Below are 115,343 nucleotides of genomic sequence, written 5' to 3' on the forward strand. Positions count from 1 at the left end.
CAAACGGGATATCAACAATGAGGAACACCATCTTCCGCGCCGGGCTGGCGCTTGTGCTGGCGGCCACCGCGCCGCTGGCAGCCGCACAATTCGTGGGCAAGGTCAGCGATCCGGTCGAGTGGGTGAACCCGCTGATGGGCACTGCCAGCAAACCGGAAATGTCGAACGGGAACACCTATCCCGCCATCGCAGTCCCGTGGGGCATGAACCTGTGGACGCCGCAAACCGGCAAGATGGGCAATGGCTGGACCTACCAGTACGATGCCGACAAATTGCGCGGGCTGAAACAGACGCACCAGCCCTCGCCATGGATGAATGATTACGGCCAGTTTTCGGTGATGCCGGTGACAGGCAGCAAACGCTTCATGGAAGACGACCGCGCCAGCGCATTTTCGCACAAGGCGGAGGTTTCCAAGCCGTATTATTACAGCGTCTACCTGGCGGATGCCAACGTCACCGCAGAACTCACGCCAACCGAACGCGCTGCCCAGTTCCGCTTCACTTTTCCTGAATCGGACAAGAGCTATGTAGTGGTGGACGCCTTCGACAAAGGCTCCTACGTCAAGATCGTCCCTGGGCAGCGCAAGATTGTTGGCTACAGCACCCGTTACGCGCGCGGCCCGCTGCCATCCAGTTTCCGCCTGTATTTCGTGATGGTGTTCGATAAGCCGTTCAGCTCCACCGATGTGTGGCGCGGCAAGGAGCTGGTGGAAGGCGCGCTCGAAATGGAAAGCCAGCACAGCGGCGCCATTGTGGGCTTCAAGACCGGTCGCGGCGAGCAAGTGCACATGAAGGTCGCTTCGTCTTTCATCAGTCCCGAACAGGCCGAATTGAACCTGCAGCGCGAACTGGCCAACGACGATTTCGACGCTACGCGCGCACGCGCCAAGGCGGCCTGGAACCGCGTACTGTCCAAAGTGGAAGTGGAGGGCGGCAGCATCGACCAGGTGCGCACGTTCTATTCGAGCCTGTACCGGATGGTGCAGTTCCCGAACAAGATGTATGAAATCGATGCCGCCGGCCAGCCGGTGCACTGGAGCCCTTACAACGGCAAGGTCTTGCCCGGCTACCTGTTTGCCGGCACCGGCTTCTGGGACACCTTCCGCGCCCTGTACCCCTTCCTGAACCTTGTCTACCCGTCGATCAACCGCGAAATGCAAGCCGGCCTGGCCAACGCCTACCGTGAAGGCGGCTGGCTGCCCGAGTGGTCTAGTCCCGGCTACGCCGACATCATGGTCGGCAACAACTCCGCCTCGGTGGTTGCCGATGCCTGGATCAAGGGGAGCCGCAGCCCGGACATCGAAACTCTTTGGCAAGCGCTCAAGCACGGCGCCGACAATGAAGGGCCGGTCAGCGCAGTTGGCCGCGCCGGCGTGAAGTACTACAACGAGCTTGGCTACGTGCCATACGACGTGAAGATCAACGAGAACGCCGCACGCACGCTGGAATATGCCTACGACGACTTCGCGATCTACCAGCTGGGCAAGGCACTGGGCAAGCCGGAGTCTGAGATCGGCGTCTACGCGCAGCGCGCCATGAACTACAAGAAGCTGTTCGACCCTGAAACGGGCCTGATGCGCGGCCGTAACAAGGATGGCAGTTTCCAGGCGCCGTTCAACCCGGTCAAGTGGGGCGATGCCTTCACCGAAGGAAATAGCTGGCACTACACCTGGTCGGTCTTTCACGACATCGACGGCCTGGTGAACCTGATGGGCGGCCGCGCAGCCTTCATCAACAAGCTGGATACGGTGATGAGCATGCCGCCCGTGTTTGACGAAAGCTATTACGGCTCCGTGATCCACGAGATCCGCGAGATGCAGGTGGCGAACATGGGCCAGTACGCGCACGGCAACCAGCCGATCCAGCACATGCTTTACCTGTACAACTTTGCCGGCGCACCGTGGAAGTCGCAGTACTGGATTCGCGAAACGCTGAACCGCATGTACAAGCCGACGCCGGATGGCTACTGCGGCGACGAAGACAACGGACAGACTTCGGCCTGGTATGTGTTCTCCGCGCTGGGCTTCTATCCTGTAACGCCGGCTGTCGGCCAGTACGTGGTGGGCGCACCGCTGTTCCAGCACGCCACCGTGCACCTGGAGAACGGCAAGCGGATTCGCATCAACGCACCGGCCAATGGCGCCGCCACGCGCTATATCCGCGCCGCGAAGCTGAATGGCCGCGCGCTGCAGCGAAACTGGCTGGGCCACGATGAACTGCTGCGCGGCGCCACCTTCGATGTGGAGATGTCGGCGCAGCCGAACCAGCAGCGCGGCACGGCTCCCGACGACGCGCCGTATTCCTTCTCGCGTGCTGAAACGGCGGCTACTTCGCCGAAACGATAGCGTCGATCATCCGCTGGGAATAGGGATCGCCCTTCACTTCTGTCGTCAGCATCATGGCGCGCCACAGCGGGACGATGCCGAAGCCCAGCGCGTCGAAGCGCTTTACCGCACAGTTGTTGAAAACTCGCTACCGTTGAATTTTTTGTTGATACCGATTTGTCGCTCGGACTCAAGGAGTTGTTGCGGTAGCTGGAAGAGCGCGCCGGCCTGCGTGAGCCAATCAAGAAGGAAACCTGGACCATCTGCGGATGAATCTGCGCGACGTGCTGGAAATGGCGCGCAGGCGGCGCGCCCTTCGCCAGCAGCGTTAGCCAGCCTGCAGTGGAATCACGCCGGGCACGGTTGCCGGCGTGGAGCAAGGCTCCTCGTCGAAAGCGATATCGCCCAGCGGGTTGGCGATGCCGTCGGTTTTCAGGTCCTTGAAGCCGAACAGCTCGCGGTCCATCAGGTGCGATGGCACCACGGTCGACAGGGCGGAGAAGGTGTTCTCCACGCGGCCGGGATGTTTCTTTTCCCAGTCGCGCAGCATGGCCTTGATCTGCTTGCGCTGCAGGTTCTCCTGCGAGCCGCACAGGTCGCAAGGGATGATCGGGAAGTTCTTCACCGCGGCGTAGCGCTCGGTGTCTTCTTCCTTCACATAAGCCAGCGGGCGGATCACCATGTGCTTGCCGTCGTCCGACACCAGCTTGGCCGGCATGCCCTTGATTTTCCCGCCGAAGAACATGTTCAGGAAGAAGGTCTCGAGGATGTCGTCGCGGTGGTGGCCCAGGGCGATCTTGTTGCAGCCCAGTTCATCGGCCACGCGGTACAAGATGCCGCGGCGCAGGCGCGAGCACAGCGAGCAGGTGGTTTTGCCTTCCGGGATCAGGCGCTTGACGATCGAGTAGGTATCCTGGTTCTCGATGTGGAAGGGCACGCCCAGCTTTTCCAGATAGGCCGGCAGCACGTCGGCCGGGAAGTTCGGCTGCTTCTGGTCCAGGTTGACGGCCACGATCTCGAAGTTGATCGGCGCGCGTTCGCGCAGCGTCATCAGGATGTCCAGCAGGGCGTAGGAGTCCTTTCCGCCGGACAGGCACACCATCACCTTGTCGCCGTCTTCAATCATGTTGAAGTCGCCGATGGCCTGGCCGACCAGGCGGCACAGGCGCTTGTGCAGCTTGTTGTTTTCGTAGGCGATCTTGTCTTCGGCCTTGGTGTCCACTACCGCGTTCATGCTGCGTCCTTGATCTTGAATACTTCAACGCCCACGCCTTCGCAGTCAGGATAGACGTCAGGCTTCATGGTCGACACACGGGCGGCGCGCACGCTTGGATGCGCCAGCATGGCCTGCACCACGTCGTCCACCAGGGTTTCCTGCAGGTGCACGTGGCCCTCGGCCATGCGGCGCGCAATGGTCTCGCGCATGAAGTCGTAGTCGACCACTTCGTGCAGTTCGTCGGCCTTTGGCGTGGACACGGCCAGCGGGATATACAGGTCAACGTTGATCAGTACGCGCTGCTCGCCTTTCTTCTCGAAATCGTGCACGCCGATATTGATCAGCACTTCATAGTTGCGCAGGAACAGCCGGCGGCAGTCTTGCAGTTGCGGGTGAATCAGGGCGGACAGCATGGTGCTAAAACCTTAAAAGTGAAAATTCTTTATTTGGCCAGGAACATTACATCGCGCGGCGACGGCAGCAAATGCTGGCCGCCATCGACCAGCAGGGTAGTGCCGGTCACCGCACGCGCGCCTGCCGCATAGACCACGGCGGCGGCAATGTCCTCGGGAGTGCTGGAACGGCCCAGCGGCGTCTGGGTGTGCGCCTTGGCGAAGCCTTCCTCGCTCTGGTCTCCGGATACCATGGTGATGCCCGGCGCCACGCCCACCACCCGGACCTTCGGCGCCAGCGATTGGGCCAGCATGGTGTTGGCCGCCTGCAGCGCCGCCTTGGACAGGGTGTAGGACAGGAAATCAGGGTTGAGATTATAAAGCTTCTGGTCCAGCAGGTTCACAACCACGGCCTGGCCGCCTTCCGGCGTGGCGTCGTACAGCGCGCGCGCCAGCTGGATCGGCGCCGCCACGTTGGCGTGCATGTGGGCGTCGAGCCGGGCGTGGCTGAAATTCAGGTCGCTGTCGTAATCGAACAGGGACGCGTTGTTGACCACGCAGTCGACCCGTTCCAGTGCCTTCACTGCGGCGGGCAGCAGGCCGCGCACGGCTTCCTCGTCAGACAGGTCGCATTGCAGCGTAATGGCGCGGCGGCCGAGGGCGGCGACGGCCTGCGCCACTTCGCGCGCTTCGTCGTGCGAGTTGCGGTAGTGGACGGCGATGTCCCAGCCGGCGCGCGCCAGTCCCAGCGCGATTTCGCGTCCCAGGCGGCGGCCGGCGCCGGTCACCAGGGCCACGCGCGGCTGTTCGGGCGTCGGAATTGAAGTAGTCATAGTCAAATTGAGCAAAATGGCGCCGGCTGGCGCTGAACCGCTACAATGCCGGCATGTCTTTACCAGCACCTTCCCCCGACGCGCTGGCCGCGTCCCAAGCCCTGCAGCGCCTGATTGCCGACGACATCGCGCGGCAAGGCGGCGCCATTCCGTTCTCCCGCTTCATGGAGCTGGCGCTGTATGCGCCCGGCCTGGGCTATTACAGCGGCGGCGCCGCCAAGCTGGGCAAGGATGGCGATTTTACAACCGCACCCGAGCTGAGCGCCCTGTTCGGGCAGTCGCTGGCGCATGTTGCAGCCGCTATTATGGACCAAAGCGCGCCGCATATCCTTGAATTCGGCGCTGGAACGGGCAAGCTGGCGAGGGATATCCTGACCGAGGCGGCGCAAGCCGGCATCGTGGTCGAAAGCTATTCCATCGTCGAACTCTCCGGCGAACTGCGCGCCCGCCAGCAAGAGCTGCTGCGCGCCTTCCCGCAGGTGCGCTGGCTGGATGCCCTGCCGGAATCGTTTGAAGGCGCGGTATTCGGCAACGAAGTGCTGGATGCCATGCCGGTCGACGTGATCACCCTGGCCGACAGCGGCTGGCAGTCGCTGCACGTGGCCGCCGAGGCCGACGAGGCAGGCGGCGCATGCTTCGCCTGGCGCCCGGTGGCGGCCGACGCCGCGCTGCAGTCGCAGATCGAGCGCCAGGTTCCTGATACGAAAGCGCTGCCGGTCGGCTATGTGACCGAAGTGCACGGCGCCGGCTGCGGCTTCATGGCCACGCTGGCCGCCATGCTTGCAAAAGGCAAAGGCGCCGCCTTCCTGTTTGATTATGGCTTCCCGGCGCGCGAATACTACCTGGGCGACCGCGCCACCGGCACCCTGATGTGCCACTACCGCCACCACGCCCACGCGGAACCGTTCTACCTGCCAGGCCTGCAGGACATCACCGCCCACGTCGACTTCACGGCGATGGCGCTGGCGGCGCAGGACGCGGGCGCCGACGTCATGGCATATAACAGCCAGGCCGGCTTCCTGATCGGCGCCGGCATCGGTGAGCTGATGCAGCGTTTCGACCCGGCTGACGCCCTGAATTACCTGCCGCACGCTAACGCACTGCAGAAATTGCTTTCTCCAGCCGAAATGGGAGAATTGTTCAAGGTGCTGGTGATTGGCCATGGCATTGAATTGCCGGGTCAATTGCTGCGTAGCGACCGCAGCCACCGTTTGTAATATGATTGAGAGATGGGAAAGATACATACTCACTATGACAACCTCAAGGTAGCGCGTGGCGCGCCACAGGAAGTCATACGTGCTGCTTACAAGGCCCTGAGCCAGAAATATCATCCTGACAAGAATCCCGGGGATGAGAAGGCGGCCCGCATCATGGCGATCGTCAACACGGCCTATGGCACCTTGTCCGATCCGCAACGCCGCAAGGAGCACGACGAGTGGATCACCCAGGAAGAATGGGAAATCGAATGGCTGGAGAGCACCAGGCACGAGCCGGCGCATGAGCCGGGCTGGTCCGACCAGCTTGACCTGCCGCGCCGGCGCCGGGTGCTGAAGTCCTGGCGCTTCTGGGGCACGGTGGGCGGCGCCGCCGCAGCCGGCTGGCTGGGCGGGGTGCTGACGGTGACCGAGCCGCGCGCCATGTCCAGCGTGTTGGCCGGCGCCTGGGGCGGCAAGCCTCCTGCCGAATTGACCGCCACTGCCGCCGCCACCCCGAAAATCCACCCGCCGCGGGTAGAAAAAGTCACCCCCGACGATGGCTGGGCCGTCGCCAAGCCATACTCGCCGGAACCGTCGGTCTCTGCTGCAGCAGCACCGCCGATCAAGGTGCTGGCCCTGTCGCAGGTAGTGCTGCCCGGCGCCGCGGTCGATTGCGAGGCCGAGGTTGCCCCATCAGTCGCGCCGAACGGCGAACCATGGCCGGTCCAGTCCGGCTACGTGGAAGGTTTCCCGGTCGGGAACAAGGGCGAAGACATGCAGCTGACGCTGGACAACAGTGCCAACGCCGCCCCGGTCTTCATCAAGGTGTACGACCTCGAGCGCCGCTCAAATGTGCGCTACGCCTACGTGCAGCCGCACGACAAGCTGGTAGTCGACCAGCTATCGAACGGCAAATACGAAATTCGCTACCAGAACCTGAACCTCGGCGCCGGCCAAAACGGCTGTACGCACAAATGAAAGTCGGGGTCAGGTCTGGCAATCCGCCACATTTTTCGCGATGCGAAAAATGTGGCGGATTGCCAGACCTGACCCCGACTTTTGTCTTTTAAGCCGCGCCGGCGGTCAGCGTTTCGCTCAGGCCCATTTCAGGGCTGGCCATCAGGCGGTAGATGTCCACCAGGATCAGCATGCGTTCGTCGATCGTGCCGAGGCCGATCATGTATTCGGAGCTGAAGGCGGTGCCCATGTCCGGCGCCGGCTTGATCTGCTCGGGTGTCAGCGTGGTCACGTCGGAGACCGAGTCCACTACCATGCCCACCACGCGGCCATTGATGTTGAGGATGATGACCACCGTAAACTGGTCATACACCGGCTCGCCCAGCTTGAACTTGATGCGCATGTCCACTACCGGGATGATGATGCCGCGCAAGTTGATCACGCCCTTGATGAATTCGGGCGCATTGGCGATGCGGGTTACCGCTTCGTAACCGCGGATCTCTTGCACTTTCAGGATATCGATGCCGTACTCTTCGGAACCCAGCTTGAATGCCAGGAATTCCTTGCCTTGGCTCGCGTCTTCTTGCGCAGTAACTTGCATGGTTTTTTTCCTTTAGCAAAATCTGTGTTGTCAAAGCGTATCAGAGTGCAAAGCGATTTACGAGCGGGCAATTTTTAATTGCTAGCTAAGTCAAATCTGATTATGCTGGATGTAAAGATTAGCGCATTTTGACCAAGGAGACTTCATGGCGGACCCTCAAGCCGTCGATGACAACTGGCTGCTCGAAGAAGACGAGGAAGAGAAGCAGCCGACATCGACAGGATCCCCAGAACAGCGGCTGTGGCGCGTGCTGATTGTGGACGACGACCAGGACGTGCATGCGGTGACCCGCCTGGCGCTGCGCAATGTCAGTTTCAAGGGGCGCGAGCTGGAGTTGTTCTCGGCCTACAGCGGCCGCGAGGCATTCGAGATCCTGCGCGACACGCCGGACATCGCCCTGGTATTGCTCGACGTGGTGATGGAGACCGACGATGCTGGCCTGCTGCTGGCGCGCCGCATCCGTGAGGAGCTGCACAATTCCATCGTGCGCGTGGTGCTGCGCACCGGCCAGCCGGGCCAGGCGCCGGAACAGCGCGTCATCATCGAATACGACATCAACGATTACAAGGCCAAGACCGAGCTGACCACGCAGAAGCTGTTCACCACCGTGATCTCGGCCTTGCGCGCGTACGAAAGCCTGAACATGCTGGAGCGCTCGCGCATCGGCCTGGGCAAGATCCTGGCCGGCGCGACCAACCTGTACCAGATCCATTCGTTGCGCGAATTCGCGTCGGGCGTGCTGAACCAGGTGTCGGCCATCCTCGACGTGGGCGCGGACGGCGTGCTGTGCCTGATGCAGGTCGACACCGGCGACACGACCGTGGTGGCGGCGACCGGCGGTTATGCGCCGTTGGCGGAAAAGGAACAGATGCCGGAAAGCCATCCGCTGTGGCCGACCATCCAGAAGGCGTTCAAGGAAAAGAAAAGCCAGTTCGAACACCCGGCCAATGTGCTGTTCATCCATACCCAGGAGAGCCGCGACGTGCTGATTTCGGTGACGCCGCCCTGGCCGCTGGCCCAGATCCAGCGCGACCTGCTGGAAGTGTTCTGCGAGCGTATCGCCGCTGCCTTCGACAACCTGTACATGTTCGGCCAGCTGCGCAAGGCGCAGGAGGCCACGGTGGTGGCGCTGGCCGACCTGGCCGAATTCCGCGACGGCTGCACCGGCGGCCATGTGCGGCGCGTGCAGCAGCTGTCCTCGGCTATCGCGGCACGCATGAAAGAGCGCGGCATCTACGATGACGAGCTGACCCCGCAACTGGTCGACATGATCGGCCTCGCTTCGATCCTGCATGACGTGGGCAAGGTCGCCACCCCGGACCATATTCTGCTGAAGCCTGGGCCCCACACCGACGACGAGCGTGCGCTGATGCAAACCCATGCTGCCGTCGGGCGCAGCGTGCTGGAGCGTGCAGCCAATATGGTCGATGGCGTCAGCTACCTGACTTACGGCGCGGAAATCGCCGGCGGCCACCATGAGCACTGGGATGGCGGCGGCTACCCGAACCAGCTCAAGGGCAAGCAGATTCCTTTGTCGGCGCGTATCGTGGCCGTGGTCGATGTCTTCGATTCCTTGCTGCACGAACGTCCGTACAAGGAGCCGTGGCCGTATCCGGAAGTCATGACCTACATCCGTGACCGTTCCGGCACCCAGTTCGATCCCGAGGTGGTGGCAGCCCTGAACGACGTGGTTGAACGCAACCCGGGCCTGGGCCAGTCCTGAGCAAAACCCGCTGAGGCAACCCGACTGTGGCAGCCGCGCCGCGCTGCCACCTTCATTCTCACCAAAGTTCACGGCATGCAGCGTGCAAGCGCTAAAATAAGGACAGCCCTCGCTCTTGTCCTACGCCGAAAGCCATGAATGAACTGAAGGGCCTGACAGCGCTGGTCATCGAGCCCAACCCCAGCATGCGCGCCAGCTTGCACAATATGCTGAGCTTGTGCGGTTTGGTGCGTATTGACGATGCCGCCAGTTCCAACCAGGCCATCCGCGCGCTGGAAACCCGGATCTACGACCTGGTCCTGTGCGAATACGCCCTGGAAGGCGGCCAGGATGGCCAGCAAATGCTGGAAGACCTGCGCCACCACCGCCTGGTCAATGCCTCCACCATGTTCTTCATGGTCACCGGCGAAGGCGAGTTCAGCAAGGTAGTCAGCGCCGCCGAGCTGATGCCCAACGATTACATCCTCAAGCCTTTCGCAGCCGATGCCATGCTGGAGCGCATCTGGCGCGCGCTCGACCGGCGCAACGCCTTGCTGCCGGTGTACCAGTTGATCGACATGGGCGATTTGCGCGCAGCGATCGAAGCTTGCGAGGAAGGCGAGGAAGCGCAGCCGCGCTTTGCCATGGACTTTCGCCGCCTGCGCGCCGAAATGCACATCCAGGCCGGCGAACCGGACCTGGCGGAACCGCTGTATGCCGAACTGTGGGACAGCCGCCAGGTACCCTGGGCACGGCTGGGCCAGGCCAAGACCCTGTACCTGCGCGGCCGCTACGATGAAGCGCGCGGTATGCTGGAAGACCTGCTGGGCAGGAATACCCGCTTCCTCGATGCCTACGACTGGCTGGCGCGCACGCATGAAGCAAATGGCGACCCGGCGGCAGCGCAAGCCGTACTGGCCAATGCGGTTGAACTGTCGCCGCACGCGGTGCGCCGCCTGCGGCGGCTGGGCGAAGTGGCGCTGGAGGCGGGCGACGTCGATGGCGCCGAGCGCGCTTTCAAGCAGGTGGTCAGCAAGACCCGCTATTCCGAGTTCCGCACGCCGGAAGACCATGCCAGGCTGGCGCAAACCCTGGTCAAGAAGGGCGACCCGGTGCAGGCTGCCGCCGTGATCCGCGACCTCGACAAGTCGCTGTCGGGCACGCCCAACGCCGACGTGTGCAGCGCCATCGCCTCGGCCGCGCTGCATGAATTCACCGGCAACGTGGCGCGCATGAATGCCTCGCTGGACTATGCAGTGACGGGCGTGCGCACGGCCAGCGGCCTGTCGAATGAAATGAAGATGGAACTGGCGCGCACCTGCCTGGAGGTGGGCAAGGAGGAGCAGGCGACGGAAGTGATGCGTGACGTCATGCGCAACTCCGCCACGCCGGGCGCCATGGAGCGCGCCATGCGCATGATGGAAAAGAGCGGCCATGCCGAGTTGGGCCAGCGCCTGGCCGACGAAAGCCGCAACGAGGTCGGCGAGATGGTGGCCGCCGGCGCGGCGCTGGCCAAGAAGGGCGATTTCCGCGGTGCGGTCGACCTGATGCTGGAAGCCGTGGCCAAGCTGCCGGACAACTCGCAGGTGGCCTTCAACGCGGCGGTCGCCATCCTGAAATGCCTGGAAAACGAAGGCTGGGACGATGCCCTCGGGCGCCATGCGCTGGCGCTGGTGGCCACGGTGCGCCGCCTTGATCCTGCCAACGACAAGCTGAACGCGCTGGCCGGCCTGCACCAGGACATATTGAAGAAATACAACATCCGTCCCGCCGCGCGGCGCGAAGCCGGGGTGCGCGTCGCGATCTGATAGCCGCTGGGGCTACAATGGGCTATGAGCTCCCATCCACCAGAAGAACGCCCGGTCCGCGCCTACCTGCTGAAAAAGCTATGCAGCGACGACGAGGGCTTGTTTGCGCTTGGCGTGTCGATCGCGCGCGTAGTGCAAATGGCTGACTCGGACGACCAGGGCACGCAAAGCCTGGCCTACCACGTGCTGTCCGACGTCGCGCTGACGCAGAAGATCCTGCGCCTGGCCAATACGCCGCAGTACCGCCAGGCGTCGGGGGCGCCGGTAACCACAATTTCCCATGCAATTTCGCTGCTTGGTTTCGATAACGTGAAAACCACGGCGCTGGCCATGCTGCTGGTCGACACCATGGCCAACAGCAAGCATGCGCAAAGCGTGCGGGTCGAGCTCGAAGCAGCGCTGTGCGCCAGCCTGGTGGGGCGTGAACTGGCGCGCTACAGCCCTTACCAGAAGGCGGAAGAAGCGGCCATCGGCGCGTTGTTCAAGAACCTGGGGCCGTTGCTGATTGCCTCGCGCGAGCATGAGCGCTTCCGCGAAATCAATGCCCTGGTCGTGGCTGGCGAACATTCGCAGGCCCAGGCTTCGCAAATGATCCTGGGCAGCACCTACGACACCTTGACGGCGACCGTGCTGCGCGAATGGAAGATTCCCGATGTGATCATCCGCTCGTTGACTCCCTTGTATGGCAGCACCTTGCGGCCACCGGCGGACCGCACGGAGTGGATACGGCAGGTGGTGCACTTCAGCATGGATGCGGCACGTGCACTGACCCGGCTGGGCGGCGCGGCTGCCGACGACGTGCGGCTGCTGCACCAGCGCTTCGGCAATGCGCTCGGGCTGGAGCGCGAACAGGTGACCACGGTGCTGACCCGCGCGCGCAGCAGCATGGATGCCTTGTTGAACAGCATGCAGCTGGATGGCGCTTCCGGCGGCAGTGCCGGTGAGCCGGGCGATCCTTACGCGGAATCGGCCGAGGCGCCGGGACCGGCGGGGACCTTGCCGAGCGTGCTGGCGCTGGCCAGCCTGGATGCGGGCGCGAAGGAGGGCGCTTACCCGAGCGGCAAGCCGTATGATGCACGCGAACAGCTGCTGGCGGGGGTGCAGGAGCTGACCGAGATGCGGGTGGAGGGCAAGGCGCGCGTCAATGAGCTGGTGCAGGCGGTGCTGGAGACTTTGTATCGCAGCATGGGCTTCCGCTTTGCGACGGTGTGCCTGAAGGATGCGAAGACGGGGCAGTTCCGGGCGCGTATCGCGCTGGGCGATAAGCGGGCCTTGCGCCTGGAGGGGTTTGTGTTTCCGCTGCAGGGCAAGGATCTGTTCCACCTGGCGCTGGATAACGATGCGGATTTGATGATCGCGGATGCGAATGTGGCCAAGATCCGCGACCTGCTGCCGAAGTGGCATCTGGATCTGTTGCCCGATGCGCGCAGCTTTATCGTGCTGCCGCTGGTGGTGCAGGGCGTGCAGCTTGGCTTGTTCTATGCGGATCGGGCGCTGCCGGCGCCGGAAGGCGTGCCGCCGGATGAGACTTCGCTGATTCGGGCGTTGAAGGCGCAGGTGTTGGCGGCTTTGTCGCCCTAGAACCGGTAAACCCGGGTCCGACCCAAGGGTCAGACCCTTCTCAAAAAGTCAAAGGCCCGGAACCACCCCCGCGGCAGGGAAGCCGTTGGGGGTCTGACCCTTCGGGTCTGACCCCGGTTTACCGGTTTTAAGCGGTCTCCGGCAGCCGCCCGGCAAGAGCCTCAAACTCAGAAACCGGCATCGGCCGCGCAAACAGATACCCCTGCGCCTCGTTGCAATACTTGCTGCGCAAGAATTCCACCTGCGCCTCGGTTTCAACACCCTCCGCCACCACCCCCAGCCCCAGCGCATGCGCCAGCCCGATGGTCGCGGTAACGATCACCGCATCATTCGGATCGCTCTCGATATCCTTCACAAACCCCCGGTCGATCTTGATCCGGTCGATCTCGAACAACTTCAGGTAGCTGAGCGACGAATACCCGGTCCCGAAATCATCGATCGCCACCTTGATCCCGCGCGCCCGCAGCTCGCGCAACAGTTCGCGGCTACGCTCCGGATCCTGCATCGCCGCCGATTCGGTGATTTCCAGCTCCAGCAAGGAGGGATCAATCCCGCTCTCGCGCAGCAACTGGTCCAGCAGCGGCAACAGCGCACCGCCGTGGCACTGGCGCGCCGACAGGTTGACCGCCAGCCGCAACGAACCTTCCCAGCGTCGCAGCAGGCCAACGGTCTGCTGCAGCACCCATTCCCCCAGCGGCAGGATCAGCCCCGACTCTTCCGCGATCGGAATGAAGCGAGCCGGGCCCACCATGCCCAGCTCCGGATGGTGCCAGCGCAGCAGCACCTCCGCGCCGATCACGCGGCGCGTGGCCAGTTCCACCTGCGGCTGCAGGTAAAGCTCGAATTCCTTGCGCTCCAGCGCCTGCCACAGGCGGTTCTCCATCATCAGCCGGTCGTGGGTGGCGGCATTCATGGCCGCTTCGAAGAACTGGAAGTTGCCGCGGCCCTGGCTCTTGGCCGCATACATCGCCGTATCCGCATGGCGCAGCAGTGTGGCGCTGTCGTGGCCATCGGGCGGGAACATGGCCACGCCGACGCTGGTGCCGGTGTGGATGGTCTTGCCCGCCAGCTGGAACGGCTCGGCCAGGGCGGCCACGATGCGCACGGCAATCTGGCTCGCTTCGGCCGGCGTCACGTTGCCGCCCGTGACCACGATGAATTCATCGCCGCCCAGCCGGGCGATGGTGTCGACTTCGCGCAGCAAGTCGCGCAGGCGGTCGGCCACGGCCACCAGCAACTGGTCGCCGGTGGCGTGGCCGTGGGTATCGTTGATTTTCTTGAAGTGGTCGAGGTCGAGGAACATCACTGCCGCCGTGCCGTTCGCGCGCCGGGTTTGCGCCAGCAGCTGGTCGAGGCGCAGGTTGAGCGACAGGCGGTTATCCAGACCGGTCAGCGGATCGTGGTGGGCCAGCTTGTAGATGCGTTCCTGCGCGCGCTGCTGCTCGGTCAGGTCGTGCAGGATGGCGACGAACACATTGCCGTCGGGGAGCTCGACCTCGCTCACTGAAATTGCAATCGGCAAGATGCTGCCATCGTGCCGGCGTCCGCTTGATTCGTGTTCGTGGGTGGCGCCGCCGGCGATATTGCGCAGCAGGCGCGCCGCGCTGTCGCTTTCCGCTTCCGGCAGCAGGATCGCCAGCGGCATGCCCGACAGCGCTTCCGTCGGATAGCCAAACAGGCGGCAGGCCGCCGCGTTGGCAGACACCAGCAAGCCCTCGGCATCGATGGTCAGGATGGCGTCGGCCGCCTTGTCGAGGATGGCCTGCAGGCGCGCTTCGCGTTCGCGCAAGCGTATCGTGCTTTCTTTCACCTGTTGCTGGATCTGGGCGCGTTCGCCGCTGGTCAGCAGCATCAGGGCGCCGAGCAGGCCGGTCAGCATCAGGCCCGCGCTCAGGACCAGCCAGCTTTGCCAGCCATGCTGGTGCACCATGTAGGCCGCCGAGGGAACCAGCACCAGTTCGTAGTCGCGGCCGCCAAGGCTGAGCTTGCGCCAATAGTCTTCGTCGTTCGGCGCGCGCGACAGCTGGTCGATCAGCGTTGTCGGGCCGGGCATGCTGCGATCCACCAGGCGCGCCTGGATATGCGGGAAATCGGCGTTGGCCAGCGCCCCGTTGACGTAGGAGTCGATCTGCATGGCCAGCAGCAGCATGCCCGCCGCCGGCTGGCCGTCGCCCGGGTCGACGGCTTGCAGCAAGACCACGCCGCTGCCTTCGCCAGGCGTGGAGAGTGCCACCGGTGCGCTGGCGACCGGCTTGCCGGTACGCAGCGCCTCATGCACCGCTTGGGCGCGTACCGGTTCGGCCAGCCAGTCCAGGCCCTGGTAATGGCGGCGCGCGGCAGGCTCGATGAACAGTGTCACCATGTGGTCGCCTGGCGGCACCTCTGGCTGCTTGGAGGCGGCGTGGCTGTGCGTGTGGCCGGGACCGGTGGCGGGGGCGATCATGCGGAAATCGGGGTCGATGGCATCGCGCGCCCAGGTTTCGAAAGCCGGCCGTTCCGCCTCCGACACGAGGCGCAACCAGGCCATGGACAGCAATTCAGGGCGCTGGTCGAGGTAACCGTGCGCAATCTTGTCGAAGCCTTGCGCCGACATCACGCGTCCATAGCGGTTGATGGCGCGCGCCATGGCCAGGACATAGCGCTCATGCTCGCTGAAGCGCGACTGCAGCAAGTCGCCTACCTGTTGCGCCTTGAGACGGAAGCCTTCCAGGTGCTGCCGGGTTTCCCAGCGCGCCACCAGCACGTACAGCATGACGCACAGGGTGACCAGGAACAGTTGCGGCACGCCCACCAGCAGGCGGCGGCGCTGCCACAGCGCGCGCGGCTGGCCGAACAGCACCCAGCACAGCGGCGCCGCAAGCAGGACGCCGATGGCATCGCCGATCCACCAGGTGAGCCAGCTTGTCAGCAGCTCCGCTGGGGCAATGGCGCCGGCGGCAACGGCCGCAAGATTGGACAGCGTACTGCTCACCAGCGTGACGCAAACCGCCAGCAACAGGAAGCGCAGCACATCGCGGCCGGCGCCGATTTCCGGGCGGATGGCGCGCTGGAAATACAGGCCGCCCAGCCAGGCTTGCAGGGCGGAGCCGAAAGCGGCGGCAAGCGCAGCCAGTCCTTGCGGCAACGGTGGCAGGGTCAGCGGATTGGGCGCGCCCGGCAGGGGCAGGAAATTGATCAGCAGGGCGCCGACCGCAACCCCTGGCAGCAAGCGCGGGCCAAAGGTGACCACGCCAGCCAGGGCAATCCCGGCCGGCAGGAAGAGCGGGCTGGCATAACCGGGCGCCAGCGACAGGTAGAGGCAAAAGCGGCCGATGACCGCGTAAGCCGCCAGCATCAGCAGGTTGGCGGCCAATGTTTGCGGCCAGCCGGGAGAGGTATTCTTCACAGAATGAGCGCTCGGAGGCACAGGACAAGTTGACCGATTTTATAGCAAACGGTGCAACCCAAAAACAACACTTGCAAATTTGCAGGACTAGCCATTACAATCTCGCCCCGAAGCGCACGTCATGCAGCGTTTGCGAAATAAGCAAATAACGTTCTTGACAGTGTTAGAAAGTTGCTTCATACTCTGCGGTTCCTTCGCGGAGGGGTGGCCGAGTGGTTAAAGGCAGCAGACTGTAAATCTGCCCTCTTATGAGTACACTGGTTCGAATCCAGTCCCCTCCACCAAAGCTTGCAGGAAGCTGAGTGAAGAGTAGTAGTCGAAAGTAGTCGGAACCTCGCGGGTGTAGCTCAATGGTAGAGCTGAAGCCTTCCAAGCTTAAGACGAGGGTTCGATTCCCTTCACCCGCTCCATAGCAGCACAGTAGTAAAAATAAGCCCTTGTAGCTCAGTGGTAGAGCACTCCCTTGGTAAGGGAGAGGCCACGTGTTCAATCCACGTCAAGGGCACCAGAATTCTGCAGTATCTATCTGTTAGTCGGGCGCGTGCCCAGCAAATCAACATTTGTTAGGAGTCTAAAATGGCAAAAGAAAAGTTCGAGCGGACTAAGCCGCACGTGAACGTTGGCACCATCGGTCACGTTGACCATGGCAAGACCACCCTGACCGCCGCAATCGCAACCGTCCTGTCGAAGAAGTTCGGCGGCGAAGCGAAAGCTTACGACCAGATCGACGCTGCTCCAGAAGAAAAAGCACGCGGCATTACCATCAACACCGCCCACGTCGAGTACGAGACCGCATCGCGTCACTACGCTCACGTTGACTGCCCAGGCCACGCCGACTACATCAAGAACATGATTACCGGTGCTGCGCAGATGGACGGCGCGATCCTGGTTTGCTCCGCAGCTGACGGCCCAATGCCACAGACCCGCGAGCACATCCTGCTGGCACGTCAGGTTGGCGTTCCATACATCATCGTGTTCCTGAACAAGTGCGACCTGGTTGACGACGCAGAACTGCTGGAGCTGGTCGAAATGGAAGTGCGCGAGCTGCTGTCCAAGTACGAATTCCCAGGCGACGACCTGCCAATCATCAAGGGTTCGGCACGTATGGCCCTGGAAGGCGCTGCTGGCGAAATGGGCGAAGACTGCATCATGCGTCTGGCTGATGCGCTGGATTCCTACATCCCAACCCCAGAGCGCGCTGTTGACGGCACCTTCCTGATGCCAGTGGAAGACGTGTTCTCGATCTCCGGCCGCGGCACCGTGGTGACCGGTCGTGTTGAGCGCGGCGTGATCAAGGTCGGCGAAGAAATCGAAATCGTTGGTATCGTTGACACCGTCAAGACCACCTGCACCGGCGTGGAAATGTTCCGCAAGCTGCTGGACCAGGGTCAGGCCGGCGACAACGTTGGTCTGCTGCTGCGCGGCACCAAGCGTGAAGACGTTCAGCGTGGTCAGGTTCTGGCGAAGCCAGGCTCGATCAAGCCGCACGCTCACTTCACCGGCGAGATCTACGTTCTGTCGAAAGATGAAGGCGGCCGTCACACCCCGTTCTTCAACAACTACCGTCCACAGTTCTACTTCCGTACCACCGACGTGACCGGCTCCATCGAGCTGCCAGCGGACAAGGAAATGGTTATGCCAGGCGACAACGTCTCCATCACCGTGAAGCTGATCTCCCCGATCGCTATGGAAGAAGGCCTGCGCTTCGCAATCCGCGAAGGTGGTCGTACCGTTGGCGCCGGCGTGGTTGCCAAGATCATCGACTAAGTAGTCGAAAAGAATCCAGCCAAGACTAGCGCCCGTCGCTGATGGGTGCTAGAATTACGGATTCCACTGTAAAGTTTTACGTAGGGGCGTAGCTCAATTGGCAGAGCGTCGGTCTCCAAAACCGAAGGTTGGGGGTTCGATGCCCTCCGCCCCTGCCACCGAATCTGGTGCAGGGCACCGAAAGTAAAAAGTAAATGTCTAATCAATCCGTGCAAACCGTTAGCACGACGAACGATAAGTTCAAAGTCGTGTTGGCAGTTGTGGCGTTGATTGCAGGCGTGGTCGGATTCTTCGTCCTGACCGGTAAACCAACCCTGGTGCGGGCAGCCGCGCTTGTGGTTGGTTTGCTTATTTCCGCCGGCATCGCGTACACCTCTGCTGCAGGCCGTGATTTCCTGAATTTTGCGAAAGAATCCGTTCGCGAGACCAAGAAAGTTGTTTGGCCGACCCACAAGGAAGCCCGTCAGATCACTCTGATCGTGTTCGCCTTTGTGCTGGTCATGGCGATTTTCCTCTGGGGCACGGATAAGATCCTCGAATTTGTGTTGTACGACCTCATCCTGGGTTGGAAGAAATAATGAGCGAAATTGTACAAGACGAGCCAGGCAAGGAAGAGCCTGCGCAGGCAGTGTCGACGCCAGTCAGCAACAAGCGCTGGTACGTCGTGCACGCCTACTCCGGCATGGAGAAAAGCGTACAGCGCGCCCTGATGGAGCGCGTCGAGCGCGCCGGCATGCAAGACCAGTTCGGCCAGATCCTGGTGCCGACCGAAGAAGTCGTTGAAGTTCGTAACGGCCAGAAGTCCGTTACCGAGCGCCGCTTCTTCCCGGGCTACGTCCTGGTGGAAATGGAAATGACCGACGAAACCTGGCACCTGGTGAAGAACACCAGCAAGGTGACCGGCTTCATCGGCGGCAAGTCGAACAAGCCGACCCCGATTCCTGCGCGCGAGATCGAAAAGATCATGACGCAAATGCAGGAAGGCGTGGAAAAGCCACGTCCAAAAGTGCTGTACGAAGTGGGCGAGCAAGTCCGCATCAAGGATGGCCCGTTCACCGACTTCAACGGCAACGTGGAAGAAGTCAACTACGAGAAATCCAAGGTGCGTGTGTCGGTCACCATCTTCGGTCGCGCTACTCCGGTCGAACTCGAGTTCGGCCAGGTCGAAAAGATCTAAACCGGTAGTTCGGTGTCTGACCCATTGGGTCAGACACCGGTTTGCCGGTTTTGCGGTAAATCGCCTGCCAGCGCGTCTAAGCTGGCAAAACCAAGAGGAGCCCCGCCGCGTGCGGGGCGCTACTACTCAATCCAACGATAGGAAGTGCCCAAATGGCAAAGAAAATCATTGGCTTTATCAAGCTGCAAGTTCCAGCTGGTAAGGCAAACCCATCCCCTCCAATCGGTCCAGCACTGGGCCAGCGCGGTCTGAACATCATGGAATTCTGCAAGGCGTTCAACGCGCAGACCCAAGGTATGGAACCAGGCATGCCAATCCCAGTCGTGATCACTGCGTTCGCGGACAAGTCCTTCACCTTCGTGATGAAGACCCCTCCAGCGACCTTCCTGATCAAGAAGCACTCCGGCGTGCAAAAGGGTTCGTCCAAGCCACATACCGACAAGGTAGGCAAGCTGACCCGCGCTCAAGCTGAAGAAATCGCTAAACTGAAGACCCCGGACCTGACCGCTGCCGACCTGGATGCTGCTGTTCGCACCATCGCTGGTTCCGCACGTTCCATGGGCATCACCGTAGAGGGCATCTAATCATGGCAAAACTGTCCAAGCGCGCTCAAGCCATCAAGGCTAAAGTAGACCGTACCAAAGTGTACGCTTTCGACAACGCTGTCGCCCTGGTTAAAGAACTGGCTACCGCCAAGTTCAACGAATCCATCGACGTGTCCGTTCAACTGGGCGTGGATCCTAAGAAGTCCGACCAGGTTGTGCGTGGTTCCGTGGTTCTGCCAGCTGGCACCGGCAAGACTGTTCGCGTTGCTGTGTTCGCAACCGGCGACAAGGCTGAGCAAGCTAAAGCTGCCGGCGCTGACGTTGTTGGTATGGAAGACCTGGCTGAGCGCGTCAAAGCCGGCGACATGCCTTTCGACATCGTGATCGCTTCCCCAGACACCATGCGTATCGTTGGTACCCTGGGCCAGATCCTGGGCCCACGTGGCCTGATGCCTAACCCGAAAGTTGGCACCGTCACTCCAGACGTGGCTGGCGCCGTGAAGAACGCCAAGGCCGGTCAGGTTCAGTACCGTACCGACAAGGCAGGTATCATCCACGCGACCATCGGCCGCAAGTCGTTCAGCGACGCAGATCTGAAGACCAACCTGGTTGCTCTGATCGACGCCCTGAACAAGGCTAAGCCAGCTTCGTCCAAAGGCGTGTACCTGCGTAAAGTATCCCTGTCGTCCACCATGGGCGCTGGCGTACGCGTAGACCACGCTGGCCTGAACGGCTAAGTTTTACACTTCGGTGCCAGTGGCTGACACGCGCAGCGTGTTGGCCCCTGGCACCGACTGAATAGTATTAAGTCCTCAGCCGGAAGGTTGAGGCGGATCTTTGGGTTGGCGGCGGTTCTGCCGCCGCCATGCCTTCAAAGACCGTTGGGCTCGGAGCATCAGGTAGGCTCTGGGTTAATAGTGAAAGCTCCCAACGCAGATGGTGATCCCGAACAAGTTTATGTAGTCCCTTTAGACTCCTAAACCTCGGACGCCGTTGTTCGAACCGATGCGAGGCGCAAGCCGAGCATTATTTAAGGAGATAGACCGTGGGTCTCAATCTGAATGACAAAAAGGCCGTCGTAGCCGAAGTTTCCGCAAAAGTAGCAACTGCGCAAACTATCGCTGTGGCCGAGTACCGTGGCATCCAGGTTGGTCACTTGACTAAACTCCGTGCTAATGCGCGTGCGCAAGGCGTGTACATCCGTGTTCTGAAGAACACCCTGGCACGTCGTGCAGTAGAAGGCACGCAGTTCGCCGCTCTGGCCGACTCCATGACCGGTCCGCTGATCTACTCGATCTCGGATGATGCTGTTGCTGCAGCGAAAGTCCTCGCCGACTTCGCCAAAACCAACGACAAACTGGTCCTGAAGGCTGGTAACTATGCAGGTAAGCAGCTCGACGTAGCTGGCGTTACCGCACTGGCGAGCATTCCTTCCCGTGAAGTCCTCATTTCGCAGCTGTTGGGCGTTATGCTGGCTCCGGTGTCGGGCTTTGCACGTGGCTTGGCTGCTCTGGCAGCCAAGAAAGAAACCGAAGCTGCTTAATCGCTGGCCTCGTTTCTTAGTCAATACCAATTCTGTAGTACTACAAACAAATTAGGAGTTTCAAATGGCAATTTCCAAAGACGACATCCTGAACGCAGTGTCCGAAATGTCCGTAATGGACCTGAACGAACTGGTCAAGGCATTCGAAGAAAAGTTCGGCGTGTCCGCAGCTGCAATGGCAGCTCCAGCCGCTGGCGGCGCAACCGGCGGCGCAGCTGCTGCTGAAGAGCAAACCGAATTCAACCTGGTTCTGTCCGAAGTCGGCGCTAACAAAGTTGGCGTGATCAAGGCTGTTCGCGAAATCACCGGTCTGGGCCTGAAAGAAGCCAAAGACCTGGTTGACGGCGCACCGAAGACCGTGAAAGAAGCAATGGCTAAGGCCGACGCTGAAGCAGCTAAGAAGAAGCTGGAAGAAGCCGGCGCGAAAGCTGACCTGAAGTAATTGAACCAAGGCGGGTTAACTGCCTTAGTTTAGGAAGCCAATGCGGCGGATCTCTCCCGAAAGGGAGGGTCCGCCCTTGGCTCCTTTGTCGTCTCTGAAGTAGAAGTTGTTGTTTTCTAGTGAATTGAGCTTTGCGAAGCGCGCCCGCAACGCTGAATTCTCTACCTTTTCCTGTCTCACACGGAGTGTCCATGCACTACTCATTTACTGAGAAGAAACGCATTCGCAAGTCCTTTGCGAAACGCGCCAACGTCCACAACGTTCCGTTCCTGCTGGCTACCCAGCTCGAGTCGTACGAGAACTTCTTGCAAGAGCACACTCCCGTTGCAAACCGCAAGAACGAAGGCCTGCAATCGGCTTTCACGTCGATCTTCCCAATCGTTTCCCACAACGGCTTCGCCCGTCTGGAATTCCTGTCCTACGTTCTGGGTGACCCGGCGTTCGACGTCAAGGAATGCCAACTGCGCGGCCTGACCTTCGCTTCCCCGCTGCGCGCCAAAGTGCGCCTGGTGATCCTGGACAAGGAATCGCCAACCAAGCCGGTCGTGAAGGAAATGAAGGAACAGGAAGTCTACATGGGCGAACTGCCCCTGATGACGACCACCGGCTCGTTCGTGATCAATGGTACCGAGCGTGTCATCGTATCCCAGCTGCACCGTTCGCCAGGCGTGTTCTTCGAGCACGACCGCGGCAAGACCCACTCGTCCGGCAAGCTGCTGTTCTCGGCACGTATCATTCCTTACCGCGGTTCCTGGCTGGACTTCGAGTTCGACCCGAAAGACATCCTGTACTTCCGCGTCGACCGCCGCCGCAAGATGCCGGTATCGATCCTGCTGAAGGCGATCGGCATGACCCCGGAACAGATCCTGGCGAACTTCTTCGTCTTCGACAACTTCAACCTGCGTTCGGAAGGCGCGGAGATGGAGTTCGTGTCCGAACGCCTGCGCGGTGAAGTCGCGCGCTTCGACATCGTCGATCCGAAGTCGGGCAAGACCATCGTCACCAAGGACAAGCGTATCAACGCCAAGCACGTGCGCGAAATCGAAGCAGCCGGCATCCAGCACATCTCCGTGCCGGAAGACTACCTGCTGGGCCGCGTACTGGCGAAGAACATCGTTGATCCGGAAACCGGCGAAGTGGTGGCACTGGCCAACGACGAGCTGACCGAAGACACCCTGGGCAAGCTGCGCGAAGCCAATATCTCCGCGATCCAGACCCTGTACACCAACGACCTGGACCAGGGCGGCTACATCTCCCAGACCCTGCGTATCGACGACACTGCCGACCAGACCGCAGCCCGTATCGCGATCTACCGCATGATGCGTCCTGGCGAACCGCCAACCGAAGAGTCGGTGGAAGCCCTGTTCAACGGCCTGTTCTACAGCGCCGACCGCTACGACCTGTCCGCCGTGGGCCGCATGAAGTTCAACCGCCGTATCGGCCGTGACGAACTGACCGGCGCCATGACCCTGTCGAACGACGACGTGCTGGCCGTGATCAAGATCCTGGTTGAGCTGCGCAATGGCCGCGGCGAAGTCGACGATATCGACCACCTGGGTAACCGCCGCGTACGTTGCGTGGGCGAACTGGCCGAGAACCAGTTCCGCGCCGGCCTGGTGCGCGTTGAGCGCGCCGTCAAGGAACGCCTGGGCCAGGCCGAAGCCGACAACCTGATGCCGCACGACCTGATCAACTCCAAGCCGATCTCGGCTGCTATCCGTGAGTTCTTCGGTTCGTCCCAGCTGTCGCAGTTCATGGACCAGACCAACCCGCTGTCGGAAATCACCCACAAGCGCCGCGTATCGGCCCTGGGCCCTGGCGGCCTGACCCGCGAACGCGCAGGCTTCGAGGTGCGAGACGTTCACCCGACCCACTACGGCCGTGTGTGCCCGATCGAAACGCCTGAAGGCCCGAACATTGGTCTGATCAACTCGCTGGCACTGTACGCCCGCCTGAACGAGTACGGCTTCCTGGAAACCCCGTACCGTAAAGTTGAAAACAGCAAGGTGACCGACAAGATCGATTACCTGTCCGCGATCGAAGAAGGCCGCTACATCATCGCCCAGGCAAACGCCAAAGTGAATGAAGAAGGCCAACTGGTCGACGAACTGGTATCGTCCCGTGAAGCCGGCGAAACCATTCTGGTCTCCCCAGAGCGCGTGCAGTACATGGACGTTGCGCCAGGCCAGATCGTGTCCGTTGCAGCATCGCTGATTCCATTCCTGGAACACGATGACGCGAACCGTGCACTGATGGGCGCCAACATGCAGCGTCAGGCCGTGCCTTGCCTGCGTCCTGAAAAGGCGCTGGTCGGTACCGGTATCGAACGTACCGTGGCAGTCGACTCCGGCACCACCGTGCAGGCCCTGCGCGGCGGCGTGGTGGACTACATCGACGCGGGCCGCGTCGTGATCCGCGTGAACGACGAAGAAGCACAGGCTGGCGAAGTCGGTGTGGACATCTACAACCTGATCAAGTACACCCGTTCCAACCAGAACACCAACATCAACCAGCGTCCGATCGTCAAAGTGGGCGACCGTGTGGCCAAGGGCGACGTGATCGCCGACGGCGCATCGACCGACCTGGGCGAACTGGCACTGGGCCAGAACATGACCGTGGCCTTCATGCCATGGAACGGCCTGAACTTCGAAGACTCGATCCTGATCTCGGAAAACGTCGTGAAAGACGACCGTTACACCTCGATCCACATCGAAGAACTGTCCGTTGTTGCCCGTGACACCAAGCTGGGCGCGGAAGAAATCACCCGCGATATTTCGAACCTGGCAGAGAACCAACTGGCTCGCCTGGACGAGTCCGGCATCGTGTACATCGGCGCTGAAGTGCAAGCCGGCGACGTGCTGGTCGGTAAGGTGACCCCGAAAGGCGAAACCCAGCTGACCCCGGAAGAGAAGCTGCTGCGCGCGATCTTCGGCGAAAAAGCATCCGACGTGAAAGACACCTCGCTGCGCGTTCCATCCGGCATGGTTGGTACCGTCATCGACGTGCAAGTGTTCACCCGCGAAGGCATCCCACGCGACAAGCGCGCCCAGCAGATCATCGACGATGAACTGAAGCGCTACCGCCTGGACCTGAACGACCAGATGCGTATCGTGGAAGGCGACGCCTTCCAGCGTCTGGAAAAGATGATGATCGGCCAAGTGGTCAACGGCGGTCCGAAGAAGCTGGCCAAAGGCGCCAAGGTCACCAAGGACTACCTGGACGACCTGGACAAGTTCCACTGGTTCGACATCCGTCCTGCCGACGAAGACATGGCCAAAGCCCTGGAAGCCATCAAGGAATCCATCGCCGAGAAGCGCCACCAGTTCGACCTGGCCTTCGAAGAGAAGCGCAAGAAGCTGACCCAGGGCGACGAACTGCAGCCTGGCGTGCAGAAGATGGTCAAGGTGTACCTGGCCGTTAAACGCCGCCTGCAGTCCGGCGACAAGATGGCAGGCCGCCACGGTAACAAGGGTGTTGTGTCCCGTATCGTTCCGGTGGAGGACATGCCATACATGGCTGACGGTACCCCGGCAGACGTGGTGCTGAACCCACTGGGCGTTCCGTCCCGTATGAACGTTGGCCAGATCCTGGAAACCCACCTGGGTTGGGCAGCGAAGGGCCTGGGCATCCGTATCGGCGAAATGCTGCAAGCGCAGATCAAGGTCGAAGAGATGCGCAAGTACCTGACCACCGTGTACAACGAGTCCGGCGCCAAGGAAGACATCGCTTCCCTGTCCGACGACGAGATCATGAAGCTGGCATACAACCTGAAGAAGGGTGTGCCGTTCGCGACTCCGGTGTTCGACGGCGCGCACGAATCGGAAATCCGCCGCATGCTGGACCTGGCGTATCCGGACGATATCGCCAAGCACCTGGGCATGACCCCGTCCAAGAACCAGGTCACCATGTACGACGGCCGCACCGGCGAAGCGTTCGAGCGCAAAGTCACCGTGGGCGTGATGCACATGCTGAAGCTGCACCACCTGGTCGACGACAAGATGCACGCCCGTTCCACCGGTCCTTACTCGCTGGTGACGCAGCAGCCTCTGGGCGGTAAAGCCCAGTTCGGCGGCCAGCGCTTCGGTGAGATGGAGGTGTGGGCACTGGAAGCGTACGGCGCGTCCTACGTGCTGCAAGAAATGCTGACCGTGAAGTCCGACGACGTGAACGGCCGTACCAAAGTGTACGAAAACCTCGTCAAGGGCGACCACGTGATCGACGCCGGCATGCCGGAATCGTTCAACGTGCTGGTGAAAGAGATCCGCTCGCTGGGTATCGATATCGACCTCGAGCGCAACTAAAACCGGTAAAGCAGTGTCTGACCCGCAGGGTCAGACACTGAGCCCGCGGCAGCCGCGTACCGGGTGTCGGACCCAGTGGGTCTGACACCGGTTTACCGGTTTTAAGTAAGTAAAGAATTCGTCACTATCTGGAGTGATACATGAAAGCCCTGCTCGATTTATTCAAGCAAGTACAGCAAAACGAGTCGTTCGACGCGATCAAGATCGGTCTGGCCTCTCCTGAGAAAATCCGTTCGTGGTCCTACGGCGAAGTCAAAAAGCCGGAGACCATCAACTACCGTACCTTCAAGCCAGAGCGCGATGGCCTGTTCTGCGCCAAGATCTTTGGCCCGATCAAGGACTACGAATGCCTGTGCGGCAAGTACAAGCGCCTGAAGCACCGCGGTGTCATCTGCGAAAAGTGCGGCGTTGAAGTGACCCTGGCCAAAGTGCGCCGTGAGCGCATGGGCCACATCGAACTGGCTTCGCCGGTTGCCCACATCTGGTTCCTGAAATCGCTGCCGTCGCGCCTGGGCATGGTCCTGGACATGACCCTGCGCGATATCGAACGCGTCCTGTATTTCGAAGCATACGTCGTGACCGATCCAGGCATGACCCCGCTGAAGAAGTGCCAGATCATGTCGGAAGACGACTACGCCGCCAAGTACGAAGAGTACGGCGACGACTTTACCGCCTTCATGGGCGCTGAAGGTATCCGCGAACTGCTGCGCTCGATCGACATCCACCGCGATGCCGAAGCCCTGCGCGTGGAACTGAAGGAATCGAAGTCCGAAGCGAAGATCAAGAAGTACGCCAAGCGCCTGAAAGTGCTGGAAGCATTCCAGCGTTCCGGCATCAAGCCAGACTGGATGATCATGGAAGTGCTGCCGGTGCTGCCACCGGAACTGCGTCCACTGGTCCCGCTGGATGGCGGCCGCTTCGCGACCTCCGACCTGAACGACCTGTATCGCCGCGTCATCAACCGTAACAACCGTCTGAAGCGCCTGATGGAGCTGCGTGCTCCAGAGATCATCACGCGTAACGAAAAGCGCATGCTGCAGGAAGCAGTTGACTCGCTGCTGGACAACGGCCGTCGCGGCAAAGCGATGACCGGCGCTAACAAGCGTCCGCTGAAGTCGCTGGCTGAAATGATCAAGGGTAAGGGCGGCCGCTTCCGTCAGAACTTGCTGGGTAAGCGCGTCGACTACTCCGGCCGTTCCGTGATCGTGGTGGGTCCACAGCTGAAACTGCACCAGTGCGGTCTGCCAAAGCTGATGGCCCTGGAACTGTTCAAGCCATTCATCTTCAACAAGCTGGAACTGATGGGTCTCGCGACCACCATCAAGGCCGCCAAGAAGCTGGTCGAAGTGCAAGAGCCAGTGGTGTGGGACATCCTGGAAGAAGTGATCCGCGAACATCCGATCATGCTGAACCGTGCACCAACCCTGCACCGTCTCGGTATCCAGGCTTTCGAGCCTGTGCTGATCGAAGGTAAAGCGATCCAGCTGCACCCGCTCGTCTGCGCCGCGTTCAACGCGGACTTCGACGGTGACCAGATGGCAGTCCACGTTCCTCTGTCGATCGAAGCACAGATGGAAGCCCGCACCCTGATGCTGGCTTCGAACAACATCCTGTTCCCATCGAACGGCGAACCATCGATCGTTCCTTCCCAGGATATCGTGCTGGGCCTGTACTACGCGACCCGCGAAGCAGTGAACGCCAAGGGCGAAGGCATGATGTTCCCGGACGTGTCGGAAGTGATCCGCGCGTACGACAACAAGGAAGTGGAACTGGCGACCCGCATCACCGTGCGTATCGTTGAGAATCCAAAGGATCCAGCAACCGGCGAGTTCGTCCGTACCGTGACCCGTTACGAGACCACCGTTGGCCGCGCCATCCTGTCCGAGATCCTGCCGAAAGGCCTGCCATTCAGCGTACTGAACCGTCCGCTGAAGAAGAAAGAGATCTCCAAGCTGATCAACACTTCCTTCCGCAAGTGCGGCCTGCGCGCAACCGTGGTGTTTGCCGACCAGTTGATGCAGTCGGGCTTCCGCCTGGCAACCCGCGCCGGTATTTCGATCTGCGTGGACGACATGCTGGTACCGGAAGTGAAGAAGACCCTGATCGCGACCGCCGAAGCGGAAGTGAAGCAGATCGAGCAGCAGTACGCTTCCGGTCTGGTCACCGCCGGCGAACGTTACAACAAGGTCGTCGACATCTGGGGCAAGACCTCCGACGAAGTCGGCAAGGCGATGATGGACCACCTGAAGGTGGAAGACGTGGTGCGCCGCGACGGCACCCAGTCGACCCAGGAATCGTTCAACGCGATTTACATGATGGCCGACTCCGGTGCGCGTGGTTCCGCAGCACAGATTCGCCAGCTGGCCGGTATGCGAGGCCTGATGGCCAAGCCAGACGGCTCGATTATCGAGACGCCAATTACCGCGAACTTCCGCGAAGGCCTGAACGTTCTGCAGTACTTCATCTCGACCCACGGCGCTCGTAAAGGTCTGGCCGACACCGCGCTGAAGACCGCGAACTCCGGTTACCTGACCCGTCGTCTGGTCGACGTGACCCAGGACCTGGTGGTGATCGAAGACGATTGCGGCACTTCCAACGGCACCCTGATGAAGGCGATGGTCGAAGGCGGTGAAGTGATCGAAGCCCTGCGCGACCGTATCCTCGGCCGCGTGGCAGGCACCGACATCGTCAACCCAGAGACCCAGGCTACCCTGTACGAAGCCGGCACCCTGCTGGACGAAGACATGGTGGAAGAGATCGAACGCGTCGGCATCGACGAAGTGAAGGTCCGTACCCCGCTGACTTGCGACACCCGCTACGGCCTGTGCGCCAAGTGCTACGGCCGCGACCTGGGCCGCGGCCTGCTGGTCAACGCCGGCGAAGCAGTCGGTGTGGTGGCAGCGCAGTCGATCGGTGAACCTGGTACCCAGCTGACCATGCGTACCTTCCACATCGGTGGTGCGGCATCGCGTGCAGCAGTGGCATCGTCCGTCGAAGCCAAGTCGAACGGCACCGTGCGCTTCACCGCCACGATGCGTTACGTCACCAACGGCAAGGGCGCCCAGATCGTCATTTCCCGTTCCGGCGAAGTGCTGATCACCGACGACCACGGCCGTGAGCGCGAGCGTCACAAGGTACCGTACGGCGCGACCCTGATCGTCAAGGATGGCATGGCTGTGAAGGCCGGCGCTCCTCTGGCAACCTGGGACCCGCTGACCCGTCCGATCATTACCGAGTACGCCGGTACCATCCGCTTCGAGAACATCGAAGAAGGCGTGACCGTGGCTCGCCAGGTCGACGAAGTGACCGGCCTGGCCACCCTGGTGGTGATCGACGCCAAGCGTCGTGGTTCCCCAGGCAAGGCCCTGCGTCCACAGGTGAAACTGCTGAACGAAGACGGCGGCGAAGTGAAGATCGCCGGCACCGAACACGCAGTGGCGATCGGCTTCCAGGTCGGCGCGCTGATCATGGTGAAAGACGGCCAGCAAGTGTCCGTGGGTGAGGTTCTGGCGCGTATCCCGACCGAATCGCAGAAGACCCGAGACATTACCGGTGGTCTGCCACGCGTGGCGGAACTGTTCGAAGCACGTTCGCCGAAAGACGCGGGCATGCTGGCGGAAGTCACCGGTACCGTGGCCTTCGGTAAGGAAACCAAGGGCAAGCAGCGTCTGGAAATCACCGACATGGACGGCAACAAGCACGAGTTCCTGATTACCAAGGACAAGCAAGTGCTGGTGCACGACGGCCAGGTGGTGAACAAGGGCGAGATGATCGTGGACGGCCCTGCCGATCCGCAAGACATCCTGCGCCTGCTGGGTATCGAAGCGCTGGCACGCTACATCGTTGACGAAGTGCAGGACGTGTACCGACTGCAGGGCGTGAAGATCAACGACAAGCACATCGAGGTGATCGTTCGCCAGATGCTGCGCCGCGTGCAGATCACCAACGCCGGCGACACCGACTACATCGTCGGCGAGCAGGTGGAGCGTTCCGAACTGCTGGAAGAAAACGATCGCGTCAATGCCCTGAACAAGATCCCTGCAACGTACGAAAACGTACTGCTGGGTATTACCAAGGCATCGCTGTCGACCGACTCCTTCATCTCGGCCGCATCGTTCCAGGAAACCACCCGCGTGCTGACCGAAGCCGCGATCATGGGCAAGCGCGACGGTCTGCGCGGCCTGAAGGAAAACGTCATCGTCGGCCGCCTGATCCCAGGCGGTACCGGCCTGGCCTTCCACCGCGCCCGCAAAGAGAAGGAAGTGTGGGAAGCCGAAGAGCGCAAAGCGCTGCTGGAAGCAGAACGCGCCGCGATCGTGGCCGAACTGCCAGCGGACGAACCGCACCACAGCGACGAAGCGTAATCCGCTTCAACGCCAGAAAAAACGCCACCTTCGGGTGGCGTTTTTTTTTGCGCTACGGCAGAGCCCGTGTCACACCATGGGGTCACACCCCAAGGGTGACACGGGCTCTTCAGTTGATCCTGGCCTTGATCAGCACAGGCAGGTGATCGGATGGGAAGCGGCCGTGGAGTTAATCGGTCAGTGTTGCGTAGCTCAATACCTTCACGTGCGGGCTGGCGAAGATGCGGTCAATACGCTCTGTCAGTGGGCTGTCGATTTTAAATCTGTTGAAAGTACCAACCGGGCCATAGGCTGGCTTCGCGCTGATATCGAATGCATCGGCCAGCCGAGACTTCATGATGGCAACCTGTTCGGTCTCCGGGACGGAATTCAAATCGCCGGCCACGATCACTGGCTCGGAGCCGGCAATTTCCTTCACCTTTCGCAGCATGAGCTTAGCCGATTCCCGGCGCGCCACCTCGCCTTCGTGGTCGAAGTGAACGGAGAAGAAGTAGAACTTGCGGCCAGTCTGGCGATCCTGCAGTTGCGCCCAGGAGGCGATATGGTTGCAGCAAGTAGCATCCCACCCCAACGTTGTCATGCTCCACGATAGGTAGTTCGGACTCACCAGTATAGGCGAGACGCATTGCTGGAAGCCCGCTGGCGCGAAATGGTAGGGTCTAATTAACAAACTGCTGCAAAAATGCCACCATTGGGTGGCGTTTTTATTTGCGCCAGCCCCAGAAATATTGTCAGGCGCCAATTGCATACTACAATCAGTATTTTCTGCATTCTGTTTGAGAGCGCTATGGCCGAATCCCTCCAAATCACCTGTGACGCGACGACTGTGGGCGATGATGGAAAAATGTACCTGCATGAGTCGATGTTCAGCGGCCTGTATGACTTGCCAAACAATCATGCGGAAATCGTGGCACGCCTGCACCCTGCCAAGCGCAAGCTGTTTGATGCACTGGTAGGCGGCGAGGAGATCGAGGTCGAGACGAAAGACGCGAAGGGTGCCGTTGTCAAGGTCAGGCTGGACAATGATGTCACGATCCATGTAAACCAGCGCTACGGCGGTGTGCGCCGCTTCAGCTATTCGTCCATTATTGCGAAACATGCCCGAAGCTATGGCGAAGTCCAGGCGAGAGGCTTCGACGCCAATTGCGAGCCGGTGATTCGGCAGATGCCTGACCGCAGTTTCAGGATCATTTTCAACACGATGCCGCCGCGTGGGCATGCGCTTGGGGCAGCCTTCAATATGGATCACTTCGGCGCCCACATGGTCAAGCTGACCGAGTCCAAGATGACCTGGGATGATCGTGACGTATTTCACCTTCCCTCCGCGACTGAGGCGGAAATTCGCGCCATTTTGCAGTTCATGCTCACTTACGGGAAGGCCTGAGGCCACGAGATGTGACCTCACTCGTTTCTCGACTACTTTTTATCGCTTGCCGCGGCCTTCGAATCGTCAATCAAATCGAACTTGCCGTCGGATGTCATGAAGAAGGTGCAGTCTGCACCGGTTGCACAGCCGCTGACGTGCTTTTTGCCGGGCGCTTGCATCAGGTAAGAGCCCGGGCCCAGCTTGGTTTCAGGGGCGCCATCGGATTTATGCACGAAAGTGCCGGACATGATCACGATCTTCAGCGCGTGGGTGTGGTGGTGCAGGGCGTTGACCTGCCCGGCGTCGAACTTCACCAGCACGCCGTAAGGGCCGCCTTTCATCCAGTCGCCCCACAGCTTGGCAACCTTGGTGCCGGCAACCGGGCCGGCTTCCCATTTCACCGACTCGGCCGGCCAGACCACATCTTCCATGGCCTTGCCTTTATCCTTGGCTGGCGCGTTGGCGCTCAGCAGGGTAGAAACCGCTAGTACCGCAAATGCCATTGTTCTCATGGTGGCGCTCCTTCTTATGGTTGGCGGGGAAACTGGCGTCCATTTATCGTTATAGCCCATCCGCAGCGGATTCCAAGTTGGTAGGCAGCGACACTCCTGTGCTGAAACGCCCGGCCTGGACGCTGATTCCAGCCGAGCCCGTGTCACACTTGGGGTGTGACCCCATGGTGTGACACGGGCTCGGCTGTAGGTGGGGTATATTGCTTCGATGGAGAGCGTCGAAGAGCTTGAGCGGTGGTTCAGGATGGCGGGCGTGCACTCGCTGAATGCCTGTGTCGGGCCGCTTCCCGGATCGGGGGCTGCGTTGGGGCGGTGGACCAGCGATGGGCCGGATCACGCCATTCGCTCCGTAAGCCCGCATCCGGGCACTTACCGCCTGGCGCTGATGATGGAGCCGCTCGATGCGCGCATCTGGCACGGCGATACGCCGGTCTGGGGCGGGACCATCGGAGCGAGCCGCTTTCGTCTTTGTCCGCCAGGGGAGCAGGGGCGCTGGAGCCAGTTGAGCGGCTGCGATATCGTGAATGTCTTCCTGCCGGTGCAGCTACTGGACCGCTTGGCGGCGCAGCGCGGCGAGGATATCGATGCCACGCTGGCGGCTAGCCAGTTCACTTCCGACCGCATGGTATCCGACCTGGTGCGCAAGATGCTCGATGCGCAGGCGCTGGCCGGGCCGCTGGCGGCGGAGATGTGCGACCACCTGGCCATGGCCCTGGCTTGCTACCTGCTCGAACATTATTCGCGCCCGGCCCAAGGCGCCGACAGCTCCCTCGGCGGTGCGCGCCTGCGCCGCGTGCTGCGGCATATTTCAGATCACCTGGATGCGCCGCTGGCCAATGCGGAACTGGCGTCCCTGTGCGGCATGAGTGCGGCGCATTTCTCGCGCGAGTTCCATCGGGCGGTCGGCTTGCCGCCGCATCGCTATGTGCTGACCCGGCGCCTGGAGCAGGCATGTATGGCACTCGCAGGCCGGGAGGCGCGCATTGTCGACATTGCGGAGGAGTTCGGGTTTCATAGTGCCAGCCATTTCACGCGCGCTTTCACGACGCAGTACGGCCTGTCGCCTGCGGCGTGGCGCGCCAGCCGCTGTAACAATTGTTAAAAGCAGGATTGTGCAAATTGCGCGCGTTTTTGCACGCGCCGCCTCTTTGATCGGCCACAGAATCTCCAGTTCCAAACCACAACAAATGGAGAGAGAACATGGCTTTACTTCGAAACTCACTGGTGCTGCTCGCGCTGGCGGCGGCGGGTGCTGCACAGGCCGACAATATCTCGCTGCGCATCGGCTTTGCTGAAGGCCGTAGCGGGGCGGAGTTCAAACCCCTGCATGCGGAAGTGGGCAAGTTTGCTGTGACGCCCAATGTGCGCCAGGGCGCGGAGGATGACCAGTGGGTGGTGGTCGCCAAGGATGCCCAGGGACGCGTGCTGCATGAGGTGAGCGTCAACAATGGTTTGCGCCGACATGTGGAGACCTTCAATCCGCGTTCGGGCGCTATCGACCTGTCGACCACGGTGCAGCAGCGTGAGGGCAGCTTTGAGGTGTCGCTGCCATTCGACAAAGCCACCGCGAGCGTGGAGGTGCTGCCGAAGAAGGGTGCCAGCACCGGCGCCAAGACGGCTCTTGCAGCACCTGCTGCGCTGGCGCGTTTCGATCGCGGCACCCTGGAACAGGCGGCAGCGAGCGGCAAGGCCTCGCGCTCGGCCATGCTGGCGGCGACGCCTTCCGCCACCGCGACGACCATCCTGAACAACGGCAGCGCGGCGACGCATATGGACTATGTGTTCATCGGCGACGGCTACACCGCTGCGGAAATGGATAAGTGGCGCGCCGATGCGCAGAAGGTGATCAATGGCTTCCTGGCCGATCCGCTGTTCAATGCCAACCGCGCTTCGATGAATATCCATCGAGTCGACGTGGCCAGTAACCAGTCGGGCGTGGACGAACTCGATAAGGGCATCTATCGCGATACGGCGATGGATGGGGAATTCGCTTGCTACAACATCGAACGCCTGCTGTGCGTGAACAATACCAAGGCGACCAATATCGCGGCTTCCGTGCTGGCGCCCGATGCGCGCGATGTGATTGTGGTAATCGCGAACTCGACGCGTTACGGCGGTTCGGGTGGCGCAGTGGCAACGCTGTCGATGCATGAGCAGTCGATCGAGGTGGCCTTGCATGAAATCGGCCATACGGCGTTTGCATTGGCGGACGAATACGAGTACGGCACCTGCAACACCAGCAGCGAGCCGACCGAAGTCAATGTGTCGCTGAACGGCACGCGTTCCGTCAAATGGGGCAGCCTGATTGCGGGCAGCACGGCCGTTCCGACCGGCCTGGGCGTGTATCCGAACGGTACTGTCGGCACTTTCGTGGGCGCGCAGTACTGCGGCTCGGGTAAGTACCGTCCGACAGAGAACTCGCGCATGCGCACGCTGGGGTATCCGTGGCATGCCGTGAATGAGGGCGCGGTGAAGAAGGTGTTTGCCAAGTACACCGGCTCCGGCTCGGTCACGCAAACCGGCACCCTGGCCAACGGCGGCAGCGCCATTGCGCCTAGCGCGTCGCCTGGCTGGGTGCAGGCCGGCGCTGGCGCCTTCTCGCTGCAACTGAGCGGTCCTTCCGGTGCCGACTTCGACCTGTTCCTGTACAAGTGGTCGGGTAGCGCGTGGACCAAGGTCGCTTCCAGCGAGGGCAATACTTCCAGCGAGTCGATCAGCTACAACGGCACGGCGGGCTATTACTACGCGCAGGTGAAGTCGTATTCGGGCAGCGGCAACTATTCGCTGACCTACGCTTTCCCTAAGCCTTGATCTCGCGCTGGCGTGCCTTTGTCAGCGAGGAGAATGCCTTGTCGTAGGACCATTGCACCAGTTCGACCAGGTAGTCTTCCGGGAAGCGGCGCACGTCGACAATCGTGACCCAATGGAAGCGGCCCATGTAGCGTGCCGGTTTTACGCCGGGCATGCCGGTGAGTTCGAGGAAGCGGTCGGGCGTGGCGCGGAAACTGAAGCGCCACTGTTCCGGTTCGCTGGTCTTGAAGTAGGCGAAGGTCTTGCCGCCGACCTTGTAGCTCAGTACATTGACCGGCGGTGCATGCAGCAGGCTGTCTGCGCCAGGCAGGCTGGCGCAGTGGGCTTTGACTTGAGTGATGTCCACTTTCGCTCCCGACTCGAAAGTGGACATTCTAGCGTCAACTGACCAGTAGTTTGGCCGATTTCAAGGTTGCGCTGTCCGGGCCCACCGAAATGGTGAAGTTGCCCGGTTCGACAACGCGCTTCATGTCGGCGTTGTAGAACTGCAGGTCGGCCGGCTTGATGTTGAAGGTGACGGTGCGCTTCTCGCCAGGCTGCAGCGTGATGCGCTGGAAGCCTTTCAGTTCCAGTACGGGACGGGTAGCGCTGCTGATGTCGTCGCGGATGTACAGCTGCACCACTTCGTCGCCGGCGCGCTTGCCGGTGTTGGTGACGTCGACGCTGACTTTCGTGCTGCCGTTGGCGGCGATGGTGGCTTGCGCCAGGCGCGGCTCGCTGAATGCGAAGCTGGTGTAGCTCAGGCCATAGCCGAACGGGTAGAGCGGCTTGGTGCTGCCGTCGATGTAGCCGCGGCGGGCGCTTGGCTTGTGATTGTAGAAGATCGGCAGTTGGCCGACGTGGCGCGCTACTGACACCGGCATCTTGCCGCCCGGGTTGGCGCGGCCGAACAGGACGTCGGCGGCGGCGTGGCCGGTTTCCTGGCCGAGGTACCATCCTTCCACCAGCGCGTCGGCACGTTCGGCCAGCAGGTTGACCGACAACGGGCGGCCGTTCAGCAGGAAGACCACGGTTGGCTTGCCGAGGTCGAAGATGGCCTTGGCCAGTTCGTTCTGCTGGCCCAGCATATCCAGCGTCTGGCGGTCTCCCAGGTGGTTGTCGGCCCAGGCTTCGCGGCTGGTCTGTTCGTTGTCGCCCAGGACCATGATGATGGTGTCGGCGTTGCGCGCGGCGGCAACGGCTTCGGCAATCAGCTTGGCGTTGGTCTGCGGTGGGGTGAAGATGATTTCGTCCTTGCCCCAGATCCGTTCTTCGGTGATGCGCACGCCTTCGCGGTATTCGAGCTGGAAGCCCTGGCGCTGGCTTTCGGCTTGCAGGCCTTCGTACACCGAGACCACGTGGCGCGGCACGTCGGAATAGCCGCCGATCGGGGTGTCCTTGGCGTGGGTGCCGAGCAGCAGCACCTTGCCGACCTTCTTGCCGTCCAGCGGCAGCAGGCCTTTGTCGTTCTTCAGCAGCACGACGGCGCGCGCGGCAGCCTCGCGGGCCAGGGCAACGGCCTCCGGCGTGGCGGTCAGGCTGTCGGCGATGGCGGCGTCGACGTAAGGCTGTTCGAACAGGCCGGAGAGGAATTTCCATTCGAGGATGCGGGACACCACGGTGTCGATTTCTGCGACGCTGACCTTTTTCTCCTTTACCAGTTGTGGCAGGAGCTGGTAGCCGAAGGCGTCCGGGGTTTCGATGTCAACGCCGGCTTTGACGGCGCGCGTGGCGGCGTCCTTCGGCATGTCGGCGAGGCGGTGGCGGGTGATCAGTTCCTTGACGCCGAAGTAGTCGGATACTGTCAGGCCTTTGAAACCCCATTCTTCGCGCAGCACTTTGTGCAGCAGCCAGTGGTTGGCGTGCGATGGCAGGCCGCCGATCTCGTTATACGAAGGCATCACGGCGGCCGCATTGGTTTCCTTGATGATGCACTCGAATGGCGGGAAGAATTCTTCGCGCAGCGTGCGTTCGGTGACTTCGGCGGGACCGATGTTGGTGCCGCTTTCCGGTTGGCCGTGGCCGGTCATGTGCTTCAGCGTCGTGAACACCTTGTCCTTGGCCAGCTTGCGTTCCTCACCCTGGAAGCCCAGCACGGCTGCTTTGCCCATCTCGGCGCACACGTGCGGGTCTTCGCCGAAGGTTTCTTCGATGCGGCCCCAGCGCGGTTCGCGTGCCACGTCGACCACCGGCGCCAGTGCCAGGTTGGCGCCGCGGGCACGCATCTCGCGGGCGGCGACGCTGAATACCTTGCGTACCAGCGGCGGGTCGAAAGTCGATGCGAGCGCGATCGCCTGCGGGAAGCTGGTGGCGTCCTTCGCCACGTAGCCGTGCAGGGATTCTTCGTGCATGAACAGCGGAATGCCGAGGCGCGTCTGTTCGACGGCCCATTTCTGCGCGGCGTTGGTGTAGGTTGCGGTCTCCTGCGCGTTGCGGTTGGCGCGGGCGCCGCTGTCGCCGGCGCCGCCTGCTTCGGCGCCGCCCTGGCGGTCGGAAGGGCGGGCCAGCATGCCGAGGCCATTCGGGTAAGCCTTGGCGGCTTTCGCGGCCGAGAATTCACCGTTGGCGTCCTGGATGATGCCTTTCTCCTGCCAGATGCACAGCATTTGCGCGACCTTTTCCTCCAGCGTCATGCGACCGAGCAGGTCTTTTACGCGGGCCGGCACCGGCGCGGCGGGGTCTTTGTACAGGGGCCTTGCCGCTGCGGCAGCCATGGCTGCCGGCGTGCCGAGGGCGGCTACGCTAGCCGCGCCGGATAGGGATGTGAGGAACTGCCTGCGTTTCATGCTGTGTCTCCAGTAGTTGTATTCGTTTTATATTTTTCTTGAACCTGCTTAGCCTTCCATCTGCTCCAGCTCTTTGCCGCGCGTTTCATGCACATAGCGCAGGACGAAGAACAGGGAGATCACGGCGGCGACGGTGTAGATACCGTATGCGCCAGCCAGGCCGATGCCGCCGAGCAGGATCGGGAAGGTCACCGTGATGATGAAATTCGATGTCCATTGCGCGGCGCCTGCGACTGCCAGGCCGGAGCCGCGAATCTGGTTGGGGAACATCTCGCCCAGCATGACCCACATGACCGGACCCCACGACAGGTTGAAGAAGATCACGTAGACATTCGCGGCGATCAGCGCGAGCACGCCCATGGAGCCGGACAGCGTCAGCTTGCCGCTTGCGTCGAGCGACGCGCTGGCGAATGCAAGGGTGACCAGCCCGAGCGTCACTGCCATGCCGATCGAGCCGATCCACAGCAAGGGCTTGCGGCCGATGCGGTCGATCAGGAACACGGTGACGATGCAGGCGCCAATGCTCAGTGCACCCGAAAGGACGTTAATCAGCAGCGCATCGCTCTCGGAGAAGCCAACGGCCTGCCACAGTACCGCGCCGTAGTAGAACACGACGTTGATACCGACCAGCTGCTGAAAGGTCGCCAGGCCGATGCCGACCCAGACGATAGGACGCAGCTTGCCGGTTGCCTTGTTGATCAGGTCGGACAGGCGTGGGCGATGGTGGTCTTCGGACAGCGAGACGTCGATCGCTGCGAACTTCTCCTTGGCTGCGGAGGCGCCATACAGGCGCTCCAGCACGGCCATGGCTTCGGATGTGCGCTTCTTCACGACCAGGAAGCGCGGGCTTTCAGGAATCGCCAGCAGGAGCAGCAGGAACAGCGCGGATGGAATGGCCATCATCCAGAACATCCAGCGCCACGCCTCCTGGCCGAGCCACAGTACGCCGGTCGAACCGCCGGCTGCTTTCGCCAGCATATAGTTGCTGAGGAAGGCACAGAACAAACCGCTGATGATGGCGATCTGCTGGACGGTTGCGAGACGGCCGCGATAGCGCGCCGAGGCGACTTCGGCGATGTAGGCCGGCGACATCACGCTAGCCGCGCCGACGGCGAAGCCGCCCAGTACGCGGGCGGCGATGAACACGGCCGATGTCGTCGCGCAGCCTGCGCCCAGCGCCGACAGCAGGAACATCACGGAGGAAATGATCAGCACTGCACGGCGCCCCCAGCGGTCGCCAAGGCGGCCGGCGAAGAAGGCGCCGATCGCGCAGCCAAGCAGCATCGACGCGACTTCGAAACCGATCCCGGCGGAGGTTGAGTGGAACGCCTGCTTCAGGCCGTCGACCGTGCCGTTGATGACGCCACTATCGAAGCCGAACAGGAAGCCGCCGATGGTGGCTACGCAGCTGATAAGGATGATGAGGCCAGTGTTCTCCTCTTCATGACTGGGTTCGGTATTTTCCAGGGCAATGCTGTTCATGGATGTCTCCTCTTTCTTTATCAGGCCCGGTTCGTGCCGGGTCAGTGATTGTGGCGCGGCGTGTCGTTCGCGACGCCTCGGTAAGCCAGTGCCAGCTCCATGCACGCGCCGTTGGCCATCTGGCCCACGGTGGCACGATAGATCTCCTGCCATGGCGTCTGGCTAGGCGGTACGGGCGGCACGCCGTCTTGCTTGCGGCGTTCAATTTCCTGGTCGTCCACCAGCATATTGCAGCTGCCGGTGTTCAGGTCGATGCGCACCATGTCGCCGGTGCGAATCCAGGCCAGGCCGCCGCCCACCGCGCTTTCCGGCGAGGCGTTCAGGATCGACGGGCTGTCGGAAGTGCCGGACTGGCGGCCGTCGCCAAGGGTCGGCAGGTTGTTGATGCCTTTCTTGATCAGCGCATCAGGCGGTTGCATGTTCACCACTTCCGCCGAACCGGGCCAGCCCACCGGGCCGGCGCCGCGGATCACCAGGATGGTGTTCTCGTCGATGCCCAATGAAGGATCGTTGATGCGGGCGTGGTAGTCGCCGGAGCCGTCAAATACAACGGCGCGGCATTCAAAGATGTTTTCCTGGCCGGGACGGCGCAGGTAGCGGTTGCGGAAGTCTTCAGAGATCACGCTGCTCTTCATGATCGCAAAGTCGAACAGGTTGCCGCGCAAGACCATGAAGCCGGCCTGCTCTTTCAGCGGCTTGTCGAATGGCGTGATCATTTCGCGGTCGGCGCTCTCGCGGCCTTCCAGGTTCTGCGCCATGCTGCGGCCGGTGACGGTCGGGCGGTCGGCGCGCAGCTTGCCCGCCTTGTGCAGCTCCCACATGATGGCCGGGACGCCGCCGGCGCGATGGAAACGCTCGCCGAGGAATTTTCCGGAAGGCTGCATGTTCAGCAGCAGCGGGATGTCGTGGCCGTAGGTCATCCAGTCGTCTTCGTGCAGTTCGACGCCGGCGTGGCGCGCCATGGCCATGATGTGCTGCTGGGCGTTGGTGGAACCGCCGATGGCGGCATTGACCACGATGGCGTCCAGGAAGGCTTCGCGCGACAGGATCGACGACGGCCGGATGTCCTGCTGCGCCAGTTCGACGATGCGGCGCCCGGTTTCATAGGCCATCTGGCCGCGCTCGCGGTAGGGCGCCGGGATGGCGGAACAGCCGGTGAGCGACATGCCCAGTGCTTCGGCCATGGCGTTCATGGTGGAGGCGGTGCCCATGGTGTTGCAGTGGCCCGCTGACGGTGCCGAAGCGGCGGCGATCTCGAGGAACTTTTCGTTGTCGATCTGGCCTGCTGCCAACTGGCGGCGGCCTTTCCAGATCGCGGCGCCCGAGCCAACCAGTTCACCATCGAGCCAGCCATCGAGCATCGGCCCGCCGGACAGCACGATGGCGGGAATGTCGACGGTGGATGCGGCCATCAGCTGCGCCGGGGTGGTCTTGTCGCAGCCGGTGGTCAGCACCACGGCGTCGATCGGGTAGCCGTGCAGGATCTCGACCAGGCCCATATAGGCCAGGTTGCGGTCGATGGCGGCGGTGGGACGGCGGCAGTTCTCGAAGATAGGGTGCAGCGGGAATTCCATCGGTATGCCGCCCGCGTCGCGGATGCCGTCGCGCACGCGCTTGGCCAGGTCGAGGTGGATCCGGTTGCATGGGCTGATGTCGCTGCCCGATTGCGCGATGCCGATGATCGGGCGGCCGCTGCGCAGCTCTTCCGGCGTGATCCCGTAGTTCATGAAGCGCTCGAGATACAGCGCGGTCATGTCGATGTGGTCCGGATTGTCGAACCAGTCCTGCGAACGATAGCGGCGGGTGCTCATGCTGCTTTCCTGTCGAATTGATGTTGCGGCAGGCCGGGCACGTCCACGCGGAAGGTGAACACGCCGCCAGCCAGCGGGTGTGCGGCCAGGGCTTCTTCGCTCATGCCCTTGCGCGCGGTGGTGACGAAGACCGTGCGCAGGTCGGCGCCGCCGAAAGCGACCTTGGTGATGTTAGGGCAGGGCATCGGGATAGTTTGCGCCAGCTTGCCGTCCGGCGCATAGCGTTCGATGCGGCTGCCGCCGAACAGGGAGATCCAGAGGTGGCCCTCGGCGTCGACCGCGCTGCCGTCCGGGTGGCCGGGCACGCCATGCGCGTAGCGTACGAATTCGCGCTTGTTCGACAGCGTACCGTCAGCTGCGCTGTCGTAGGCATATACCACGCGCGCCAGGGTGTCGGTGTGGTAGAAGGTCTTGCCGTCCGGGCTGTGGCAGGGGCCATTGGTGATGATGATGTTGCCATCCATGGCTTGCAGGCCGCGTGCATCGAGGCAGTACAAGGAACCAGTGGGAGCGGATTCGCCGTTGTCCATGGTGCCGAACCACAGGCGCCCGTTGGCATCGACGTAGCCGTCGTTGCAGCGGTTACCCGGCTGGCCGGCTTCGATCTCCAGCACGGTCTCGAACTTGCCGGCCATGGTGAAGCGCGCCAGCTTGCCCTGCAGGCCGCAGATGAAATCGCCGCCAACCATCGGCAGGGCAAAGCCGATTTCCGCAGGCGCCTCCCAGCTCAGGCGATCGCCGCCGTCTTCATTGCAGCAATGCAGTCGGCGGCCTTTGATGTCGACAAAGTAGAAGACGCGCTCGGAGGCATGCCAGACCGGCCCTTCGGCCAGTGTGGCGCCGACTTCCCAGATGCATTGCGGCGAGCTCACGATCCGTACCATCCAGCGTCGACGAAGTAATCGCGGCCGGAGCAGCGCGCTGCGTTGCCGGAGGCGAGGAACAGGGTCAGCGCAGCCACGTCATCCGGTTCCACGCGCTCGTGCAGGCACTGGGCGGCCAGGATCGCGGCTTCGTCTTCCGGCGAATGCCACAGCGCCATCTGGCGCGGCGTCTTGATCGAGCCGGGAATGATGCAATTGACGCGGATGCCGTCGGCGCCGAGGTCGCGGGCCAAGCCGCGGGTCAGGCCTTCGATTGCCGCCTTGGCGGTCATGTACAGCGACAGCTTGCCCAGCGCCAGGTGCCAGGAGATCGAGCCGAAATTCAGGATCACGCCGCCGCCCGCAGCCTTCATGCCCGGCGCCACAGCCTGCGCGCAGAAGAACTGGTGGCGCAGGTTGACGGCCAGGCTGTCGTCCCAGTATTTGGCGGTGACGTCTTCCACCTGGTGGCGGTTGTCGTTGGCGGCGTTGTTGACCAGGACTTCAACCGGGCCGAGTTCGCGCTCGATCTGCTGGAACACGGCGCCGACCTCGTCGAGGTTGGTCAGGTCGCAATGGATGAAGCGCGGCGGATGTTGCGCACCTGCCAGGCTTTGCTCCAGCGCCTTCGAGGCCTCGTCCTGGATATCGAGGAAGACAACGTGCGCGCCCTGTTTGGTGAAGGCGTCCACGATGGCCGCGCCGATGCCGGTGCCGCCGCCCGTGATCACGACGCGCTTGGCGGCGAGGTCGGGGTAGGTGGCGTACACCACGGGTTTTCTTGCTGCTGCTGTCATGTATTTATTCTCCTGCCGCGATGCCGCGGCGTGCCAGGTTGCGGTAGAGGGCACGGACACCAAACGTCCACGGCGGCAGCTGGTCGCTGCGCTGCACGTGGTTGACCAGCGCGCCAAGCGATGCGCTGCTGATGGTGACCCGGTCGCCCAGGTGATGGGTAAAGCCGGCGCCCTTCTGGCCGCGGTCCTTGATCGGCGAGAACATCGTGCCGAGGAAGAGCATGAAGCCGTCCGGGTATTGGTGGTGGGCGCCCGCGGTTTGCGCGACCAGGTCGAGCGGGTCGCGGCTGATTTCGCACATGCGGCTAAGGCCGTCGAGCACGAAGTCGTCGTCGCTGCCTTCGATCGCCAGGCGGACTTCGGCGTTGCGCACGTCGCCCATGGTGAAACTGCTGTCGAACAGGCGGATGAAGGGGCCGATCGAGCAGGAAGCGTTATTGTCCTTGGCCTTGCCCAGCAGGAGTGCGCTGCGGCCTTCAATGTCGCGCAGGTTGACGTCGTTGCCCAGGGCCGCGCCGACAGCTTCGAAGCGGCTGTTCACTGCCAGCACGATCTCCGGCTCCGGATTGTTCCACTGCGAGGCAGGGTGCAGGCCGACATCGGCGCCGAAGCCGACTGCCGACATGGGCTGGGATTTCGAGAAGACTTCGGCGAAGGGGCCGATGCCCACTTCCATGTATTGCGACCATGCGCCGCGCGCCTGGAATTCGCGCTTGAGCTGCTCTGCCTCCGGCGAGCCGGGTTTGATGCTGGACAAATCGCCGCCGATGGTGGACAGCAGTTCCGCGCGCAGCGCATTGGCGCGAGCGGGATTGCCGCCGGCCTGCTCTTCGATCACGCGTTCCAGCAGGCTGACGGCAAAGGTCACGCCGCAAGCCTTGATGGCCTGCACGTCGCACGGCGCCAGCAGGCGCACGCCTTTGACGTCACCAGCCAGTGCAGCGCCGATCAGTTCCTCGGCGCTGCCCAACTGTTCGCCGTCCACATCGCGTGCGAACTGCAGCACGTCCGGACGGTCCAGCAGGTCCGCTACCGTGGCCACATGCGCGGTGATATCGAATACCACGCCATTTCGTACCACGACGACGCAGGGGCCATCCACCGGCGCCGGGCGCCACACGCGCCCCACCAGCAGGGCATCTTCCAGGTCGTGCGGCAGGCACGCCGATGCATTAATCGTTTGCATAAAGTCTCCTTTGAATTCTTAACGGCCCAGGCTTGGCAGCTTGGGCGAGTACTGCCAGCCTGGCACCAGGTATTGCATGGCCATCGCGTCGTCGCGCGCGCCGGTGCCGACCTTCTTGAACAGTTCGTGCGCAGCTTCGATGCGCTCCATATCCGGCGCGATGCCCAGGCCCGGCGCCTCTGGTACCGCTACCTCGCCAGCTACAATTTGCGGCGGATTAACGGTCAGGCGTTCCTGCCCTTCCTGCCAGATCCAGTGGGTGTCGATGGCGGTGATACGGCCTGGCGCCGCAGCCGCCGCATGCGTGAACATGGCCAGCGAAATATCGAAGTGGTTGTTGGAGTGTGAGCCCCAGGTCAGGCCCCATTCGGCGCAGAGCTGGGCCAGCCGCACCGAACCTTGCATGGTCCAGAAATGCGGATCGGCCAGAGGAATGTCGACAGCCCCCAGCAGGTGCGAGTGCGCCATCTGGCGCCAGTCGGTGGCGACCATATTGGTGGCGGTTGGAATGCCGGTGGCGCGGCGGAATTCGGCCATGACCTCGCGGCCGGAATAGCCGTCCTCGGGGCCGCATGGATCTTCGGCATACGCCAGCAGGTGACCCTGGCCGCGGCACAGGGCGATCGCTTCTCCGAGCGACCAGGCGCCGTTAGGGTCGAGGGTTACACGGGAATCGGGGAAGCGCGCCTTGATGGCGGCGATGGCTTCCATCTCCTCGGCGCCGCGCATGACGCCGCCCTTCAGCTTGAAGTCGCGGAAGCCATAGCGATCTGCCGCTGCCGCGGCCTGGTCGGCGATGGCGGCCGGCGTCAGTGCTTCGCGGTGGCGGGCAGCGTACCAGCCGGTGCTGCCGCTGCCGGACAGGTAAGGCAGGTCGGTGCGCTGGCGGTCGCCAATGTAGAACAGGTAGGCCAGCATCGGCACGCTGTCGCGCTGCTGGCCGGCGCCGAGCAGTTCGCACACCGGCACGCCCAGGTGCTGGCCCAGCAGGTCGAGCAGGGCCGCTTCGATGGCGGTGACCACATTCTCCAGGCGCAGGTTGATTTCGTGCGGCTGCTTGAGCACTGCGGCTTCGGCGGCGGAGGTGACCTGGTGCTGCATGCCGCTGCCTTTGCCGGAGATCGCGGCGCGCACGGCGTTCAGGGTGCGGTTGAAGCGGCCGGTTTCGGTGCCGACCACCAGCGGAATGGCTTTTTCCAGCGCTTTGGTAATGCCGGCGCCGCCAGGTACTTCGCCAACGCCGGTGCGGCCCGCGCTATCCTTGAGAATGACGACGGTGCGAATGAAATAAGGCGCGTGCGCGCCGCACAGGTTGAGCAGCATGCTGTCGTGGCCGGCGACCGGAATCACCCGCATTTCGACGATGGCAGGCGTGCTGCCGCTGCCCTGAATTGTTGCGTGTACCATTTGATTACCCTAAAATGAATAGCGCTACCATTTCTCAAGTGTGAGGTATTTATGCGGGCAAGTCAACAGAAGTTGTGTGCATGGATTGCGGGGCTGGCCCTGCTGGCTGGCGCTGCCGGCGCCGGGGCGGCAACGCCGCAATGGCGCTGGGTTGCGTCGTGGGGTACGGCGCAGATGGTGCCTGAAGGACCCAATGAATTACCCGCCGCGCAATGGCGCGATGGCAGCCTGCGCCAGGTGGTGCGTGCCTCGCTCGGAGGGAAAGTGTTGCGGGTGCGCGTCAGTAATGCCTTCGGTACCGCTCCGCTGGCGCTGGAAGCTGCCAGCATTGCCCGTGCGGTGACGGCCGGCTCCCCCGATGTTGACGCTGCGACAATCCGCCCCCTGACCTTCGGCGGCCAGGCTGCGGTCGTGATCCCCGCCGGCGCCGAGTATTACAGCGATCCAGTTGAACTGCCGCACGCAGCCGGGACCGACCTGGCAGTGTCCTATTACTTCAAGGGCGAACCTGCGCGCCAGACCGGCCATCCCGGTTCGCGCACTACCAGCTTTACGCTGGCGGGTCGCCATGAGGCGGAAGCGAAATGGCCGGAGGCGGGCAAGGTGGTGCGCTGGTACGCTCTGGCAGATATCGAGGTGCAGGCGCCGCGCGGCACTGCTGCGGTGGTGGCGATCGGCGATTCGATCACGGACGGCTATGGCACCACGACCGATGGCAATGACCGCTGGACCGACTTCCTGGTGGCGCGGCTGGCGCGGGAAAAGATGACCATCGGCGTGGTCAATGCCGGCATCGGCGGTGGACGCCTGCTGCGCGATGGCCTGGGTCCCAACCTGGCATCGCGCTTCGAGCGCGACGTCTTGGGGCGCAGCGGCGTCACGCACGCGCTGGTGCAGATTGGCGTGAATGACCTGGGCGGCCAGCACCGCGCCGGCGAAGATACGCCTGCCGCACGCGCGGCCCTGCTGGAAGCTTTGAAGGTGGCGCATCGCCAACTGGTGGAGCGCGCCCATGCCCAGGGCATTTGCGTGATCGGTGCGACGGTGACGCCGTATACCGGCAGCGATTACTATCGCCCTGCGCCGCATAATGAGGAAGACCGCCAGGCCTTGAACAAATGGATACGCACGTCGGGTGTGTTCGATTCGGTGGCCGACTTCGATGCGGCATTGCGCGATCCTGCGCAGCCGGAGCGCCTGCTGAAAGCGCTCGATGTTGGCGACGGCCTGCATCCTTCGATTGCCGGCTATCGCGCAATGGCGGAAGCGTTGCCGCTGAACGCCTTGCGCTCTTGCGGGGCTGCGAAATGAGGCGGTTGTGCGAACTGTTGCTCGCCGTTGCATTGCTCGTCGCCGGCGTTGCCGGATCGGCCCATGCGCTCGGACAGAAACCTTTCATTGCGACTGAGCGTGCGGCTGCGGCTCCGGGCTCTGTCGTGCTCGTGGAAGCTGGCCGCGCGTCCACGCTATACGTCGATGCCGGCGACCATGCCGGCGTGCTGCGTGCGGCAGCCTCGCTGCAGGAGGACATCGGACAAGTCAGCGGCGTTCGGCCAGCGCTTGAGAACTCTACGCCGCGCGGCAAGGACGTGATCATCATCGGCACGCTGGGCAAGAGCCATCTGGTGGACGGTCTGGTGAAAGCCGGCAAGCTCGATGCAAAGGCTATCGCGGGTAAATGGGAGGGCTGGCTGGTGCAGTCGGTGGCGGAGCCGATGCCTGGCGTCGAGCGCGCCCTGGTAATCGCCGGCAGCGACAAGCGCGGCACCATTTTCGGCATCTACGAGCTGTCGGAACAGATCGGCGTATCGCCTTGGTATTGGTGGGCCGACGTGCCCGTAAAACGCGCAAACGCGCTTTACGCAGCGCTGCCGGCGCCTGTCAGCGATGCACCAGCCGTGCAATACCGCGGCATCTTCCTGAACGACGAAGCGCCGGCGCTGACCGGTTGGGCCAAGCAGCATTACGGCGGCTACAACCACCAGTTCTACGAAAAAGTATTTGAGCTGATCCTTCGTTTGCGCGGCAACTACCTGTGGCCTGCAATGTGGGACGCTGCGTTTTATGACGACGATCCGCTGAACGGCAAGCTGGCCGATGAATATGGCGTTGTGATCGGCACTTCGCACCACGAACCGATGGCGCGCGCCCACAAGGAGTGGACGCGCTACGGCAAGGGGCCGTGGGATTATTCGCGCAACGAGGCAGTGCTGAAGGACTTCTGGTGGAAAGGCGCTGTGCGTGCGAAAGACTACGAGAAGATCGTCACCCTTGGCATGCGCGGCGACGGTGATGAGCCGATGTCGGAAGAATCCAACGTCGCGCTGCTGCAGCGCATTGTCGGCGACCAGCGCAAGATGCTGTCGAAGCTTCCTGCCGCGCCGCAGGTATGGGCGCTGTACAAGGAGGTGCAGGACTATTACGAGAAGGGCATGCGCGTGCCAGATGACGTAATCCTGCTGTGGTGCGACGACAACTGGGCCAATATCCGCCGCCTGCCGACAGCGGAAGAGCGCAAGCGCCCAGGCGGTGCGGGCGTGTACTACCACTTCGATTACGTCGGCGGCCCGCGCTCGTACAAGTGGCTGAACGTGACGCCGATCCCGAAGATCTGGGAGCAGATGCACCTGGCGTGGGAATACGACGCCCGCAAGCTGTGGATCGTGAATGTCGGCGACCTCAAGCCGATGGAGGTGCCGATCGAGTTCTTCCTGAGCTATGCGTGGAAGCCGGATGCATGGCCGGCATCGCGCCTGCAGGAGTACTTGCAGCAGTGGGCGGCGCGCGAATTCGGCCCGGAGCATGCCGTGGAGATCGCGGACATCGTCGCGAAGTACACCAAGTACAACGGTCGACGCAAGCCAGAGCAACTGGAACCGGAGACCTACAGCCTGGTGAACTACAACGAGTCGGAGCGCGTGGTGGGGGAATATCGCGCGCTGGCCGAGAAGGCAGAGCGCATCAATGGCCAGCTGCCGGAGGCGAAGCGCGATGCTTTCTTCGAACTGGTGCTGTATCCGGTGAAAGCCGGCGCCGTGGTCAATGAGCTGTACGCAACGGCTGGGATGAACCGCTTGTATGCCCGCCAGGGCAGGGCCGCTGCCAATGTACTGGCCGAGCGTGCACGCGAGCTGTTCCGCCAGGATGCTGCGCTGTCGGAGCAATACCATGCGCTGCGCGGTGGGAAATGGAACCACATGATGTCGCAGACCAGGCTTGGCTACACCTACTGGAACCAGCCGCCGCTGAACGTAATGCCGGCCGTGAGCGAAGTGCAGTTGCCGGCTGCCGGCGCGCTCGGCGTAGCCGTTGAAGGGCACGCGGCCGTGTGGCCTGGCCCGGGAGCAGAAGCGCTCGCCTTGCCGGCGCTGGACGCATACGAAAAGCGGGCGCGCCATGTTGAAGTCTTCAATCGGGGATCGCTGCCGCTGTCTTTCACCATTATTGCTGACCAGCCCTGGCTCGTCCTGTCGCGCACCGAAGGCAGTGTGGCAGTGCAGGAGCGGATCAGCGTCGACGTCCGATGGGCCGACGTGCCGCGTGATGCGCGCGAAGCGACGCTGACCATCAGCGGCGACGACGGCTCGCGGGCCATGGTCCGTGTTCCGATCCGGCAGCGCGAGGTAGCGGTCGAAACGGCCGTAGCCGGGCAGGGCGGCCGGTTCGTGGAGACTGGCGGTGTGGTATCGATCGAGGCGGCCCACTTTACGCGGCAGGTGACGCCGGCGGGACGCTCCTGGCTTCTGGTTCCGGATCATGGCCGCACCTTGTCGGCCATGACCGCATTGCCGGTCCACGCGACAGGCGGCCTGGCTGGGCCGCAAGCGATGCGCCTTGAGTATGACGTCGCGCTTGCCAAGCCGGGCAGGTTCACCCTGCATACCACGCTGGCGCCGACCCAGAAGTTCCAGCCCGGTGGAGGTTTGAAGTTCGCGGTGTCGATCGACAACGAAGCGCCGCAAATCGTCAACATGCACGCCGATGCATCGCTGGCTGTGTGGGAGCGCTCGGTGAGCGATGGTGCGGTGACCTTCCGCACCACCCATGCCGTGCGCAGCGCGGGAGCCCACACCATCAAATTCTGGGCGATCTCGCCTGGCGTAGTGCTGCAGAAACTGGTGCTGGATGCCGGCGGGCTGAAGCCAAGCTATCTCGGCCCGCAGGAAAGTCCCCGGCTCTAAGCGGCGGAGCGCTGCGGCATCGCTCGCAGCGCCCCTGCAATCGCCTCGCGCAATGGCTTGGCGCGAAGCTGCGCGTCGTAAGGACACGGCCGCATTGGCAAGTTGTCGGTGCGCGGCGCCTCGTGCCAGGTTTGCAGCCAGCTGATATCGTCCGACATCCCCCATAGTAGGAAATCGCGGCACTGTGGATAGCTGAACGTCGCGTCAAGGAAGTCGCGCGCCAGTGCCGCCACGCCCGCGTCGCGCGCTGCGATATCGCCCGGCAGCTTGCGGTCGTTGACGTCGAACTCCGTGACCAGCAGATCCAGTCCCATGCCCGTTACTTCGTCGAGGAAGCGCCGCCATTCAACCAGGTCGTGCGAGGCATTGCGGGAATCGTCCCAGGAGCCGATGTGGCCCTGGATGCCGAGCGCTTGCACCGGCGTGCCGCGCTTCTTCAGCGCCTGCAGCATTTTCAGCACGCCGGCGCGATGCTTTGTGCTGCCTTCATCCCAGCGCATGTAGTCGTTGTACACAAGCTGCGCCGACGGCAGCTGCTCGCGTGCGAGGCGGAAGCACAAATCCACCTGCTCGATGGCGCCAAGCCGTTCCGTGAACACATTGCTGCGCATGCTGCCGGTATCGGGATCGACCGCCTCGTTCACGACGTCCCAGCTATAGATGCCGTCGCCGAAGTGACGGGTAACGGCGTCAATGTGGGCTTGCAGCAGGCGTTCGGCTTCGCGCGCGGGTGCAGCGCCGAAATCGTGCTGGTTGACCCAGTCCGGCAGCCATTTGGACGGTTGCCACACCAGCGTATGGCCGCGCAAGTTCATGCCTTTGGCGCGAGCCCATTCGAACATCGCATCGGCGCGGGCAAAGTCGAATTGGCCGGGCCTGGGCTGCACGGCCTGCCATTTCGTTTCGTTCTCGGCAACGATAGTGTCGCATTCACGCGCCATCAGTTCGAGATAAGCGGGCTTGCGATGACCGTATCCGAGGGCGTTCCCAAACCGCATGCCTTTCGCTGCGGCGATTGATTTCAAAGGGGTTTCTGCCCCGATGGCGAGTGCGGGAAGGGAAGCCGCCGTCGTCGCGGCGGCAAGCCATTGCATCACCTGGCGTCGATTTTTATTCATGAAAGTCTCCTGTTGGTTTGAATTTTGAGATAAGCTACCATGAAATGGTTGCGCAAACATAAGAAAAAAGACTGGGAGATGAAGGATGGTTATTTGGCAGCGCGTCGTGCTGGCGCTGGCCCTGCTGCTGCCGCTTACGGCAGCGCAGGCGGAGCAGGAAGACGGATATGAGCTTTGGCTGCGCTATCGGACGCTTGCCGGCGTAGCGTTGCCAAAGCAGATTGCGTTGGCAACGCCTGGATCGCCGACGGTGCAGGCGGCCGTGCAGGAATTGCAGCGTGGCTTGCGCGCCATGGCTGGCAAGGAGCCATCACTTGCCGTGCTTTCGGCGGGCGCCCAGCCGGCCAGCGGCGCTATCGTGCTGGCAACCCGCACGCAACTTGCAGCAAGCGGTGGCCAGGCTGCCGTGGCCGGCGCGCTGGAAGGACTGGGCGACGAAGGATATCTGCTGCGCTCGATGTGCGAGCCGAATGGGCGCAGGTACACGCTGATCGCAGCCAACAAGGATATCGGCCTGCTGTACGGTGCCTTCGCCTGGCTGCAGGCCGCGCAACTAGGCAAACGACTCGATGCGCTGGATGAACGCAACGCGCCGAAGCTGGCGCGGCGCGTCTTGAACCACTGGGACAACCTGGATCGCACCGTGGAGCGCGGATACTCAGGTGAATCGATCTGGAACTGGTGGGAGCTGCCGGATATCCGCGACCAGCGTTACATCGACTATGCGCGCGCCAATGCTTCTCTGGGCATCAATGGCACGGTGCTGAACAACGTCAACTCCAAGCCGGAGATCCTGACTGCACCCTGGATCGCGAAAGCTGCCGCCCTTGCTGACGTTCTGCGTCCCTACGGCCTTCGCGTCTATCTCTCGGTGCGCTGGTCGACGCCCCTGGAGCTGAAGCAAACCCGCACCGCCGACCCGCTCGATCCGCAAGTCGCGCAGTGGTGGCGTGACAAAGCCGACGAGATCTACCGCGTCATTCCCGACTTCGGCGGCTTCCTCGTCAAGGCCAACTCGGAAGGCCAGCCCGGCCCGCAGGATTACCACCGCACGCACGCTGAAGGCGCCAATATGCTGGCCGCCGCACTGGCCCCGCACAAGGGCATCGTCATGTGGCGCGCCTTTGTTTACGCCTCGGAACAGCCTGACGACCGCGCCAAACAGGCCTACAGCGATTTCGCACCGCTGGACGGCAAGTTCGCGCCGAACGTGGTGGTGCAAGTGAAGAATGGCCCGCTGGATTTCCAGCCGCGCGAACCGGTGCATCCCCTGTTCGGCGCGATGCCGAAAACGCCGCTGATGATGGAGTTCCAGGTCACCAAGGAGTACCTCGGTTTCGCCACCCACCTGGCCTACCTCGGCACGCTGTACGAAGAAACACTGCGCAATGCGGCGCCTGCGGTCGCCGGCATGGCAGGCGTCGCCAATATCGGCAGCAGCCGCACCTGGAGCGGTTCGCACTTCGACCAGGCCAACTGGTACGCCTTTGGCCGCCTTGCCTGGAACCCGCAGGCCAGGGCGCGCGATATTGCGCTGGAATGGGCCGGCCGTACTTTCTCTGCGAAGGCCGCGCCGGACATCGCCGGCCTGATGATGATGTCGCGTGAAGCCGTGGTGGACTACATGACGCCCCTCGGCCTGACACACCTGATGGGTACCGGACACCACTACGGCCCCGCGCCGTGGGTGTCGGACCTGGCGCGCCCCGAATGGAACCCGGCCTATTACCACCGTGCCCACAGCAAGGGCATCGGCTTCGACCGCACGGCGACCGGCAGCAACGCCCTGGCCCAGTATGCGCCGGCGCTGGCGCAGCGCTGGTCGGACCCGCGCAACACGCCGCCTGAATACCTGTTGTGGTTCCACCACCTGCCGTGGGATTACGCGATGCCGTCCGGCCGCACGCTGTGGGCCGAGTTGTTGGCGCATTACGACAGCGGCGTCGCCGCTGTGGCGGAAATGCAGCAGCGCTGGCAGCGCCTCAAGCCGTTGATCGACGCCCGTCGCCACCAGGAAGTGGCACAGCGGCTGGCCGTGCAACGCCAGGAGGCGCAATGGTGGCGCGACGCCAGCATCGCCTACTTCCAGTCCGTATCGAAGCTGCCGCTGCCCGCTGGCGTGCAGGCGCCGCCGCATAGCCTGGAGTACTACAAATCGCTGCACTTCCCGTTCGCGCCGGGACATGGCTGATACAGAACGATACTTTTTTTTGTTTGTGTTGGTAGCGGTAACAATTTATGTTACCAAATGGTAGTAATAACTATAATTTGGAGAAGACAGATGCAAGTAATATGCAGAGAGACCCTGCTGGGACTCACCGTCATGGCCGGCATGATTGCCCAGGCCTATGCGCAGGAAACAGTCACCCCCGCCAGCAACGTGGTGCAGGTGACCGGTTACCGCGGCAGCCTGGAAACTTCGGCGCGCGACAAGCGTGATGCGATCGGCTTCCAGGATTCCGTGTTTGCGGAAGACCTGGGCAAATTCCCGGATACGAACATCGCCGAATCGCTGAACCGCATCCCAGGCATCCAGGTCAGCCGCGAGATCAGCGGCGAAGGCCTGAATATCCAGATTCGCGGCCTCGGCACCAGCTTCACCAAGGTCTTGCTGAACGGCGCCCCGGTGGCGGTGGCATCGACCGGCCGCACCGACAACCAGAACACCAACCGCGAGGTTGACCTCGACATGCTGCCGACGGACCTGTTCCGCAAGCTGACCGTCAACAAGAGCCCGACCGCCGGCCTGCTGGAAGGCGGCGCAGCCGGCGTGGTCGACATGCGCAGCGCCCGACCATTCGACAACAAGGGCCGCTACATTGCAGCCAACGTGACTGCTACCGAAAACTCGGTCGCCAAGAAAGTCGGCAACCGCGGTTCCGTCCTGGCCAGCAACACCTGGGGCAATACCTTCGGTATCCTGGGCGGCATCGCCTGGGGTACCAACAAGGTCCGCACCGAGGGTTTTGAAACCATCGGCTGGACCAATGCCAACCTGAGCGCCGCGCAAAGCAGCTCGCCTACACGCAACAACACCGGCGGCGGCAACTGGACCATCCCATCGACCGTGCCGGCCGGCGCGGGCAACGGACTCACCACCGGCGCCACCATCGACCAGGTCTTCCTGCTGGCGAATAATCCGGGCCTGAACATCACCCAGATCGACAACGCCATCATCCCGCGCCTGGGACGCCAGATGGTCGAAAGCGGCAAGAAGGACAAGGTCTCCATCGTCGGCAGCCTGGAATACCGCCCGACCGAAAACCTGCAGTTCTACCTCGACACCCTGGGCGGGAAGAAGAAGAACACCCTGCAGCGTATCGACATGAACTGGGTCGGCCGCAACGGCGCCATGATCCCGCTGAACATGAAGGTCGACCGCGACGATTGCACCAATGGCTGCGTGGTCACCAGCGGCACCTTCGCCAATGCCCAGCACTTCCTCGAATTCCGTCCTTATACCGAAGACGTGACCTTGTGGGGCGCCAACCCGGGCATGGAATGGAAGATCAACGACAAGTGGAAGATGGATGCGCAAGCCAACATCACCCGCTCCACCTTCCTGCGCGATTCGCCGACCGTGATGCCGATCACCGCGCTGGGCACCGGTAATACCGTCGCCTTCGACAATACTTCGGGCGACGTCCCCACCATCAGCTCGAACATTGACCTGAACAACCCGGCCAACTTCCAGTGGAGCGGCGGCCGCGTGAACCTGCAGCAGGAAAAGCGCAACACCGAAACCAAGGGCGCGCGCGCCAATGTGACCTGGGGCGAAAAGTCCTTCAACGTCAAGGCCGGCTTCGCACTGGACGACATTTCGCGCCGCATTACCGCCAAGGACAATTCCGGCGCGTGGCAGGCAGCTGTTTGCGGCAACAATCCGAGCGTGTTCCTGCTTGGCCCGAACGGCGCACCGTCGTGCAACGGCGCCAGCACCCCGGGCGCCAGCGCGGCTGCGCTGTATCCAGGTTTCGGCACCGGCTACACTGCCGGCCGCACTGACACCCTGGTGTACAACGGCTCCCTGATTCCGGCGACCGCGCTGCAAAGCTACCTGCAGCCTGGCCCCGGCTTCGTCACGCTGGACTGGAACAAGTTCCGCCAGGACTCGCACTACGACCAGTTCGTGGCGACCGCGCCGGAAACCGGTTCCTCCAACACCAGCGCCTCCGCCGGCTACATCAAGGAAAAGACCAAGGGCTTCTACACCGAGGTCAATGGCGAAGCGGACCTGGCAGGCATGCAGCTGCGCTACAACGCCGGCGTGCGCCGCGTGAAGACCGACCAGACCGTGGGCGCCTTCAATTCGATTCCCGATCCGCGCAACGCAACGCTCACGCTGAACGGCAGCAAGTATCCCAACATCGACAGCTTCTACTACCTCGACACCAGCTACAGCAACACGCTGCCATCGGCCAGCGCCGCCCTCAGCCTGCGCAAGGACCTGCTGCTGCGCGCCTCCGCATCGCGCTCGATGACCCGTGCCGATCCGAACGCGCTGCGTCCGGGCATCAACGTCTCCAATCCGTCGGCCGATATCGGCAGCGTCGGCAACGCCTCGCTCAGCCCCTACCTGTCGGATAACATCGACGTCGGCCTGGAGTGGTACACCGGCCGCGAAGGCTATGTCAGCCTGACCCTGTTCCAGAAGAAGATCAACGGCTTCACCGTCAGCGAAAACGTCACTACCCCGTTCCGCGACCTGGCAGCCTACGGCGTGACCTGGGACGCGCTGACCCCGGTGCAGCAGGCAGCCATCAATGCGCGCGGCGGTCCCGACGCGGCCACCGTGGTCCTGACCCGCCAGAAGAACGCTTCAGGCGAGCTGAAGATCCAGGGCGTGGAACTGGGCTGGGTGCAACCGCTGGACAAGCTGCTGCCGGTGCGCGGCTTCGGCTTCTCCGAGACCATGACCTACACCAGGCAGAAAGCCAGCGGCGAAGGCACCAACGGCTTCGTGGCGCTGGGCGTGCCGCGCCTGACCAACAGCTTCACCGCCTACTACGAGCAGTCCGGCTACAGCATCCGCTTCTCGCACAACTGGACGGAAGGCAGCCAGGTATCGGGCGCCAACCAGAACGGCATCACCAATGCCGCGCTGTTCGTGAACGACTACAAGCAGCTGGACATGTCCTCCAGCGTGGACCTGGCCAAGGTCTTCGACCGCGACAACTGGCCAACGCTGACCTTCGACATCACCAACCTCAGTGATTCGGCGCAGCGTACCTACTTCCAGTACGAGAGCGCAGCCTTTACCAGGTACAAGCCAGGGCGGACTTTCAGCCTGGGGCTGCGTGCAAAGTTCTGATCGCCTGTGGTAGAGTCCCTTTGTTGTCCAACCACAAAGGGTCTTTTAAGCAGATGTCGAGCAAGAAGGTAAAGCCGAAGCCAGGATCCACGGCGCCGCGCAGCGGGGCGCCGACCATGTCCGACGTGGCCAAGCTGGCCGGCGTCTCGCCGATGACGGTGTCGCGCGTGATGAACGGCGACCCGAACGTACGCAGCACCACGCGCAAGAAGGTGGACGAAGCAGTAGCGGCACTGAATTACGTACCCAACCAGGCGGCGCGCCGCCTGGCCGGGGTACGGCCTGTACGCATCGGCTTCCTCTATTCGAACCCCTCGGCTGGCTACCTGACCGAATTCCTGGTCGGCTTGCTGAACCAGGCGTCGCTGAATAACGTGCAACTGGTGGTGGAGAAGTGCGAAGGGGAGCAGTGGAAAGACAAGACCCAGCGCCTGCTGGATAACGGCGTCGACGGCATCATCCTGCCGCCGCCGCTGTGCGATGTGCCAGGCTTGATCGACCTGGTGGCAAAGGCCCATGTGCCGGCAGTAACGGTTGCCTGCGGCCAGCCCGACAAGCGCGTCAGCGCCGTCAGCATCGACGACTACCAGGCCGCCTACACCATGACCAACCACCTGATTGCGCTGGGCCACCAGCGCATCGGCTTCGTCATCGGCCATCCGAACCAGACCGCCAGCGCACGCCGCCTGGCAGGCTTCAAGGCTGCCATGTCCGACAAGGGACTGGCGATGCCGAAAGAATTGACGGTGCAAGGGATGTTCACCTACCGTTCCGGCCTCGACGCGGCCGAGCAGCTGCTGGCACTTGAGCATCGCCCGACGGCAGTTTTCGCCAGCAACGACGACATGGCCGCCGCCACGGTGGCGATTGCCCACCGCATGGGACTGGACGTGCCGGGCGACCTGACGGTAGCCGGCTTCGACGACACCGCGCTCGCCACCACCATCTGGCCCGAGCTGACCACCGTGCGCCAGCCGATTGCCGACATGGCGGAAACCGCCGTCAAATTCCTGGTGCACCAGATCCGCGCCCAGCGCGAAGGCGACCCGCAGCAGCCGGAACACCTGGTCATGGATTCGACCCTGGTGCGCCGCCAGTCCGATGCCGCGCCGCGCATGCGCCCGCCGGCCAGGAGCGTCGCCAAAGCCTGATGAAAAATGGGGTACGTCCCCATTATTTGGTCATGCTAATATTTGGCTCATGATCGCTTCGGCCCTGTTTACCCCGGCCCAGCAAAAGCTGCTGGGCTTATTGTTCGTGCGCGTGAATGAGGGATTCCACCTCAATGAAATCATGCGCCTGACAGGGCTGGGCAGCGCTTCCGCACAGCGCGAGCTCAAGCGCCTGCACGAATCGGGGCTGATCGTTTCCGAACGCATTGGCAATGTGCGCCGGTTTCGCCCCAACAAGGAAAATCTGGTCTATCCGGAGCTGGCCAGCCTGGTCAAGAAGACTTTCGGCCTGGTCAGCGTGCTGAACTCGGCGCTGGCGCCAATGCGCAAGCAGCTCAGCGTGGCGTTCGTCTACGGCACCACCGTCAAGGAAGCGGAAGACTCCACCGCGCCGGTCGAGCTGCTGCTGATCGGCGAAAACACCACGTATGGCGAGCTGTTGAGCCGCTTGCCGGTGGCCGAGCGCCTGCTGCGCCGCAAGATCAACCCCAACCTGTATTCCGTCGACGACTTCCAGCGCCGCTTGCGCGAGGAACAGCCATTCATCCTCAAGATGCTGGGAGACCGCAAGGTCTTCGTGCTGGGCGACGATACCGACCTCGATAACATCATCAAGGAAGTCCACCCGGAGGAAGAGCATGGAGACGCGTTACCGGACATTTAAGGAGTTCTACCCTTTCTACCTGAAGGAGCACTCCAACAGCACCTGCCGCCGCCTGCATTTCGCCGGCTCCACCATTGTCCTGCTGCTGGTGGCGATGGCCATCGTCAGCGGCGAGCTGGCGCTGCTATGGCTGCTGCCCGTGGTGGGCTACGGTTTCGCCTGGGTCGGCCACTTCTTCTTTGAACACAACCGGCCGGCCACGTTCAGGTATCCGTTGTTCAGCCTAATGGGCGACTGGGTAATGTTCCGCGATATGCTTACGGGCCGGGTTGCATGGTGAGGGCGCCGTGCGCGGCAGGCTGATGGCCACGCGGGTATAGCGCCCCGCCTCCGATTCGCAGCCAATCTCGCCGCCGAAGGCCGACACCACGCGCTTGCAGAAGGCCAGGCCCATGCCGGTGCCGCCGCCATTGCGGTGTGTGGTATAGAACGGCTCAAAGACGTGCGGCAGCACGTCGGGCGCAATGCCATGGCCGTTGTCGCTTACCACCAGCCAGTTATGGTTGCCGCGGGAATAGCACTCGACATCCACTGCACCGCTGCCACCGGCCTTCACCGCCTGCAGCGCGTTCTTCAGCAAGTTATACAGCACGAACATCAGCAGTACGTCCGAACCGTGAAAGCTGTACTCGTTGCGGATGGTGACGCGCACCTGCGCGCGTTCGCTTCCGGAGAAAGGATAGCAAGCCATCGCTTCATCCACGCAGACGCTGATGGAATGCACGGCGAAGCTCTCGCTGCGCATGATGCCATCGCGCGCAGAGGCCAGCAACATGTCCACGATGAAGTTCGAGCGCGACACTTCGGCGTCGATGCTGCGCGCAATCTCGCCCAGGTGTTCCAGCTGGCGCGTGCCGAGTGCGCCCTGGTGTTCCGGCCGGTAGCCAGCGATCAGCTCGGGCAGGTTGCGCGCCAGGATGCGGGTCTGGCTGCGAATGCTGGCCAGCGGGGTGCGCATTTCATGGGCGATGGTGGCGGCAGCGGCCATCGGGTCGGCCAGCAGGTTATGGCGCACCATGGCTTGGGCGATCAGGCCCAGGGAGGCCATGATGAACAGCACGCCCGGCGGATACATTTCGACCCCGTAGTTGCATAGGTAATCGCTGGCCGCGCCGAAGTAGATGAGAATGCTGACCAGCACATAGCGCAGGCGCGTGCGCTCGGTTGATACCGCGCGCTGCTGGCGGTGGTACAGCAGCCACAAGGCGCGCCCGATCACAATCACGGTCTGCGCCAGGTGCAGCGGGTGCAGCCAGCCGGCCTTGGGATAGGCGCCGTAGAAATAATGCTGCAGCCCGGACAGCATCCAGTCCGTGGTTGGCAGCAGCAGGCCCAGGCCACCGGCAAACAGGTAGCTGAGGTAGAGGCCGGGACGCTCGTCCTTGCTGCCGGTCAGTTCGATGATGAAGTGGTACAACGTGGTCGGCAGGAACAGGATGGGCAGGTAGCCCAGGCGCGCCAACACCATGGCGGTGGTGTCGTTATGCGTCAGGAACAGCAGCGCCCAGCTCGCCTGCCAGAAGAAAGTGGTGGCGCATACGGAAAAAAAGGTCATGCCGACCCGGTTTGGGCCGCGCGAGCGCAATACGTACAGCCCATAGCAGATAAATAGGGCTGAGACCAATGCCGGAATTAGCGCATACATTGAGTTTCCTCAGCTTAAAAAGGGATTGTTAACAGCTTATTGTCAAGAAATTAGACAAGTATTGAGGAATATCAATAGTTCGGCGCGCCAATCGGAAAAAGTAAGGGCTGGCATTAAGCCGTTTTACTTTTATGGAGAAATAGTCCTATGTACGTCCACGTCCCAGCCCCCGACGCTCCTGCCGCAGCCGAAATGACCTTCCACCACAAGCTTTCGATTTTCCTCAAGGATTCCAATGCCTACGGCAATACCTACTTTGCGCGGTATTTCGAATGGCAAGGCATTTGCCGGGAGAAGTGGTTTTATGAATGTATTTCCCGCGACATGCTGCAGGCGGAGGGGGTATTTATTACCAAGCATGCCCAGAATGATTACCTGCAAGAGACCTTCCCATTCCAGGAAGTGTCGTGCGAGGTAAATACCTACGACGTCAGGAAATGCTCGTTCTGGCTTGAATTCCGCTTTTATGCCGATGGAAGCCCGGTATCGGTGGGCCGGCAGCAGATCGTGTTTGCCAACCACGCGAAACAGATTTCGCCGCTGCCCGAGCTGGTGCTCAAGCGCATCAAGCGCTACGCCCTCAAGAAATAACTGCCCAGCCCGTGTCCCACCATGGGGTCACACCCGAAACGGGACACGGGCACGGCCATTGCGCGCTTGAGGTCGTGTCTCACTTCGGGTGTGACCCCACGGTGGGACACGGGCCCATCTGTTAGCGCGATGCGGCGATCCAGGCGTCGACTTTGGACTCCAGCAGGGCCAGCGGCACGGTGCCGTCGCCCAGCACGATGGCGTGGAACTTGGCCAGCGTGAATTTGCTGCCCAGGGCCTTCTCGGCCTTGGCGCGCAGCTCCTGGATCTTCAGGGCGCCGGTCTTGTACGCCAGTGCCTGCGCCGGCCATACCATGTAGCGTTCGGTCTGGTTGCGCGCGACACTTTCGTCGCCCAGGGTTTCGGTCATGTATCGGATCGACTGCTCGCGGGTCCAGCCTTTGGCATGCATGCCGGTGTCGACCACCAGGCGCACTGCGCGCAGCATTTCGTCGTTCAGGTGGCCGAAGTATTGGGCAGGATCTTCGTACAGGCCCATTTCCTTGCCCAGGGTTTCCGCGTACAGCGCCCAGCCTTCGGTGAAGGCGGTATTGCCGCCGAATTTGCGGAACTTCGGCATGTCCAGTTCCTGCATCAGGGCGATGTGGAAGTGGTGGCCAGGTTTGCCTTCGTGCAGGAACAAGGTGTTCATGCCGGTGCTGCCGTATTTGGTCGGGTCGGTGACCACGGACCAGAACACGCCTGGACGCGAGCCATCCAGCGCTGGCGCGGTGTAGTGGTCGGATGCGGTATCGCGGCTCAGTTCAGGCTCCAGGCGCAGGTCCAGCTTGGCCTTGGGGATCAGGGTGAACATGGCGGGCAGCTTGGTGTCCAGCAGGTCGTTCAGCTTGTGGTACACGGCTTGCACTTCGTCTTCCGTTTTGAACGGGAAGAACTTCGGCTGCTGCGACACCCAGGTCGGCAGGCCGGCGGCCGGGCCGTTGTAGCCGAGTTTCGGGCCCAGCTTGGCGTATTCGGCCTGGATGCGCGCTACTTCGCGCAGGCCGGTCTGGTGGATTTCTTCGGCGCTCTTGCTGGTGGTGGTGGCATCGGCGATGCGTACCTTGTACCAGGCGTCGCCGTTCGGCAGGGCATTCCAGCCGGTGCTGGTGCGGCAGGCCGGGATATATTCTTGCTCCACGAAGGCGGACAGCTTGGCCAAGGCTGGATTCAGCTTGTCGGCCACGGTGGCGCGGAAAGCGGCGGCCAGGCGCTGCTTGTCGGCGTCGCTGAAGCTGGCCGGGAATTTGGTGACCGGCGTGAAGTAGATGTTCTTTTCAGGCGTTTCGCTGACCAGTTTTTGGAACTGCGGCAGCGCGGCAATCATGATGGCTTTCGGCTGGGTGATGCCCTTGGCCATGCCTTCCTTCATGTTGGCGATGGCCTGGTCGATCCAGGCTGGAAGCTGGTTCAGGCGGCTCAGGTAAGCTTCGTATTCCTTGACCGTGGTCAGTGGCTGCGATGCGTCGCCGCTCGAGAAGTTGGCCAGCGTGACCGGCATGCTGTCCATATGGCTGATCGGCAGCAGGTGTTCAGGGAAAGGCTCGTACGCCAGGTAAGTCTTCAGCTCGAAGGCCATCACGTCGTAGCTGATGCGGTCGCCGCGATTGAGCTGCGCGCGCGGGATGGCCTGCAGGCGCTTGGTGAAAGTGCGGTACAGGTCGAACTGCTTGCTGCGCGAGGCGGGCCAGATGGCGGTGCCCAGCTGGTCGTCGAAGCGGTTGTCGCCATTCTGCGTCGCGCCTACCGGATCGAACTTGGCGATGGCATCGTAATACTCGTCGGCCAATGCCCAGAACTGCTTCTTTGCCGCCTCATTGCTCTTGGCCGGAGCTTTTTCCAGCGCCGCAGGTTTGGCCGCGGCAGCATTGGCGTGGACCGGGGCATACGCCAGCAAAACGGCGGCCGCCAACGCGCCGAGGGTAATACGATGTTTCATTTTTCTTGATCCGGGTAAATGAAGGAGCGATAAGCATAGCCGAGCAAGCCCGCTGCTACAATGTTGCAAGATCGCTAAACTGGAACGAGGGAGCCGCATGTCGTATCCGCACATCGTTCCCCTCCAGAGCGCACCTGATGATCAACCGCGGCACGGGCCCTATGAAAAAAATCCTGGCAATGATGATTCCAGTGGCGGCGATGGCTGGATGCGCAACGGCGCCAACCGCGCAGCGTGGCTGCGTAGCGGAAAAGTTCGACAGCTTCCTGCCGCGCTACATGAGCGATCGCCAGTTCGCCGCCGAGCGCACGGTGTTCCCGCTTGAATCGCTGGCGACGGCGGAAGAAAAGAAAACGCTGGTAGCGCGTGAGCAGTTTGCGGCATCGGCCCTGCTGGCAGACATGATCAGGACCGATCACCTGTCGACCAGGCAGCTCGCAACGCCGGGCGGCATGGAGTTGAACGTGTTCCGGCCCGACTCGGATTCGCTGGTTTATTTCTACCGCTTCCGCCAGCAGGATGGCTGCTGGTACCTGTGGCAATTCGAGGACTCGTCGCTGTGAAAACAGGCGGCATCCGCCGGCAGCCAGGCCGGCCGGGAGCCGCGGCGGGCCGAGTCCCGGGCCTTAAGTAGCGTCCAGCGACTCCGCGCCGGTCATCAGCGATTCCACTGCCCGCTCGAACAGCGGCGAGTATTCCACCGGCCGCAGGCTGCCGTCGCGCATGGCTGCCAGCAGGGCTGCGCGCGAGTACACCAGTGGCGTGGTGTGGTCCGGCGCCGTGAACAGGAAGCCTGCATTGCGCGCCGCCACGGCACCCAGGCGCAGCGGCACGTAACTGCCGCCAGACAGCAGTTCGAAGCCGTTGCTGGCTTGCGCCCATTGCAGCCATTCGTCCTCGTAGCTCGATACCGGGGCCAGTGCCGGGTCGGGCTGCACGGTGGCCAGGACGCCATGCAGCGCAAACTCGGCGCTGAACTGCGGCTGTGCCGGCAAGGCATCGGCATGCGTGGTGGCGGCCAGCGCCGGCTGTCCCGCGTCAATGGCGGCGAAGCGTTCGCGCAAGCCTGCCACGTTCATGCGCGGCGTGGTCGGCATTGGCATATTGTTGGACAGCACATCCATGTGCAGCGACACCAGCTGGTCCAGTGCCGCCTGCGCATCGGCTTCGCTCATGCCGATCGTTGCCAGGCCGGCCCTCAACTCGCGGCCCAGCGACGGCAGCATTTTCATCAGCACCGAGCGTTCCTCCGGCAGGATTTTTTCCTGCGCGCTCCACACCAGTTCCGGCAGCAGCTTGCCGTAATCGGGCTGCTTGCCATAAGTGTGTACCATCACCTGCGCCCAGGTGCCGGTGATGAAATCCATCATGCGGCGGTCGACATTGACCGATTCGAGATGGCCGCGCAAGTTGTCCGCCAGGGCCGCCACGAAAGGCGCCACTTTCACCGCCCGTTCGAAGGCCGGCATCGAGCGGCGCACCACCGGGTCGCATTCGCGCAGCAGGGCGGCCAGGAAGCTATCCAGTTCCAGGGCCGCATCGGCGAACACGGAAGCGTCGTGCTCGTATTGCTGCAAGACCTGGTTGACCAGCCGTTCCACTTCGCCCTGCAGCGGCACGACCAGCGTCGAATCGGCACCGATGCCCACCGCGGCGCTGCCGATGCGGTCCAGCAGATGGCGCGCCGGCAGGTGGGCGCCTTGCAGCACCGCCAGGTCTTTCAGTGCCGCGCGCAGGAAGGGCGCGTGCAGGCGGCTCAGTTGTTCGCGGATGCCTTTGGGAAGCTGCTCGTCATTCAGGATGAACTCGAACAGCAGGCCGACCAGTTCCACCACGATGCGTTCCGAACTGTGCGGCAGGTTTGCCATGCGGTCGAGCAGGGCCAGCGGCGGTTGCGGGCCGCTGCCGGCATGTTCGCGCTGGAGCTGGCGCAAGGCGGTATCAAGCTGCACGCGCAGCGTGTTCTGCGCCTGCGGCGCACTGCGCCGGATGCCCGAGGGATTGAACATGCTGAAGACCAGCTCCTGCAGTTCCGGCTTGGATGGCACATCGGCTTGCCCGTGCAGGATGCTGGGCGGCGAGTCTTGCTGGATTTCCTTCCGTACCGCCCCCAGGCGCGCCACGCGCTGGCGCATGGCGACGTCGGCGTCGGCCTGCCCGGTTGCGGCGCGTTGCCATGCCAGGCGGTCCTGCTCCAGCCGGCTCAGGGCCGAGGGACGTGCCACCAGGCGCGAACGGATGCCGCGCGATTCGAATACTTCGCGCAGGCGGTTGTAGAACTCACCCAGCTCCGCCGTCATGGCGTGCGACAAGGTATCGAACAGCAGTTTGCTTTGCGCCTCGTCTGCCACCATGGCGCTCAGGGCGTCGTACAGGGAGCGCGCCAGCAGGTAAGGGCGGAACGGGTTTTCACGCTCGCGCACTTCGCTGTCGCCGTGCATCTGGGCGATGATCAGGTTCAGGTGGCCCAGGCTCAGTTCGTCCGCGTCGCGCAGCTTCAGCAGCAGGCGCTCGACTTCGATCTGACGCGTTACCACTTCGTCATCGATCAGGGTCAGGGTATCGGCGCGGAAGTCGTGCAGCCCGGTGCGCAGGTCGGTGTGCATGGTCTGCATGGCGCGCGCCAGCAAGCCTGCGTAAGAGCGCTCCATGCGCGCACGCATGGCAGCACCCTGCTCACGCAGGAAGAGGCGGCACGCCCCGGCAAGACGCTGGTCCGCCGGCGGCGCCGTACGCAGGGCTTCGCCCAATACTGCGTCCGCCTGCTCGGTCATCCGTTTGCACATTGTCGCAAAGCCTGTTTGCGCTTCTTCTAGGGCGAGTGCAAGCACCCTTTTCAACGTTTGCATATGCCTAGATTCTATCGAAATGTTGCGCCCAACAGTCAACAATTTAACGGTCGAAAATGTGTCAAAATGCAATTTTGACCGGAGTTTCCTGCAATGCGTATCGCGCTAGTTGCTGCCTTGATGTTAACCGCAGTGTCGGCCCAGGCCGATGTAAGCCTGGTGGGCACCATGAAAGAGAGGGCCCTGTTATCGGTCAACGGGGGCGCACCACGCACTTTCCCGGTCGGTGCCACGCTGCCTGATGGTAGCAGACTGGTTGGCGTCACGTCGGGCGAGGCAACCATTGAAGATGGCGGAAAACGCTATGTCATCCGCCTGGGCGAGTTCGCCGCGTCCAAATCCGATGGTGGCGGCAATTCGATGGTGCTGTCGCCCGATATGAATGGCCATTACGCGGTGGCTGGCGAAATCAATGGCTTCCCGGTGAAAATGATGCTCGATACCGGCGCCACGCTGGTGTCGATTCCGGCCGCGCTGGCGGGCAAGATGGGCATCGACTACAAGAACAAGGGCCGCCGGGCCTTTACTCAGACGGCAGCCGGCACGGCGCCGGTGTGGATTGTGAAACTGGACAAGGTGAAGGTGGGCGAGTTCGAATTCGCCAACGTGGAAGGCTCCATCAACGAAGCCGGCCTGGGCGTCATCCTGCTCGGAAATTCGGTGCTCAAGCGGCTTGACATGAAGACGGAGTCTGGCCTTCTGACGCTGACAAAGCGTTTCTAGCATACAGCGCCGCCACCACGTCCGATTGCGTCACGATGCCGGCAAAGCGGTCTTCGTGATCAAGTACGGGAATGTGGTGGAAGCCGGAATCGGCCATCAGCGGCACCAGTTCCGTGATGGGCGTGTCGATGCTGGCCGTGCGCGGGTGCTTCACCATGATCTGGCCGACCACCTCCGGCTTCTCCGAATGCGTGGTGCCTGACGGACGGAGGAAATCCAGCAACTGGCGGCGCATGCCGTGGTAGTCGTCCAGTCCGCCGTGTGCCATGAAGTCGCTGGTGGTGACGATGCCGATCACGCGCCGCACGCGGTTCAGGACCGGCACGGCTGCAATACGGTGCCGGCGCATTTCGCGCCAGGCATCGGCCAGCGGGGTGGCGAATTCCGCCGTCACCACGTCCTTCGACATGATGTCGCCGCAGGTGATGATGCCGAAGCGGCGCTGGTAGGCGCGCATCTCGGTCTTCAGGAACAGTTCTTCCAGGTCGTCGCGGCTGATATCCAGTTCCTGGTTGTACTGGCGCAGCACCGCGTCCAGGTCTTCCGGCTGGAAGCCGAAGCGCACCGTCGGCACCTCGTCTTTGGTTGCGTGCGGGTTCGGGTGTGCCAGCTGCTGGCTGTGGGGATAGCGGCGCCCGGTCAGATTGTTGTAGACGATTGCCGCCAGCACGACCAGCACGCAGTCCACCAGCACCGGTCCCAAAGGCAGGCGATAGCCCATGGCATGCACGGCCGGCCCGCCGATCACCATCATCAGCGCCGTGGCGCCGCCGGGCGGGTGCAGGCAGCGCAGCGCGTACATGGCGGCAATCGCCAGCGGCGTCGCCAGTGCCGCCGCCAACGGGCCGGGGCCGAAGAACTGCACGCAGGCCACGCCCATCAAGCCGGACACCACATTGCCGCCAATGACGGCCCATGGCTGCGCCATCGGGCTGGCGGGAAGGCAGAACAGCAGCACGGAAGAAGCGCCAACCGGGGCCACCAGCCACATCGCGTTATCGCCCAGCAGGTAGTGGGCGGCGAAGCTGGTTATCAAAAGGCCAAGCAGGGCGCCGACACTGGCGCGCAGGCGCTGGCGCTGGCTGGTATTGCTGCGGGCGGGAAGCAGGGAAAGAAGCACGGAATTCAGCATCCGGCCATTATCCCACGGTTGGCCGTGACTCTCAGCCACCGGCCCCGTGCGACACAAGGTCAAGCGGCAGGCTGGTGGTGAACTTGATCTGCTCCATCGAGAACGCGGACGAAACGCCGGTCAGTTGCGCGGCCTTGATCAGTTTCTTGTAGAAACGGTCATATCCATCGATATCGGTGGTCACGACTTTCAGCAGGTAATCGATGTCGCCGCTCATGCGATGGAATTCCTGCACTTCCGGCAGCGCCACCACGGCGGCGGCAAACTTTGCCAGCCACTTCTCGTCGTGCTGGCTGGTGCGCACGCTGACAAAGACGGTCACCGGCAAGCCCGCCTTGCGGCGATTGATGATCGCCACGCGGCGGTCGATATAGCCTTCCTCCTCCAGGCGTTTCAGGCGCTTCCAGCATGGCGTGGTCGAAAGGCCAACCTTTTCCGCCAGCTCGGCCACGGACAGCGTGCCATCGACCTGCAGCGCCCCCAGGATCGCGTAATCGAAGCGGTCAAGATCATTCATTTTTATTTATATGGTTATTTGGAATGCTTATTCTACATTAAGGCTTGTTTGAGGTAATTTTGGAATGCCTGATTCACGACTGGTTCGTAAACTATTGAGTATGAGCAAAGAAATCTACCTCGACGGGAATGCCACCACCTGCGTGCTGCCGGCCGCCATTGATGCGGCGGTGCAAGCCATGCGCGACTGCTTCGGGAATCCCAGCAGCACCCACGCAACCGGCCTCAAGGCCAAGGCCATGATGGACGCCGTGCGCCAGCGCGCCAAACGCCTGCTGGGCGTGGGCAACGGCCACATCATGTTCAACAGCGGCGCCACGGAAGGCATCCAGACCGCGGTGCTGTCAGCGCTGTGCGCCTTGCGTGAACGCCGTGAGCGCGGAGAAGCGATCGGCGCCCTGCTGGTGTATGGCGCCACCGAACACAAGGCCGTGCCGGAAGCGCTGGCGCACTGGAATCGCTTGCTGGGCCTGGGTCTCGAACTGAAAAAGCTGCCGGTGGACGGCGACGGCCGCCACGACCTGGCCGCGCTGCGTGCCTTGGCGCCGCAAGCGGCCTTCGTCTGCACCATGGCCGCCAATAACGAAACCGGCGTGGTGTCCGACCTGGTTGGCATTGGCGCCACGCTGGCAGCCAGCAAGGCGCTGTGGATGGTCGACTGCGTGCAAGGCCTGGGCAAGCTGCCGCTGGACCTGGGCAACACGCGCATCGACTACGCCCCGTTCTCCGGCCACAAGCTGTACGCGCCGAAAGGCATCGGCATGCTGTATGTGCGCGAAGGCGCGCCATACACGCCGCTGGTCATGGGCGGCGGCCAGGAAGCCGGGCTGCGCTCCGGCACCGAAAACATGGCGGGCATTGCGGCGCTGGGCGCCGTGCTGGCTGCGCTGGAAGAAGGCGGCACCTTCCGTTCGCCGTCGGAGCTGCACGGCTTCCGCGATAAACTGGCCGCCAGCCTGCGCGCAGCTTTCCCCGGCATCGTGTTCAACGCACCGCTCGACAAGGCGCTGCCGACTACCCTGAATTTCTCCGTGCCCGGTTTGTCGAGCAAGGAGCTGCTCGATGTATTCGACGCCGCCAATGTGCGCGTCAGCGCCGGCAGCGCCTGCTCCGCCGCCAAGGCTGCACCAAGTTATGTGCTCGATGCAATGGGCCTGCCGGCCTGGCGCAGCAGCAGCGCGGTGCGCATGTCCTTCGGTCCGCTCGCCAGCGAAGAGATCATCAACGAAGCCTGCGCCCGCATCGAACGCTGCGGCATGGCGCTGCGCGACGCAGGCCTGATGGATACGCCGGTGTCCGGCGCCGTCGTGCCGGAAGGCGTGCTGCAACTGAGCCTGGCGGGCAATCACACCTGGCTGCTGCTGGACGAGCCGTCGCGCCAATGCATCGTGATCGACCACCAGGCCGAACTGGGCGAACGTATTGACAGCCTGCTGCACAGCCACGGCTACAAGCTCGCGGCGCGTCTCAGCACGCGCGACGGCGGCGAAACCGACAGCTTCGCTTTCGGCGCACACGCGGTGCGCCGAGTGGCGCTGGATTCAACGCGCTCGGCTTACCTGCTGTGCAGCGGCGACAAAGTCGACTACGCCTTCACCGGCCTGGCGGCGTTGTCCGAACTTGCCGGCAAGGTGCCCGCCGATGCGTTGGTATGCGCCGGCCGCGAAGAAGTGAACGCCTGCTGCACCAGCTTGCGCGCCGAGGCTCAGGCCAGCAAGGCGAGCACGGAACTGAACCTGGACAGCATCGCCCTGGCGCGCCTGCTGGAAGCGCAACCCCAAGCCGTGCTGGTGGACGTGCGCGAAACCTACGAACAAGCCGCCTGCATTCCCGGCGGGCGCGCAGCGGAAAGCGTGCCGCTGAGCCGTCTGGCGGCCTTCGTGCCGGGCTGGCTGGCGGCCGTCGACCAGCCGCCGTTGGTGTTCTTCTGTCGCAGCGGGAACCGCAGCGCCAAGGCAGCGCAATGCCTGCGCCGCCTTGGCTACCGGAATGCCTACAGCCTGGCCGGCGGCGTCGCGCTCGCCGCGCCCGAGTTGGCGCTGGCTGCATGATTTTGTGAGCTTGTATCCTGTTTGCGGCGGCCTGCGGGCCGCCGTTTTTTTTGTGCCAACCGGCTCAGAGCTTCATTTCCAGCATTGCACGGAACAGGACGCTGGTCGGGGTGATGGTGGTGTCGCTGCGTCGCCCGGTGGCCTCGACATAGGAAGACTGCGCCAGGTTGTCCTGACGCAGCATGTTCGATGCCGACAGGCGCAGCTGCGTCTTCGGCGTGAACTTCCACAAGCCATACAAGTCCAGCGCGCGCTTCGGCACCGAATAGGCGTACTGCCTGTCGGAGATGCGCACTTCGCCGCCGCCCTGGTAGCTGTAGGAGCCGCCCAGGGTCAGCGGCAGCTTGTCCAGCTTCCAGTCCGCGCCGACGGTGCCGCTGACCGGCACCTGCTGGTCGAGGCGGTTGTTCGGGCCCGGTACGGTGTCGAGCTTCGACCAGCTGCGCGTCAGGTTGGCGCGCATCTCGACGCCCGGTGCTTCCTTCATGATCGAGCGCAAAGGCAGCTTGGCTTCCAGCTCGATGCCGTAAGTGTTTGCGGTGCCGGCATTGACCGGGCGCGACACCCACACGCCATCGATCAAATCCACCCGGCGGCGCGTGATGTCTTCGATGCGGCGCGCGTAAGTGCTGGCCGACAGCAGGCCGCCGCCTTCACCCAGGTAGTGCTCGAACGCCAGGTCCAGGCCCCAGGCCAGTTCCGGCTTCAGGTTCGGGTTGCCCATCATGTCCGGCGAAGTCGAGCTGTTGTTGTTGGAGGTGAAGCGGCGCGGAATCAGGTCGCCCACCCCCGGCGCCTTGTAGGTGCGGGTCAAGCCGAAGCGCACCTGGTCCTTCTTCTTGTCGCCCAGCTTGTACAGGGTCTGGAACAGCGGGCTCAATACGCTGGAGTTGTTGTCGATGCTGCCGTAGTCGGTGCCGGTGCTCTTGATGTTCACGCCTTCCCAGCGCAGGCCAAAGTAGACGGACCAGCGCTCGGTCACGTTCCATTCATCCTGTGCGTAGGCCGCCAGGCGGGTCACGTCGGCGGAATAGACTTCGTCAAGGTTCTGCGGCGCGATGCCGGCCGGCGCGCGCAGGTATTCTTCGCGCTGGATGCGGTCCTCATCGCGCTTGCTGTAGCCGATATCCCAGCCGGTAGCCAGGGCGTGGCCCGGCACGATCGGGCTGGAGTACTTGCCGGTCGTGGTGAAGCCCTTGTCGGTCGACTCGGAAGTGACGCTGCGCTTGCGCTCAACCTGCGTGCCGGTCTGCAGGTTCGGCGCGCCCACGTTGCGGTGGTTGTAGTTGAGGCCTGCCTTCATATCCAGCTTGGCGCCGTCGGCCAGCGGGCGCGCCCAGCTCAGATCCGTGCGGAACAATTCCATGTCGGCCTTGATATCCTGGTCCAGGCTGCTGAACATCGGCTCCTGGCCGTGCACGGTGCTGATGCGTTCCGTGTTGTGGGCGCGGAAGCGGTTGACCGCAATGAAGCTCTGCGAAGTGATCACGTCGCCCGGCTTGATCGTGTAGTTGATGCGCGGCGCCAGGTTGAAGTTGCGGAAGTAGCCTTCGCTGGTGGCTTCGCCCCGGCGCAGCAATGGTGCACTGCCGCCAGCTTCGGTGACGGTATGGCTGGGGCGATCGAAATCGCCGTGCAGGAAGCCGCCGCCGATCGAATACGACCACGGTCCCTTGCGGTCGGACATCTGCAGGTTGACGCTGGTGCCGGGCTGGCCGTTATCCGATTGCAGGCCGGCCTTGATCTCGGTCTGCGCGGTGGAGATGGCTTTCTTCAGCACGATGTTGATGCCGCCGGCAATGGCCTGGGTGCTGAACTCGGCGGTGGCGGCGCGCATCACTTCGATGCGCTCGATCATGTCCGGTGTCAACGAATCGAGCGAGAAGCCCGGTGGCGCAGGCTCGCCGTTCAGCATGATGGAGGTGTAGCCGCTGCCCAGGCCGCGCATGCGGATATTGCCGCCGCGGCCTTGCACGCCGTCCAGCGTGATGCCTGGCAGGCGCTTGAGCACTTCGCCGATGCTGGTGTCGCCATTCTTCAGGATCTCCTCCTGCGTCACGACGATCTTGGTCGCGGTGTCGTTGCGGCGGATATCCATCGCCGCGCTGCCCTTGATTTCAACCTTGGGCGTGGCGTTTTCGACGGGAGTTTGTTCCTGGGCGTAAACGCCGTGCAGGGCCTGGACGATCAGCAGCAGGGGGAGGGCGATTTTCTTCATGCAAATGGCGGTGGCTTTTGGGAAACTCAACAGGATACACTGCCGCGTGCCGAACTTAGCAAAAAAACTCGTGCTCTTTCTGATGCGAAATTTTGCGCCTGAAACGCGCTGATCTGTAAGAAACCCATATGTACGCTAGCGAACAGTCGCATGTCGTGCGCCCGCCTACCATTGCTTGGAACATACTGCCGGTCTACACGGCAGTTCCAAGAATAAGTGTGAGGCCCCCCTTGAAAGAGAACCCTTTTTTATGGCCGGCCGCAAGTGCCGGTTTCAAGGAATCGGAATCGGGGTCCCTGGAAAAGGGGACCGGTGAGGAAGATGATTTGCCGCTGCGCGGTGAGCTGTTCAGCGCGCAACAGATGGAGCAGCATGGCCGCGCGCTTGCCGCCAGCCATGAGCTCAGCAAGCGGGGCGGCGGCGACCGCCTGCTGGCAAGGCTGAGCGAGAACGAAGCGCTGATCGGCGCCACCTGCGAGGGCCTGACCGAAGCGGTCAAGGAAGGCCGCCAGATCACGCCGGCATCGGAATGGCTGCTTGACAATTTCTACCTGATCGAAGACCAGATCCGCACCGCGCGGCGCCACTTGCCCAAGGATTACAGCAAGGAGCTGCCGCGCCTGGCGAAGGGCGCGCCGGAAGGCGCGCCGCGCGTCTACCAGATCGCCCTGGAAATCATCGCGCACGGCGACGGCCGCGTCGATCCGGAAAGCCTGAGCCGTTTCGTCGAAGCCTATCAGGAAGTGGCGACCTTGAAGCTGGGCGAGCTGTGGGCCATCCCTATCATGCTGCGCCTGGCGCTGATCGAGAACCTGCGCCGCGTGGCGGCGCGCGTGGCGGAAAACCGCTTCCAGCGCGACCTGGCCAATAGCTGGGCCGACCAGATGGTGGAAATCGCCGACAAGAACCCGAGCGGCTTGATCTTGCTGGTGGCTGACATGGCGCGCTCCGAGCCGACCATTACCAGCGGCTTCGTGGCCGAACTGGCGCGCCGCTTGCAGGGACAAAGCCCGGTGCTGACCCTGGCGCTCAACTGGATCACCTACCGCCTGGCGGAGTCCGGCCAGACCATCGAGCAGCAGATCCAGGCTGAAATCCATTTGCAGGCAGCCGAGCAGGTCTCGATCGCCAACAGCATTGGCAGCCTGCGCTTCCTCGGCACCATGGACTGGCAGGAGTTTGTCGAGACCATGAGCGTGGTCGAGCAGTCCTTGCGCGAAGATCCGGCCGGCACCTACCCGGACATGGACTTCTCCACGCGCGACCAATACCGCCACAGCGTGGAACGCATGGCGCGCTATTCGCGTGCCACTGAGGCGGAAGTGGCGCAGCAGGCGCTCGAGCTGGCGCGCACGCGCGCCGCCGACCAGGACACGCGCCTGCATCACGTTGGCTATTACCTGGTCGGCGACGGCATGCTGCTGCTGGAGCGCCAGGTCGGCGTCCGCCTGCCGCCGCTGCGCTCCCTCAAGCGCACCATGCGCACCTCGCCCTTGCTTTCTTATCTCGGGGCAATCGGCGCGCTGTCGGTGATCGCCACTGCGCTGATGCTGGAGCGCGCCTGGCGCGACGGCGTGCAGCCGTGGGCGCTGCTGGTGCTCGGCATGCTTGCCCTGATGGGCAGCAGCCAGCTGGCGCTGGCCCTGGTCAACTGGGTGGCGACGCTGTTTGTCGAGCCGCGGCCCTTGCCGCGCATGGATTTTCGCAATGGCATTCCGCCCGATGCGCGCACCATGGTGGCGGTGCCGGCCCTGCTGTACAGCCGCGAGAACGTCGATGAACTGTGCGAGCAGCTCGAGGTGCGCTTCCTTGCCAACCGCGACCCCAACCTGCGCTTCTGCCTGTTGACCGATTTCGCCGACGCGCAGGAGGAAACGCAGCCGGCCGACGCCGCCCTGACCGAGCGCGCCGCCGCCAATATCGCGCGCCTGAACCTGAAATACACGGAGCAGGGCGCGGCCGCGCCCTTCCTCCTGCTGCATCGCCCGCGCCGCTGGAACGCTGCGCAGCGTACCTGGATGGGCGAAGAGCGCAAGCGCGGCAAGCTGTCCGACCTGAACCGCTTCATGCGCGGCGGTGCGCAGGATGCGTTCGCGCTGATCGTTGGCGATATAGACGACCTGCCCGCCTTTAAATACGTGATCACGCTCGATAGCGACACACAGCTGCCGCGCGATGCCGCGCGCCAGTTTGTCGCCACCATGCGCCATCCGCTCAACCTGCCGCGCATCGACCTGCGCCTGCGGCGCGTGGTGGCCGGCTACGGCATCCTGCAGCCGCGCGTCGCGGTCAGCCTGCCGAGCGAGAACGCTTCGCGCTACGAAAAACTGTGCGGCGGCGAACCGGGAATCGATCCGTATACCCGCACCGTCAGCGACGTCTACCAGGACGTCTTCGCCGAGGGGTCCTTCATCGGCAAGGGTATCTACGATGTCGACGTGTTCGAGGAAGTGCTGGGCGGGCGCCTGCCGCAGAACCGCATCCTGAGCCACGACCTGCTGGAAGGCTGCTACCTGCGCGCCGGCCTGCTGAGCGACGCGCAGCTGTATGAACACTATCCGTCGCGCTACCGCGACGACGTGAGCCGGCGCCAGCGCTGGATGCGCGGCGACTGGCAACTGCTGCCATGGCTGATGCGGCGCGTGCCGCTGGCGGGCGGCAAGCATGAAAGGAATCCGCTGTCGGCGCTGTCGCGCTGGAAGCTGTTCGACAACCTGCGCCGCAGCCTGGTGGCGCCGGTCCTGACCTTGTCGCTGCTGATGGCCTTTGCCGCCTTGCCGCACCCGTGGTTCTGGGCCTGCGCCGTGTTGGCGATCATCTTCCTGCCGCCGCTGGTGAGCGCCATCCACGACCTGGCGCACAAGCCCGACGACACGCTGTGGAGCCAGCATGCGCCGGCTTCGCTGCGCCGCAGCGGCATGCAGTTCGCGCACGCCTTGCTGACGCTGGTATTCCTGCCGTACGAGGCCTATGTCAGCCTGGACGCCATCGTCCGCACCGGCTGGCGCCTGCTGGTATCGCGGCGCCGCTTGCTGGAATGGCGGGCATCGGGGCTGTCGCATGCCGGCACCAGCCTGGCCAGCAACTGGCGCACCATGTGGATCGCGCCGCTGCTGGCGCTGGGAGCCGGCGCCGGCCTGGCCGTGTTGCGCCCGCAGGCCGTCGAGGCGGCGCTGCTCTTCGTCGCAGCATGGTTCGTCTCGCCGGTGGTGGCATGGTGGATCAGCCTTCCCATAGCGCGCGTGCAGCGGGCGCTGAAGGAAGACCAGAACCTGTTCCTGCACAAGCTGTCGCGCAAGACCTGGCTGTGGTTCGAGACCTTCGTCGGCCCGGAGGACAATTGCCTGCCGCCGGATAATATGCAGGAGCATCCAACCCAGGTGGTGGCGCATCGCACCTCGCCCACCAATATGGGCATGGCCCTGCTGGCCAACCTGACCGCCTACGACTTCGCCTACATTTCCGGCGCACAGCTTGCGGCGCGCACGGCCAGCACGCTGGACAGCATGTCGCAGCTTGAACGGTACCAGGGCCATTTCTACAACTGGTACGACACCCAGTCGATGAAGCCGCTGCATCCGATCTATATCTCCACCGTCGACAGCGGCAACCTGGCCGGGCACCTGCTCACGCTGCAGGCCGGCCTGGTCGGCATTGCCGAACTGCCGATCGTGCATCCGAACCTGGCGCAAGGCCTGGCCACCACCTGCGCCCTGGTGCGCGAAGCCGCGGCAACGGCGGGCAGCGTGGCAGCCGATTCACTGGCCGCGCTGGAAGTGGCCATTGCTGCGCCGCCGCCCACCTATCCGCCAAGCCTGCGGCAGCAGCGCGCCTGGCTGCTGCGCGCCTGCGAGGGCGCCGAACTGTTCCTGCGCCAGGCCTCGGTGCCGCTCGATCCACAAGTTGCGGCGTGGGCCGGTGCGCTGCATGTGCAGTGCCGCAGCCTGCTGGACGAACTGGATGGCTTCGCGCCCTGGATCACGGCGCAGGCCGAAGCGCAATACGACACGACGCTTGACCGCGTACCGACCTTGCGCGAACTGGCCAGCTGGCCCCTGCCGGGGGCGGTGCTGAGCGACCTGGCGCCCGACGAGCGCGAACGCCAGCAGCAGCTGGCGACGCTGGTGGAGCAGGGCGCGGCGCGCGCGCGCGAGCGGCTCGACACGCTGAACCGGCTGTCGCACCAGGCCAACGAATTCGCCCAGTGCGAGTACGGCTTCCTGTTCAACCAGACCACCAAGCTGCTGGCCATCGGCTATAACCTGAGCGAGCGGCGGCTGGATGCGAGCTGCTACGACCTGCTGGCCTCCGAAGTGCGGCTGGCCAGCTTTGTCGCCATCGCCCAGGGACAACTGCCGCAGGAACACTGGTTCGCCATGGGACGCCAGCTTTGCATCGTGCACGGCCAGCCGGTGCTGCTCTCCTGGAGCGGCTCGATGTTCGAGTACCTGATGCCGCTGCTGGTGATGCCGACCTACCCGAGCACCTTGCTGGACCAGACCTACCAGTCGGTGGTGGCGGCGCAGGTGGAATACGCCAGGCAGCGCAATGTGCCGTGGGGGATTTCCGAATCGGGCTACAACACCACCGACGCGGCGCTGAACTACCAGTACCGCGCCTTCGGCGTACCGGGCATCGGGCTGAAACGCGGCCTGGCGGAAGACCTGGTGGTGGCGCCGTATGCCACCATGCTGGGGCTGATGGTCGACCCGGATACCGCTTGCCAGAACCTGCAGAAGATGGCAGCCATGGGCTTCATGGGACGTTACGGCTTCTACGAGGCGATCGATTACACGGCGGCGCGCCTGCCGCGCGGCCAGCAATACGCCATCATCAAGTCCTTCATGGTGCACCACCAGGGCATGGGCTTGCTGGCGCTGAGCTACGTGCTGAACGGCCGGCCGATGCAGCGCCGCTTCGAATCCGACCCGCTGCTGCAGTCGACCCTGCTAGTGCTGCAGGAACGCAGCCCGCGCATCGGCGCCTTCCATTCGGCCAGCGCGGAGCAGGCCTCGGTGCGCAGCACGGTGCCCGAGCAGGCGGCGCCGATGCGCATCATGAGCCAGCATACGCCGCCGGTGCCGGAAACCCAGCTCCTGTCGAACGGCCGCTACCACGTGATGGTGAGCAGCGCCGGCGGCAGCTACAGCCGCTGGAACAACCTGGCCGTGACCCGCTGGCGCGAAGACAGCACGCGCGACAACTGGGGCCAGTTCTGCTACGTGCAGGACGTGGAGGACGGCGCCGTCTGGTCCACCACCTACCAGCCGACCCAGGCCGAGCCGAAGCGGCTGGAGGTGATCTTCTCCGAAGGCCGGGCAGAATTCCGCCGCAGCGACAACGAGATCGAGCTGTACACGGAAATCGTGGTGTCGCCGGAGGACGATATCGAAATGCGCCGCACGCGCATCAGCAACCATTCCGACCGGCGCCGCATCATCGAGGTCACCAGCTTCGGCGAAGTGGTGATGGCGCCGGCGCCGGCGGATAACGCGCACCAGGCATTCAGCAAGCTGTTCGTTCAGACCGAGATCGTGGAGGACGAAAGCGCCATCCTGTGCACGCGCCGCCCGCGCGGCAAGGATGAGAAAACGCCTTACTTGCTGCATGTGATGACGGTGCACGATGCGCAGGTCCAGCAGGTCTCCTATGAAACCGACCGGGCGCGCTTCATCGGCCGCGGCAACACGGCGCACGCGCCGCTGGCGCTGCGGGAGCCTGGGCCGCTGTCCGGCAGCGAGGGCTCGGTGCTCGATCCCGTGGTGGCAATCCGCTACCGTATTGCGCTGGAGCCGGGGCAGGTGTCGGTGATTGACGTGGTGACCGGCATGACCGACACGCGCGATGCCGCGCAATACCTGATCGACAAATACCAGGACCGCCACATGGCGGACCGCGTGTTCGAGCTGGCATGGACGCACAGCCAGGTGGTGCTGCGGCAGCTGAATGCCAGCGAAGCCGAGGCCCAGTTGTACGCGCGCCTGGCAAACCATGTGATCTATCCGAATGCGGCCCTGCGTGCCGATGCCGGCGTCCTGGTGCGCAACCAGCGCGGCCAATCCGGCCTGTGGGCCTACGCCATTTCCGGCGACTTGCCGATCGTACTGATGGAAATCCGCGACGCCGCCAATATCGAACTGGCGCGGCAGCTGGTGCAGGCGCATGCCTACTGGCGCCTGAAAGGGCTGGTGGTGGACTTGGTGATCTGGTACGAGGACCGCTCCGGCTACCGCCAGGCCCTCCATGACCAGATCATGGGCTTGATCGCTTCCGGACTTGATGCGCAGGCGATCGACCGGCCGGGCGGCATCTTCGTGCGGCCGACCGATGGCATCGCGCCGGAAGACCGGGTGCTGCTGCAGACGGTGGCGCGCGCCGTGCTGAGCGACGAACGCGGCACGCTGGCCGACCAGTTGAAGCGCGGCGTGGCGCCCACGCTGCGCATGCCGCCGCTGATGGTGGAAGCGCGCGCCGAAGCGTTTGAACGCGATGCCGCGGCGGGCGTCCCGTTGCCGGATGACTTGATCCTGGTGAATGGCCTGGGCGGTTTCACGCCGGACGGCAAGGAATATGTGATCGCCACCAGCGCCGGACAACGCACGCCGCTGCCGTGGTCGAACGTGATCGCCAACGCGCAGTTCGGCAGTGTTGTATCGGAAAGCGGCCAGGCCTACACCTGGCAGGAGAACGCGCATGAGTTCCGCCTGACGCCATGGCATAACGACCCGGTATCGGATCTGAGCGGCGAAGCGTTCTACCTGCGCGACGAGCAGAGCGGCCGTTTCTGGTCGCCATGCGCCTTGCCCGCGCCGGGCGCAGGCAGCTACCTGACGCGCCACGGATTCGGCTATTCTTCGTTCGAGTACGCGGAAGCGGGCATCAACAGCCGCATGACCACCTTCGTGGCGCTGGATGCGCCGGTGCGTTACACGGTGATCCGCGTGCGCAACGATTCCGACCAGGCGCGCAAGCTGTCGGTAACGGGCTACGTGGAATGGGTGCTGGGCGATATGCGCTCCAAGTCAGGCATGCATATCGTGACTGAAATCGATCCGGTGACCGGCGCCCTGTTTGCACGCAACGCCTACAACACGGAATTCTCCGGCCGCGTAGCCTTCTTCAATGCCGATGCTTCCGTGCGCAGCGTGACCTGCGACCGCACGGAATTCATCGGCCGTAACGGCAGCCTGGCCCGGCCGGCAGCGCTGCGGCGCGTGCGCTTGTCGGGCAAGGCCGGCGCGGGACTGGATGCCTGCGCGGCGATCCAGGCGCCATTCGAGCTGCAGCCGGGGCAGGAGCGCGAGATCGTGTTCGTGCTCGGCATGGGCGGCCGCCGCAATGCCGACGCCACCAACGTGGTGCAGCGCCACGGCGGGCGCGGGGCGGCGCTGCAGGCGCTGGGCGAAGTGCATGCGCATTGGGACAAGGTGCTGGGCGCGGTGCAGGTGCAGACGCCGGAGCCGGAGCTCGACGTACTGGCCAATGGCTGGCTGATGTACCAGACCATTGCCTGCCGCATGTGGGCGCGCAGCGGCTATTACCAGAGCGGCGGTGCGTTTGGCTTCCGCGACCAGCTGCAGGACGCGATGGCGATGGTGCATACGCGTCCCGACATCCTGCGCGAGCATTTGATCCTGTGCGCGGCGCACCAGTTCGTGGAGGGCGACGTGCAGCACTGGTGGCATCCGCCTTCCGACCGAGGCGTGCGCACGCACTGTTCGGATGACTACCTGTGGCTGCCGCTCGCGGCATGGCGCTATGTGTCCAGCACGGGCGATATGTCGGTGCTGGATGAGCAGGCGCCCTACCTGGAAGGCCGCCCCGTGCAGCCCGAGGAGGATTCCTATTACGACATGCCGAGCCGCTCGGCCCATGCGGGTGACTTGTACGAGCACTGCGTGCGCGCCATCCGCAACGGCCTGCGGTTTGGCGAACATGGCTTGCCGCTGATCGGCTCCTGCGACTGGAACGACGGCATGGACAAGGTGGGCGAGCATGGCAAGGGCGAGAGCGTGTGGCTGGCCTGGTTCCTGATCGAGGTGCTGCAGCGCTTTGCCGAAGTGGCCGAGAGACGCGACGACTCCTCTTTCGCCAGCGAATGCCGCGAGCAGGCCAAACAGCTTGCCGCCAATATCGAAGCCAATGCCTGGGACGGCCAGTGGTATCGCCGCGCCTACTTCGACGACGGCACCCCGCTAGGCTCCGCACAGAACGAGGAATGCCAGATCGACTCGATCTCGCAAAGCTGGGGCGTGCTGACCGGCGCCGCCGACAAGGCGCGTGTGGAAGGCGCGATGGAGCAGGTGGAAGCGCGCCTGGTGCGGCGCGAGTTCGGCCTGATCCAGCTGCTCGATCCACCGTTCGACAAGTCCGCGCTCAATCCCGGCTATATCCGCGGCTACGTGCCGGGCGTAAGGGAGAACGGCGGCCAGTACACCCACGCCGCCATCTGGACTGTGATGGCCTTCGCGCGCCTGGGCGATGTTGAACGGGCCTGGGACCTGATGCGGATGATTAATCCGGTACGGCACGGTTCCGATGCCGAATCCTGCGCGCGCTACAAGGTCGAGCCGTACGTGGTGACCGCCGACGTCTACGCCGTCGAGCCGCACGTCGGCCGCGGCGGCTGGAGCTGGTACACCGGCTCCTCGGGCTGGATGTACCGCCTGCTGCTGGAGTCCCTGCTCGGCCTGACGCGCCAGGCCGACAAGCTGCTGCTGGCGCCGCGCCTGCCGGCATCCTGGCCCGGCTTCACGCTGCACTACCGCCACGGCAGCAGCACCTACGTCCTGCGCATCACCCGCGGCGAAGCCACCGCCTCGCCAACGGAAATCGCCCTGGTCGACGACGGCACCACCTACGAGATAGACATCAAAGTGTGATTTGAAAGTCGGGGTCAGGTCTGGCAACAGGACATTTGCGCTGCGCAAATGTCCTGTTGCCAGACCTGACCCCGACTTTAGGTGTGCTATCCTCTGCGCGCTTGTAACAACAGAGAGATGCCATGTTCCGACTGTCTTTGACTGCTGCTGCGTTGGCGGCTGCGTTTGCGCTACCCGCGCGGGCGCAGGATCCGCTGAGCTTTGCGCGCTACGACCAGGTGCGCACCACCGACTTGCACCTGGACCTGCGAGCCGACTTCACGCGCAAGACGCTCGACGGTTATGCGGAACTGTCGCTGAACTGGATCGACAAGTCGGCGCGCACCCTGGTGCTTGACACGCGCCAGCTCAAGATCGCGCGCGTGCAAGTTCAGCGCCCTGACGGCAACTGGGCGCCGGCCTCCTTCATGCTCGACAAGCAGGATCCGAAGAAGGGCCGCGCCCTGCGCATCGCCCTGCAATCGCAGCCCGAGAAAGTCCGCATCTATTACCGTACCGCGCCGACCGCGAATGCGCTGCAGTGGATGAATCCCGAGCAGACGCTGTCGGGCAAGCGCCCCTTCATGTTCAGCCAGTCGGAAACCATCGATGCGCGTTCGTGGGCGCCGGTGCAGGATACGCCGGCGGTGCGCTTCACCTACAGCGCCCATATCGACGCGCCGGCCGGCATGCGCGTGGTGATGAGTGCGGAAGGCGACCAGCATGCGACCGGCAAGGGCGGCTGGAACTTCAAGATGCCGCAACCGATCCCGGCCTACCTGCTGGCCATCGCCATCGGCGAAATCGAACTGCGCAACCTCGGCCCGCGCACCGCGGTGTACGCGGAGCCCGGCCGCATCGATGCCGCTGCCTACGAGCTGGCCGACACCGAGAAGATGATCAATGCTGCCGAAGCGTTGTACGGCCCTTATCGCTGGGGGCGCTATGACATGCTGGTGCTGCCGCCATCGTTCCCGATCGGCGGCATGGAAAACCCGCGCATGACTTTCCTGACCCCGACCATGATCGCAGGGGATCGCAGCCTGAACGACCTGATCGCGCACGAGCTGGCGCATAGCTGGTCCGGCAACCTGGTGACCAACGCTTCGTGGAAGCACTGGTGGCTGAACGAGGGCTTTACCACCTACGTCACCACCCGCATCGTGGAAAGCCTGTACGGCAAGGAAGTGGCCGACATGAACCTGCAGGTGGAGCAGGCCGAAGCCGTCGCGTCGTTGAAAGACATCCCGCCCGCCAAGCAGGCCTTGCTGACCAAGGACCCCGACACCAACCCGGACACCTACACCGACGAGGGCCTGGCCTACCCGAAAGGCGCCTGGCTGCTGCACACGCTGGAGCAGCGCGCCGGCCGCGAAGTGTTCGACCCCTTCCTGCGCGGCTGGTTCGACCAGCACGCCTTCCAGTCGGCGACCACCGCCGAATTCGTCGAGTACCTGCGCAAGAACCTGCTGGCCAAGAATCCCGCCATCATGGGCGATGCGGAGCTGGACGAATGGCTGCACGGCAGCGGCATCCCGGCCGGCGCGCAGTACGTGAATTCGCCGCGCCTGGCCGCGCTGGACGGCAAGCGCGACGCCTGGTTGAAAGGCGACCTGGGCACCAGCCTGCTGGAGACGCAGCAGTGGACCGCGCTGGAGTGGATGCATTTCCTGAACGGCATCGACAGCAAGGCCAATGCTGCGCAAATGAAGGAGCTCGATGAGGCCTTCAAGCTGCGCGATACGAAGAATAATGAAATCGGCTTCCGCTTCCTGCTGGCGTCCGTGCATGCGGGCTACGGCGTACGAGAGCCGTTGAATGCCTTCCTCATGAGCGTGGGGCGCCAGAAGTTCGTGGTTCCGCTGTACAAGGCGCTGCTGAACAACCCGAACGAAGCAGCATGGGCCAAAGGCGTCTACGCCAAGGCGCGGCCGCGCTACCATCCTGAGACCCAGGGTTCCGTCGACAAATTGCTGAAGAAATGACCATGCTGCTGAAGAAACGAATTGCCACCCTGCTCATGCTGGCCTTCGCAGCCAGTGCCGCCATCGGCGCGCCGGCCATCGCCGCGGCGGAAGGCGCGGTAGCCGCCGCCGCTGCCAGTGCGCCAGCCTTCGACCTTGAGCGTGACGTCAACCTGGCGCTGAAGACCTTCGACGTGCCCGGCATGGCCATCGCCATCGTCAAGGACGGCAAGGTGGTGGCGACCAGGGGCTTCGGCGTGCGCCGGCTCGGCAACCCGGCGCCGGTCACGGAGCAAACGCTGTTCGAGATTGCCTCGAACTCGAAAGCCTTTACCGCTGCCGAACTGGCGCAACTGGTGGACGAGGGCAAGCTGGGCTGGGACGACCCGGTTACCAAGCACCTGCCCGGTTTCCAGATGGCGGACGCCTACGTGACCCAGGCCATGACCGTGCGCGACCTGCTGGTGCACCGCAGCGGCCTCGGGCTGGGCGCCGGCGACCTGCTGTGGTGGCCGACCACGACCTTCAGCACCGATGAAATCATCGACCGCCTGCGCAACGTGAAGCTGGCGACCAGCTTCCGCAACAGCTACGCCTACGACAACCTGCTGTACATCGTGGCGGGCAAGATCGTTGCGCAGAAGTCCGGCAAGAGCTGGGAAGAGGCGACGCGCGAACGCATCCTGGCGCCGCTGGGCATGAACGGCAGCACCACCAATGTCGATGACATGCTGAAAACGGCCGACTACTCGGCGCCGCACAGCAAGGTCAATGGCAAGGCCGCCGTGGTCAAGCCGATGCCGGTGCAAAACGCGGTTGGCGCGGTCGGCATCCAGACCAATGCGCAAGACATCGCCAAGTGGATGCAGGTACTGCTTAACGAAGGCAAGATGGAGAACGGCAAGCAGCTGTTCAGCGCCAAGCAGGTGCGCGAGATGTGGACCCAGCAAACACCGATGAAGATCAGCGAGCCGAAACCGGCGCTGGCTGCCACCAGGCCTAACTTCGCGGCGTACGGCCTGGGTTTCCAGCTGCGCGATTACCGCGGCCGCAAGGTCGCCATGCACGGCGGCGCGCTGCAGGGCTTTTATTCGCGCATCGTGATGGTGCCGGAAGAGAAGCTGGGCGTGGCCATCTTCACCAATGCGGAGAACGGCCCGGTCATGACGGCGCTGCAATGGCGCATCCTGGACCACTACATGGGCGCGGCGCCGACCGACTGGATCAAGCTCTACGCCGAGCAGGAAGCTGAAATGCACAAGGAAGAACTGGCGCGCCAGGGCAAGCTGTCCTCGGCCCGGGCGGCGGCATCCACGCCTTCGCTGCCGCTGGCATCCTACAACGGCGACTATAACGATCCCTGGTATGGCACGGTGAGCATCAGGCAGGAAGGCGGCAAGCAGCTCATGTCGTTCAGCCGCACGCCGGATTTGACCGGCACGCTGGAGCACTTCCAGCACGACACGTTCATCGTGCGCTGGAAGGAGCGCAATTTCAACGCCGATGCCTATGTGACGTTTTCGCTGAATCCGGACGGTTCGATTGATCGCATGAAGATGGCGCCAGTGTCCACCGAGACTGATTTCAGCTATGACTTCGCCGATTTGTCCTTTACTCCGGTGAAAAAATGACAAAATTCCGACAAACTTGAAACGAAGTGTGAGAATCATTCATGTGCGCATGCAGCATAATAGCGGCTGGTTTGTGCACTTGGGAGAATGAATGACTAGCCTGATCGTTTCAATTGCCGTCGTCTTGGGCGGTCTTTTCGTTGCCGGATACGGCTTTGTCACCTTGATGAGCCGCCTGCAATCCCGCTAGGAAGCTCCAGTTCAAATACCTTGCGCTTGCGCGCCGCGATCTCCCCCAGGGCGCGCTGGAAAGCCGGGTAGCCGTTCAACAGCTTGTCGAAACTGCCATCGGCTTGCGCAAGTTTCAAGCCTCGCTCCACCCGCTCCGCCATCGCCTTGTTGTCCTTGCTGACAAAGAAATAGAACGGTACGCGGTAATGCAGGAAGATCGTCGGTTCCACCATCAATCCGTCCTTCCCATACACCTTTTCCTCGGCCCAGGCCTCGTGCACGCCGCGCGGCATGTAGTCGAAGCGCTTTGCTTTCAGCATCGGGAACAGCGAACTGTAATTGACCGTCGTTTCAACCGGCAGGCGGTTGTGGCGCAACACATCCACCGAAGGCCAGTTGACGCCCGCGCCGGCAACGAGCTTGCGCAGGTCGCCCAGGCTGCGAACCTCGCGGAAGCGGGCTTCATCCTCCTTGCGGATCATGAAGACGCGATAGTCGTTCAGCTCGCGCACCAGGGAGATGCGAATCGGCAGCAGGTCGCGTTCCCGCTCGGCGTTGGTGCCGTCCCACATGATGTTGATGACGCCATTGCGCTTGAGTTCCAGGGCGCGGCGCGGGCTGGTCAGTTCGTGGGGATAGAACTCGATGGAGAAGGGGCCGTCGGTCTTTTCCAGCGCGAGGCGCAGCAGCAGGTGAAAGTAGGTGACCTGTACCTCGGAGCCAGGCGTGACCGAGGGCAGGACGAAGCGCATCAGCGGCGCATTGGCCGCGTCGCCCGCATTGGCCAGGGTGGATGCTGCCGCCAGCAGCAAGCCGGCGGCAGAGCGTTGCAGCTTTTTCAGCACTGATTACTGCGGCTTGACGAACTTCAGCGTCATGCGGTCGCTCTCGCCAATGGCAGCGTACTTGGCGCGGTCCTTGTCCTTGTTGGTGAAGGTCGGAGGCAAGGCCCACACCCCGTTCTCGTGGTTGGCGTCATCCTTGGCATTGGCGTTGACTTCAGACTTTGCCACCAGCTTGAAGCCGGCCTGTTCGGCCATCTTGATGACATAGGCTTCGTGCATATAGCCGGTACTGGCCTTGGCATCCTGGGTCATGGCGGACGGCAGGCGGTGTTCTTCCACGCCGAAGATACCGCCTGGTTTCAGCGTGTCGTAGATGCTGGCCATCAGCTTCTTCATGTTCTCGTCGCCGGTGCCGATCCAGTTATGGATGTTGCGGAACGTGAGCACCATGTCGGCGCTGCCTTTCGGCGCGTAAGTGTATACGCCGTTGCCCGGTTCGAAGGCGCCCAGCACCACCTTGTCGCGGCCCGGCTGCTTGGCCAGGAACTCCTGGAAGCGTTCAGCCGACTTGCGCACGCGTTCGTCGGCCGATTGCGGGCTGGAGCCGGCGGTAATCAGCTTGCCCTGGTCGCGCAGGTAAGGGGCCAGGATTTCGGTGTACCAGCCGCCGCCCGGCGACAGTTCGACCACCGTCATGTTCGGCTTGATGCCGAAGAAGGTCAGGGTCTCGTAAGGATGGCGGTACTGGTCGCGTTTGACGTTGTCCGCGTTGCGGGTAGGGCTGGCGATTGCAGCTTTCAGGGCAGGATCTGCCAGTGCAACGCCGGAAAAACCGGTAAAGCCAACGGCCAGCAGGCCGGCCAGGACGTACTGTTTCATTCAGGAGTCTCCTTTTTTCGTTGGGCAGGCGACGCAGCGGCTCCGGTCGCCCGGGACTTGATGATCGTGCAAGCTGGCCGCCCGGTCAAGTGTCCGCGCGGACGGTGTGCGGACACTGCCCGGACACTTTTTGCGGATATGTTTCAGCTTTGTACAAGCTTTACACAATGGCATAAAAATTGCGTACGATTTGATCCCTGCAAGCTGTCTTAGGTAAAAACGATAACCCTGGAGAGACTATGGAACGACGTGCATTCCTCAACATGAGCGGCGGTGCAATGGCTGCCATGATGATGCCTTTTGGCCGCGCCATTGCGGCCGACGAGCTGGTAAAGCCCGTGGAAGTGAAGTTCAAGAAGATGCTGGCAGATACCGCGCTGACCGCGGCCACCCAGGCCGGCGCCAGCTACTGCGACGTGCGCATCGGCCGCTACCTGAACCAGTTCATCACGACCCGTGACCTGAACATCGAAAACGTCACCAATACCGAATCCGCTGGCGTGGGCGTGCGCGTGATCGCCAACGGCGCCTACGGCTTTGCCGCCACCAGCGACATGTCGCCGGACGGCGTGGCCGGCGCGGCGCGCCAGGCGGTCGCCATCGCCAAGGCGAACGCCAAGCTGCAGGCAGCCGGCGTGCAGCTGGCGCCGACGCCGGGCGTGGGCGAAGTGTCGTGGGCGACCCCGATCAAGAAGGACTGGCGCACCGTGCCGATCAAGGAGAAGGCCGACCTGCTGATCACCGCCAACAAGGGCGCGCTGGAAGCCGGCGCTTCGTTCATCCAGTCCTTGCTGTTCCAGGTTAACCAGCAGAAGTACTTCGCTTCCACCGACGGTTCCTATATCGACCAGGACCTGCATCGCCTGTGGGTGCCGTTCTTCGCCACGGCCGTTGACAAGTCGACCGGCAAGTTCCGCAGCCGTTCCGACCTGGGCACCCCGGTCGGCATGGGCTATGAATACCTGGACGGCCGCAAGGAAGACAAGATCAAGGCAGCGGGCGGCGTCGCCACGCTGTACAACCGTACCTATGACCTGGTCGAGGATGCGAAGGCCGCCGGCCGCCAGGCCAAGGAAAAGCTGACCGCCAAGTCGGTCGAGCCGGGCAAGTACGACCTGGTGCTGTCGCCGGAACATATGTGGCTGACCATCCACGAATCCGTCGGCCACCCGACCGAACTCGATCGCGTGCTGGGCTACGAGGCCAACTTCGCCGGCACTTCCTTCGCGACCCTGGACAAGCAGCAGTCGAAGAAATTCAAGTACGGTTCGGACCTGGTCAACATCGAGGCAGACAAAACCATCCAGGGTTCGCTGGGGGCGGTCGGCTACGACGACGAAGGCGTCAAGTGCAAGAAGTGGGACATCATCAAGGACGGCATCCTGGTGAATTACCAGGCTACGCGCGACCAGGCGGCGGTGATCGGCGAGAAAGAATCGCACGGCTGCTCCTACGCGGACTCCTGGAGCAATGTGCAGTTCCAGCGCATGCCTAACGTTTCGCTCAAGGCTGGCAAGAAGAAGATGACCCCGGACGAACTGGTGAAAGACGTGAAGAAGGGCATCTACATCGTGGGGGCCGGTTCCTTCTCGATCGACCAGCAGCGCTACAACTTCCAGTTCGGCGGCCAGATGTTCTACGAGATCAAGGACGGCAAGATCGGCCAGATGCTGGAAGACGTGGCTTACCAGTCGAATACCCAGGAGTTCTGGAACGCCTGCACCGCCATGTGCGATGAGCGCGACTGGCGCATGGGCGGCTCTTTCTTCGACGGCAAAGGCCAGCCGATGCAGGTGAGCGCGGTGTCGCACGGTTCGTCAACTTCGCGATTCAACGGCATCAACGTGATCAACACTGCACGCAAGATCGGCTAAGGCGAAAGGACTACGAATGAAGATCCTGAATCAGGAAGAGACCAAGCGCATCTCCGACAAGGTCATGTCGCTGAGCAAAGCCGATGAGTGCATCGTCACCATCAACGGCAGCCGCACCGGCAATATCCGCTATGCGCGCAATGCCGTGTCGACTGCCGGCCTGGTGGAAAATACCCAGCTGTCCGTGGCGGTCGCCTTCGGCAAGAAGCAGGGCACGGCAGTCATCAACGAGTTTGACGACAAGTCGCTGGCGAAAGCCGTGCAGCGCGCGGAAGAACTGGCAAAACTGGCGCCGGAAAATCCGGAGTTCATGCCGACGCCGGACAAGCAGGCGTTCAAGGGCTCCGACACCTTCAGCAAGTCGACCGACGCGATCAATCCTGAGTACCGCGCGCAGGTGGCGGCTTACAGCATCGAGGCCTGCAAGAAGAAGGGCCTGGTCGCTGCGGGCTTCTTTACCGACCAGTCCTCGTTCGAGACAGTCGCCAACTCGCGCGGCGTGTTCGGCCACCAGTCGCAGACCGGCATCGACTTCACCTGCACCGTGCGGACCGAAGACGGCCGCGGTTCGGGCTGGGTGCGCCGCGATGCTCAGGACGTCAATCGCTTCGATCCGCGCGCAGCGGCCGAAGTGGCGATGGAGAAGGCGATCCGCTCGGCAGAAGCCAAGGCGCTGGAGCCTGGCCGCTATACGGTGATCCTGGAACCTGCCGCGACTTCCGACCTGCTGGCGTTCATGTTCAGCAGCTTCGACGCGCGTTCGGCCGACGAGGGCCGCAGCTTCCTGGCCAAGAAGGGCGGCGGCAACCGCATGGGCGAAAAACTGTTCGACGAGCAGGTGAACGTGTGGGCCGACCCGTGGGATAAGGATATTCCTGTGCTGCCATGGGATAACCAGACCTTGCTGGCGCGCGAGCGCATGGACATCATCAAGAACGGCAAGATCGCTTCGTTGAACTACTCGCCGTTCTGGGGCAAGAAACAGGGCCAGCGCGCTGTAGGCCAACCGGGCAATATCATCATGTCCGGCGGTTCCAAGTCGACCGAGGAACTGGTTGCCTCGACCAAGAAGGGCATCCTGGTGACCCGTACCTGGTATATCCGCATGGTCGATCCGCAAACCGTGCTGCTGACCGGCCTGACCCGCGATGGCACTTTCTACATCGAGAACGGCAAGATCAAGCACCCGGTGAAGAACTTCCGATTCAATGAAAGCCCGGTGACGATGTTGAACAACATCGAGGAACTGGGCCGTCCGGAAGTGCTGGCCGGCGACGAGTCGCAATTCCAGCTGCTGATTCCGGCCATGAAGGTGCGGGACTTCAACTTCACCTCTTTGTCTGACGCTGTATAGGAAACCGAAGAGCGCAGCCGCCGCGCCACAAAGTGTCAGACCCTGTGGGTCTGACACTGCTTTACCGGTTTAAAAATGGAGCAACACATTGGAACGCAGATCCTTCCTGAAAGTCGCCGCTGCCGCCGGCGGCACCATGCTGGTCCCCGTCTTCGGCAACGCCATCGCCGCCGAAGACCTGATGAACCCGATGGCCCGCAAGTTCAAGAAAGAACTCGCCGACGCCGCGCTGAACGCCGCCACCAAGGCCGGCGCCAGCTACTGCGACGTGCGCATTGGCCGCTACCTGAACCAGTTCATCACCACCCGCGACACGCGCGTTGAAAACATCGTCAACACCGAATCGACCGGTGTCGGCGTGCGCGTGATCGCCAATGGCGCCTACGGCTTCGCCGCCACCAACGCGCTGACAGTCGACGCCGTCGCCGACGCCGCGCGCCAGGCAGTGGCCATTGCACGCGCCAACGCGCGCCTGCAGGCCTCGCCGGTGCAACTGGCGCCGGTCAAAGGCGTGGGCGAAGTCGCATGGCAGACGCCTTTCAAGAAGGATTGGCGCGAAGTGCCGATCAAGGAAAAGGCCGACATGCTGCTGGCCGCGAACAAGGCTGGCCTGGATGCCGGCGCCTCCTTCATGACCGCCAACCTGTTCCAGGTCAATCAGCAGAAATACTTTGCCTCGACCGACGGTTCCTACATCGACCAGGACGTACACCGCCTGTGGGCGCCTTTCACCGCGACTGCAGTGGACAAGGCAACCGGCAAGTTCCGCACCCGCGACGGCCTGTCTTCGCCGGCCGGCATGGGTTACGAATTCTTCGACGCCAAGCCGGAGCACAAGGTGCGCGCGGCAGGCGGCGTGACGCAGTTGTACAACGGCGGCTACGACATCATCGAAGACGCCAAGGCCGCCGGCAAGCAAGCGCGAGAAAAGCTCTCGGCCAAGTCGGTCGAGCCAGGCAAGTACGACCTGGTGCTGAGCCCTGAACACCTGTTCCTGACCATTCACGAGAACGTCGGTCACGCAACGGAACTGGACCGCGTGCTAGGCTATGAAGCCAACTACGCCGGCACTTCCTTTGCGACGCTGGACAAGTGGAAGAGCAGGAATTTCAAGTACGGTTCCGACATCGTCAATATCGTGGCCGACAAGACCACTCCCGGTTCGCTGGGCTGTGTGGGCTACGACGATGAAGGCGTGCCTTCGAAGAAATGGGACCTGATCCGCAACGGCATCCTGGTGAATTACCAGGCCACGCGCGACCAGGCGCACATCATCGGCGAGAAGGAGTCTCACGGTTGCTCATATGCGGATTCCTGGAGCAGCGTGCAGTTCCAGCGCATGCCCAACGTCTCGCTGGAAGCAGGCAAGAAGCCGCTGTCGGTGGACGACATGGTCAAGGACGTGAAAAAAGGTATCTACATCCTGGGCCGCGGTTCCTATTCGATCGACCAGCAGCGCTACAACTTCCAGTTCGGCGGCCAGTTGTTCTACGAGATCAAGGACGGCAAGGTCGGCCAGATGCTGAACGACGTGGCATACCAGTCGAACACCCAGGAGTTCTGGAACTCTTGTTCGGCCACCTGCGACCAGCGCGACTGGCGCATGGGCGGTTCGTTCTTCGACGGCAAAGGCCAGCCAAGCCAGGTCAGCGCCGTGTCGCATGGTTCCTCGACCACGCGCTTCAACGGCATCAATGTGATCAACACTGCCCGCAAGATTGACTAAGGACGCGATAGATGAAACTCCTGAGCAAAGACGAAGCAAAAAGCATTTGCGACAAAGTGATGGCCATGTCCAAGGCAGACGAGTGCCGCGTCAACCTGAGCGGAAGCCGCAAGGGCAACGTGCGTTACGCCAACAACAGCGTTTCCACTGCCGGCCTGATTGAAGATACGACCTTGGTGGTCAGCGTCGCTTTCGGCAAGAAGCAAGGTTCCGCCACCTGCAACCAGTTCGACGCCAAGTCGCTGGAAGCGGCCGTGCGCCGCGCCGAGGAAATCGCGCGCCTGGCCCCGGAGAATCCGGAATTCATGCCGGCCGTGGGCAAGCAGGACTTCAAGGCCAGCAATACCTTCAACCGTAATGCCGAGGCATTCAATCCCGAATACCGCGCAGATGTGGCCTTCGCCAGTATCGCCGCCGCCAAGAAGGCCGGCTTGCAGGCGGCGGGCTTCTTCAACGACAGCATTGGCTTCGACTGCATCGCCAACTCGAACGGCGTGTTCGGCTTCCAGGAACTGGGCGGACTGAATTTCACCGTGACCACCCGCACCGACGATGGCCGGGGCTCGGGCTGGGTCAATCGTGCCGCCTACGATCCGAAGGCATTCGATCCGCGAGCGGCATCCGAAATCGCCATCGAGAAGGCCTTGCGCTCGGTGGACGCCAAGGCCTTGGAACCGGGGCGCTATACCGTGGTGATGGAACCTGCGGCCACCAACGACCTGTTGAATTTCATGTTCAGCGCCTTCGACGCGCGCTCGGCCGACGAAGGGCGCAGCTTCCTGTCCAAGAAGGGCGGCGCCAATCGCCTGGGCGACAAGCTGTTCGACGAGCAGGTGAATGTCTGGACCGACCCGTGGGATGCCAATGCGCCGGTACTGCCATGGGACCAGGGCTCGATGCAGGCACGCGCGCGCCGTGACCTGATCAAAGGCGGCGTGATCACCTCGCTCGATTACAACCGCTACTGGGCACAGAAGCAGAAGAAAGAAGCGACTCCGCCGGCGGGCAATATCATCATGGCGGGCGGTTCCAGGTCGACCGAGGAACTGATTGCTTCGACCAAGAAGGGCATCCTGGTGACCCGCACCTGGTATATCCGCATGGTGGACCCGCAATCGGTGGCGCTGACCGGCCTGACCCGCGACGGCACCTTCTACATCGAGAACGGCAAGATCAAGCACCCGATCAAGAACTTCCGCTTCAACGACAGCCCGGTGTCGATGCTGAACAACATCGATGAACTGGGGCGTCCGGTGCTGATCGGCGATACTGATGCGCGCAAGCTGATGATCCCGGCCATGAAGGTGCGGGACTTCAACTTCACGTCGCTGTCCGACGCGGTCTGAGGAATGCCCGCCTACGATTTCTACTTCACGCGCCTGACTTACGAGTCGGGCGACTGGGATGTCGATATCCGCATGCCGAGCAATGTGCTCAACTCCCTGGTCGAATACACGACCCTGAAGGTTGATCCCGTTGAACGCATCGTCGCGCTGTCCGATCCGAAGATGCTGGAGGCGCCGTTCTGCTACCTGGCGGGCCATAAGCTGGTGCAGTTCACGCCTGCCGAGCGCAAGAACTTCGAGCGCTACGTGCGTGGCGGCGGCTTTGTTTTCGTGGACGACTGCAACCACGACATCGACGGCCTGTTTGCGAAATCGTTCGAGGCGGAAGTGGCCCGCATCTTCGGCCCGAAGGCACTGCACAAGATTCCCAACAGCCACCCGCTGTATTCCGCGTTCTTCAAATTCGACGGACCGCCGAATACCGGGATGGAGTTGAATGGCTGGGGTGACGACCTGGTGCACGACTACCTGAAGGCCGTGGAATTCGGCGGCCGCATCAGGCTTTTGTATAGCAATAAGGACTATGGCTGCGAGTGGGATTACGACTTCCGCAACAAGCGCTGGCTGGCAATCGACAACACGCGCTTCGCAGTCAACATCATTCAATACGCGTTGGGAGCATGACCGTGGCTGAAAGCGGCTGGAGCGAAAACGAGATCGGCGTACTGCACGCCAAGGTGAAGGCACTGAAGGCGAGCATGGGCCGCGTCATCATCGGCCAGGAAGAAGTGATCGACTCGCTGGTCATTTGCCTGCTGGCCGGCGGCCATGCGCTGGTGGAAGGCGTGCCGGGCCTGGGCAAGACGCTGCTGGTGAAGTCGCTGGCGCAGGCCACCGACATGGAATTCCGCCGCGTGCAGTTCACCCCGGACCTGATGCCGTCCGATATCGTCGGCACCGAGATCCTGGAAGAGGACCATGCGACGCGCAAGCGTGAGTTCCGTTTCCAGCAAGGGCCGGTGTTCACGCAGGTGCTGCTGGCGGATGAAATCAACCGCGCGCCGCCGAAGACGCAGTCGGCGTTGCTGGAAGCGATGCAGGAACGTTCGGTGACCTTTGCAGGCCAGACGCACAAGCTGCCGCGCCCATTCTTCGTGCTGGCGACGCAAAATCCGATCGAGCAGGCAGGCACCTATCCGCTGCCTGAAGCGCAGCTGGACCGCTTCCTGCTGCATATCGATGTCGGTTACCCGACGGAGGACGAAGAAATCGCGATGGTATCGGCCACCACGCACGCCGGCTTGAAAGATGCGGAACCGGCGATGGACGTGGAAACCTTGCTGCGCCTTCAGGCGCTGGTGCGCGATATCGAAATCGGCGAGCACCTGCTGCGCTACGCAACGCGCCTGGTGCGCGCCACCCGTCCGCGCGAGACGAGCGTCGAAGCGGTGAAAAAGCACGTCGGCTGGGGCGCTGGACCGCGCGCGGGCCAGGCCCTGGTGCTGGCCTCCAAGGCGCGTGCATTGATGCAGGGCCGCCTGGCGGTCACCCGCGAGGACATCGGCCACATGCTGCTGCCGGTGCTGGCGCACCGTGTCCTGCGCAATTTCGAAGCGGAAGCTGACGGCATTGCGATTGCCGACATCCTGGCCGCACTGCGCGACGCAATCAAGCCCGAGTAAGCATGCTGGAAACACCCGCGTTGCTGGCGCACTCCGCCGACCTTGAGCTGGTGATCCGCCATGTGCTGGCGGGTCTCGGCCATGGCATTCATGCGGGCCGCGAACGCGGCGCCGGTGTGGAGTTCTCCGAGTACCGTGCGTACGCGCCCGGCGACGAATGTCGGCGCGTCGACTGGAAGCTGCTGGCGCGCGCCGACCGCTATTATGTGCGCGAGGCGGAGCGTGATAGCCATGTCGCGACCTGGCTGGTATTGGATGCAACAGCCTCGATGGCAGAGCCAAGCCGCCGCGTCGATGGCTTGAGCAAGCATTGGTATGCCCGCACGGCGCTGGCTTGCGTGGCGGCGATTGCGCAGCGCCAGGGCGATGCCTTCGGGCTGCTGGTGCTCTCCAACGGCAAGGTCGAATTCACGCAAGCTTCGCGCGGCCCGCGCCATCTGCAGCGCGTGTTGGCGGCCCTGCAGCGCGCCACGCCGTCCGGCGGGCTGCCGGATGCTGAAACCCTGCGCGCAAGCCTGCACTTCGCGCGTTCGCAAAGCATGGTGTTCGCTGCAACGGACGCTTTGGACTGGCCGTCGCCGCTAAGCGAAGCGCTGGTGCGCTTGCGCCATATGCGGCATGACGTGCGCCTGCTGGCCTTGCGAACCGAAGCCGAAGTCGAAGCGGATTTCGCTGCCGGCCACGCCTATCGCGATCCGGAGGAGGGCGCTCGCCTGCATAGCTTTACCCGCGCCGACCGCGACAATTACCGCAAGGCGCTTGACTCCCACTTCGGTGCCGTGCGCACCGCATGTCGTCAGCATGACGTGCCGTTATGCGAAGCGCAGATTGAACAATCTTTGGGCGAAGCCCTGCGGGTGTGGTTGAGGAATCCGGAGGCGCGCAGGCCATGACCAGCATGCAGCCTTTCTGGTGGCTTGCCTTGCCGGTGCTTTTGCTGCCGGTGTGGTGGCATATGCGCAAGCGTGAGCGCACGCGCACCGACATTCTCGCCACGGCGCGCTTTCTGCCTGCAGCAGCGCCACAACAGCAGCGCGTGCTGCGCTGGTCGGACGTGTTGCTCCTGCTGGTGCGGATGGCATTGCTGTTTATGCTGCTTGCCTGGCTGGCGGTGCTTGTCATGCCGTGGAAGGGCGACACGGTGTTCATCGACCCATCGCTCGAATCCTCGCCGTGGGCTGCGCAACAGGTGCAATCGGCTGGCATGGGCGCCGCTGCCCGCGAGCCGCTGCCCGCCGACCTGTGGACCTGGCTGGCCCGTAACGAACACGAATGGCGCCCGGAGGCGCGCTTCCTCATCCTTGCTCCCCGTGCCGCCATGCCCGCGCTTCCCCCGCGCCTGGCCCACGCAGCAGAGCTCCGCCTCGCTCCTTCCGCCATCGCCGCCCAGCCGCCCGTCGCTGCCGTTGCGACGCCCCGTAAGCGCCACGTCGTCGTGTCCGCGCCAGCCGAGCGCCTGCCTCGCTGGCAAGCGTTGTTTGCTGCCTTCAGCACCGCCGCCGACGGCGCCAATCTCTACCTTCTCTCCGACACCCCAACCACGGACACTGAGCTGATAGTCTGGGACCATTCAGGCAACGAACCTCCAGCCTCATGGAAGGCCCCTCTCTGGTGGCGCACCGCCGTCACTAACGGGCAAACGCAAACCCCGGAGGGCCTCGCCTGGACCGCCCCGCAATGGCCATTGCATGACGTCGATGCAGCCCGCGCACTTTACGAGCGCTGGCAAGCAGCAACTGCGCAGATGTCACCTTACCCAATGCCCGCGCAAACCCTGAAGGCCGGGCGCAAAGAACCGCTAGCCGCACCGCTGGGCCGTTCACCAGAATGGCTGGCGCTCGCCTTGCTGGCGCTGTTCGCAATCGAAAGGATCCTCACCCATGCCCGCCGCCGCTGACCACCTGGCCAGCGTGCGCCAACGCATGCTGGATGCCCTGATCCGCCGCCGCATCTCCAGTTGGCTTTTGCCGCTGCTGCCCGCAGCCGGGTTGGCTGCAATAACGCTCGCAGGTACCTTTGCTGCAAAGCTGCTGACGCTGACCATTCCGCTTGCACTGGCAGGAGCCGCCATGCTCTGGGCGGCGATTGACTTCGCGCTCTGGCGCAAGCGGGTGGATGCCCAATTGTCGTCCTGGCTGAACGACGCGGTTCCGGAACTGGAGGACAGTAGTGCCATGCTGGCCGCTGCCCCGGACACGCCACTCGGCCGCCTGCAACACAATCGCCTGATCGCGCGGGTCGGCCAGGTACTCGACGATGAGCGCTTGCGCAGCATCGCAATGCAGAAAGCCCGCTTCAATGCGATTCCGCTTGCCCTGGCAGCCGTGGCGGCCGCCGCTGCATGGGCCTATGTCGCAGCGCATAGCCCTCAGTACGCGCCGCCCGCGGGCACCGGTGCGGCAGCGCCGGCAGCCATCGCGGCAGCCGGCATAAGCCTGCACGCCGAGCCTCCGCCGTACACCGGCGTGAAGCCAAGTGAAGGCGCGCCGCGCGACCTGCAGATTCCCCAGCACAGCAAAGTGCGCTGGTGCGCGGTCAACGCCGATGCCATCATTGAGCTTGGCGACGGCCAGAATTTGCGGGCGACGGCGGGCCGCTGCGCTGAATGGACCGCAAGCGATTCCATCTTCTGGCGTAGCCGCCATAATGCCAGCCAGCGCTACACAATCCGCGTCACGCCTGACCAGGCCCCGCAAGTCGCCATTGCCGCGCCGAACGAATCGGTCAGCGTCCTGAAGCCCGACGCCCAAAGCGCACAGCTCAGCGTCAGCGTCAGCGACGACTACGGGGTCGTCAAAGCAACCCTGCATATGACCCTCGCGCGCGGAAGCGGCGAAAACATCCGCTTTACCGACAAGGAAGCTCCGCTTCCCGCTTCGTCCGATCCGCGCAAGCGCAGCTGGAACAAGCAATGGATGCTGAAAGAGCTCGGCATGGAGCCCGGTGACGAACTGTATTTCTTTGTGCGCGCCAGCGACAACGCTCCGGTCCCGCATGTTTCGCAATCGCCAACCTACACGTTGCGCCTGCCCGGCCAGCAAGGCGAAGCACTCGAATCGACTGCCCTGCCATCGATGGTGAAACCGGAAAACCTGCGCAGCCAGCGCCAGATCATCATCGACACCGAACAACTGGTGGCCGACTCGCCGCGCCTGGGCGCCGCAGAACTGCGCGCCCGCAGCGAGAAGATCGCCGGCGACCAAGCCAAGCTGCGCTTGCGTTATGGCCAATTTCTTGGCGAGGAGTCTTCCCTGTTCGGCGACGAAGAACACGGCGATGGCGATGGCCATGAACACGGTGGCGCCGGCACCCAGGGCCCGGGCGGTTTCGGCACCGGAAATATCGCCGCCCAGTTCGGCCACGCCCATGACCAGGAAGGCAACGCCACCATCTTCGATCCGGCCACCAAGGAAGTCCTGCGCCGCGCATTGCGGGCGATGTGGGACGCCGAAAAGCAGCTTCGCGCCATTGCACCCAAACCGGCCTTGCCGCCGGAGTACAAAGCGCTTGGGGCGATCAAGGAACTGCAGCAGGCGGAACGCGTCTACCTGCACCGCACAGCCTTCGTGTCGCCGGCCATCAAGGAAGAAAAGCGCATGAGCGGTGAGATGACTGGCGCGGCCAGCTACCGCCGTGCGCAAGGCACGGCCAACGAATTCGTGCCGGCCGATGTGCGCGAACTGGTGCAGGCCCTCGGCGGAGATGGCGCGCTGCCCTCACTGTGGACCAAGGCTGCGCGCGAAGCAGTTGCCCGCATCAAGGATGAAGAACTACGCCTGTCGGCGCAAGCCGCCGTGCAGGATGTGGCTGATGGTTGCCAGTCATGCCGTGCCCAGTTGCGTGCCTGGCTGCGTGCGACCGTGCAGCAGCCGGCAGTGCTGTTGCAGGCACGCCCGCAAGCGCAGACAAGGTTTGGCCAGGCATTGCAAGGGAAGGGCGCGCCGTGAACGTGGATATCAACTTCCTGTACGGTGGTGCGGTGTTAGCCGGCACGGCAAGCGCCTTGCTGTACTCACGCAAGAAGCGCTGGATAGACGCTGCCTTGGGCCTGGCGGCCGGCGCCTCGCTGGCGACCCTGCTTGCCGCCCCCGCTGCTCCTGCTGGCGGTGCGCAGCCAATAGTCCTGGCGACAGCAAGTGCTTCGCCAGCGGCACCGGACGATCGGTTGGCGGAGGCGCTGGCACAGATGCCGTCGGCGCTTCGCGATACCCCTGTGGAAGTGCAGGGCCAGGGCCTGTACGAGGCGCAATGGCGTGACATGCCCGTACGCCCTATCCAGTGGAAGCCGGCACAGGACGGCCTGCTTTGGTTGGACTTTCCACGCTCCCTGCCGCTCGGCCGCAGTTTCGCGCTGACCGTGCGGCGCGATGCCCCGCAGGCGGGCTGGCGCTTGCAGCTGCTGGCTGAAAATGGCCAGGTGCTGGCTGAATCGCGCGCCGCGGCTGCGGCAGACACCTTGACCGTGCAATGGCAACCGCCCTTGGCTGAATCGATGGTCTTGCAGGCGCGCCTGCTCGACAAGGATGGAAAGACCGCTGCGCAAGGCCCGGTGCCGCTGCGGGTTCTGGACGCCGTCCCCTTGCAGGTGCAGGGCCGCTTTGGCGCTGCGTCCTTTGACGCGCGCGTGCTGTACCAGTTGTTGACGGACTCCAACGCCATCGTCGATTGGCAAACCACGCTTGGCAAATCGCTGACGCGCAACGAAGAAGCACGCGCACCGCTGACGCATCCCAACATGCTGGTAGCCGATGCCGCCTGGCTTGAACGCGGCGGACTGCGTGGTGCGCTGGCGCAGGTTGCTCAAGGCTTGCCGCTGCTGGTCCTTGGCGGCAATGCAGACGATGCAGCGCTGTGGCAGCGTGAGACTGGATTGAAGTTGTCGGCGCAGTCGGCCACCACGGAGCAGGAAGATACGCGCCACCTACCATTCGCAGGCGCCACCCTGGCGTTCGCTCCCGGCGCACAAACGCCGATGGCCAGCGGCGCCTGGCAGCCCGTCGCGCGCGACAAGGACGGCAAACCCTGGTTGTGGCAGCGAGACTGGCAAAAAGGCCGCATCCTGTGGCTGGGCGTTCGCGACTGGCACCGGCACGCCATCAGCGAGCCGGCGGCTCTCGGCCAGTGGTGGCAGCAAGTGATCGACTTTGCCGCGTCGGGCAGCGAGCAGAAATTGCGCTGGCTTGATGCCGACCCAATGCCGCTGCCAGGCTTGCGCACTGAAATTTGCGCGCAAGGCGTGGCGACGGGCGGCGCTGTCACGGTGGGGCAGGAGGCCCTGCACTGGCAGGCCCGCAGCGAGCGCGCGGATTCGGCGTGCGTTGCACTGTGGCCGCGCGGTGCTGGCTGGTTACCGGTACGCACCGGCCAGGCGGAAAGCGCAGTCTACGTGTACGCTGCGCAAGACTGGCCGGCATGGCAGGCTGCGCTGCGGCATGACGCGACTGCCCGTTACGTTAGCCGCAGTGCACAGCCGATTGCCGGACTGGGTGCGGTCGATGCGGCCACGCTGCGTACCGGCGAACCGCAACCGTGGCCTATTGCAGTGCCGCGCTGGATGCCTGGCCTTGCGTTTGCCTTCTGCATGTTGCTCCTGTGGTGGCGTGAACGCCGCTGAACCGCAAGCTGTGCTAATGTCATCGCATGAAAGCGATCGACGAATTCCGTGCCAGGCCGGGCCTGCGCCTACGCGACAAGGATGCGAAATCGGACAGCAAGCCCGATCGGGAAATGCTGGACAAGATGTTGGACGACATCTCCGACCTGCAGGAGATGTTGTACGCCGAGCGCAAACGCAAGCTGTTGATCGTGTTGCAGGGCACGGATACCTCCGGCAAGGACGGCACCGTGCGCCACCTGTTCAGCAAAATCAACCCGATGGGCTTGCGCGCCGTGGGTTTCCGCGCGCCGACCGAGATCGAAGCCGCGCACGACTTCCTGTGGCGCATCCACCGCGAAGTACCCAAAGCCGGCGAGATCGCGGTCTTCAACCGCAGCCATTACGAAGACGTGCTGATCACGCGCGTTCTCGGCAAGATCACGCCGCAGGAATGCAAGCGTCGCTATGCCCAGATTCGCGACTTCGAACGCATGCTGGCCGAAAGCGGCACCACCATCGTCAAGCTGTTCCTGCACATTTCAAAGGATGAGCAAAAAGAACGCCTGCAGGAGCGAGTGGACGATCCGCACAAGCACTGGAAGTTCGACCCCGAAGACCTGAAGCAGCGCGAACTTTGGAAGAACTACCAGAAAGCCTACGAGGATGCGATTACGGAGACCGACGCCGGCCATGCGCCGTGGTACGTGGTCCCCTCGGATTCAAAACGCTATCGCAACGAAGTCGTTGCCCGCCTGCTGCTGGAAACCCTGCGCGGCATGCGGCTCGACTGGCCGCCGCCGGACAAGCGGCTGTTGAAACTCAAGGTTCGCTAGCCCAGTCCCGCACATAAGCCGGCGCCGCGGCCTTGCACTCCGGATCGGTGACCGGCGCGGTGCGCCATTGCACGAACGGCAGTTCGCCCGCCCAGGCAGCGATGCCCATGTCTTCCTCGTCGTCGTTTGGCCCGCCGCTGCGCACCTTGCACGCCGCTTCCGCCAGCGGGATCCGCAGCACTGTGGTGGCAGCATGTTCCTTGTCGTTGCCGCCGCGGACCTCGAGGCGGCGGCCCGGCGCCAGATGATCCATGAAGGCATCCAGCGTGCGGCGCTGCTCCGTCTCGTCGACCGCTTCGAAGCGGCCGTAGATCATTACCGAGCGATAGTTCATCGTATGGTTGAAGGCCGATCGCGCCAGAACCAGGCCGTCCAGGTGGGTGATGGTGACGCAGGCATCCTGCGCCATCAATTGCTTCAGCATGCGGCTACCGTTGGAGCCATGGATGTACAGGTGGTCGCCTTCGCGCCAGCAGGCGGTCGGGATGCAGTGCGTGCACTGCCCGTCGCTGAAGGCGATATGGCAAATGTAGGCGGCATCGACGATGGCGCGCACAAGGTCGGGTTCATAGGCGGCGTTGGCGGCGCCACGTCGCACGCGGGTGCGGTCGGATGGGGGAGGTGTTGTATTCATGGCATCGGACTATAATGTCCTGCTGGCCCCTGTAACAGGTCCAGGGCTATGCAAAACCATGGAGCCACGATTGGACTACTCGCTGCTGATCTCGAACTTCACCGCCAGCCATGGCCACCACGGCTGGCCGCGCCAACGCCTGCTGCACGAATGCCTGCGCTCTGCCATCCGCGACGGCACGCTGGCTCCCGGCACGCGCCTGGTTGCCACCCGCGCGCTGGCAGCGGAACTGGGCGTGGCGCGCAACACGGTGCTGTACGCCTACGAGCAGCTCACCAGCGAAGGCTATGTGGTGACCGACCGCAGCGGCACCATTGTTGCCGCCGTGGCGCCTGCCCGGCAGCAGCAAGCCAGCGTGGTGGTCCCGCACAAGGGCCTGTCGCAGCGGGCGCAGAACCTGCGCCACAGCACCGCTTCTGCCGCCAGCGGCACGCCCTTCGTGCCGGGCGTTCCCGACCTGCCAAGCTTCCCGATCGGCCTGTGGCGCCGGTTGCTGGAGCGCGCCTGGCGTTCGCTGCCCACCGACAAGCTGAATTACGGCGACCCGTGCGGCGAACCGGTGCTGCGCGAAGCCATCGCCGACTACCTGCGCGCCTCGCGCGGCGTGATCTGCGAAGCGGCGCAAGTGTTCATCACGGACGGCAGCCAGAGCAGCCTTGACCTGTGCGGACGCGCCTGCGCCGACGCCGGCGAAACGCTGTGGATGGAAAACCCCGGCTACGGCGGCGCCATGGCCGCCTTCCGCGCCGCCAGCCTGAAGCTGGAGCCGATCGAGGTCGACGAGGAAGGCATCGCCCCGCGCTCCGAAGACTGGAAGGAGCGCCCGCCGCGCCTGATCTACACCACCCCTTCGCACCAGTACCCGACCGGCACCGTGCTATCGCTGGCGCGCCGCATGGCCCTGATCGACGGCGCACGCGCCTGCGGGGCCCTGATCATCGAAGACGATTACGACAGCGAATTCCGCCACGACGGCCCGCCGCTGGCATCGATGCAAGGCTTGCAGCCGGACGCCCCGGTGCTGTACTGCGGTACCTTCAGCAAGACCATGTTCCCCGGGCTGCGCATCGGCTACCTGGTGGTGCCGCCGTGGCTGGTGCAGCCGCTGGCGACCATGCGCCAGCAATCGGCCTCGCGCGGGCGCGCCGCCGACCAGCTGGCACTGGCCGAATTCCTGCGCAGCGGCCAGTTCGCCCTGCACCTGCGCCGCATGCGCCGCGTCTATCGCGAACGGCGCGACGCCCTGGTGGAAGCGCTGGACAGGCACCTTGGCAGCATCGCCAGCGTACAGGGCGCCTCGGCCGGCATGCACCTTGCGCTGCGCTGGGAAGACCCGCGCCTGTCCGACGTGGAGATCAGCCGCCGCGCCCTCGAGCAGGAAGGCATGATTGCCAACGCCCTCAGCGTGCACGCCGTGGCCGGCCAATGCAGCTGGCGCGGACTGGCCCTGGGCTATGGCCAGGTCGATCCCGCCGGGGTAGATGCGCTGGTCAAGCGCCTGGCCGGTGTCATTCATTTAACGGCCTACGAAAATTTTTACCGAAAGTTCAAATAGTTGATCGAAAACCTGCGCCGCTTGTTTTTAGAATGAAGTAAATCTGGCCTGACCAGATGTAGTCAAAAACAAAAAACGAATACTGGGGCGCAATGAATCAACATTTCCTGAAGCTGCGGCAGAATTTCAAGGCCGACATGATGGCGCGCTACGCCGTCGACGAACAACTGTTTGACGAAACCAGCCAGTGCATCGCACCCCTGGCCGTGCCGTTTTCGGTGCGCCGCGGCGAGCTGCTGCAGCGCGTTGGCCAAGCCTCGCGCGACGTCTTCTGGCTGACCGGCGGCGTGGCCCGCGTGGGCTATGTCAGCGAAAGCGGCAATGAAGTCACGATGCGCTTCGCCACCGAGAGCCATATCGCGAACGCCTATGAAGACTTGCTGGAGTTCCGCGGCGAGCTGCCGGCGCGTTCCTTCATCGTGGCCGAGACCTCGGTGCAGGGTTTCCGATTCGACTGGGAGCAAATGAGCGTGGCGCGCAGCCAGCACCCGGTGCTGACCGCCTACATGACGCGCCTGCTGGAGTTTGCCGTATGCAGCCAGGCGCGCCGCTTCATCACGCACACCGCTTCGAGCGCCGAAGAGCGCCTGGCCAATTTCAGGGAAGAGTATCCGAACCTGGAACGCCGGATTTCGCAGAAGGTGCTGGCATCCTACCTGCAGATCACGCCAGCCTACCTGTCGCAGCTCATGCGCCGCGAACAGGAAGCCGCCTAGCGCTCCTGCTGCTCCTGCTCCTGGCGCAGCAGGGTGGACATGTATTGCGGCGTAATGCCCAGGAAGGAGGCCAGCGATTTCTGCGAAATACGCTGCTCCAGTCCCGGGTATTGCTCGCGGAAAGCCGCCAGGCGGCAGTTGGCGGACGTCATGCTGCGCACCAGGCAGCTTTGCGAATAGCGGCGGATCGAGTGCTCCGACACCTTCAGGTAGTACTCGCGCATGATGCTGTGCTCTTCGCGCAGGCGGGCCATGGTGGCCCATTCCACGCGGATCGCCGTCACCGGGGTCTCCGCAATGATGAATTCCTGGGCCGGCTGGCCGTCCTGGGCCGCCAGCAAGTCGTGGTGCGATCCGCAGGTATCGCCTTCCGCCGAAAACGCCATCGTCACATCGGCGCCATCCTGCGTGATCATGCCGCGCCGCGCCACGCCGCGGTAAAGCCAGTAAGCCACGCTGGCCGGCACGCCCGCGCGCTGCAGGTATTCGCCCTTGCGGAAATGTACCTCGACCACGTGCGGGGCGAGAATGCGATTGAAGGCATCGAACATTTCACGCGATACGCCGATGCGGCTCATCGAGTATTCGCTGAATTCTTCTCGCTGTTTTAGGAATGCTTCGGACATTGCGGCAACTCTTGGTCTTTATGACAATATTGTTTCTTGCCTGAAACCACAGGCCCCGCAATATAAACCACTGAAAGACGCCGGGCAATCCCGCCGTGACGACTGTTGCGTCCTACCAGTTAAATTTAGTAACTACTTGATAATCTTCAACTATTTAAACAGGAAACGCGCGCGCATGTAGCTATACTACGCGTTGGCCATCCAGTCGCGCATGCCGTCCACCCAGGGACGGGCATTCAGGTTAAGCGATTTCCTGATTTGGTTGGCGCGATCGTACAACAGTGAGAAATCGATCGATGGCGAACGCTTGAAAGCAATCACCACGATGTTGGCGTCGTGCACTTCCGGCAGCCACACCACCGCGTCGAACACCAGTTCCATGTGCTGCAGGTTCTTGGCGTAATTGTCGAAATCGCCAAATACATTGGTGGTCATGATGCCGTCCGGGCCCAGGCAGTCGAAGCAAGCCTGGTAGAACTCAGGCGTATCGAGCACCGGGCCGCGCGCTTCCTCGTCGTACAGGTCGACTTGCAGCACGTCCACCGTGCCATGGTTGCGCCGGTCGAGCACGAAGTCCATGGCATTCATCTGGCGCACCTCGAGCCGCTCGTCGTTCGGCGGCAGGCCGAACTTCTCTTCGCAAATTGCAATCACGTTCGGATTGAGTTCAATGGCGGTGACGCGCGCCTTGGGGAATTGGCGGTAGCTGAACTTGGTCAGGGCCGCGCTGCCCAGGCCGAGCTGGACAATATGGCGGGGAGCGGGAATGAATAGCGTCCACATCATCATCATGCGCACGTATTCAAGCTCGATCATGTCGGGCTTGGACAGGCGCATGGCGCCCTGCACCCAGGACGTACCCAGGTGCAGTGAACGGACACCTTCGAACTCGGTGATGGTGGCGGGAGGAAAACCAGGCTGGTCGAATCTACGGGAAGTCATGGCCGTAAGTTTACCAGCCCGGCGCTCAAGCTTCCCGGCGGCGCCTGCAGGCCGCTGCGCCGGCCACGCCGAGCCCCGCCAGCAGCAGGGCATATGCGCCCGGCTCCGGCACCGCGCTGATGTTCAGCGTTCCCGAGTAGCTGGCCGAGGCGGGCGTGAAACTGGTGTCTTCAAAATTCACGTAGCCGAAGACACTCAGTTCCAGTGGACCCGAGATCACGGTCGGCAACAGGAAACCGTATTCGAAGAGACCCGGACCGATCAGGCTCAAGGCGTTGCCATTGACGTAGGCGGCGGTGAGGGTGACATCGGTGTTCGGGCTGAAGCCCAGGGTCACCAGGCTGGCATCGACCGAATAGGTGCCGGCGCTGGGCGAGAAATAGAAGGTATCAGAGAAGGCTCCCTGTTCCAGGTGGGTCACGCCGAAAGCGGCGGAAAGTTCGGTGGCGCTGCCGCCGAGGTTGACGTTGGTAACAACGTTGTCGGCCTGCACCGCCGTGGCGGCCAGTGCAAGCAGCATACCCATGGCTGTCTTCATGGTGTTCTCCTGAAAGCGCAGGCGAGGCGCCTGCACATTCCAAGGTAGGCCGCACCGCTACTGTTTGATCTACATCAAAGCGGAAGGATGATTGCCACCGCAAGACCGCCACCATCGCGGTTGGCCAGCGCGATGCGGCCACCATGGGCTTCGGCGATCTCGCGCGCCAGCGCCAGGCCGAGGCCGGTGCCGCTGCGCTTGGTGGAATAGAATGGCACCAGGGCGTTGGCCAGCACCGCCTCGCTCATGCCGGGGCCGCGGTCCTGCACTTCGATGCGCAGCATGCCTTGCTGGCGGCGCAGCTCGAGGCTGACTTCTTCGGGTGGCGAGCCTGACTCGTGGGCATTCTTCAGCAGGTTGAGCAAGGCTTGCTCCATCTGGGCGGCGTCGAAGGCGTGCGCTTCGGCCGGCACTTCGCCATGCAGCTTGAATTGCACCTGGTCGGACAAGGCGGCCAGGAAGGCGCCCCAGTCCTGCTGTTCAAGCCGCGGCGTGGGCAGCTTGGCGAAGCGGGCGTAACCGAGGATGAAGCCCTCGAGGTGGCGTGTGCGTTCCTCGATGGTGGCCAGGATTTGCGGCAAGCGCTCGGTCTGGCCGCGCCGCACCAGTTCGCTGCCCGAATGGGCCAACGAAGTCAGGGGGGCCAGCGAGTTGTTCAATTCATGGCTGATAACGCGGATCACCTTCTTCCATGTCTGGACTTCCTGGCGGCGCAGTTCCTGCGTGAGCTGGCGCAGCAACAGCAGTTCGTGCGGACGGCCATTCAGGCTGAAGCTGCGCCGTGCAAGGTGGAAGACTTCTTCCTCCTCGCTGTCGCCGATGGTAAACAGGCCATCGCCGCCGCGGCCCAGGGCTTCGCGCAGGGCCGGCTGTACGCGCGCCAGCAACTCCGCCAGGCGCAGGCCCTCTAGCTTGCGGCCCTCGTTGACCAGCTGGCGCGCCGCCAGGTTGCCGAACACGATGGCATCGTTGTCGGTAACCAGCAGCATGGCGACCGGCGTGTGCTGGACCATGGTGTCGAGCAGGAGCTCGCGCTGCACCAGGCCAAGACGCTGCTCGCGCAGCACCTGCCCCAGTTCGTTGTGAGCGGCTACCAGGTCGCTCAATTCATCGTTCTGCGGCCAGTGCAGGCTGAAGGAAAAGTCGCCATCGCGGTAGCTGGCAACGGTGCCGGTGAGCGCGCGATACAGGGAAAGCTGGCGCTGCAGCTGGGCGCGGATGGTAATCACCGCCAGCGGTACCAGGCACAGCAGTGAAATGCCAAGCACGATGGTTGGATGCTTCGGCAAGAGCTGGTCCAGCCCAAGCGCAATCAGGATTCCCGTCGCCGTCAGCGTCCCCACCAACGCCGACCACAGAGTCAAAAGCGAAAGGCGCATAGCTTATACGGTCGTGCTCGTGTCACACCCTGGGGTCACACCCCAAGTGTGACACGGGCTCGTCTGCGCACCAGATGGGGTCGTGTCACCTTTGGGGTGTGACCCCATGGTGTGACACGGGCTGGGCCGTAGTGGAGGGCGGCTCATGGGCGGGCGATGCCGAGGCGTTCCATGCGGCGGTAGAGGGCTTGGCGCGAGAGGCCAAGCTCGGCGGCGGCCTGGGCGACCACGCCGCTGGCGCGCTGCAGGGCGCTGACGATGGCGTCGCGGTCGGGTTCCTGCTCGGGACTCGTTAGCGCGCCGTGGCCGTTCATGGTGTTCGCTGGAAGGCCGAGGTCGGGGACGGTGATGGCGTCGCCTTGCGCCAGCAGGCTGGCGCGTGCCATCACGTTCTTCAGCTCGCGTACGTTGCCGGGCCAGCCGTGCGCCAGCAGGGCGGCTTCGGCGTCGGGGCGCAATTGCCGTTCCTGGCCGAGGAAGTGGCGCGCCAGCGGCAGGATGTCGCCGGGGCGTTCGGCCAGCGGCGGCAGGCGCAGTTCAATCACGTTCAGGCGGTAGTACAGGTCTTCGCGGAAGGTGCCGGCGCGGATCATGGCGGGCAGGTCGGCATTCGTTGCGCTGACCACGCGTACCTTCACCTGGCGTTCGCGGTTGGAACCGAGTCGTTCGAAGCGGCCGGTTTCCAGCACGCGCAGCAGCTTCATCTGGCCTGCCAGCGGCAGGTTGCCGATCTCGTCGAGGAACAGGGTGCCGCCGTCGGCGGCTTCAAACTTGCCTTCACGGGCCTTGGAGGCGCCAGTGTAGGCGCCAGCGTCGGCGCCGAACAGTTCGGCTTCGATCAGTTCGGCGGGCAGGGCGCCGCAGTTCAGCACCACGAAGGGGCCTTCGCGCACCGAGGAATTGGCCTGGATGATTTCGGCGATGCGTTCCTTGCCGGTGCCGTTCGGGCCGGTGATCAGCACTGGCACGTCGGCGCGGGCGACCTGGCAGGCGAGCGATATTACACGCTCGGTGGCGGGGTCGTTCCAGACCATATTGTGCAGCTTGTAGCGTTCCAGTTCGCGGCGCTGGCGCAGTTCGTCGCTGCGGTGCTGGTTGAGGGCGCGGTTGGCCTGGCCCAGTTCCAGCAGGTTGCGCACGGTGGCGATCAGGCGCTTGTCGTCCCAGGGCTTGGACAGGTAGTCGGCGGCGCCGGCCTTGATCAGGTCGACGGCGGCGTCGAGGTGGGTCCAGGCGGTCAGCAGGATGACCGGCAGGTCGGGGTGGCGCTTGCGGATGGCGCGGAACAGCTCTACGCCTTCTTCGCCGGAGGTGGTGTCGGCGCTGAAGTTCATATCCTGCACCACCAGGTCGATGCTGGCGCTGCGCTGGTCGAGCAGGGCGAGGCCTTCTTCGGGGGAGGCGGCGTGCAACGCTTCGATGTCGTGCAGCGAGAACAGGACTTCGAGGGCGACTGCGACTGCGGCGTTGTCGTCGATGATCAGTACGGTTGGCATTTTGGCAGGATACATTAAAACCGGTAAACCGGGGTCTGACCCAAGGGTCTGACCCCGAACGGTTTTGAGGTCGGCGGTTGGGTTGGAAGATCTTGACTTTCGACGAAGATCAAAGGCGCAAAACCCAAACCATCGGCAGGCGGGCTGACAGGGTCTGACCCTGTGGGTCAGACCCTGGTTTACCGGTTTAAGCCGAACGGGTCGCCAGCGCCGGCGAGATGGAAGCTGCGCGCCACGCCGGCCCGTACACGGCGGCGATGCCGAGCGCCCAGGAAGCCAGCGCGCCAACCACCATATACTCGGCGGGCAGGCGCGCCAGCTCGAGTTTCGATACCAGCAACTGGTTCAGGGCCAGCGCGCCAAGCAGGCCGCCGACAATCCCGGTAGTGGTGATCATCAGGTTCTCAGTGACGAAGTAGCGCAGGATGTCGAGCTTGCGCGCCCCCAGTGCCCGCCGTACGCCAATCTGCTTGCGGCGCTGCGTGACCCACAGGCTGGCCATGCCGACGATGCCGCTGGCGGTCACCACCATCAGCAGCACGCTGACAGTGATCAGCATCCAGCACAGCGCGTTGTCGGCGCGGTAGCGCTTGACGCGCTCTTCGGACTGGGTGGTGGTGCGTACCACCACTTGGCCGTTATGCAGCTTGCGGATCGCTTCCTCGGCATCCTTCATGGCGCGGTCGCGCTGGCCCGGCTCGGCGCGCAGGGTGTACAGCGAGCGCGAGCTGCCCGTGATGCGGGCCGGTACCATGGTCGACATTTCGCCGTCCTGGCCCATGGCGGCGGACGGGGTCTGCAGCGTGTCGATCACGCCCACCACCGTCACTTCGCGCGCCTCGGCGCCGGTGCCGTAGTACATCTTCTTGCCGACAAAGCTGGGCGCGTCCGGCCACACCTTCTGGCCGGTGGCTTTGGTGATCAGGGCCACGGTGGGGAAGGCCTTGCTGGTGTTCTGGTCGATTTCCGGCGCATCCTGCGGGGTGAAATCGCGGCCGTCGACGATCTTCAGGCCCCAGGTCTTGACCAGCGAGTCCGGCGTCACGTACATGGACGGGCTGGCGTTGCTGCGCTCCTGCTCGCGGCTGGCGGCCACGCTGTTGTAGTTGCCGGAGTTGGACAGCGTGATCTGGTTGGTGTCGGCCACCGAAACGATGCCAGGCACGGCGCGCAAGGCCGCCGCCTGCGCTTTCTGGTTCGCCAGCTGCTGTTCATGGCCGCCCGGGGTGAGCGGTTTCACGCGCAGGTTGAACACTTCTTCTTCATTGGCGATGCCGGTCGGGCGCGCGGCGACAGCCTGGCGCACGCTGACGATGTGCATGGCGTTGGCCAGGATGGCGAGGCTGAGCGCCACTTGCACGGCCACCAGGATCGGGCCGGTCTTGGAGCGCATCAGCGCGGAAAAGATTGGTTTGATTTCCATGGTTATCCTCACTGCGATTTCAGTTGCAGGGCCGGGGTGACCTGGCAGGCGCGCCAGGTCGGCAGCAGCCCGGCCAGCATGGCGGCGCTGACGGACATGACGAAGGTCACCAGCAGCATCATCCAGTCCATATGCGTGGTGACGGCGATCTGCTCGGAGATGCTGCCGATCAGGGCCAGCGCGCCCAGTGCCAGCACCAGGCCGAGGATGCCGCCGGCCAGGCCGACCACGGCGCTCTCGATCAGGAACTGGGTGAAGATTTCCTTGCGCGAGGCGCCCAGGGCGCGCCGCACGCCGACTTCCGGTGCGCGCACAGAGAACTTGGCCAGCAGCAGGCCGATGGTGTTGACCAGGCAAAGCAGCAGGAAGCCGAAGGCCAGCATGGCCGACAGGCGGCTGTCCTTGCCGACCACTTTCTGTTCTTCCAGCCATTCCATCACGTTGAACAGCTTGTTCGGCGCGTTGCGTTGCAGGCGTCCCAGCTTGCGCTGTTCGGCGGCGTAGGCGTCCAGCCAGGCCTGCAGTTGCGGGCGGTCGGATGCCGAATGCAGTTCGAACCAGAACTGGATCCAGATGCATTCCGAATCGAGCAGGGCCTGGTAGCCGGGGCCGCGGTCGCTGCTGCAGTTCATATTGCCGTTCTGTCCCATTTCGTGACGGATCGCGTTGTGGAAGGGGATGTAGAACTCGTCCTCGTCGCCGAAGGCGCCGGGGCCGCCGATGATGCGGTGGTAGCGCGGCACCGGCTTCCAGTTGCCGTACACGCCGACCACGGCGTAGTCGAAGCCGCGGAAGCGCACGCGCTGGCCGACCGGGTTGGCATTGCCGAACAGGCGTTCGGCCAGCTTGCCGCTCAGGACCATCACGTCGGCGCCGGACTTGTCGTCCGCTTCGCTCCACGGCCCGCCGTGCACGAAGGGGACTTCAAACATGGCGAAGAAGTCGCGCGTCGGCGACAGGCCTTCGGTGGTGAACACCGGCAGGTCCTTGCGCGCCGGTTCGATGGTGCCGTCTACGCCGCGGACGGCGGTGCGGCGGTCGCCCTGGCCGGAAGCGAGCAGGTTGACGGCGTCGCGGTAGGACATCTCGTCGCCTTCACGCTCGCCCGGGGTGTAGCCCTTGAGCGGTCCGTTGTCGACCAGCGGCACGATCAGGCGCTCGCTCTTGTGCGGGATCGGGTCGCCCGACATCACGTGCAGGATGGTCAGGGTCGACACGCTGGCGGCCACGCCGACCGCCAGGATCAGCACCATCAGCGCGGTCAGGACCGGGTTGCGGCGCAGGCTGCGCACGCCCAGCAGGAAATAGTACTGGATCATCTCAGGCCTCCTTGGCGACCACCAGCGACGGCGATTTGCGCACCAGGTCGGACACCTGGCCGTCGATGATGTGGACGTTGCGCTGGGTGCGCTGGGCCAGTTCCGGGTCGTGGGTCACCATCAGGATGGTGGTGCCTTCGGCGTTGATTTCTTCCAGCAGTTCCATCACGCCGCGCGCCATCTGGGTATCCAGGTTGCCGGTCGGTTCGTCGGCCAGCAGCAGCTTGGGCGAGCCGGCCAGGGCGCGGGCGATGGCCACGCGCTGCTGCTGGCCGCCGGACAGTTCGGCCGGGTAATGGCGCATGCGCGAAGCCAGGCCGACCTTGGCCAGCGCGTCTTCGATGCGCTCCTTCCGTTCGGCGGCATTGAAGCCGCGGTAGCGCAGCGGCACGTCGACGTTGTCGAACAGGCTCAGGTCGGGAATCAGGTTGAAGCCCTGGAAGATGAAGCCCAGTTTCTCGTTGCGCAGGCGCGAGCGGGCGTTGTCGTCCATGCCCTTGACGTTGATGCCGTCCAGGACGTAGTCGCCGCTGGTGAAGTCTTCCAGCAGGCCTGCAATGTTCAGGAAGCTGGTCTTGCCGGAACCGGAGGGGCCGGTGACGGTGACGAACTCGCCCTGCTTGACTTCGATTTCGAAGCCGCGCAGCGCGTGGGTTTCGATCATGTGGGTGCGATAGACTTTGCTCAGGTTATTCATGCGCAGCATGGTTTGCCTCTCCGTAGGGGTTATTTGTTGATCGAGACGCGCTTGGCGTTCTCGAAGTTTTCGGTACCGGCGATCACGATCTTGTCGCCTTGTTTCAATCCATTGACGATTTCCACGGCGGCCACGCTGGTGGCGCCAAGCTGCACCGGGGTGCGCACGGCGATGCCGTCCTGCAGCAGGTAGACATAGCGGCCGCCTTCCGATTCCACGAAAGGACCGCGTTGCACCATCAGCACGTTCGGCTTCTCGTCGATCAGCAGGCGGGCAGAGACGCGCTGGCTCTGGCGCAGGCCTTCAGGCTGCTTGTCGAAGCGCACGCGCGCCAGCACCTGGTTCTTCACCACTTCCGGGGACAGGGCCGACAGCTTGCCCTTGGTCTTGGCGCCGGCCACTTCGATTTCGGCGGTCATGCCCAGGCCCAGGTCGTTGACATAGGATTCCGGCACTTCCAGTTCCACTTCGAGCTGGGACAGGTCGACCAGCGTCATGAGCGGCGTGTTGGCCTGCACCACGCTGCGGTTGGCCACCGACAGGGTGCCGATGAAGCCATCCACCGGCGCGCGCACGGTCAGCTCGTCGACGCGGCGCTGGGCGTTGGCAAGCGACAGCTTCTGGCGCTCCATCTGCGCGGTCTTGGTCTTCAGCTCCAGCGAGACGTTGTCGCCTTCCAGTTCGGCGGCCTGCTTGGTGTGCCTGGCGCGGATGTCGGCGGCGGCCACGGCGTCCTTGGCTTTCTGCATGTCGATCTTGGCGATGATGCCTTCGGTCGACACGCTTTCGTAGCGCTGCAGGGTGCGCATGGCGGATACGCGCTCGATTTCCGCGGTGTCGGCTTCGCGCTGGGCGGCCAGCTTCTGCTTGCGGGCCAGGATCTGCTGGCGCGCCACTTCGGCCTGCAGTTCGTTGAACAGCGTCTGTTCCTTTTTCAGTTCGTCGGTCAGGTCGGGCGATTCCAGCACGGCCAGCACCTGGCCTTTCTTGACGGTGTCGCCAGCGTGCACTTTCAGTTCGACCGTGGAGGTGGAGGTCGAGTACAGGGTCGGACTGACGGCGGCCACGATGCGGCCGTTGACGGCGGCATCGCGGATCAGGGTGCCGCGCGTGACTTCGCCGATGCGCAGGCGGGCGGCGCTGACCGATTGCTCGCTGCCGCTCCAGCTTTTCAGCAGGCCATAGCCAGCCGCAGCCAGCGCGAGCCCGACCACCAGCAGCAGCACCTTGCGGCGCGGGAAGCGGCTGGCCGGAGGGGCGATCACTTGGTCCTGGTGTGAGGTGTCGCGAATCATATTCTTGTTCCTGGTGTTGGTGATGTGGTCAATCTTGCTGACGCATGAAGTGTGCCAGCACCTAAGCCTTTGATTCCTATGACGTCCGCCTTGCCGCGGCTGCTGTCCGCGAGCGTCCACCGTGTCCACCTGTCCGCCATGCCCAGTCAACCGGACTACTTGATTTTTTTGTAAGCGGCTATACTTGCTGGCTTATCTTTATGGCAAGGGGTGGTTCTGTGGAGTATTCGTTCTCCGACAGCGCGGTGGCGCGTTACGATGAACTGGCCGGCGCCAGCGGCAACGGCGCGGTGGATGGGCAAACATGGCAGGATTTGCTGCTCGCGCCCTACCTGCGGGCGGTCGGCGAGGGGGCCAGCATCTTTGGCCGCCAAATGCTGTATCGGCGCTTGCGGCGCGGCGCCAGCGCTGCCGCGGCCGATCGTGTGCGCGCCTTGCTGGCGGACGTCGGCGCGCGCGAGCGTCTTGCCACGCAACTCGCGCCTTTACGCAAGGCCAGCGCAGAGGTCAGCGAATCCTTGTTCGTCCCGGTGACAGGCGCTGTCGTGCAGACCGAGTCGCCGCTGCCGCCCGTGCCGCGCTGGTCGGCCTGGCTCTGGCTGGTGCCCGTAGCCTTCCTCGCCAGTGTTGCCGCCAGCTTTTTCTGGCTGGCGGCGCTGGTTCCGGCGGTTGTGCTGTCGCTGGTGCTGATGGCGATCCAGATTGCTTTCCACTCTCGCGTCCAACAGTGGGGAGCCATTTCCGAGGCGCTGCGATTGCAGCTCTACGCACATAGCCAGCAAGCAGACGCACCCGGCGCCGGCCAGGCAGCCCAACTGCGCAGCAAGCTTGCGCGCAATGGCTTCTCCACTGCGCCTGGCGTGACCGAGTATGCCGACTGGATCATGCTCGCCAACCTGAAGCACTATTTCGCCACTTGCCGCCTGGTGCGCGGAAACGCGGCCTTCCTGCGCGAGAGTTTTGAACTGGTGGCCGGCTGCGATGCCGACCTTGCGCTGGCGCGTCATCTTTCCACGCAAGCGCAATGGTGCTGGGCGGAGGAGGGCTGGGAGCAGGAGGTCCAACTGCGTGCGGTCCGACACCCGCTGCTGCCTGATGCGCAGGCGCTGGACCTGGAACTGGATGGCAAGAGCGCCTTCATCAGCGGCCAGAATGGCATCGGCAAAAGTACCCTGCTGCGCACGGTCGGCCTCAACCTGCTGGCCGCGCGCGCATTCGGCTTCTGCTACGCGGAGGCGGCGCACGTGCCGAACCTGCCGGTCTATGCCAGCATGCAGAATGAAGACGCTCTTGATGGCGGCGAAAGCCTCTATCAGTCGGAACTGCGCCGCGCACATGAATTGCTGGCGCTGGCCAAGGAGCCGCAACGCGCGGTCTTCATCATCGACGAAATTTTCCGCGGCACGAATCACCTCGAGTCGGTTTCCGCTGCAGCCGCAGTCCTGGAGCAACTGGCCGGCCGTGGCACCGTGCTGGTGTCTTCGCACAACGTGGTGCTGGCGCAACTGCTCGAGCAATGCTGCGAGCCGCTGCTGGTGCAAAAACGCGCCGACCGCCTGGTGTTGACGCCCGGCGTGCTGGCCGAAACCAACGGCCTGACCCTGCTCGCCCAATCAGGCTTCGACGCGTCGATCGAACAACGCGCCCGCGATGTCTACAAGCGTCTTTCAGGCCGCCTGCTGCCGGCCTAAGACAGACGTTCGCCGGCGCAGCCAAAGCTTGGTCAGGCCGTACATGATTGCGATGACGCCGACCCACGCGGCGTAGACCACGGCCAGGGAAGGCTCGTAGCCTTTCGGTAGCGTGAATCCTCCCGGACCGCCTTGCGGGGTCGCGCCGTAGCGCAGCATGAAGTACGGCCCGGAGAGGAAGTGAATCATGGCGATGTGGATCACGTAGAAGAACATCGGGGTGCCGCCGAACAGCATCAGCAGCGGCACGGGGCGCAGGCGCTCGAACCACGCCAACAGGGGCAGGGCAATGCCGATCGTCACGCACAGGTAGAGGAGCGACGGCGGGTATTTGTGCACGCGGATGAAGGAAATGAAGTCCCACACGAAGCCGCGTCCCTGCGGCGACCAGGGATCGGGATCTCCGTAGAAGTTGCCGCTGCGCAGGGCGACGAAGACCATCAGCAGCACGGCGCCTGCAACCAGCAGGAAGCGCTGCCGGCGTGCCGGCTCCCATTGGAACACGGGGCCCAGCGCGTAGCCGGCCGCGATCAGGCCGAGCCATGGCATCAATGGATAGGCGAGATACACGCCGTAATTGCCGGCCACTGGCCAGAATCCGCGCTGGTGCCAGGCCAGCCACAGCGGGTGGGTGGACTGGATCGAATCGAGCAGGTTATGCGGCAGGATCAAGAGCGCGGCAATGAGCGCGATCGCGGGCCAGGGCAGCCACGCCAGCCCGGCAAGGAAGATCATCCCCATGCCCAGTGCCCACAGCACCTGCAGGATGGTGACGTTGTAGCCGAACTGCCAGCTGAAGCTGATCCAGGTCGCTTCAAGCACCAGCAGCAGGAGGCCGCGCGTCACGAGATAGCGCGACAGCGCGGGAATTCCGCTCTTGGTCCCCCGCAGGTAGGCCGAAGTACCAGCCAGCAGCACGAACGTGGCCGCGCACAGGTGCGTGATCCAGCGCGTGGCGAACCACAGCGGCGTGGTCTTGGCCAGGTCCTCCGGATCGAAAAGTGCAGCGCCAAAGAAGTCGCGCGTATGGTCCAGCGCCATCAATACAATGACCAGGCCGCGCAGCATATCGATGCTGGCGAGCCGCTTCGTAGTCTGCATGAGCGTCCCCCATGTTTATTTGCTATGCATTGTGGGCGCGAATTG

82 protein-coding genes and 4 tRNA genes (1 of these 86 cut by a window edge) are annotated in these 115,343 nt (G+C 63.3%); 51 read left to right on the forward strand and 35 right to left on the reverse strand.

Annotated elements, in window-relative coordinates:
• Together ACN9MY_RS03635 and ACN9MY_RS03640 are read left to right on the forward strand one after the other, a co-directional pair.
• Window positions 1–21: the end of a GH92 family glycosyl hydrolase gene (locus tag ACN9MY_RS03635; RefSeq protein WP_426336839.1), read on the forward strand. It extends 2,307 nt beyond the left edge of the window; only the last 21 of its 2,328 coding nucleotides appear in the window; the start codon falls outside the window, past its left edge; it ends in the stop codon at window positions 19–21.
• The gene (locus ACN9MY_RS03640) at window positions 18–2,345 is read left to right on the forward strand and encodes a GH92 family glycosyl hydrolase (protein WP_426336840.1); all 2,328 of its coding nucleotides are present in this window, start codon (window positions 18–20) and stop codon (window positions 2,343–2,345) included. Before ACN9MY_RS03635 ends, ACN9MY_RS03640 begins: the two co-directional genes overlap by 4 nt.
• A gap of 307 nt (window positions 2,346–2,652) precedes the next feature.
• On the opposite strand, the gene ttcA is transcribed toward ACN9MY_RS03640, so the two are convergent.
• Genes ttcA through ACN9MY_RS03655 form a run of 3 tightly spaced genes read right to left on the reverse strand, consistent with a single transcriptional unit; the run spans window position 2,653 to window position 4,765 of the window.
• Window positions 2,653–3,558: a tRNA 2-thiocytidine(32) synthetase TtcA gene (gene ttcA / locus ACN9MY_RS03645; protein WP_426167594.1), complete on the reverse strand. Its 906-nt coding sequence runs from the start codon at window positions 3,556–3,558 to the stop codon at window positions 2,653–2,655.
• A complete protein-coding gene (locus ACN9MY_RS03650; protein ID WP_057265902.1) occupies window positions 3,555–3,953 on the reverse strand; it encodes a dihydroneopterin aldolase in 399 nt (132 codons plus the stop codon). The genes ttcA and ACN9MY_RS03650 overlap by 4 nt, the downstream gene beginning before the upstream one ends.
• A gap of 29 nt (window positions 3,954–3,982) precedes the next feature.
• A complete protein-coding gene (locus ACN9MY_RS03655) occupies window positions 3,983–4,765 on the reverse strand; it encodes an SDR family oxidoreductase (protein WP_426336841.1) in 783 nt (260 codons plus the stop codon).
• Between the two features lie 53 nt (window positions 4,766–4,818).
• Here ACN9MY_RS03655 and ACN9MY_RS03660 point away from each other — a divergent pair, with 53 nt between their 5' ends.
• A complete protein-coding gene (locus ACN9MY_RS03660; RefSeq protein ID WP_426336842.1) occupies window positions 4,819–5,982 on the forward strand; it encodes a class I SAM-dependent methyltransferase in 1,164 nt (387 codons plus the stop codon).
• 12 nt (window positions 5,983–5,994) lie between these two features.
• A complete protein-coding gene (locus ACN9MY_RS03665) occupies window positions 5,995–6,939 on the forward strand; it encodes a J domain-containing protein (RefSeq protein ID WP_426167600.1) in 945 nt (314 codons plus the stop codon).
• Window positions 6,940–7,027: 88 nt separating this feature from the next.
• Here ACN9MY_RS03665 and ACN9MY_RS03670 read toward each other — a convergent pair whose 3' ends face one another.
• Window positions 7,028–7,519: a chemotaxis protein CheW gene (locus ACN9MY_RS03670; protein WP_426167602.1), complete on the reverse strand. Its 492-nt coding sequence runs from the start codon at window positions 7,517–7,519 to the stop codon at window positions 7,028–7,030.
• Window positions 7,520–7,664: 145 nt separating this feature from the next.
• Here ACN9MY_RS03670 and ACN9MY_RS03675 point away from each other — a divergent pair, with 145 nt between their 5' ends.
• From ACN9MY_RS03675 to ACN9MY_RS03685, 3 genes are all read left to right on the forward strand, one after another.
• Window positions 7,665–9,242, forward strand: coding sequence for a DUF3369 domain-containing protein (locus ACN9MY_RS03675; RefSeq protein ID WP_426336843.1), 1,578 nt, complete (start codon window positions 7,665–7,667; stop codon window positions 9,240–9,242).
• Between the two features lie 134 nt (window positions 9,243–9,376).
• Window positions 9,377–11,029, forward strand: a complete 1,653-nt coding sequence (locus ACN9MY_RS03680) for a tetratricopeptide repeat protein (RefSeq protein ID WP_426336844.1) — start codon at window positions 9,377–9,379, stop codon at window positions 11,027–11,029.
• Between the two features lie 24 nt (window positions 11,030–11,053).
• Window positions 11,054–12,610 (forward strand): HDOD domain-containing protein, encoded by a 1,557-nt coding sequence (locus ACN9MY_RS03685; RefSeq protein WP_426167608.1) that lies wholly within the window; start codon window positions 11,054–11,056, stop codon window positions 12,608–12,610.
• A gap of 127 nt (window positions 12,611–12,737) precedes the next feature.
• On the opposite strand, the gene ACN9MY_RS03690 is transcribed toward ACN9MY_RS03685, so the two are convergent.
• Window positions 12,738–15,995, reverse strand: a complete 3,258-nt coding sequence (locus ACN9MY_RS03690) for an EAL domain-containing protein (RefSeq protein WP_426336845.1) — start codon at window positions 15,993–15,995, stop codon at window positions 12,738–12,740.
• Window positions 15,996–16,193: 198 nt separating this feature from the next.
• On the opposite strand from ACN9MY_RS03690, the gene ACN9MY_RS03695 reads away from it, so the two are divergent.
• From ACN9MY_RS03695 to rpoC, 13 genes are all read left to right on the forward strand, one after another.
• Window positions 16,194–16,279: transfer RNA gene (locus ACN9MY_RS03695), tRNA-Tyr, on the forward strand.
• Window positions 16,280–16,331: 52 nt separating this feature from the next.
• Window positions 16,332–16,405, forward strand: a tRNA-Gly gene (locus ACN9MY_RS03700).
• Between the two features lie 23 nt (window positions 16,406–16,428).
• A tRNA-Thr gene (locus ACN9MY_RS03705) sits at window positions 16,429–16,503 on the forward strand.
• Window positions 16,504–16,571: 68 nt separating this feature from the next.
• The gene (gene tuf, locus ACN9MY_RS03710; protein WP_426320585.1) at window positions 16,572–17,762 is read left to right on the forward strand and encodes an elongation factor Tu; all 1,191 of its coding nucleotides are present in this window, start codon (window positions 16,572–16,574) and stop codon (window positions 17,760–17,762) included.
• Window positions 17,763–17,844: 82 nt separating this feature from the next.
• Window positions 17,845–17,920 (forward strand) — tRNA-Trp (locus tag ACN9MY_RS03715).
• Window positions 17,921–17,956: 36 nt separating this feature from the next.
• Complete coding sequence (secE, locus tag ACN9MY_RS03720) at window positions 17,957–18,340, forward strand: preprotein translocase subunit SecE (RefSeq protein WP_090436079.1); 384 nt, start codon at window positions 17,957–17,959, stop codon at window positions 18,338–18,340.
• On the forward strand, window positions 18,340–18,939 hold the full coding sequence (gene nusG / locus ACN9MY_RS03725; RefSeq protein WP_426167614.1) for a transcription termination/antitermination protein NusG: 600 nt from the start codon (window positions 18,340–18,342) through the stop codon (window positions 18,937–18,939). Before secE ends, nusG begins: the two co-directional genes overlap by 1 nt.
• Before the next feature lie 152 nt (window positions 18,940–19,091).
• A complete protein-coding gene (gene rplK / locus ACN9MY_RS03730; RefSeq protein WP_130316656.1) occupies window positions 19,092–19,523 on the forward strand; it encodes a 50S ribosomal protein L11 in 432 nt (143 codons plus the stop codon).
• A 2-nt stretch (window positions 19,524–19,525) separates the two neighbouring features.
• Window positions 19,526–20,221 (forward strand): 50S ribosomal protein L1, encoded by a 696-nt coding sequence (rplA, locus tag ACN9MY_RS03735; protein ID WP_130316657.1) that lies wholly within the window; start codon window positions 19,526–19,528, stop codon window positions 20,219–20,221.
• Window positions 20,222–20,529: 308 nt separating this feature from the next.
• Window positions 20,530–21,027 (forward strand): 50S ribosomal protein L10, encoded by a 498-nt coding sequence (rplJ, locus tag ACN9MY_RS03740; RefSeq protein ID WP_028103002.1) that lies wholly within the window; start codon window positions 20,530–20,532, stop codon window positions 21,025–21,027.
• A gap of 64 nt (window positions 21,028–21,091) precedes the next feature.
• Window positions 21,092–21,469, forward strand: a complete 378-nt coding sequence (gene rplL, locus ACN9MY_RS03745) for a 50S ribosomal protein L7/L12 (protein ID WP_155452697.1) — start codon at window positions 21,092–21,094, stop codon at window positions 21,467–21,469.
• 191 nt (window positions 21,470–21,660) lie between these two features.
• Entirely contained in the window at window positions 21,661–25,770 is a 4,110-nt protein-coding gene (gene rpoB, locus ACN9MY_RS03750; RefSeq protein ID WP_426167617.1) for a DNA-directed RNA polymerase subunit beta, read from the forward strand.
• Between the two features lie 140 nt (window positions 25,771–25,910).
• Window positions 25,911–30,134: a DNA-directed RNA polymerase subunit beta' gene (gene rpoC, locus ACN9MY_RS03755; RefSeq protein ID WP_426167619.1), complete on the forward strand. Its 4,224-nt coding sequence runs from the start codon at window positions 25,911–25,913 to the stop codon at window positions 30,132–30,134.
• Window positions 30,135–30,303: 169 nt separating this feature from the next.
• On the opposite strand, the gene ACN9MY_RS03760 is transcribed toward rpoC, so the two are convergent.
• Complete coding sequence (locus ACN9MY_RS03760) at window positions 30,304–30,882, reverse strand: endonuclease/exonuclease/phosphatase family protein (RefSeq protein ID WP_426320592.1); 579 nt, start codon at window positions 30,880–30,882, stop codon at window positions 30,304–30,306.
• Between the two features lie 39 nt (window positions 30,883–30,921).
• Here ACN9MY_RS03760 and ACN9MY_RS03765 point away from each other — a divergent pair, with 39 nt between their 5' ends.
• Complete coding sequence (locus ACN9MY_RS03765; protein WP_426167623.1) at window positions 30,922–31,518, forward strand: hypothetical protein; 597 nt, start codon at window positions 30,922–30,924, stop codon at window positions 31,516–31,518.
• 32 nt (window positions 31,519–31,550) lie between these two features.
• Here ACN9MY_RS03765 and ACN9MY_RS03770 read toward each other — a convergent pair whose 3' ends face one another.
• Window positions 31,551–32,012: a cupin domain-containing protein gene (locus ACN9MY_RS03770; RefSeq protein WP_426167625.1), complete on the reverse strand. Its 462-nt coding sequence runs from the start codon at window positions 32,010–32,012 to the stop codon at window positions 31,551–31,553.
• Window positions 32,013–32,220: 208 nt separating this feature from the next.
• Between ACN9MY_RS03770 and ACN9MY_RS03775 the strand changes: the two genes are divergently transcribed.
• Window positions 32,221–33,114 (forward strand): helix-turn-helix domain-containing protein, encoded by an 894-nt coding sequence (locus ACN9MY_RS03775; RefSeq protein ID WP_426167627.1) that lies wholly within the window; start codon window positions 32,221–32,223, stop codon window positions 33,112–33,114.
• A 98-nt stretch (window positions 33,115–33,212) separates the two neighbouring features.
• Window positions 33,213–34,823: a M64 family metallopeptidase gene (locus ACN9MY_RS03780; protein ID WP_426167629.1), complete on the forward strand. Its 1,611-nt coding sequence runs from the start codon at window positions 33,213–33,215 to the stop codon at window positions 34,821–34,823.
• On the opposite strand, the gene ACN9MY_RS03785 is transcribed toward ACN9MY_RS03780, so the two are convergent.
• The 8 genes from ACN9MY_RS03785 to ACN9MY_RS03820 are packed head-to-tail and all read right to left on the reverse strand — an operon-like array spanning window position 34,813 to window position 45,134.
• A complete protein-coding gene (locus ACN9MY_RS03785) occupies window positions 34,813–35,169 on the reverse strand; it encodes an MmcQ/YjbR family DNA-binding protein (protein WP_426167631.1) in 357 nt (118 codons plus the stop codon). The two genes, ACN9MY_RS03780 and ACN9MY_RS03785, sit on opposite strands and share 11 nt — an antisense overlap.
• A 34-nt stretch (window positions 35,170–35,203) precedes the next feature.
• Complete coding sequence (locus ACN9MY_RS03790) at window positions 35,204–37,588, reverse strand: glycoside hydrolase family 3 N-terminal domain-containing protein (RefSeq protein ID WP_426336846.1); 2,385 nt, start codon at window positions 37,586–37,588, stop codon at window positions 35,204–35,206.
• A 48-nt stretch (window positions 37,589–37,636) separates the two neighbouring features.
• Entirely contained in the window at window positions 37,637–39,223 is a 1,587-nt protein-coding gene (locus ACN9MY_RS03795) for a sugar porter family MFS transporter (RefSeq protein ID WP_426320601.1), read from the reverse strand.
• A complete protein-coding gene (locus ACN9MY_RS03800; protein ID WP_426320603.1) occupies window positions 39,112–40,881 on the reverse strand; it encodes an IlvD/Edd family dehydratase in 1,770 nt (589 codons plus the stop codon). Before ACN9MY_RS03800 ends, ACN9MY_RS03795 begins: the two co-directional genes overlap by 112 nt.
• Window positions 40,878–41,765 (reverse strand): SMP-30/gluconolactonase/LRE family protein, encoded by an 888-nt coding sequence (locus ACN9MY_RS03805; protein WP_426320605.1) that lies wholly within the window; start codon window positions 41,763–41,765, stop codon window positions 40,878–40,880. Before ACN9MY_RS03805 ends, ACN9MY_RS03800 begins: the two co-directional genes overlap by 4 nt.
• Window positions 41,750–42,517 (reverse strand): SDR family NAD(P)-dependent oxidoreductase, encoded by a 768-nt coding sequence (locus ACN9MY_RS03810; protein ID WP_426323677.1) that lies wholly within the window; start codon window positions 42,515–42,517, stop codon window positions 41,750–41,752. The genes ACN9MY_RS03805 and ACN9MY_RS03810 overlap by 16 nt, the downstream gene beginning before the upstream one ends.
• A 28-nt stretch (window positions 42,518–42,545) precedes the next feature.
• On the reverse strand, window positions 42,546–43,727 hold the full coding sequence (locus ACN9MY_RS03815) for a fumarylacetoacetate hydrolase family protein (RefSeq protein ID WP_426320606.1): 1,182 nt from the start codon (window positions 43,725–43,727) through the stop codon (window positions 42,546–42,548).
• 18 nt (window positions 43,728–43,745) lie between these two features.
• Entirely contained in the window at window positions 43,746–45,134 is a 1,389-nt protein-coding gene (locus ACN9MY_RS03820) for an enolase C-terminal domain-like protein (protein ID WP_426167643.1), read from the reverse strand.
• Between the two features lie 51 nt (window positions 45,135–45,185).
• On the opposite strand from ACN9MY_RS03820, the gene ACN9MY_RS03825 reads away from it, so the two are divergent.
• Both ACN9MY_RS03825 and ACN9MY_RS03830 read left to right on the forward strand, forming a co-directional pair.
• Window positions 45,186–46,445 carry an SGNH/GDSL hydrolase family protein gene (locus tag ACN9MY_RS03825; RefSeq protein WP_426320608.1) on the forward strand — a complete coding sequence of 420 codons (1,260 nt, stop codon included), beginning with the start codon at window positions 45,186–45,188 and terminating at the stop codon, window positions 46,443–46,445.
• Window positions 46,442–49,315, forward strand: a complete 2,874-nt coding sequence (locus ACN9MY_RS03830; RefSeq protein WP_426320610.1) for a glycosyl hydrolase 115 family protein — start codon at window positions 46,442–46,444, stop codon at window positions 49,313–49,315. Before ACN9MY_RS03825 ends, ACN9MY_RS03830 begins: the two co-directional genes overlap by 4 nt.
• On the opposite strand, the gene ACN9MY_RS03835 is transcribed toward ACN9MY_RS03830, so the two are convergent.
• On the reverse strand, window positions 49,312–50,433 hold the full coding sequence (locus ACN9MY_RS03835; protein WP_426320612.1) for an endo-1,4-beta-xylanase: 1,122 nt from the start codon (window positions 50,431–50,433) through the stop codon (window positions 49,312–49,314). The two genes, ACN9MY_RS03830 and ACN9MY_RS03835, sit on opposite strands and share 4 nt — an antisense overlap.
• Before the next feature lie 85 nt (window positions 50,434–50,518).
• Here ACN9MY_RS03835 and ACN9MY_RS03840 point away from each other — a divergent pair, with 85 nt between their 5' ends.
• From ACN9MY_RS03840 to ACN9MY_RS03860, 5 genes are all read left to right on the forward strand, one after another.
• Window positions 50,519–52,624: an alpha-glucuronidase family glycosyl hydrolase gene (locus ACN9MY_RS03840; RefSeq protein WP_426336847.1), complete on the forward strand. Its 2,106-nt coding sequence runs from the start codon at window positions 50,519–50,521 to the stop codon at window positions 52,622–52,624.
• A gap of 90 nt (window positions 52,625–52,714) precedes the next feature.
• Complete coding sequence (locus ACN9MY_RS03845; RefSeq protein WP_426320616.1) at window positions 52,715–55,744, forward strand: TonB-dependent receptor; 3,030 nt, start codon at window positions 52,715–52,717, stop codon at window positions 55,742–55,744.
• Between the two features lie 53 nt (window positions 55,745–55,797).
• Window positions 55,798–56,895 (forward strand): LacI family DNA-binding transcriptional regulator, encoded by a 1,098-nt coding sequence (locus ACN9MY_RS03850; protein WP_426320618.1) that lies wholly within the window; start codon window positions 55,798–55,800, stop codon window positions 56,893–56,895.
• 49 nt (window positions 56,896–56,944) lie between these two features.
• Window positions 56,945–57,580: an ArsR family transcriptional regulator gene (locus ACN9MY_RS03855; protein ID WP_426320620.1), complete on the forward strand. Its 636-nt coding sequence runs from the start codon at window positions 56,945–56,947 to the stop codon at window positions 57,578–57,580.
• Complete coding sequence (locus ACN9MY_RS03860; RefSeq protein WP_426167659.1) at window positions 57,555–57,860, forward strand: Mpo1-like protein; 306 nt, start codon at window positions 57,555–57,557, stop codon at window positions 57,858–57,860. Before ACN9MY_RS03855 ends, ACN9MY_RS03860 begins: the two co-directional genes overlap by 26 nt.
• Here ACN9MY_RS03860 and ACN9MY_RS03865 read toward each other — a convergent pair.
• Window positions 57,804–59,225, reverse strand: a complete 1,422-nt coding sequence (locus ACN9MY_RS03865) for an ATP-binding protein (protein WP_426167661.1) — start codon at window positions 59,223–59,225, stop codon at window positions 57,804–57,806. The genes ACN9MY_RS03860 and ACN9MY_RS03865 overlap by 57 nt on opposite strands.
• Window positions 59,226–59,372: 147 nt before the next feature.
• Between ACN9MY_RS03865 and ACN9MY_RS03870 the strand changes: the two genes are divergently transcribed.
• On the forward strand, window positions 59,373–59,816 hold the full coding sequence (locus tag ACN9MY_RS03870) for an acyl-CoA thioesterase (protein ID WP_426167663.1): 444 nt from the start codon (window positions 59,373–59,375) through the stop codon (window positions 59,814–59,816).
• A 121-nt stretch (window positions 59,817–59,937) separates the two neighbouring features.
• Here the strand turns inward: ACN9MY_RS03870 and ACN9MY_RS03875 are convergent, their stop codons facing one another.
• Window positions 59,938–61,755: a DUF885 domain-containing protein gene (locus ACN9MY_RS03875; RefSeq protein WP_426167665.1), complete on the reverse strand. Its 1,818-nt coding sequence runs from the start codon at window positions 61,753–61,755 to the stop codon at window positions 59,938–59,940.
• A gap of 161 nt (window positions 61,756–61,916) precedes the next feature.
• On the opposite strand from ACN9MY_RS03875, the gene ACN9MY_RS03880 reads away from it, so the two are divergent.
• Window positions 61,917–62,318, forward strand: a complete 402-nt coding sequence (locus tag ACN9MY_RS03880) for a hypothetical protein (RefSeq protein ID WP_426167667.1) — start codon at window positions 61,917–61,919, stop codon at window positions 62,316–62,318.
• 63 nt (window positions 62,319–62,381) lie between these two features.
• Here the strand turns inward: ACN9MY_RS03880 and ACN9MY_RS03885 are convergent, their stop codons facing one another.
• Window positions 62,382–64,604, reverse strand: coding sequence for a DUF1631 family protein (locus tag ACN9MY_RS03885; RefSeq protein ID WP_426336848.1), 2,223 nt, complete (start codon window positions 64,602–64,604; stop codon window positions 62,382–62,384).
• Between the two features lie 93 nt (window positions 64,605–64,697).
• Here ACN9MY_RS03885 and ACN9MY_RS03890 point away from each other — a divergent pair, with 93 nt between their 5' ends.
• A complete protein-coding gene (locus ACN9MY_RS03890; RefSeq protein ID WP_426167671.1) occupies window positions 64,698–65,327 on the forward strand; it encodes a TIGR02281 family clan AA aspartic protease in 630 nt (209 codons plus the stop codon).
• Here the strand turns inward: ACN9MY_RS03890 and ACN9MY_RS03895 are convergent.
• On the reverse strand, window positions 65,269–66,459 hold the full coding sequence (locus tag ACN9MY_RS03895) for an HPP family protein (RefSeq protein WP_426336849.1): 1,191 nt from the start codon (window positions 66,457–66,459) through the stop codon (window positions 65,269–65,271). The genes ACN9MY_RS03890 and ACN9MY_RS03895 overlap by 59 nt on opposite strands.
• Before the next feature lie 31 nt (window positions 66,460–66,490).
• Window positions 66,491–66,976 carry an Lrp/AsnC family transcriptional regulator gene (locus ACN9MY_RS03900; protein WP_426320630.1) on the reverse strand — a complete coding sequence of 162 codons (486 nt, stop codon included), beginning with the start codon at window positions 66,974–66,976 and terminating at the stop codon, window positions 66,491–66,493.
• 100 nt (window positions 66,977–67,076) lie between these two features.
• Between ACN9MY_RS03900 and ACN9MY_RS03905 the strand changes: the two genes are divergently transcribed.
• Window positions 67,077–69,026, forward strand: a complete 1,950-nt coding sequence (locus ACN9MY_RS03905; protein WP_426336850.1) for an aminotransferase class V-fold PLP-dependent enzyme — start codon at window positions 67,077–67,079, stop codon at window positions 69,024–69,026.
• Between the two features lie 64 nt (window positions 69,027–69,090).
• On the opposite strand, the gene ACN9MY_RS03910 is transcribed toward ACN9MY_RS03905, so the two are convergent.
• Window positions 69,091–71,244 (reverse strand): TonB-dependent receptor plug domain-containing protein, encoded by a 2,154-nt coding sequence (locus ACN9MY_RS03910; RefSeq protein ID WP_426336851.1) that lies wholly within the window; start codon window positions 71,242–71,244, stop codon window positions 69,091–69,093.
• Between the two features lie 230 nt (window positions 71,245–71,474).
• Here ACN9MY_RS03910 and ACN9MY_RS03915 point away from each other — a divergent pair, with 230 nt between their 5' ends.
• From ACN9MY_RS03915 to ACN9MY_RS03925, 3 genes are all read left to right on the forward strand, one after another.
• Complete coding sequence (locus ACN9MY_RS03915; RefSeq protein WP_426336852.1) at window positions 71,475–80,126, forward strand: GH36-type glycosyl hydrolase domain-containing protein; 8,652 nt, start codon at window positions 71,475–71,477, stop codon at window positions 80,124–80,126.
• A gap of 122 nt (window positions 80,127–80,248) precedes the next feature.
• Window positions 80,249–82,090, forward strand: a complete 1,842-nt coding sequence (locus tag ACN9MY_RS03920; protein WP_426336853.1) for a M1 family metallopeptidase — start codon at window positions 80,249–80,251, stop codon at window positions 82,088–82,090.
• A gap of 2 nt (window positions 82,091–82,092) precedes the next feature.
• Complete coding sequence (locus ACN9MY_RS03925) at window positions 82,093–83,700, forward strand: serine hydrolase (RefSeq protein ID WP_426336854.1); 1,608 nt, start codon at window positions 82,093–82,095, stop codon at window positions 83,698–83,700.
• Between the two features lie 158 nt (window positions 83,701–83,858).
• Here ACN9MY_RS03925 and ACN9MY_RS03930 read toward each other — a convergent pair whose 3' ends face one another.
• Together ACN9MY_RS03930 and ACN9MY_RS03935 are read right to left on the reverse strand one after the other, a co-directional pair.
• Window positions 83,859–84,716: a substrate-binding periplasmic protein gene (locus ACN9MY_RS03930; protein ID WP_426167687.1), complete on the reverse strand. Its 858-nt coding sequence runs from the start codon at window positions 84,714–84,716 to the stop codon at window positions 83,859–83,861.
• A gap of 3 nt (window positions 84,717–84,719) precedes the next feature.
• A complete protein-coding gene (locus ACN9MY_RS03935; RefSeq protein WP_426167689.1) occupies window positions 84,720–85,535 on the reverse strand; it encodes a class I SAM-dependent methyltransferase in 816 nt (271 codons plus the stop codon).
• A 239-nt stretch (window positions 85,536–85,774) separates the two neighbouring features.
• Here ACN9MY_RS03935 and ACN9MY_RS03940 point away from each other — a divergent pair, with 239 nt between their 5' ends.
• The 11 genes from ACN9MY_RS03940 (at window position 85,775) to ACN9MY_RS03990 (ending at window position 99,886) form a co-directional block, all read left to right on the forward strand.
• Window positions 85,775–87,409: a TldD/PmbA family protein gene (locus tag ACN9MY_RS03940; protein WP_426167691.1), complete on the forward strand. Its 1,635-nt coding sequence runs from the start codon at window positions 85,775–85,777 to the stop codon at window positions 87,407–87,409.
• A 16-nt stretch (window positions 87,410–87,425) separates the two neighbouring features.
• The gene (locus ACN9MY_RS03945; RefSeq protein WP_426167693.1) at window positions 87,426–88,763 is read left to right on the forward strand and encodes a TldD/PmbA family protein; all 1,338 of its coding nucleotides are present in this window, start codon (window positions 87,426–87,428) and stop codon (window positions 88,761–88,763) included.
• An 88-nt stretch (window positions 88,764–88,851) separates the two neighbouring features.
• Window positions 88,852–90,489, forward strand: a complete 1,638-nt coding sequence (locus ACN9MY_RS03950) for a TldD/PmbA family protein (RefSeq protein ID WP_426167695.1) — start codon at window positions 88,852–88,854, stop codon at window positions 90,487–90,489.
• A gap of 11 nt (window positions 90,490–90,500) precedes the next feature.
• Window positions 90,501–91,835 carry a TldD/PmbA family protein gene (locus ACN9MY_RS03955; protein ID WP_426167697.1) on the forward strand — a complete coding sequence of 445 codons (1,335 nt, stop codon included), beginning with the start codon at window positions 90,501–90,503 and terminating at the stop codon, window positions 91,833–91,835.
• A gap of 3 nt (window positions 91,836–91,838) precedes the next feature.
• A complete protein-coding gene (locus ACN9MY_RS03960) occupies window positions 91,839–92,459 on the forward strand; it encodes a DUF4159 domain-containing protein (RefSeq protein WP_426167699.1) in 621 nt (206 codons plus the stop codon).
• Window positions 92,456–93,457, forward strand: coding sequence for an AAA family ATPase (locus tag ACN9MY_RS03965; RefSeq protein WP_426167701.1), 1,002 nt, complete (start codon window positions 92,456–92,458; stop codon window positions 93,455–93,457). Before ACN9MY_RS03960 ends, ACN9MY_RS03965 begins: the two co-directional genes overlap by 4 nt.
• 2 nt (window positions 93,458–93,459) lie before the next feature.
• Window positions 93,460–94,350: a DUF58 domain-containing protein gene (locus tag ACN9MY_RS03970; RefSeq protein ID WP_426336855.1), complete on the forward strand. Its 891-nt coding sequence runs from the start codon at window positions 93,460–93,462 to the stop codon at window positions 94,348–94,350.
• Complete coding sequence (locus ACN9MY_RS03975; protein ID WP_426320649.1) at window positions 94,347–95,354, forward strand: hypothetical protein; 1,008 nt, start codon at window positions 94,347–94,349, stop codon at window positions 95,352–95,354. Before ACN9MY_RS03970 ends, ACN9MY_RS03975 begins: the two co-directional genes overlap by 4 nt.
• Window positions 95,338–97,404: a DUF4175 family protein gene (locus tag ACN9MY_RS03980; protein ID WP_426320651.1), complete on the forward strand. Its 2,067-nt coding sequence runs from the start codon at window positions 95,338–95,340 to the stop codon at window positions 97,402–97,404. The genes ACN9MY_RS03975 and ACN9MY_RS03980 overlap by 17 nt, the downstream gene beginning before the upstream one ends.
• Window positions 97,401–99,071 (forward strand): hypothetical protein, encoded by a 1,671-nt coding sequence (locus tag ACN9MY_RS03985; protein WP_426320653.1) that lies wholly within the window; start codon window positions 97,401–97,403, stop codon window positions 99,069–99,071. Before ACN9MY_RS03980 ends, ACN9MY_RS03985 begins: the two co-directional genes overlap by 4 nt.
• Before the next feature lie 26 nt (window positions 99,072–99,097).
• Window positions 99,098–99,886 (forward strand): PPK2 family polyphosphate kinase, encoded by a 789-nt coding sequence (locus ACN9MY_RS03990; protein WP_426167711.1) that lies wholly within the window; start codon window positions 99,098–99,100, stop codon window positions 99,884–99,886.
• Here ACN9MY_RS03990 and ACN9MY_RS03995 read toward each other — a convergent pair.
• Window positions 99,873–100,520 carry a pyridoxamine 5'-phosphate oxidase family protein gene (locus ACN9MY_RS03995; protein WP_426167713.1) on the reverse strand — a complete coding sequence of 216 codons (648 nt, stop codon included), beginning with the start codon at window positions 100,518–100,520 and terminating at the stop codon, window positions 99,873–99,875. The two genes, ACN9MY_RS03990 and ACN9MY_RS03995, sit on opposite strands and share 14 nt — an antisense overlap.
• 70 nt (window positions 100,521–100,590) lie before the next feature.
• Here ACN9MY_RS03995 and ACN9MY_RS04000 point away from each other — a divergent pair, with 70 nt between their 5' ends.
• Window positions 100,591–102,075 carry a PLP-dependent aminotransferase family protein gene (locus tag ACN9MY_RS04000; protein WP_426323679.1) on the forward strand — a complete coding sequence of 495 codons (1,485 nt, stop codon included), beginning with the start codon at window positions 100,591–100,593 and terminating at the stop codon, window positions 102,073–102,075.
• Window positions 102,076–102,167: 92 nt separating this feature from the next.
• A complete protein-coding gene (locus ACN9MY_RS04005; RefSeq protein ID WP_426167715.1) occupies window positions 102,168–102,791 on the forward strand; it encodes a Crp/Fnr family transcriptional regulator in 624 nt (207 codons plus the stop codon).
• Here the strand turns inward: ACN9MY_RS04005 and ACN9MY_RS04010 are convergent.
• From ACN9MY_RS04010 to ACN9MY_RS04050, 9 genes are all read right to left on the reverse strand, one after another.
• Window positions 102,788–103,417, reverse strand: coding sequence for a Crp/Fnr family transcriptional regulator (locus ACN9MY_RS04010; RefSeq protein WP_426167717.1), 630 nt, complete (start codon window positions 103,415–103,417; stop codon window positions 102,788–102,790). The genes ACN9MY_RS04005 and ACN9MY_RS04010 overlap by 4 nt on opposite strands.
• A 186-nt stretch (window positions 103,418–103,603) precedes the next feature.
• Entirely contained in the window at window positions 103,604–104,359 is a 756-nt protein-coding gene (locus ACN9MY_RS04015; protein WP_426167719.1) for a spermidine synthase, read from the reverse strand.
• Window positions 104,360–104,384: 25 nt separating this feature from the next.
• Window positions 104,385–104,897, reverse strand: a complete 513-nt coding sequence (locus ACN9MY_RS04020) for an FxDxF family PEP-CTERM protein (RefSeq protein ID WP_426320657.1) — start codon at window positions 104,895–104,897, stop codon at window positions 104,385–104,387.
• A gap of 74 nt (window positions 104,898–104,971) precedes the next feature.
• A complete protein-coding gene (locus ACN9MY_RS04025; RefSeq protein WP_426320659.1) occupies window positions 104,972–106,276 on the reverse strand; it encodes a sensor histidine kinase in 1,305 nt (434 codons plus the stop codon).
• 143 nt (window positions 106,277–106,419) lie between these two features.
• Complete coding sequence (locus tag ACN9MY_RS04030) at window positions 106,420–107,772, reverse strand: sigma-54-dependent transcriptional regulator (RefSeq protein ID WP_426167725.1); 1,353 nt, start codon at window positions 107,770–107,772, stop codon at window positions 106,420–106,422.
• A 187-nt stretch (window positions 107,773–107,959) separates the two neighbouring features.
• Window positions 107,960–109,195: an ABC transporter permease gene (locus ACN9MY_RS04035; protein ID WP_426167727.1), complete on the reverse strand. Its 1,236-nt coding sequence runs from the start codon at window positions 109,193–109,195 to the stop codon at window positions 107,960–107,962.
• Between the two features lie 8 nt (window positions 109,196–109,203).
• Window positions 109,204–110,514 (reverse strand): ABC transporter permease, encoded by a 1,311-nt coding sequence (locus ACN9MY_RS04040; protein ID WP_426320662.1) that lies wholly within the window; start codon window positions 110,512–110,514, stop codon window positions 109,204–109,206.
• Between the two features lies 1 nt (window position 110,515).
• Entirely contained in the window at window positions 110,516–111,220 is a 705-nt protein-coding gene (locus tag ACN9MY_RS04045; protein WP_057261435.1) for an ABC transporter ATP-binding protein, read from the reverse strand.
• Window positions 111,221–111,240: 20 nt separating this feature from the next.
• Window positions 111,241–112,506, reverse strand: coding sequence for an efflux RND transporter periplasmic adaptor subunit (locus ACN9MY_RS04050; protein WP_426320665.1), 1,266 nt, complete (start codon window positions 112,504–112,506; stop codon window positions 111,241–111,243).
• Between the two features lie 218 nt (window positions 112,507–112,724).
• Here ACN9MY_RS04050 and ACN9MY_RS04055 point away from each other — a divergent pair, with 218 nt between their 5' ends.
• Window positions 112,725–114,197 (forward strand): MutS-related protein, encoded by a 1,473-nt coding sequence (locus ACN9MY_RS04055; protein ID WP_426320667.1) that lies wholly within the window; start codon window positions 112,725–112,727, stop codon window positions 114,195–114,197.
• Here the strand turns inward: ACN9MY_RS04055 and ACN9MY_RS04060 are convergent.
• A complete protein-coding gene (locus ACN9MY_RS04060) occupies window positions 114,174–115,298 on the reverse strand; it encodes a DUF1624 domain-containing protein (protein ID WP_426336856.1) in 1,125 nt (374 codons plus the stop codon). The genes ACN9MY_RS04055 and ACN9MY_RS04060 overlap by 24 nt on opposite strands.
• Window positions 115,299–115,343: the final 45 nt, after the last annotated feature.

The sequence above is a fragment of the Pseudoduganella sp. R-31 genome, from assembly GCF_049913235.1.
In the GTDB taxonomy this organism is placed as follows: Bacteria; Pseudomonadota; Gammaproteobacteria; order Burkholderiales; family Burkholderiaceae_D; genus Rugamonas.

What these genes read in the sequence shown, in the direction of transcription:
- ACN9MY_RS03640 (WP_426336840.1), top strand. Translation starts at nt 18, where the DNA reads ATGAGGAACACCATCTTCCGCGCCGGGCTGGCGCTTGTGCTGGCGGCC.
- ttcA (WP_426167594.1), bottom strand. Translation starts at nt 3,558, where the DNA reads ATGAACGCGGTAGTGGACACCAAGGCCGAAGACAAGATCGCCTACGAA.
- ACN9MY_RS03650 (WP_057265902.1), bottom strand. Translation starts at nt 3,953, where the DNA reads ATGCTGTCCGCCCTGATTCACCCGCAACTGCAAGACTGCCGCCGGCTG.
- ACN9MY_RS03655 (WP_426336841.1), bottom strand. Translation starts at nt 4,765, where the DNA reads ATGACTACTTCAATTCCGACGCCCGAACAGCCGCGCGTGGCCCTGGTG.
- ACN9MY_RS03660 (WP_426336842.1), top strand. Translation starts at nt 4,819, where the DNA reads ATGTCTTTACCAGCACCTTCCCCCGACGCGCTGGCCGCGTCCCAAGCC.
- ACN9MY_RS03665 (WP_426167600.1), top strand. Translation starts at nt 5,995, where the DNA reads ATGGGAAAGATACATACTCACTATGACAACCTCAAGGTAGCGCGTGGC.
- ACN9MY_RS03670 (WP_426167602.1), bottom strand. Translation starts at nt 7,519, where the DNA reads ATGCAAGTTACTGCGCAAGAAGACGCGAGCCAAGGCAAGGAATTCCTG.
- ACN9MY_RS03675 (WP_426336843.1), top strand. Translation starts at nt 7,665, where the DNA reads ATGGCGGACCCTCAAGCCGTCGATGACAACTGGCTGCTCGAAGAAGAC.
- ACN9MY_RS03680 (WP_426336844.1), top strand. Translation starts at nt 9,377, where the DNA reads ATGAATGAACTGAAGGGCCTGACAGCGCTGGTCATCGAGCCCAACCCC.
- ACN9MY_RS03685 (WP_426167608.1), top strand. Translation starts at nt 11,054, where the DNA reads ATGAGCTCCCATCCACCAGAAGAACGCCCGGTCCGCGCCTACCTGCTG.
- tuf (WP_426320585.1), top strand. Translation starts at nt 16,572, where the DNA reads ATGGCAAAAGAAAAGTTCGAGCGGACTAAGCCGCACGTGAACGTTGGC.
- secE (WP_090436079.1), top strand. Translation starts at nt 17,957, where the DNA reads ATGTCTAATCAATCCGTGCAAACCGTTAGCACGACGAACGATAAGTTC.
- nusG (WP_426167614.1), top strand. Translation starts at nt 18,340, where the DNA reads ATGAGCGAAATTGTACAAGACGAGCCAGGCAAGGAAGAGCCTGCGCAG.
- rplK (WP_130316656.1), top strand. Translation starts at nt 19,092, where the DNA reads ATGGCAAAGAAAATCATTGGCTTTATCAAGCTGCAAGTTCCAGCTGGT.
- rplA (WP_130316657.1), top strand. Translation starts at nt 19,526, where the DNA reads ATGGCAAAACTGTCCAAGCGCGCTCAAGCCATCAAGGCTAAAGTAGAC.
- rplL (WP_155452697.1), top strand. Translation starts at nt 21,092, where the DNA reads ATGGCAATTTCCAAAGACGACATCCTGAACGCAGTGTCCGAAATGTCC.
- rpoB (WP_426167617.1), top strand. Translation starts at nt 21,661, where the DNA reads ATGCACTACTCATTTACTGAGAAGAAACGCATTCGCAAGTCCTTTGCG.
- rpoC (WP_426167619.1), top strand. Translation starts at nt 25,911, where the DNA reads ATGAAAGCCCTGCTCGATTTATTCAAGCAAGTACAGCAAAACGAGTCG.
- ACN9MY_RS03760 (WP_426320592.1), bottom strand. Translation starts at nt 30,882, where the DNA reads ATGCAATTGGCGCCTGACAATATTTCTGGGGCTGGCGCAAATAAAAAC.
- ACN9MY_RS03765 (WP_426167623.1), top strand. Translation starts at nt 30,922, where the DNA reads ATGGCCGAATCCCTCCAAATCACCTGTGACGCGACGACTGTGGGCGAT.
- ACN9MY_RS03770 (WP_426167625.1), bottom strand. Translation starts at nt 32,012, where the DNA reads ATGAGAACAATGGCATTTGCGGTACTAGCGGTTTCTACCCTGCTGAGC.
- ACN9MY_RS03775 (WP_426167627.1), top strand. Translation starts at nt 32,221, where the DNA reads ATGGAGAGCGTCGAAGAGCTTGAGCGGTGGTTCAGGATGGCGGGCGTG.
- ACN9MY_RS03780 (WP_426167629.1), top strand. Translation starts at nt 33,213, where the DNA reads ATGGCTTTACTTCGAAACTCACTGGTGCTGCTCGCGCTGGCGGCGGCG.
- ACN9MY_RS03790 (WP_426336846.1), bottom strand. Translation starts at nt 37,588, where the DNA reads ATGAAACGCAGGCAGTTCCTCACATCCCTATCCGGCGCGGCTAGCGTA.
- ACN9MY_RS03795 (WP_426320601.1), bottom strand. Translation starts at nt 39,223, where the DNA reads ATGGCAGGAGATCTATCGTGCCACCGTGGGCCAGATGGCCAACGGCGC.
- ACN9MY_RS03800 (WP_426320603.1), bottom strand. Translation starts at nt 40,881, where the DNA reads ATGAGCACCCGCCGCTATCGTTCGCAGGACTGGTTCGACAATCCGGAC.
- ACN9MY_RS03805 (WP_426320605.1), bottom strand. Translation starts at nt 41,765, where the DNA reads ATGGTACGGATCGTGAGCTCGCCGCAATGCATCTGGGAAGTCGGCGCC.
- ACN9MY_RS03815 (WP_426320606.1), bottom strand. Translation starts at nt 43,727, where the DNA reads ATGCAAACGATTAATGCATCGGCGTGCCTGCCGCACGACCTGGAAGAT.
- ACN9MY_RS03820 (WP_426167643.1), bottom strand. Translation starts at nt 45,134, where the DNA reads ATGGTACACGCAACAATTCAGGGCAGCGGCAGCACGCCTGCCATCGTC.
- ACN9MY_RS03825 (WP_426320608.1), top strand. Translation starts at nt 45,186, where the DNA reads ATGCGGGCAAGTCAACAGAAGTTGTGTGCATGGATTGCGGGGCTGGCC.
- ACN9MY_RS03830 (WP_426320610.1), top strand. Translation starts at nt 46,442, where the DNA reads ATGAGGCGGTTGTGCGAACTGTTGCTCGCCGTTGCATTGCTCGTCGCC.
- ACN9MY_RS03835 (WP_426320612.1), bottom strand. Translation starts at nt 50,433, where the DNA reads ATGAATAAAAATCGACGCCAGGTGATGCAATGGCTTGCCGCCGCGACG.
- ACN9MY_RS03840 (WP_426336847.1), top strand. Translation starts at nt 50,519, where the DNA reads ATGGTTATTTGGCAGCGCGTCGTGCTGGCGCTGGCCCTGCTGCTGCCG.
- ACN9MY_RS03845 (WP_426320616.1), top strand. Translation starts at nt 52,715, where the DNA reads ATGCAAGTAATATGCAGAGAGACCCTGCTGGGACTCACCGTCATGGCC.
- ACN9MY_RS03850 (WP_426320618.1), top strand. Translation starts at nt 55,798, where the DNA reads ATGTCGAGCAAGAAGGTAAAGCCGAAGCCAGGATCCACGGCGCCGCGC.
- ACN9MY_RS03855 (WP_426320620.1), top strand. Translation starts at nt 56,945, where the DNA reads ATGATCGCTTCGGCCCTGTTTACCCCGGCCCAGCAAAAGCTGCTGGGC.
- ACN9MY_RS03860 (WP_426167659.1), top strand. Translation starts at nt 57,555, where the DNA reads ATGGAGACGCGTTACCGGACATTTAAGGAGTTCTACCCTTTCTACCTG.
- ACN9MY_RS03865 (WP_426167661.1), bottom strand. Translation starts at nt 59,225, where the DNA reads ATGTATGCGCTAATTCCGGCATTGGTCTCAGCCCTATTTATCTGCTAT.
- ACN9MY_RS03870 (WP_426167663.1), top strand. Translation starts at nt 59,373, where the DNA reads ATGTACGTCCACGTCCCAGCCCCCGACGCTCCTGCCGCAGCCGAAATG.
- ACN9MY_RS03875 (WP_426167665.1), bottom strand. Translation starts at nt 61,755, where the DNA reads ATGAAACATCGTATTACCCTCGGCGCGTTGGCGGCCGCCGTTTTGCTG.
- ACN9MY_RS03880 (WP_426167667.1), top strand. Translation starts at nt 61,917, where the DNA reads ATGAAAAAAATCCTGGCAATGATGATTCCAGTGGCGGCGATGGCTGGA.
- ACN9MY_RS03885 (WP_426336848.1), bottom strand. Translation starts at nt 64,604, where the DNA reads ATGCAAACGTTGAAAAGGGTGCTTGCACTCGCCCTAGAAGAAGCGCAA.
- ACN9MY_RS03890 (WP_426167671.1), top strand. Translation starts at nt 64,698, where the DNA reads ATGCGTATCGCGCTAGTTGCTGCCTTGATGTTAACCGCAGTGTCGGCC.
- ACN9MY_RS03895 (WP_426336849.1), bottom strand. Translation starts at nt 66,459, where the DNA reads ATGCTGAATTCCGTGCTTCTTTCCCTGCTTCCCGCCCGCAGCAATACC.
- ACN9MY_RS03900 (WP_426320630.1), bottom strand. Translation starts at nt 66,976, where the DNA reads ATGAATGATCTTGACCGCTTCGATTACGCGATCCTGGGGGCGCTGCAG.
- ACN9MY_RS03905 (WP_426336850.1), top strand. Translation starts at nt 67,077, where the DNA reads ATGAGCAAAGAAATCTACCTCGACGGGAATGCCACCACCTGCGTGCTG.
- ACN9MY_RS03910 (WP_426336851.1), bottom strand. Translation starts at nt 71,244, where the DNA reads ATGAAGAAAATCGCCCTCCCCCTGCTGCTGATCGTCCAGGCCCTGCAC.
- ACN9MY_RS03920 (WP_426336853.1), top strand. Translation starts at nt 80,249, where the DNA reads ATGTTCCGACTGTCTTTGACTGCTGCTGCGTTGGCGGCTGCGTTTGCG.
- ACN9MY_RS03925 (WP_426336854.1), top strand. Translation starts at nt 82,093, where the DNA reads ATGCTGCTGAAGAAACGAATTGCCACCCTGCTCATGCTGGCCTTCGCA.
- ACN9MY_RS03935 (WP_426167689.1), bottom strand. Translation starts at nt 85,535, where the DNA reads ATGAAACAGTACGTCCTGGCCGGCCTGCTGGCCGTTGGCTTTACCGGT.
- ACN9MY_RS03940 (WP_426167691.1), top strand. Translation starts at nt 85,775, where the DNA reads ATGGAACGACGTGCATTCCTCAACATGAGCGGCGGTGCAATGGCTGCC.
- ACN9MY_RS03945 (WP_426167693.1), top strand. Translation starts at nt 87,426, where the DNA reads ATGAAGATCCTGAATCAGGAAGAGACCAAGCGCATCTCCGACAAGGTC.
- ACN9MY_RS03955 (WP_426167697.1), top strand. Translation starts at nt 90,501, where the DNA reads ATGAAACTCCTGAGCAAAGACGAAGCAAAAAGCATTTGCGACAAAGTG.
- ACN9MY_RS03960 (WP_426167699.1), top strand. Translation starts at nt 91,839, where the DNA reads ATGCCCGCCTACGATTTCTACTTCACGCGCCTGACTTACGAGTCGGGC.
- ACN9MY_RS03965 (WP_426167701.1), top strand. Translation starts at nt 92,456, where the DNA reads ATGACCGTGGCTGAAAGCGGCTGGAGCGAAAACGAGATCGGCGTACTG.
- ACN9MY_RS03970 (WP_426336855.1), top strand. Translation starts at nt 93,460, where the DNA reads ATGCTGGAAACACCCGCGTTGCTGGCGCACTCCGCCGACCTTGAGCTG.
- ACN9MY_RS03975 (WP_426320649.1), top strand. Translation starts at nt 94,347, where the DNA reads ATGACCAGCATGCAGCCTTTCTGGTGGCTTGCCTTGCCGGTGCTTTTG.
- ACN9MY_RS03980 (WP_426320651.1), top strand. Translation starts at nt 95,338, where the DNA reads ATGCCCGCCGCCGCTGACCACCTGGCCAGCGTGCGCCAACGCATGCTG.
- ACN9MY_RS03990 (WP_426167711.1), top strand. Translation starts at nt 99,098, where the DNA reads ATGAAAGCGATCGACGAATTCCGTGCCAGGCCGGGCCTGCGCCTACGC.
- ACN9MY_RS03995 (WP_426167713.1), bottom strand. Translation starts at nt 100,520, where the DNA reads ATGAATACAACACCTCCCCCATCCGACCGCACCCGCGTGCGACGTGGC.
- ACN9MY_RS04005 (WP_426167715.1), top strand. Translation starts at nt 102,168, where the DNA reads ATGAATCAACATTTCCTGAAGCTGCGGCAGAATTTCAAGGCCGACATG.
- ACN9MY_RS04010 (WP_426167717.1), bottom strand. Translation starts at nt 103,417, where the DNA reads ATGTCCGAAGCATTCCTAAAACAGCGAGAAGAATTCAGCGAATACTCG.
- ACN9MY_RS04015 (WP_426167719.1), bottom strand. Translation starts at nt 104,359, where the DNA reads ATGACTTCCCGTAGATTCGACCAGCCTGGTTTTCCTCCCGCCACCATC.
- ACN9MY_RS04020 (WP_426320657.1), bottom strand. Translation starts at nt 104,897, where the DNA reads ATGAAGACAGCCATGGGTATGCTGCTTGCACTGGCCGCCACGGCGGTG.
- ACN9MY_RS04025 (WP_426320659.1), bottom strand. Translation starts at nt 106,276, where the DNA reads ATGCGCCTTTCGCTTTTGACTCTGTGGTCGGCGTTGGTGGGGACGCTG.
- ACN9MY_RS04030 (WP_426167725.1), bottom strand. Translation starts at nt 107,772, where the DNA reads ATGCCAACCGTACTGATCATCGACGACAACGCCGCAGTCGCAGTCGCC.
- ACN9MY_RS04035 (WP_426167727.1), bottom strand. Translation starts at nt 109,195, where the DNA reads ATGGAAATCAAACCAATCTTTTCCGCGCTGATGCGCTCCAAGACCGGC.
- ACN9MY_RS04040 (WP_426320662.1), bottom strand. Translation starts at nt 110,514, where the DNA reads ATGATCCAGTACTATTTCCTGCTGGGCGTGCGCAGCCTGCGCCGCAAC.
- ACN9MY_RS04045 (WP_057261435.1), bottom strand. Translation starts at nt 111,220, where the DNA reads ATGCTGCGCATGAATAACCTGAGCAAAGTCTATCGCACCCACATGATC.
- ACN9MY_RS04050 (WP_426320665.1), bottom strand. Translation starts at nt 112,506, where the DNA reads ATGATTCGCGACACCTCACACCAGGACCAAGTGATCGCCCCTCCGGCC.
- ACN9MY_RS04060 (WP_426336856.1), bottom strand. Translation starts at nt 115,298, where the DNA reads ATGCAGACTACGAAGCGGCTCGCCAGCATCGATATGCTGCGCGGCCTG.